We start from the raw sequence: 113,872 nt of genomic DNA, 5'->3' as shown, positions 1-113,872 counted from the left end.
CGTTTTATCATCACCACCGGCTCCACCGCCAGCACCTGTCTGCCGCATACGGTGCGCATCGAAGCCCAGGATTCCAGCGGCGCTACCTTATCGACCTACGCCGGCACGGTGGCGCTGAGCACCTCTCGCTCTCGCGGGGTATGGGCGGTGCAGACCGGCGCGGGAACCTTGTCGCCTGACCCCGACAGCAGCGACGATGGCTCCGCCGCCTACACATTCTCCGTAGCGGACGCCGGCGTGGCGCAATTGACCCTGAGCAACAACCTGGCTGAATCGTTGAGCCTGACGGCGACGGATGCGGACGCTTCCATCAGCGGCGCAGGCGGCCCGATTCAGTTCCTCGACAATATTCTGTATATCGAGGAGAACGACAGTCTCGATTACGACCTGATTGCGGGACGTCGCCATAATTTCAAAGTTTCCCTGATCGCCAAGGACCCCGGCGGCGCCGGTAGTTGCGGTCTGGTGGAGGAATATAATGGCGGCGTTAACCTGAAGGCCTGGCTGACGCGCAGTAGCGCGGACCCGGCGGGCGTGGCGCCGCAGATTGTGGGCAATGCCACCGCGACGCTTCCTGACAGTCAGCCTGCCAGCGCCAATCTCAACCTCAGCTTCACCAGTGGCGAAGCGACTTTTGCATGGGATACGTCAGATGTGGGCGTCTATGTGTTGAATCTGCGGGATGACAGCAGCGGGCTGATTCTGGACGAGTCGGATAATCCATTGACCATCGCCAGCGACAACGCCTCTGCGCCCTGGATTGTCAGGCCGTTCGTCATTCGGGTCGATGCGGTAGGTAATCCCGCCGCAGCTGGGCCCGGCGGTGGGGGCTATCGTAAAGCTGGCGCGGACTTTACGCTGAATGTGGGCGGCGTGCTGTATCAGGCGGTGGACGACCTGGACGGCGATGGGCAGGCGGATGCCAGCGCGGATCTGTCCGGCAATGGTTTGGCTCCTGCGTTTGGCAATGAAGGGGAAACGGTGCAGCTATCCGTATCGAGCATAGCGCCGGCGACCAATGGCGCATTATCTGGAGATTTAAGTCTGCCGGGAGGCTCGACCTTATTCAGCGGCGGACAGGCCAGCGGCGCTTACCAATTCAGTGAGGTGGGCGTCATTAATCTGAGCGCAGTCATCGACGACAGTAACTATCTGGGCGCCGGCTCCGCCAGAACCGCGAAAATCAGTGGCGCCAGCGGCGATATCGGACGTTTTTACCCTGCCTATCTGGCGGTGTCCGCTAACACGCCTACATTCACGCCGCCCTGGGCCTGCGCGTTTACGTATCAGGATCAGAGTTTCCCTTATGACGTGAGTCCGGTGCTGACCCTGGTTGGTAAAAACGTAGCGGGCGCAACAACGCTGAACTACGACGCAGCCTACTTTAAATTCAACAACACGCTGCAAAGCAACCGGAGCTACAGCGACGCCAGTGGGCGCAGTTCAACACTCAGCTTCGATAGCAGCGGCGCCTCATTGTCATTGAATACCGGCGCGGCGTATGACGGCTCCGGCGCTTTGTCTTTGTCTGGTGACGAGTTTACCTACCAGAAAACCAACTCTCCGCCCTTGGCGGATGACGATCCCTTCGCCGCCAATGTGAACCTTACTTTCGCAGCAGCGGACCTGCAGGACAGCGATGGCGCCTGTTACAAAACCAGTGACGCGGACGCCTGTCTGGACTTCACCATCACCGGTATTGCCGGAACGGAAATCCGTTATGGTCGTTTGCGCATGGAAAACGCCTATGGGCCTGAAACGTCCAGTCTGGAGCTGCCCATGTATATCGAACACTGGAATGGCGCCCGCTTCGCCGAGAACACTTCAGACAGTTGCACGGGCTACAGCAGTAATCCGGCGACGCTGGCGATGAGCAGTTACAGCGGCAACCTCAACGCAGGTGAAACCCGTGCGGAAGTTGCGGGCAATCCCGGCGCCGGCGGCTCTTTCACTTCTGCGGTATATCCAGACGGACAGGAGGTATACCTGACCGGACCCGGTATCGGCAACGAGGGGACGGTAGGTCTGCGCTACAACACAGACATTTGGCTACGCTTCGACTGGGACGGCGACAGCAGCCTCGACAACCCCGCCGCCACCGCTACCTTCGGGCAATATCGTGGCCACGACCGCATCATCTACTGGCGTGAAGTGACCCAGTAAAGAAAAAACCGTCCCAACCCGTTCTTATTCTCCACCGTTCGTCCTGAGCCTGTCGAAGGACCTCCCAGAGCGCCAGCCCCTGCCACTGGTTTACTTCAGTAAATTGTAGACTGGGTTAACCCCTTGATACGTCGGTATTGCATAGCGCCCTTCGACAGGCTCAGGGCGAACGGTGTGCGAGTTATCAATGCTCGCTTCGCTGGTATTTCTTGGTTGGAATGGGAGGATTTGACGATGAGGGATTCGGAGGAAAGGCGCGGGTCAAGGTTAACTCACCATAAAAGTGTGTTCGAACAATAACGCCCCCCCCAACTTCCCCCGTTCGTCCTGAGCCTGTCGAAGGACCTCCCAGAGCGCCAGACCCTGCCACTGGTTTACTTCGGCAAATTGTAGACTGGGTTAACCCTTGATACGCCTGTATTGTATAGCGCCCTTCGACAGGCTCAGGGCGAACGGTGTGCGTGTTATCAGTGTTCACTGGTGGTTCTTAGTTGGTATAAGGCGTGTGGGGATTCGGAGGAAAGGCGGCGGGCCTTGGTCGGCCGCCGCCATGTCTGTATCGAGAAAGAGCTTAGTCCGCCGGGACGCAGCGGGCTGAGGCCCAGGCGCGCAGGGCGAACATGTCTTCCGCCATGACTACAGAGAGGGGCTGTGTATTGCTGATTTCCTCCAGCACCAACTCCGTCGTTAGCGGTTGTCCCAGGGCGGCGGCGGAGTAGAGGGCGGAGACAACCGCTTGCTCGATTTCGGCGCCGGTGAAGCCGTCCGTGGATTCCGCCAGCAGAGCGCAATCGAAGGTGTCGGGGGCGAGTCCGCGTTTTTTCAAATGAATGTCGAAAATAATCTGGCGTACTTCCAAGGTGGGCAGGTCCACGAAGAAGATCTCGTCGATACGGCCTTTACGCATCAGCTCCGGCGGAAGCGACTTGATATTGTTGGCGGTGGCGACTAGGAAGACCGGGTGTTTGTTTTCCGCCATCCAGGTCAGCAGTGTGCCCAGAACCCGCTTGGATACGCCCTGGTCGTTGCCATCCTGGCCCAGGCCTTTTTCGATTTCGTCAATCCATAGCACGCAGGGGGACATCAACTCCGCCAGTTGCAGCGCCTCGCGCATGTTTCTTTCTGTCTCACCGAAGAATTTGTTGTACAGCGCGCCCATATCCATGCGCAGCAACGGCAGCCCCCACATACCGGCGACGGCTTTGGCGGCGAGACTCTTACCGCCGCCCTGCACGCCCAGCAGCATAATGCCCTTAGGCGGATCAAGCTGTGCTTCCGACTTGCCTTCGACGAAGGTGACCCGTCGTTGCTGCAGCCACTTCTTCAGGGATTCCAGCCCACCTACGTCGGTAAACTTGGCGGTGTCGTATTCAAAGCTCAGCACGCCTTCCATTTCCATCAGTTCGAACTTGGCCCGGTTCACCTCAGGTATATCCGATTGCGTGATGGCGCCGTCATCGAATATCGCGCCCCGCGCCAGTCGGCGAGCCTCTTCGAAGGTGACCCCGGACATGTTGCGGACCAATTGCTGCAGCGTTTTATTGTCGGTTTTCACCTTTTCGCCATAGTGCTGTTGCGACCAGCGCGCGGCTTCTTCGCGTACAATGTTGATCAACTGATCTGCGTTGGGCAGACGCATCTTGAAGTTGGCGCTCAGGTGTTTGAGCTCTCCAGGAATGTTCATGGTATGGCTCAGGAGAATGACGGTATGCCCGTTATTGCGGTGAGTCAGGGCGATGTCTTTGAGCAGGCGGATGTGCTTGGGCTCGTCATCCAGGTAAGGGTGGTAGTCGCAAAGCACGAAAATACTGGCGGTATGGCTGCGCTTGATATGCTCAAGAACCTTTTCCGGATCTTTCAGCATATCCTCTTGCTCCAGGTCGAAGCCGAATCCCAGTCGTTTCAAACCATCTGTTACTGTCCAGGAGAACAGCGGCAAACTTTTCTTGATCGCCAGACGGGTGACGGTGTCCAGCACCCGGGTTTCTTCGTGGCTTTGGATCACTATCAGGGGAATCCGGGAGTCGATCATCAGTCCCAGGTCATGTACTTCGGGCATAGGCGCCTCTGCTCTCTGCGGTGTCGTCAAGGTTGTGTTTATCCTGACAGCAAGATTACCATAGCCTCAGGCTTGGCATGAACCGCCGCGCGCAGCCAGCTCAGTCATCGCACGGAAACAGTCACGTATAGGCTCACTGGTTGAGAGCTAAAGAAGGATACGCATTCATGTCCGCCCGCCATCCCATTATCGCCCTGACCGGATCATCCGGCGCCGGCACCACTACCGCCAGTCGCACCATGCAGAAGATCTTCATGGAAGAGGGCGTGAACGTCGCTATTGTGGAGGGCGACAGTTTTCACCGGTACACTCGCGAGCAGATGGCGGAGCTGGCCAAGCAGGGGCGCTACGGCCAGTGGAACCACTTCTCACTGGCCGCCAATCATATCGATAAGCTGGAAGAACTGTTCTGCGATTATGCCCAGAACGGGCAGGGGCGATTTCGACACTATATTCATGATGATGACCTGGACTTGATCCGGAGCGGAGGCGAACCAGGCACGTTTACGCCCTGGCAATCGTTGCCCAGGCAGACGGACTGTCTGTTTTACGAAGGCCTTCATGGCGGCGTCGCCACTGACGATTACGATATCGCCAGCCATGTGGACTTATTAATTGGCGTGACGCCCATCGTCAATCTGGAGTGGATACAGAAGATCCATCGCGACACTCATGATCGCGGTTATAGTGAAGAAGCCGTAGTGGCGACCATTCTTAACCGGATGGAAGATTATGTGCGCTGCATCGTGCCGCAATTCTCGCAGACTCATATCAACTTTCAGCGGGTGCCGACCGTAGACACTTCCAATCCCTTCATCATGCGGGAAATTCCCAGCCATGATGAAAGTTTTGTGGTGATTCGTTTTCGCCACCCCCGGGAGGTGGACTTTCCCTATCTGATCAACATGATTCCCAATGCATTTGCGTCTCGCCACGATACCCTGGTGGCGCCTGGCAACAAGCTGGCGCTGGCTATTGACCTGATCATCCGGCCTATGGTGCTGGAAATGATCGAGCGCAGTCGAACCTAGCCCTGAAGCGCGCTCCAGGGCCGATTCGTCCTCAGCGGAACTTGCCGAGAAATCGCAGGACGACGGCGATAATCACGCCGCTGAAGTAGCCGAGCAGGTGCGCCTGTTCCGCCACCGGTCCGCCGATCCAATGTGCGACCTGACCTTCATCGTAGTAGGGAGTTTGCTCCCAGATGATCTTGGCGGTGACGCCAGCGAACAGCGCGATCAACACCCAGCGCGGGAAGCGCCCGCCAGCCAGTACGCCGAGCACCAGCAGCCCGTGCAGGACGCCGGACAACCCGACATAGGTGCGGGTGGTTTTGTAAAACAACAGAAGACCGATGGATATCAACAGACTGAGCAGCGCCAGATATAGAGGAAAGCGCCAGCGTTTGAAATTGTGGTCGAACGAGTCGTAGATCAGGTAGGCGGCGGCGGCGTTCAAGGCGAGGTGAATCCAGCTCAGATGAACAAAATGGCCGCTGATCAGGCGCCAGTAATCGCCGCTCATGATCTCCGGGCGGTTGAAATTGAGCAGATAACCGTACCAGTGAGAGAGGACTTGCATTAAAACAAGAAGGGCTGCGAAAAGCAGCCCAGTCTTGTTCAACGTCAGGGATAAAGAAACGCGATTAGTCATTTACGCCTGTTCCGTCGAATGTATACGCCTGTCTTGAAGACTTGATCAGTAAGGCATATTGCGAGAGTAGAAAATCTCCAGCATTTCCTTTTGCAGACGCTCCCTGATGTTGGAGGCTTCGTTGGCGTTCAGTTCGCTGATGCCGGTTCCAAACAGATAATTATCCAGATTGAATTCCTTCAGAATCATCTTGGTGTGGAACAGGTTCTCCTGATACACGTTCACGTCGATCATCTGATAGGCTTCCTGAGTGTCTTCACTGAGGAAGTTTTGAATCGAGTTGATGTCGTGATCGATATACAGTTTGGCGCCGTCGATGTCGCGAGTGAAGCCGCGTACGCGGTAATCGACGGTGACAATGTCGGAATCGAAGCTGTGAATCAGGTAGTTCAACGCCTTCAACGGAGAGATCAGACCGCAGGTGGACACATCGATGTCCGCGCGGAAGGTGCTGATGCCGTTGTCGGGATGACTTTCCGGGTAGGTGTGTACGGTCACATGGCTTTTATCCAGGTGAGCGACCACTGCGTCGGGGAGCGGTCCGGGCGATTCTTCGCTGGAGTCCGCCGGCGGGGGCACTTCGTGTTCGGCGATCAGCATGGTGACGCTGGCGCCGTGTGGATCATAATCCTGCCTGGATACGTTTAGAATGTGGGCTCCGATAATTTCCACAACGTCGGTCAGAATTTGTGTGAGGCGCTCGGCATTATATTGCTCATCGATATAAGCAATATATTCCTGTCGGTGTTTCTCCGATTGCGCGTAGCAAATGTCGTAAATATTGAAACTTAGCGATTTCGTCAGATTGTTGAAACCGTGGAGTTTGAGCTTTTCAGACATCTCAGACCCTCAGTAGATTTGCTGTTCAACACATCGCCGGAAGATCCGGCGCCTACATTCACACAGTGTTCAGACCTGCTCTTCAGACAATCCGGCGAAACCGGAGAATGCGTCGGACGACTGCCCGGAAAAGAGGTCCCGGACGGCATTTGTCCCGGCTGCGGAAAAGCCGCATATTATGCAGGCTATGATAGCTGTTGGATAGTGCAATTTAATGTCGCGTTTATGAGTTTTTCTTATTAAAACCCGGTGAGCGATTATCATCATCATTAAACGGGCGGCTTATTGCGCCCGTATAAAGAGTAATCGATGCTGACAGTGTAAATATTTGAGGGGGGTGGAGTTTTTTAATAGCCGCTTACTGGGCGTCCTCAGGGGCGCGAATTTCAAAGTCGTGGGTGATTTCCACGCCGCCTTTTTCCAGCATGATGGAGGCGGAACAGTATTTCTCGGCGGACAGGTCCACGGCGCGTTTCACCACCGGATCGCGCAGCTCCCTGCCGGTGACGACGAAGTGGATATGAATCTTGGTGAATACGGCGGGAACCGCGTCGGCGCGCTCTGCTGTAATTTCCGCCACGCAGTCAGTAACGTCGGCGCGGGCTTTGGTCAGAATGCTCATCACGTCGAAAGAGGTGCAGCCGCCAAGCCCCAGCAGCAGCATTTCCATTGGGCGCGGGCCTTGATTCTGGCCGCCGTGATCGGGAGGGCCGTCCATCACCACGTCATGGCCGGAGCCGGTCTTTCCGATGAATTTGGCGTCGCCGCCCCAGGTAATGGTCGCTTTCATCTCATACTCCCACTGGATTTTCTGACTCGCTATGGCCGCAACTGCGGGCGGCGGTCAGAGTAGCATAACTCCTTGTCGTGGAAAATATTTCACAAAAGATGGTCTATACTGTGGGTAGTAACCCGCAGTAAACGCCTGCAGGCGGATATTTACGCCTGATCGTCGCATGACGGTGAAACAAAACGCCGGCGTCTGGACAACTGAAATACTGAAATAAAGAAGACTGCACGGCGAGATATTCACACTTATGTGATGCAGGCCGCATTGACGCCCCCTGATCTCTGTCAGGCGCATGGGGAAGGGCGGGGCGTCTCTTGCCTAAAGTGATTATTCGTGCTTAATTTAAGGAACATCTTGATAATTAAGCGGTTGCGGCCAAGCGCCGATCGGCTTCGGAGCGACTCCAAAGCGCCGGATACCGGAGTCGAAACGCCTGTGATGGTTATTAAACAATTAGAAAAACGTTATACCGAACTCAGCGAAACATCCAAGGCGGATAAGTTTCTGCGCCAAAGGTAATGAATGGGACATTAACATGGTCACGATTGCTAAACCGGTCGAGCATAAAACCAAACATCTGGATTACTTCCTGTCGCAGTGTCATCGTCGCCGCTACCCCAGCAAGAGCACCATTATTTATGCTGGCGATAAAAGCGATTCACTGTTCTACATCGTCAAAGGCTCCGTGACGGTCATCATCGAGGACGACGACGGCCGCGAAATGATCATGGCGTACCTGAACGCCGGAGACTTTTTTGGCGAGATGGGGTTGTTCGATCAGGATCAAATGGGCTCCCGCAGCGCCTGGGTCAAAGCCAAGACGGAGTGCGAAGTGGCGGAGATCAGCTACACGAAATTTCGTGAAATCGCGCAAGAAGACCCCCGCGTACTGTATTTCATCGGCGAGCAAATGGCCTCGCGCTTACGACAGACCACCCGGAAAGTGGGAGACCTCGCGTTTCTCGACGTGACGGGCCGGGTCGCGCGCACCCTGCTTGATCTGTGTAAGGAACCGGACGCCATGACGCACCCGGACGGCATGCAGATCAAAATCACCCGTCAGGAGATTGGCCGCATCGTTGGTTGCTCGCGGGAGATGGTCGGGCGTGTATTGAAAGCGCTGGAAGACCAGGGTCTGGTGCAGGTCAAAGGGAAAACCATGGTGGTGTACGGCACCCGTTGACGCCCTGGGAACAATTGGAACCCCAAAAAACGGCGCGAGGCGCCGTTTTTTTATGCACGGCAGTCAGGATTTCTGACGGCGCGGCGTCAGGCGCAGACCTAATAACCCCAGTAGCAGCAGAGCTAGAACTGGGGGCTCGGGCACATTACGGGGGTCATCCGGTCCGGGCACGTCAAAGATGATATCGTCGAAACCAATGCCCGCGGGGTCTGTGTTGTAGATGGATATCCCGGCGATATCCTGTAATCCGCCTTCCCGTGCGAAGCCAAAATAGTCCGTGCCGAGACTGGTGGGCATGATGGTGTCCAGGAGCGAACCATCGCGGGCCCAGAATTCAAATACCGCTGACCCCAGGTTGCCGCCCACCGACTGGAACCCGAACTCGGACTGGTCGTTGTCAAACAAGATCGCTACAGCGCCTTCGCCTATGGCGTCAAAGTTGGGCCATCCCAGATGTCCGAGGCCGGTGAGAACATTGCCGTCAGCGCCGTAGGAGAAAACGTTGAGGTTACGGCCGGCGGCCCCAAGCGATAGGGTCAACCCCCCACCTGTCGGCGCACCGCTGAGAATGTCTGAATTGCCGCTGGTGGAAAGCGTTTGTCCTTCAAACTTTTCGGCGAACGAAGCGCCGACCAAGTCGATAACGCCATCGTAATTCGTACCCGGCGCCGCACCGCCTGTAACGGATTCAAAATCGATGAGGACATTGCCGGATAAGCTGAAATAGTCCACCTGATTGATCATCGCCGCATGCGTAGCGGTGGCGGACAGGAACAGGGCTGACGCCGTCAAGCAGACTTTGAGGTTGGTTTTCATTGTCACTGCACTCCCTAATAATACAGAAGCCTTGCAAGGCATTTATTAATAGAGCGGTGTAAGTAGTTGGCGCGGAAGGGCCAACGGGTATCGTTGTATTTATTGACGAAAGCAGGCGACGAGACGTCTGCCTGACAATAAATAAGTATAGGCGGTTCTCACTGGTTTGCTTAAAAAATGTTCTGATTTTTGCTGCGACAGCGCCATACGTTTGTCTGTAAAGGAGATTATGGAGCTAATGGCGTTCTTCAACTGGGCGAATAACCGGCGTTCCTTCGCCGGGAATAATCCGACGCTTCATTCAGCTTCTCCAGAAGGGTTTACTGGCTTCCTGGCGACGGTCGTCTTCGGTAATGCCCAGATCTTTGAGCAAGTAATCATTCAAACTGGCCAGCTCACGACGGGTTTTAGCCTGCTTCCTCCATCGTTGCGCCAGGTTTTTAAAACGAGTTAGTAAATCTAATGTCTCAGTTTGCTGATGGTTGTGTGCTAATCTGATTGCGGTTTTCATATTTGGCCTCCTGTGTTTTAAGAATAGTAAGGCGGCCAGACGTACCGTTAAAACGATATGTTCTAATTCATGGATTAGTAAAACTTATGAGTAGATTGATCCATCAACTGAAGTCATTGTGGGTGCTGGATGTGGTGTTGCGGTCAGGCTCTTTTACCGCTGCGGCGGAAAGGCTGAGCGTGACTCAGTCGGCGGTCAGCCAGCATATCAAGGCGCTGGAAGAAGAGTTTGGCCCCTTGTTTGAGCGCGGAGCGAGAACTCTGACGCCGACGCAGACGGCGCTGCGGTTGGGGCCTCACTTGCGCAAGGGGTTTGATCATCTTGAAGAAGGGGTGGAGACGATTCGCCGTTGCTGTAATCAGATAACCGTCAGTGTGTTGCCTTCCTTCGCCAGCGCCTGGCTGATTCCGCGGCTGCACAAGTTCAACGCGGAGTTTCCCGACATTGATATCCGCATCGCCATGTCCAACGACGTCGTGGACTTTCGTGACGCAGATGTAGACGCAGGCATACGTTTCAGTTCCCGCACCTTTCCCGAACTGATCGTGAAAGATCTGGCGGAAGAAGAAATCTTTCTTGCGGCGAGTCCGGAGCTGGCGAAAGGGATTGGCTCGGATCTTAGTGTATTGAAGGATCATGTGCTGGTGGATTCTGACGCCCCGGACAGCTTCAACTGGAGCGCCTGGAAGAAGGCGGCGGGTTACTCCGATCTGGAGCCCCGTCGACGCATTATTATTTCCGACTCCAGTCAGGTGATCCGACTTGCTCTGGCGGGGCAGGCGGTCGCTTTGGTACGCAGGATACTGGTGCAGGAAGAGTTGAGTGCGGGCCGACTGGTCAAGCTGTTCGATTTTAGTTTGAAGATAGATCAGCGCTATTTACTGGTCATGCCTACGCGCTCCCGTGGCAATGCGGCGTTAAGGCATTTCACCCAGTGGCTGCAGCAAGAGATTGAAGCGGCGTCAGCGCCGCAGCAGAGCGGCGCATAATAAAAGGACGGCCGGGGCGACCCGTTTCAGAGAAACAGCTCGCGCAGCTTGGCGCCGGGATCGTCCGCGCGCATAAAAGACTCGCCCACCAGGAAGGTATTGACTCGATGATGCTGCATCAGCGCCACGTCCTCTGGCGTATGGATGCCGCTTTCCGTTACCACGATGCGGTCTTCCGGAATGCGATCCAGCAGATTGATCGTTGTATCAAGGGAAACGTCAAAGGTGTGCAGGTCGCGATTATTGATGCCTACTAACGGCGTATTCAACTCCAGCGCGTACTCCAGTTCCTGGGCGTTATGCACTTCCACCAGCACGTCCAGGTCGATTTCTCTGGCTTTGGCGCAGTAACTCTTCATCTGCTGAGGCGAGAGGGCGGCGGCGATCAACAGAATGCAGTCCGCATTGAGCAGACGACTTTCGTACACCTGATACTCATCGACAATGAAATCTTTGCGCAGCACTGGCAGAGATGTCGCGCTGCGGGCTTGGATCAGGTATTGATCAGCGCCCTGGAAGAAATCGATATCGGTCAACACGGAAAGGCAGGCGGCGCCGCCTTGCTCATAACTCTTGGCGATGGCTTCGGGGTCGAAGTTTTCCCGAATCACCCCTTTGCTGGGAGAGGCCTTCTTGATCTCAGCGATGACCGCCGGGGCATTGTGCTGAAACCGCTTTTCAATGGCGCGGGCGAAACCGCGCACTGGGCCCGCCCGATGCAGACTGTCTTTCAGCACGGACAAAGGCTGGCGCATCTTGCGCGCTTCCACTTCCTGTTTTTTACGGTCAATGATCTTTCTCAGAATCGTAGGCGTGTCGTTCATAAGTTGACCTTTATTCCTCTTCCTTAAAGCAGGCCGAAAAACTGGCCAGCTCTTTTAGTTTAGCAAAGGCCAGCCCGGAACCAATCGCATCCTGGGCCATTTCCACGCCTTCTTGAAAGGAGCGGGCCAGGTCTGCGGCGTAAATCGCCGCCCCAGCGTTAAGGGCGACAATGTCCCGAGCTTTTTGTGACGTTTGATCCGTCGCTTTGGTCAGCGCTGCTTCAATCAGTTTCAGGCTTTCCTCTGCGCTGGTCACGGTCAGGCCGTCCAGAGAGCGGCGCATGATTCCTGCGTCTTCTGGAGTAAGCGTGTATTCGGAGATTTTACCGTCTTTCAGTTCCGCCACATGGGTTTCACAAGCGAGGCTGACTTCGTCCAGGCCGTCCGCAGCGGAGACAACCAGGACATGGGTGCTGCCCAGTCGTTGCAGTACTTCCGCCAGCGGCAGACACAGCAATGGGTTGAACACGCCGATGACCTGCTTGGTCACGCCAGCGGGATTGGTTAGAGGCCCCAGCATGTTGAAGATGGTGCGGATGCCCATTTCCCGGCGAGGCCCGATCGCGTGCTTCATGGCGCTGTGATGGGCGGGCGCGAACAGAAAGCCGACGCCGATTTCTTTGACGGCGCGTGCGACCTGCTCGGAGCTCATGTCCAGGTTGATGCCGGCGGCTTCCAGCACATCAGCGCTGCCGGAGCGGCTGCTGACGCTGCGGTTGCCGTGCTTGGCGACTTTGCCGCCCGCGGCGGCCACGACAAAGGCGGCGGCGGTGCTGACGTTAAACAGGTTGGAGCCGTCGCCCCCGGTGCCGCAGGTGTCCACCAGATGCGGATCGTCGATATCGACTTTGCTGGCCAGCTGGCGCATGACCTGGGCGGCGCCGGTGATTTCGCCGACGCTTTCACTTTTGAATCTCAGCGCCACCAAGAACCCGCCAATCTGTGCGGGAGTGGCCTGTCCGGTCATAATCTGCTGCATGACCTCAATCATTTCTTCGGTGGTGAGGTCTTTTCTATCGACAACTTTGGCGATAGCGGCTTTGATATCCATGGCGCAATTCCTCGTAGTTTTTAGACTATGTTGTTTTCTTATCCGGCGCGCAATTAAACCTAAGCTTACGCCGTTGGCTGATCTCTGACTTAGCGGTTGACCGTTTGCAGCAGGAAGTTACGCAGTAAGTCGTGGCCTTGTTCCGTGAGAATGGACTCCGGGTGGAATTGCACGCCTTCTATCGCCAGTTCCTTGTGACGCACCCCCATGATTTCTTCCAGACCGCCGTCTTCATTCTGGGTCCAGGCGGTGACTTCCAGGCAATCCGGAAGACTGTCCGCGCGGATGACCAGTGAGTGGTAGCGGGTCGCTTCAAACGGATTGTTGAGACCTTTGAATACGCCGATGTCGTTGTGATACACCTTGGAGGTCTTGCCATGCATGACTTTGCCGGCGCGAATCACTTCACCGCCGAACGCCTGACCGATGCTTTGATGTCCCAGGCATACGCCCAGGATAGGAAGCTTACCGGCGAAATGTTTGATCGCCGCGACGGATATCCCCGCTTCATTGGGCGTGCAGGGCCCGGGGGAGATCACCAGGTGCTGCGGTTGCAGCGCCTCAATTTCTTCTATCGTGATTTCATCGTTGCGATAGACGCGCACGTCGGCGCCCAGTTCGCCCAGATACTGCACGACGTTGTAGGTAAAAGAGTCGTAATTATCAATCATTATAAGCATTTTGCGAGTATCCGTTTGAATTTATTGGATTTTTGTTGAATATCTTTGATTTGATACCCGCTTGAGTACCCGCTTTCTTGGTGGATACCCAAAACAGCGTTGAGAGGTTGGGAGCATTGCACCACGGATTCTGATATTCAATTGGCGAAGCCCTACTACTGACTAACTGCCGCATTGGTGGGTATTCATCGATGAATGGGCAGGGCGCTACCGGGGCAGCCCTGTAATACTAACGCAAAGGGAAGGATGAAGAAATCACCGAGAGAGTGAGTTTATGGCTGATCCTGCAACGAAACTGGCTCCCGTTAGCCATGCTGTGTTTTCTGGCGTTGCTTGTGTATGACTCCTTCGGTCTGCTGACGTTTCGCTTAAGCGTGGAAGTCAGGGACCTGCTGCAAATAGGGCTGGGCGGATACGTCGCTGGCAGATCGCTTGGACAAAACCATAAGTGTGGGCCACCTGATCAGCACGCTGGTAATCGCCATTTCCGTAATCACCTGGGCGGGCTCCATAGATCGCCGTGTGGAGCAAAACGCGCTGGCGGTTAAGTACCTGAATGAAGAGCAGGTGCAACAGCGGCAACGCATCGACGCCGTCCGCAATGAGATCAAAACCGACCTGCGGGCCATCAACGACAAGTTAGACCGCTTGATCGAGCGGCAGGGTGACCGCTAATGCCACAAGCTTCGTTAAGGCCCTGCAAAGATAAAGGCTGTCCCAATACGACCCGGCATAAGTCACGATACTGTGAGAGCCACGCAGACAAGCGAGAGGCGACACGCTGGGGAGTCTGGCAACAACAGAAGGGCAGCGACACCCAACGCGGTTACGGTTGGCAATGGCGGAAGCTGAGAGCGCGGATACTGAGACGAGATAACTACTTGTGTCAGGTGTGCTTAAAGGCGGGGCGTACAAGTGCAGCGACTGAAGTGGATCACATTCACCCTAAATCCCAAGGAGGAGACGACCGGGAAGTGAATTTGCAAGGTATTTGCTGTGCTTGTCACCGAGCCAAATCGGCGTTAGCTGGCACTACGAGGGATGTGTAGTGTGTGGTCAATATATGGTGCGGGAAAAAAAATATTGCACAACATATTGTGTGATTACAAAATATACAGCATACTTTTTGTACAGGCTGGTGATCGGTTCACCGGTATCATAAATGTAGTAAGAGGTACTCACTCTATGGCAGATATGATTTGTACAGAAGGGCTATATGTGGTCTCCAGGCCAATACAAATGTATGGCCTACCATTAACTCACTACGGACTTCTTGATGTCGGGAATGTTACTGGTTTATTCCTCTCAGGTGGAGCAGGCCCAGTTGTATACCACTTGACCCAGCCTGTCCTTAAGGCTGAGCGGTTTAATAGTGCCGACGGGTGGAAGGTAATATCTCATATTCCTGATATTTCAAAGGCAATTGCGCGACTCGCTGAATCTTTACAGAATCCACGATATAGCTTGTTAACGAATAACTGTGAGCACTTCGTAAACTTTGTTTCTCAAGGTGGGCGGTGGAGCAACCAAGTTATTTGGGGTGGCCTCATAGTGGCAGGGGCGGCTCTGTGTTTTGTTAGTTTCCGGGCGAAGTAGTTTAGAGGGAAGGAGGTGGCAAATGGGTGTATATACAGAGCAATTGACAGATAGATTTCAAAATAGAGGATCTGCTGTTGGATACTGCGTAATCTGCGGAGCACATGGAAAGCTAACTTGGGACCATGTTCCGCCTAAGAAATGCAATAATTTATCTGACCACGAACTGAAGAGGTGGACGGATTCATTAAGCTATCCTGGTAAGAAAGGTTTTACCTCGCAAGGAGGAACTAAGTTTCGAACAATCTGCACAGAGTGCAATAGTGGACGGCTGGGAACCGAATATGATCCATCGCTGGTATCTCTCTCAAACGAGATAACAAGGTTGGTTGAAAGTAGTCTTATCTTGCCGGCAAGCCATAGCTTTTTTGTTACACCGCAGAGGATTGCGAGATCCGTAGTAGGACACATACTGGCCGCCCACTCGATACAAGAGATTAGTACAGGGCCTTCTAGTGCACCTGTACCACAGAAATTAAAGGAGTATTTTTTAAACCCAGAAATGCCCTTTCCTGAAGACATGGAGCTACTATGTTGGGCTTACCCCTTTCGGCGCCAAGTGGTAATCAAGAACGTGGGGAAAATATCGATTCAGCGAAAGGGAGGGATTTATAGCCACATCTTGAAATTCTTACCGCTAGGGTTCTGGCTATTATGGCAAAAGCCTTTGGGAGTTACCTTTAACTTGCCAAGCCTTCTCCCTGATAAATCAATGGGGATAAATGAGCGGCATATTTTGAATATTAATTTATCGAGAGTTCCTGATTACGACTTCCCAGAAGCCCCGGCTGATCACGAGGCGGTGATGCATTGCTCAGAAACAACAAGCATAGGCGTCCCTAAACGAAGGTAGCAGGCTTCAGAAAAAAACTGGATGAAAAATGAACAAAATGTGATGGGGGCGGGTCAAATCTCTGTCACCTGAGCGACCAACACCGCACCCCTAAGTCTTTTTTTATACCCGCGAAATTAAAAGTTTCAGCTTCTGGGCTGGAGGTGAGCCAGTAACGTGCTGGCAGCGCTGAAGAACTGCTTTTGCTGGTTCCTCTTGCCATGTTTTGTGAATTCAAATTGGTTCAAATTCTTTCAATAGATGAAATCCTGCAAAGCGCTATGAGTCTTTGTATTGCTGGTGGATTGACTTATTTTCATTTCATCGCGCCAGGGTTTACGCAAAGCTCACAGGCGTGGGGAGGAGTGAGTTTTCGTTCTGTAGCGAGACGACAGAATGGTTTTTGGGAGTTCTTTACTACAGAAGAATTTTCTAAAATCGGCTTATGGAAAAATTTCTGCAATTTTTAGAGATATATGAAGTACGATTGCCCTGGATGTCTAGTAGGACTTTTGGCGGGCAAAAATGAATACATGAGCTATGATCAAGTAGTTTTTTGCCGCCCGCTTACAGAAGAGGAAGCAGCAGCTCATACTTGAGCAAAGCGTTAGCGAGTATCACAGTAAATCACGAGAGATTATGAAAGAGATTCACGCAGGGAAAAGGTTGGTTTTTATTTTTGTTACTTCCGTCCTATTAGTAACTTGGATTCCTCTCGCTTCTGATATAGGAAGACTATCCTTATTTGCATTAGCATTCGTTGTGTATGTGTACACATTTTATTCAATCGGAAAGCTTATCTCGGAGTACAAAAACTATCCGAAAACTGATAGCGCCTTAATGCAGCTCTATTTAAATGTATGGTTGACTTTTTCAAGCGCTTACTTTTTTCTTTCCGCAATCGATATAAACGAAGATATGATTTTTGGCTTGCGGGCTATGAATCCTCATTTTTCACAGAATTACTCATTAATTAGTGTTGTTGAGTATTTGAATGGAGTTGGCTTTACTTTTGTTAATTGCATCTACTACAGCCTTGTCGTAATGGCTACGCTAGGTGATTCTAGTGTTTTGCTAAAGGACCCCCTTCCTCGCATAGTTGTAATGTTTCAAGTTGGCTATACTATTTGGCTCACAGGTTACGCTCTAGCAAATCACTTCAGCAACAAAAGCACTGAAGAACTCAAGAAGGTAGAGGAAAGCTTGAAATCGGAAATATCTTATACCAGAAAGAAAAAACAACAAGTTGCGTTCACTGATGATAAATTTTCATTTAGAAAGTTTGCTAACAAGGCAATGCGGCGGATTCGTTACGCTCTCCGCTGAATGTGGCGTTAGAAGCCTATAGGTGGATTCAACCTAATTTGGCGCTTGGATGGGGCTCGGCGGTGCTGGTGGTGTCCGTATTGGTGGCCTGAACGTTTAGGTTGTGTTGGCGCTGCTTTGTGAGTCGTTGCCTCTGACCATGGCGGAGCGCAAACCGCCCTCGGTGGCGCTGTCGACGCCTTGGTTAAGATCGGCGGCGTAGGTTATCCGCCTCGGACAGGTTGGCATGGTCACCACTCAGTAGTTTTAATGCGCCGAGGGCTTCTGCTGCCACCTTGTACCGCACTATGCTTGCTGACATCGGTCAGGATGTGCTGGTAACGCTCCCGATTGTCCAGGGCGTCCACGCACCGGTGGGCGTAGTGTCAGTAATGCCTCCGTGAATCATACGTAGTCAGTCACCTTTGGCGCTCACACGCCGACGCACATCTAGACTTTGTGCGTCGCAACCAGAGGGCGAAGAAAGGATTCAAGATATGTTTGTATTAGCAAGCCTTCGTGGTTTCTGAAAACTTGCCTGTCTATAGAATTATAGCTTTCTGACGGGGAAGAATTTAGGTTTTGCTATAAAGTCAAAGTCTATTATTGGCGTAGCCCGCCATGACGCGGGCTAATCTGGCAATAAGTCGAATTCAAGCCTTTTCACAACGCCAATGATGGCGCTTTCTTCTGCCAGCTCTATTGGCTTGTAATCGGGATTCAGCGACATCAAGTATTGATTCGGGCCGTCAACCACCAGCTTCTTAATAATCGCCTCTTTTGAACCTTTCAGTCCGACGACCACAATCATTCCGCTTTCTGGAGTAATGTCCGGGTCAACGACCACAATGGCTCCCTCAGGAATCGATGGCGTTCCATGCGGGTTGGCCATAGAGTCTCCCACCGCTTTCATAGCGAAGGCATGCGGTCCAACCACGACGCTGATCCCGCGCCAGGCTATCGCGTCTTTATGGTGGAAGGTATTCACGATCTCCTTCCACACACTAGCTTGTTGGGGCGAAATTAAAGGCACTTTCCCAAGGCTGGCGTAAGGCTGATAACCGGCTAACTTTTCATCTCCCGCCCTCTCCGCCTTCCCGTAAAGCAGCCAGTCCGGCTTGCAACTGAGCGCGGAGCAAAGCAAGTGAAGATTCTCGCCTCGGGGAGAGGTTTCCCCCTTTTCCCATTGGGAGATAGTGACGTGCGAAACCCTCACCATCTTGCCCAGGCGACCTTGAGTTAATCCGAGAAAATTCCGCCTTTCTCGCAGGCGCTGTCCTAAGTCTGTCATGAAAGAGATCTTAAGCGATATTGACGAAACATGTCTTTAATGTTCAAATTTATCAAATCTTAAATTCATGAGAAAGGAATGTCGATGAGAAAAGCAGACGCCGTTGCCTATTTTGGTGGCAAATCAAAGCTCGCCAACGCGCTGGGAGTGGCTCCCGCGTCGGTATCACAGTGGGGTGAGTTTCTGCCAATGTTACGCGCCTATCAGATTGAGCGCATGACTGGCGGCAAGTTAAGAGTTCGGAAAAGAGTGGCGGCTCAAATTGGGCGGAGAGTATGAGGACGGAGAAGGAAATCACTATGACGGCGCAATCTAATGCAATGGGTAATGTGGTGCCTTTCAGAGCGTCGCAGGCGTCGAGTGAGGCGCCACTGGAGGCCAGCCCTATCAAAGCCGATTTGGAGAATGGATACACCCGTGTGGCCAATACGCTGTTAGAGGCGATGTGTCATGTTGAGCTAACCAGCCGTCAGTTCCGAGTGTTTTTAGCGGTGGTTCGTAAAACCTACGGCTATCAGAAAAAAGCCGACTGGATGACGGCGGAGCAGATCAGAGAGCTGATGGAGTACAAGGGGAGTTCCACGCACATCTGCGCGGACTTGCGAGAGTTGAAGGCGAGAAAGTTGGTTACTCAGGATGGACGTAAGATGGGCCCGAACCCTGTCTTTTCCGAGTGGGCGTTTATCAAACCCAAGCGTAAAGTGACTGCAACGGGTCATCAGGACACTGGCCGAAAGGCGTTACAAAATGAACCGGAACCGGTCACAAATATGACCGAAAGCGGTCACCTTGAACGCCATGATGAACGATTTGCAGGTGACCAGAATCGGTCACTTGAGGAACCGAAACCGGTCACCCAGGTGACGGAAAGCGGTCACAAAAGGTGTCCGAAATCGGTCACCACAAAAGAAAAGAAAGAAACTTATCCAAAAGAAATGATAGAAAAAGCGCGTACGAAACGCGCCACCCAAGCGCCGACCGATTTCGACATCCCCGACGAACTGTTCGCCTGGGCGATCAAAAACCAAATCACCACGGATCTTGTCATCGAAACCGACAAGTTTCTCGATTACCACCGGGCCAAAGGTTCAACGTTCAAGTGCTGGAACTCCGCATGGCGTAACTGGATGCGCAACAGCATGAGGTTTGCGCCAAAGCCAACCCGTCACTCGCACCTCAACGAATACGGCGCAGCGGGCAACAGCACAGTGCCTGGGGATGTATACGGATTTCACGACACAAGTTGGGCGGATGATTTAGGGATATAACCATGGAAACAAAACCCATCGGATCACAGCAAATTCAAGACGCAATCAGTCGAACGGTACGCCGATGCGACACGCTACAGCATGCGGCCCAACGTAGAGCTTATGGACAGTCTGAGGCGGTCATTTCCAAGCAGGCGGCGGAGGTTGTCAATCGTCTGTTCACGGAACTTAGCGGGATATTCCCGGCTTGGAAGTACGCCTTTCCAGACCATGAAGTCATCCAGCAGGCCAAGAAAGCCTGGACCAAGGGCTTCATAGAAAACGGAATTATCACTATGCAGCAGGTTCAAGTGGGACTGGTGAGAGCGCGCAGACTGAACACCCCGCACATACCCAGCGTGGGCCAGTTCATCGCATGGTGTAAGCCGACAGCGGAAGACCTTGGCCTGATGCCGGTGCAGGCGGCCTACCGTCTGGCCTGCGAAGGGCTTCAGAAGCTTGAACGCAGTGACAGCCTCGCCCATCTTGCGGTACGGATCGCGGCGCGGGAAACGGGCTGGTATGAGCTTAGACAGCGCCCTGAAAGCGAAATGCTGCCGCTGTTCACCCGCAATTACGACATCGTCTGTCGCCGCGTCATGAACGGGGAAGACATCCAAGCCGATATTCCCAAGGCGTTGCCAGAACAGCCCGTGAAGGCGTCTAAGCCGATCCCGAAAGAGGAGGCCCGCCGGAGAATGGCGGACTTGCTGAAATCCATCTCGCCCAACTAGGTCAGGAATAAGAATCACTGAATATCTAGTTTCAAGAAATCAACAGAGAAAGGGAAATGACATGAACAGAACGATGAACGAAACGCCATGGCTGTTGGAGCAATGGGCGCAGTGGTCAAAGATGGATGCAAGCCTGGGCTATTCGTCTTCAACGCCCTTTTCCCGTTTAAACGGCAGCGCGACGCGTTCCCCCGTTATCACGGATCAGGAAGCAGCGGCGGTGGATTTGGCGGTGTCCAAACTGCGGGTGCGGGATGAAGAGATGGGAGAGGTCGTGCGGCTGTATTACATGGCGGGGGAGAACCTGTCCTATGTCGTCAGACGCATGCCGAAACTGGATCGGCGCAAGGCGGACCTGTTGGTGAAGTCGGGTGTCGCCTGGATTGATGCGACGCTGCATTCACAGACATTGCAGTAACGGGAGAATAGCGACACAGAATCACGGAGGTCAATAAACGCCTGTCGGCGGTAGAGGGATAAACAATATATCGGAGAGGACGTGGCGGTGAGCTGGCGCGGTCGCATTGGCCATAGGCGCTATTGTCGCGCCCTGACGACTTGTTTATCGTTTCCGCTTTGACCTCAACAACCGGAATACGCACGTGACCGACTCCCGACAAGCATTCATCCGCGAGATTTTCAGAGCCGCTGCCCAGGAACAAGAGAAGGACAGGAGCCGGAACATACTTTCCGACGTGTTTGATGCGCTGGAACGTATCTCAAAGAACGAGGGAGAGTTGCTTCAGGACTTAATGGAGATCGTTCTCACCACCGATTTTCCCAGTGAGAGTGAGGTGGTCGCGGACATGTTGTTTGCGGCGCTTTTGGCTGTGTTGAATACCGTGGCGGACAAGTGTCCCGACTCCGTGGCGTTTGCGACGGTGAACGACTGGCTTGACGACCGGCTGCTGCGGGCGCTTGATGAGGATGCGGATCTGATGATGGTGCGCCGAACCATTCAAAGCGCCACCTGCGCCCGGTTTGAAATGAGCGAAGGGGTAATTTCCCGGATCGCCGAGATCGAGGCCCGCAACAGCCTTCCCTTTATTGGCGTCCCCACCGTGGAGATGATGGCGGAGGCCGTGCGGGACCTGATTTCCCTAAATCGGTGCAAGACGGAATGGGACTTGCTCCATGTGCTGTCTCACCTGGGGGCGCAAATGCCGGAAGGCGCGAGCATGTCTTACGTACTCGCCTTATTGCAGCTTGAGGCGCCGTGGCGGGATTGCGCCGCCTTGCTCACCGTGGACCCGATCCGCAGGAACCGGGCGGGCGCGCTCGTGGCGTGGCTGCATCCGGATTGTCAGGCGCGCGCCAATGAGACAGACCTTGCACGACTGGTGGCGGCGCGCAAATGGTTGCCAGAGACGGAAAGGGAGTGCATTGACGCCGTGGTGAAAGAGCTGCAACGCCTTGGCGTTGGCGGCGCGGTGGCGGAAACCGCGAAAGCGGAAGTGCTTGGCTGCTACGTGTCTCCGTTCGACTCCATGGGCGCGTTCTACGTGTCCCTGGCGCTGCGGCTTGAAGGAGAATGGAAAACCTGGAGCGCCCGGTTGCAGCAAGGCGTTGGCGTGACCAAAGGCGGGGTGCTCTCATTTCCTGATCGCGAAGCCCTGGATATGCAGGTTAAAAACGGCATGCTGCATTTGCTCCTGGAGGCGGTTCCGCTGCCGGTCGCGCAAGCCGTTGTGCGTCACTACTTGCTGCATAACCGCGAGTCGGGCGTGCTGCCCGCGCCGGAGTTGCTGTGGCTGATTAGTCACGTGGAGGGCGAGTGGTCGCTACCGGGGGCGATGGACTTTGAAAGCGTGGCGGAGAAGTTAGAAGAGGCTGGAGAGCTGCCCGCCGATCAGTGGGACTTCGCCAAGGATATGCGCCGGTTGACCTGCCTCTGGATCAGGCCGGAATGGACTCAGGACTATCCCTCCAGCGAAGCGTTAGTCCAGGAAGGTTTCGAGCCGCAAAGAGACATGTGGCGGGAGCGAATTCTCTTGTCGGCTTATTTCCTTCAGCAACAATCAGGAAACAAAAAAGATATCGAACTATTGCGGCAGGCCGCCGCCGGGATCGCCGCAGGCAAGGCGTTGATGGACGTCTCCCTGATGCGGGAAATGGCGGAGGCCGCCTTTCATTGGGAGGGGACGCCAATTCAATGGGAAGAAATGCCTCTGGGAGAGATGGCGCGCTTCCATCGCCAGATTTATCAGGACTGATGATTCAACAGTAATAATTACCCAAGGACTCCCCCGTAGACCACATGGCATAACCCCTCTGGCGCCTTGTGTAGGGGAGTCGGCTTTGTTAACTTTTGTTTCAACTATAAGCAATTTTCATTGCGCACAACTCAATACTATTCGCCGCCACCATAACCTCGTCCCGGCTCTATGCCGCTGGTCGTCCCTGCCCGTTTGCCAGAGTGGGGAGCCTGTTGGGCTGAAGACCAACGATCAATATGACACAAGGAATTTTAAGGATTAATTATGAGTCAAGCCTCTTCCAACTTTACCCGGGTCGGCGTTCCTGGCGCCGGAAAGCAGGTTTATGCTGTAGGCCCCGTTGCAGTTTCCTACCAGAAAATAGTGCAGAAATCTAAAGAGGGTAACTATTGGGCGACCATGGTTCTCAATGAATTTACCCGGCTGACGTCCGGCAAGCTGGGACACAACCATGTTTACGTCAAACGTCAGACCTTTCCCGGTGGCGTGGAGACCTTTTTCCTCAAGCTGCCCGGCTGTGAGGCGATGGTTAAAGAGCTTCGCGGCGGTTATTACATTGCGCATCTTGAAGTGAATGACGATTACTTTACGCTTCAGGAAAATGGCAGCAAGCCTGGGATGCATTATGCCTACAAAGACTCTAAGCGTATTGGAAAGTTTATTATTCAACCTCTAAATAAAACGCAACTAGCGGTTAACAAGCGTATTTTTAATCTGCAGGCCGGATTGCCCAATTCACATTCAGAGGATGCCGCTGATAACGCCCTGGTGAGTATTGGCGCCCCCGAAAAGGACATGCAAATGGCGGCAAACCTGGGCTTGGCTCATATAAAGAACAGCCCTTTCAACGACAGCAAGGTAGACCAATTTGGCTTCAACTTGATGTATACCCCGGGCACAGGGGACAAAGGAAAAGTAGGCGGATGCATTAGCCTCAGGGAGGCCATGAATCCCGAGTATGTCGAGCGCCTGATGGAAACGTCCTATATACTTGCCGATGCAATGCAACAGGCGGAAAAAGCGGGCGTCAAGGTCGCCTGGGTCTCTCACGAAGCTGGCTCGGCATATCTCACTCAGGCCATGAGCATCGTCCGCAGTCGCGGACTTATGTTAAGCAAGCAAACCATTTACCTGAGTCGCCCCTTGACCAACCCGGACAAGACCTACAATTTAAGCCAGGAATTGGGCATGACGTTGAACGCCAAGCTTTCCCACAACAACTTCAATAACCTGAATGAGCTGGCGGCCGGGGCGGGAAATCTTTGGGGTGTCACCACCAGCATTAAGCGCCTGAGGAAAGACGCCAGCTACAAGACTTTCGACTACTGTAAAGAGGTGGGGGGGACGATTTTCTCCGCCGGTAATGTTTGGAAGATAGGCGTGGCCGCGACTTCCGGCGTCGCCGCGTACTATGGCGGCCTCTCGGCTGTCGTCACAGCCGTTGGTGCAGGCGCGGGGGTGACGGTGCCCTTCCTTGTCGACAATATGCGCTCGATGGCGCAATGGCCGAGCAATCAGGCGGCGATTGAGGGGATGGTCAAACCGAAACTGGAAGCCTGGATAGCAGGGTTTAGAAAGTAACGCCTAACGCTATGATAGGCGGGAGAATGTAACGATGGGTTTTTTCAATCGGAAGCAAAAAGAAAGCGGGCCTTGTATTCCCATAGGGCCTAATTTTACAAGCGCGAAGCGGCAAAGCACGCTTTTATCCGGCTCGAAGTTGTCGGTTTGCTTGAACCGGCATACGCCAATCGTGTCTTCCGAGCCACAAGTCATACCAAAACAGAGCTATAATATATTTACCGACGAAGCGTACGAGAAAAGCATTGCCTCCGATTTTGAGTACTTTCGGTTGTTGACATGTAGCTGGAAGTTTCGGAAGGCGCTTTTTTCCAGTTATGTTGGGCATCTGGAATTGATGGCGACAGTCAAGAAGCGCCCCCCTTCCGCTCAGGATAAATCACTTTTAATTCCCGATAAATTTGAAAGCTACGTATTGAGCGAAATTACGGGGCAATTTGGCTCCCATTTTTTGCATGGTAAAAGTATATACGAAGCGCCACATATTTGGCGTGTGCATGATCATCTGCCTGTTCCCGCCGTAAGTTATGAGGCGCGCCCTGTTATTACAGGTAATTCCCGCGAGGTATACTTCGTATTCCCCCTTGATCATGATGTGTGTGTTTTCTTTTATTTCGGGTTTGGTCAGTATGAGCCCGGAACTCTTTCTCAAAAGGATGCCGCGATTTCTCCCGAGCCTCTTTACGAGTTGACTCGGCGAATAATCAACAGCGTCACCCTGGAGCCTTCTGCGTCCTTGAGGGAAGAAATCGAAAAAATAAAACAAAGCTACCCCGACTCCAAACTGAGCCGGGAGGTAAAGCCCCTGAAATGGAGTACGCCGGAGCAGGACGCCGAGTGGGAGGAATATCAAAAACGGGAGGCTGAAAGCAAAAAGTGTTTTGAGCAAATAAGAGAAGAGATGAACAGTCCTGAAGTGAGGGCCCTGCAAGAGATGGTAATGAACGCCTCGGCGGAAGAGCTTACTCGTCTTACGGAGCAGGCGATGGAGGAGGAGAGGAACAATCCAGACGCAAAGCCGTTCGTGGATGAATTTACCGCCGAAGAACTCGCTCAATTTATGGACGTGCCGCCGGAAGAGGAGAAGAAGCAATCCGATGCGGACGCGAAGAATAAAGACCGGGGTTAGCCTTGTTTCCGCTCATTTGGTCCAGTCGAGCATGGACCGGGTGGGCGGCAAATGCCTATCCCCGGGCTTTTCACATTTCGCTTAATCTTCAATCTCATCAATGACGCCCAACCGGAGGGCGCACTCCCTGAAGCCTGTTCGACTGACGCCAAGCACGGGTTTGATTTTCTCAGTGATAAGATTGTTGATCCGCTTTTCGCTCAGGTTCAACTCGCTGGCGACTTCAGCCATATCGCTGCCTTGAGCGAACATTAGGAAAATCTGCTTTTCCCTGTCATCCAGCTTACGCAATGGGTCGCGCACGGCTTTCATTCCGATGCTTTCTAAGACACCGGGTGCGAAGTAATCGTCACCTTGTGCAACAGTTTCTATCGCCTCTACAACCAGTTTCAAGCTGGCGCTCTTTTTTACATAGCCTTGAGCGCCCATGGTGTAGCACCCTGCGATGGTATGAATATTTTCTCGCATGGAAAAAATGACAATCCGAATGTGCTCATTCCGCTCCTTTAACCGTCTGATAAGAGAGATATCCCCTTTGGTCCCTTTGAAGCCGAGATCGACAACAAACACGCTTACATCCTCTCGGCTGGCGTTTTCCATTAGATCCGCCTCAGTTGAGGCGTGCCCAACGACGTCAATGTGAGGATATTGGCAAAGCATATCCCTTAATCCACTGATGACGATGTCATGATCGTCAGCAAGAAAGACGCTTATCTTATTCATGGCGTTAATATCGTCTGAGGGTCCATCATTTCAGGTAATTGTATGGGGAGGCGTACATGGATGGCGGCGCCTGTTTCAGGTTGTTGCTCAATCCAGAACTGGCCTCTTAGCGCTATCGCTCGCTCCTTCATGGAGGTTAAACCGTGCCCGCCGCTACCGCCTGCGGGAGGTACGCCAACGCCATTATCCCTGATGCATAGGCGAAGGCAATGTGGGGAAGCAGTTTTGTCCACGCCCAGGCTAACGCTAACTTCCGTCGCTTGGGAGTGCTTAGCGACATTTACCAAGGCTTCTTCAACGATGCAAAATAGAGCATGACTGACGGCGTCAGGCAAATTTTCGGGAATGTCGATATAGGCGTCATAGCGGCGTGTCGGTAGCTTTTCGCGCCATTCTTCCTTATAAAAAATGTGTTGGCCTTGCCTAACAGAGATGAAAAGGTGGAAAGGTGGTTAACTATCGCCATATATGCTGGCGACGCGAATAAACTTTTTGGCTCCCGTATTGTACGGTTCCTCCGACTTAATTAAGGTTCCTTCACTCCCACACTTTTGGACCGCCACCGTGACAGACTCCAGACAGGATATCATTTGCGACATTCTCAGAACTTGGGCTTTTACAGAGATGTATCTCATAATTTATGCCTTAAAATTTTACTCAACTTGTAATAGCTGGCATCACTTATCCAAAAAGTGTCTAATAGCTAGTGATATTAGGTAACCCGTTGTGTCCTCGGGAAACCGTTTTTCAACTTCGTCTAAAACCTGGTCGGGCTGTTTTCCAGCTTCTTCCAGGTCGCACATCAACTCCAGAACTTCATCCCCCGAGTAGGAACTGGACTGTCCTTCTTTGTAATTAACAATTTTAAAAAGATACGTTCTAAGGTTTTCTTCTGGACATATATTGATTATCCACTCAAATACTTCTTGTTTATCTATCTCTGGCTGGTCCAAATCAATAATAGGAAGGCTAACATCAGAGTTAGGTGATTCTATATCATCGTATACATGCCAATTTAAATTTGAAGTGTTAACGCCAATACACTCTTTCTCTAAGCGCTTTCTTAACTCAAGCAGTGCCACGGATAAGGCAGAAAAAATTATAAAGTCCGTGTACATATCAGAGTAATCGCACTCCCACTCTCCATCATTATCCTCATACTCTCGGCATGTCAATGCATAAGGGATGAGTTCTGAATTTAAAAGACTAGTAGCTATCTCACTTAATTCGGGGCTTCCTCCAAGGCATTCAGCTTCTTCAATATAGTCATTGCCAATACAGTAGCAACATCTTAATTTGTATTGCTCATACCCTATTGCTACAAAACGCCCCTTCTTAAGGGGGCTCCCATTATAGGATAACTCTGTTAAATCAGACTTAATCCTTTGATACATCGGCTCATACAGCCTAACCAGCCTGTCGATAAGATGTGAAAACTGCTTCATATACGCCAACCCATGTGATTATTCAATTATAAACTATAGCCTATTATCTATAAAAAATTAGATGGCACTTGTAATTAAATGACCCCAATCCGCCATCAACGCAAAAAATACTAAAAGCAAACTTTCTTTGGGTAAAGCGACCCAGGAGGGCAATCTGGCTATAGACAGAGATGCGTGGAGTTAAGCGCGCGTGTATTCGAGCCGCTGATAGCTTACTTTAGGGATACGAAGGCCAAAGCGGGAATTGCAAGCAAGGACATAGACGCCGCCACCCGCATGCAGATGTCGACGCACTGGTTCACTTCTTCTCAATGGCGCAGAGCAATACGAGGTCCTTCAGCGGCTCTTTGCAGAGCGCGCCACTTGTCATGGCGAGCTATCAAAAGAATACAGCACGCTACAGCGCACCTATGCGGAACTACGGCAGGAATATGAAGTGTTAAAGAAGGAATACAAAGCCTGCGACGTCCGTTCGATATGATGTGCCATATCGTCCAGACCAACACAAGGCCGGGACAGGTTGTCTTTGGTCCTTTCATGGGTACAGGTTCCACTGGGAAAGCCTGCATTGAGCTGGGACACGAGTTTATAGGTATAGACAGGGATAACCGGTACTTTAAAGAGGCCCTTAAAATGCTGAATAAGGTTATCCGTTAACCCAATATAAAAGGAAAATATAAGGGGGTTGAATGCGGTATATTTTTAGTTTTTGTTTATGTATATTCAACGGATAATAATGTGAGTTATGAGGAACTTTGACTATGATTCAGCCTGAGGCTAGAAAGCGTGGTGTAATTATTTTATATGTTTCGGTATTGACTCTTTTTATGTATTACTTTGCTCTGTCATTTAGGCCGGAGCAGCTTCACCCCATACAAGCTCTTAATTTGCTGGCTCTAGCTGTTCTAGGTGGTTTTATTACACCTGGAGTTCGTACACTATGGAAGTGCCCCTATATAGAGAAAAACAAGTGCCTATGGGTTAGTTTGCAAAATATATTGCTTTTATCTTTTTTGGGGATACTAATAGCGATAGCTTCAGTGGCATGGGGCCTGTACTTTAAAAACGATGGAGGGGTGTTTTTGGCGCTTGTAGGTCTGATAGTTGGAATGCTATGGGCTGCATATTCCTTTTCGAAGTTTTTTACTCCGTATCAAGAACTGACTAAATTTATAGAAGGTTCTAAGTTTTGATTGACGATAATTTGTAGCATTTAAAAGCAGTAATCGATACCAGAAAAGCCAAATCTAAGCCCTATATAACCTTGCTTATGTAGGGCTTTTTTGTTTCTGGAATATATAAAAATGATAAGAACCACTGAGTAGGCGGACTAGCTCGCCTGCCACAAATAAATCCTACCAAGGGCCTCGCAATTGCGGGGTTTTTTTGTCCGGAATAAATAACAATGACTTACTACCTGGGCAAGCGCTCCAAGTCGCGGTTGATTGGCCTGCATCCTGACTTCGTGAAAGTAGTAGAGAGCGATTCAGATCACGCCGATAGACTTCACTGTGCTGGAAGGCCTGCGAACCATCGAGCGCCAAACCGAACTGTATAAGGCAGGCAAGTCCAAGACGATGCGCAGCCGCCACTTAACAGGGCATGCGGTGGACCTGGGTGTTTTGGTTAATGGCGCTATCACCTGGGAGACTCGCTATTACCAGATACTCGCCAACGCCGTGAAGCAAGCCGCCGAAGAGCTGGGCATTCCCTTAGAGTGGGGCGGTGACTGGAATGGCTTTTTCGACGCTCATTATCAACTGCCGTGGAAAGAATACCCATGAGCGCCTGGGCTTCAATTCTGAACCTGTTTAAACCGGTCGCTGACCTGATCGACAACGTCCACACCAGTGACGAGGAGCGCCTGCAGGTACAAGCGCAACTATTCCAGATTCAGGCCGAGCTAACCCAACGGGTGATGGAGTACGAAACCAAGCTGCTGGAGGCGAAGGCAAGAACGATCCAAGCGGAAGCGCAAGGGCAAAGCGTCCTACAACGCAATTGGCGCCCGTTAACCATGCTGTGTTTCCTGGCGTTGGTTGTGTGCGACTCTTTCGGCTTGCTTACGTTCAGGCTAAGCGTGGAAGCCTGGGACCTGCTGCAAATAGGACTGGGCGGATACGTGGCCGGCAGATCGCTGGAAAAGATCGCCCCCAAGGTAACCGACGTAATGAGTAAGAAATAATGGAAGAGAACCAAACCACCCGGAGGCACTGGCACTTGGACAAGACCATCAGTGTGGGTCATCTGATCAGCACGCTGGTAATCGCCATATCTGTGATCACCTGGGCGGGCTCCATAGATCGTCGTGTGGAGCAAAACGCGCTGGCGGTTAAGTACCTGAATGAAGAGCAGGTGCAACAGCGTCAGCGTATCGACGCCGTCCGTAATGAGATTAAAACCGACCTGCGAGCCATTAACGACAAGTTAGACCGCCTGATCGAGCGGCAGAGTGAACGCTAATGCCTCAGGCTTCGTTAAGGCCTTGCAAGGATAAGGGCTGTCCCAATACAACCCGGCATAAGTCGCGATACTGTGAGAGCCACGCAGACAAGCGAGAGGCGACACGCTGGGGAGTCTGGCAACAACAGAAAGGCAGCGACACCCAACGCGGTTACGGTTGGCAATGGCGTAAGCTCAGAGCACGGATACTGAGACGAGATAACTACCTGTGTCAGGTGTGCTTAAAGCAGGGGAGAACGAGCGCGGCGACAGAGGTGGATCACATCCAGCCCAAGGCGCAAGGTGGAGATGATCGGGACGGAAATCTACAGGCAATTTGCGCTGAATGTCATCGCCAAAAAACGGGGAAAAGAGACTAAACTAGACCTTGATATATTCCTTATCAGCGACGCAATACCAGGGAGGTTATGGTGGCTCAATGGGAGGTGTTGATAGTTGTAACTGCAGTCGTCCTTTTTGGTTTGCTGCTTTTTATCACGGGTCGCGGACAAGCCCGTTACACGATGACTAAGCCCCGCTATATACTTCTGGATCAAAGCCTTAGTGATACAGGTAGACGTCAGTGCGAAGTTCGTTTGCTGACGACGCTACAATGTAAATCAAAAAAAGGCGCTTCTATCAGAGAGCCGGTAGCCTGGTTAATAAGTAGTGACCAGGTGACTGAGTTTCCCCAGTGGTTCTACCTGAATGCAGATTGCCAAAGAGTGAATGGCGAGTTGGTTGTGCCTAAGGAGGGCATTACCGTCGAGCAGCACTTTTTGTCTCCAGACTCCGGGGGCGTCAATTTTAAAGCTGGCACATATGAGCTGGTTTTATTTGAAACGAAGAAAGGCAAGCTAATAGGGGAGGCTATGGTGAGCGTTCTATTCTTAATCAATGAGTATCAAGCCTTTGAACTTAATGCCGCTCCTGTTGGGTTATGTCTACGGTGGGACGAGAAGTACCATTGTTACCACTCCAGTATGACGCCAGCTCAGATTGCAGCCAACTATATGGGGAGTCGATGGCATGAAAACCCCATTCATTGATGCTGAGTGGCAGGCTCTTGCTGATGGCCGCTACACCAAAGAAGAGGTCCTTTCGGTTATTAGTGACAAAATTAGGCAGGTTAACAAAACGTCGGACATCCTTCGGTATAAGGAAGGGAATGGGCGGCTGGAGCGCCTGATGAATTACAGCCGTCTGATTCATATCTTAAGGCAATGCAGAACTATGCTTGAAACATCAAGCTCTGAGCTTGCTTCAGACAAATTTAGGATACTGTACGCACTGGCTACCAAATTCCTGACAGATGCGCAGCAAAGGATTGATAGGGAGTGTGTCAGTCTCGACATATAGTTGAGATTGCGGGAAAGGGGTTATGTCAGGCTCTGGTTTGCCTTGGCAGGACTTCAATTTTGGATTCAACGAGCGCCCTGTATTGGTCGGCATTTAAAAGGCAGTCTAGTTCTTGCGGATTAAAAAACTTTATGATGAACAGCCATCCCGTTCCATAGGCGTCTTGGGTTATGTTGCTGTAAGTTATACCAATATTAGCAGAAACAATATATCCGGAAAGCGGGGTTAATATGGGAACCTTGTCGCCGGACTCTGTTACTATCGCCCCTATTTTGTCATTAGCTCTATAGAGGGTCTCATAGTCTACGGTGGCGTCTGTAAGGAAGGCTGTAGCCATTCTGCTTATATTTTCAGTCATGCCTATCAGGCCAAATCCGGCCACAGTCCGAACCCATTGGTGAGTAGTAGAATATTTAAGGTGGCGGGGAATGATAATGCTCGGCATGCTCATAGGACCTTCGGCTTGCGTAATAGGTAGGGACAATAGTCACAGCCGTGTGCAGTTAACCTGATTAGGCTAACTGACCCTAATAAGACGTTAAGTAAGCTTAACATTGCTGGATGCTAGATAGATAGATCAGTTGAAACTAAATAAGCCTTGGCGAATACACAACTGAGCAAACCGCCGCCGCACAGATACTGGAGTTGGAAGGGGTTGAGTAAGCGCCGGGGTGAAATTGTCCCATTGGTGACTTGGCTATTGCTGGTTAAAAAGTGATCGGACGGCAAGAATAGGAAGGGGTGGGGCGGGTCAAATTTCTGACACCTGAGCGACCAACACCGCACCCCTAAGTCTTTTTTTATACCCGCGAAATTAAAAATTTAGCTTTGACGTTATTGTTCTCACTTGGCGCAAGAAAAGTCGTTAGTAGCAACTCAATCAAACGTTTTTTGGGCCTTCATAGTTCAGGAGGAAGCACCAATCTCTGGTTCTCATAGGGGCGCTGGAAAGTCGGCGCAGCTATCATTAAAGAAAAAATTTGGATTCTATCCACGCGGATAAATAATTCGCTTGAAGCAAATCAAAATCACTGGCGTCTAACCCGACTTGTTATGTGATTTACTGGACCTCAAACTCAACTTCCGCAGCGACTTCATCATTAATGAACAGTTTGATCCTATTGTGCCCATGAGGGTCGTCTTCAGTAAGCCAAAGGTCCATTATCGAAGGCCCACTGCCAGTTACTACCGTCGTTCTAAGCCCCTCGCGTGTAGCGTCTTTGGCTGAATTGACAACCTTACCTTCAACTGTTTTTGGTTCTGCTGACATGTGCAGGATAGCGTAATATCTAAATAGTTGATTTGACTTCGGCGTGATCAGAAAACCAAAACGCTGATTCTCCTTACCCAAAACATAAGGTATGGTTTTCGTAGGGCTGACCTTGTACTGTCCATTACCAGATTTCTCCAAAATGCCGAACTCAATGTTATACATACTGGGATCATAAGTTCTTAAACTAACGCAGCCGGATAAAAAAATCACGAATACTGAGACAAGTGACTTTATAAATTTTCTAGAATACACAGTTCTACTCTCCTTGGAATATCATGATAATTTTTGGTACTGAATTGCCACTACACACTTGCATCACCGCTTATCGGAAATGAGTAGGGTTCAACATTAGGAAGAAGGCAGTCTGTCTCAGGCGTGGAAAAACAGTATCAAATTGATTTTACATAATTTTATAGCGCAGAATTTTCTAAAATTTTTAGCAATCCCACAAAGGTTAAATATTATGCTTCTATTAATTCGTTATCTTTTAGAAATTCAATTGCATCTTGATATCCGCTATTAGCAGCCAAAAACATATAATCGATGGCAAGCTCTTCGTCTATCGGCCCGCCTTTACCTTCAAGTAACATGCAGGCAAAATAGTACTGAGCCTTTGGAAATCCTAAATCCGCAGAATCTGTTAGGTATTCTCTAGCTTTAGCTATATTCTCAGAAACACCAATTCCATTTGCATAAATGGAAAACAACAAAAAACCTGATCTTGGATTTTTTCCAATGAATGATCTTTTGAGCCAAAAAATAGCTTCAGGGATATTCTTCTCGACACCTTTCTTACCTTCTAGTTTTAATACGCCCATTATCAATTGGGCTGCTGGCGCCCCTTTGTAGGCATATTCACTCATTAATTCTATGCCCACTTTTAGTCCTTTCGCTTTGGATGATAAAAGGGTATTCGCGAACTCTGCATCAATTTCACTAAAGTTCTTATTGAAGAATGAGCTTGTTTTCTCCAACAATTCTTCATTATTCAATTCCTGATCAGACAAAGATTCGATGAATTTTCTTACGTTATCAATGTTTAGCATTTTAATGCCTAAGAGGTTCTAATAACTTCTTTAATAGGAGGGATCTGATTAATTGATTTAATAGTGTGTACAGTGGCCTTCTTATCCATAATCATGATAGGGAGTAATATCATGCCAGAGAAAAAGTGCAGCTCTTGTATAGATATTGGATGATACAATCAGTCCGCCAATCGCTAGCCAGTTGAGTCATCCTATAATAATGACCTGTGTGGTTCATCACTTCACAAAAAACACAACAGGTCATTAAACTTAACTGCTTAGTAACTATACAGGCGGCAGCATGTATTTGTTATTCGTCTCCCTCAGTCTTTGTATGGATGATAAGTTGATAGGCGTTTCGTTCAGCATGGAAACTATATTATCTTGCCAAGCCAACTCACTCTCACGAATGTCTTCCAAACAATTGCTTTCCATTTTATATATATCAATGGCATCATAAACTTTTTGAGCACAATGCTTTATATTTCTGAAATCTTTATCTGCCAAATAATCTAACGCGTATGATAGGCAAATGGCAGCGCACTGGGCTTGATCTGACAAAGCATTACCGTAGTCTTCACTGTCTGGAATCAATGCCATAGCCTCTTCCGCTAACTCTTTCACCTTATCTTTGCTACTCCTGGCTACTGCATCAAATGCATAATCTAAAATCCTTATATAAGAAAGATAGTGCTCATTTGAGAACTTTTTAAATATTGGTGATAGTCGCTCTGAGCAGAGAAGGCTGAATAGCTCTATTTTAACTTCATCCAATAATTCCAGCTTCATTAATAAAGTGTCGTAACTATTGTCCATTTATCGCCTATTCCTACTTTTCTTTCCGGTAAACTCTGTAGAGGTTGTTACTCCATTTGTTTCCATCAGGGCTTGACAATCCGAACAAACACCACGAGATGCTTCGACATGCTTAGCTCCAGCCTCAATTAAGGTTTCTTCTGCGTGCCCAACTCCATTAACAACCTTCATATTATTTTCTTCAGCGAACTTTCGTTGTACACCAGGAACATATTTATCACTTGAAGATATACCAATAGTTCCATCTTCAAATACACCAACCGCTGTTGTTTTGTAATTTTGGGCCTTGGGGTCTAATGTATCATGAGCGCCTGTTACAAGCTTCTTTAAGTCCTTGGCCTCGTCTCCAAAACCTGTGACTAGATCGATAACAGCAAACGCATCGTCCGCAGTCAAGTCACCATCAACCAGCTCAACAACATTTTCAAAAATGTCGATGGCCTCATCCTTGGCCGCCTTCCCAACATTTCCTCCATTTTTTACCGTCTTCGCAAGAATGTTGCCAGCAGACCTGAGAGCTTTTAGCACTTTCCCACTGGGATCAGTGTAGCGATAAGGGTTATTCGCCGCGTAGGAGTATCTATTGAAGTACTGCTGCCCGCCGCCGAGGTAGTCCACCGGGTCCGTGGCCATGAACCGCCCCACCACGGGGTCGTAATAGCGCGCATTAAAATACGAAAGACCCGTATTGTTGTCGTGCAGCTTCCCAGTATAACCCACCCGCTCTTCAGAGGCGGCGCTGGGTTTTACAGCCTTTTCTCCAAACGGCGCGTAGGTCTCACGCCAGAGAATGTCCCCGTTTCCATCCGTGGCGGCGACAGGCGAGCCCAGATTGTCGTGATGTAAAAAAGTAACTGTTACTCCTGCCTTCACTGCAGAGGCCAGCAGCATCAATAGCAGGAGCGAATAAGATAATGCTTTTTTAAATGCCATTGTCTATACCTTCCATTGTCAGCATTCGATTAATTGGGGTGTATGGTTGCAGACCACTTGGGTTGGTTACGCAACGCCAGATACACATCACTGCTGATTAACCATTCAAACGTCGTGGTGGTTAATCCAGCATAAGTAAACGTATATCTAGTGGCCTCTGCCGCATGAAACTCATACGAAAGTATCGCCAATTTATTCAGATAGCTTTCCGATAACTCACCCTCAAAAGAGAGTCTCAAGTTACGCGGCGAATCCCGGTTTTCATCATTGATTACGATCCCCATTAAACGCTCATCAAATAATTTACCTTTAACCACATCGCTCGATACTGATCCAAACTTTAAGAAGGTGTTCGAGTAGCCAAACAGAGCCTCATAAAAGTCACCGACTGTGATTTCAATTGTTGTCGGCTGAACGGAGGCCTCATCATCGGAGTCATGCTTAATCTCCGCCACGACCTTCCCGTCAAACATGACATAGTTGGTCGCGGTGTTGTTGACCATGTCTTCCTCGTACATGAGCGCGCCACTCTTTGAATGAACCTGATAGATGCCCTTGTCGTTTTGTATCTCCAGTGCGCGCAGGCCATTGCCGTCATACTCGTAATCGATATCGACCTGGGGAACATTCGTCACGGGATTGCTGTTGGTGGCGATGCTCAACATGGCGCCCGAGTGATCATAGGTCATGGTGAAACGGCCATTGTTCACCACATTGCCGTAACCATCATATTGAAACGAATAAGGCGTTCCGGTTGTACTGCTTAATCGATTGGTGTTGGCGTCGTAGGTGTAGCCAATTGACCCTAGCGTCCCCAGACTTTTCGATACCAGATTGTCTTTGCGGTCATAGGTAAAGCTGCCATTGCCCCAGGGGCCGTTGGCGGTTTTGATGCGCCCCAATCCATCATAGGTCAGCCCCGCAATGGATTGGCCGCTGTCAACGTGATTGGTGATAGAGGTTATATTGCCCGACTTGTCGAAGCCGTAGACCAGATTAGTGGCGACTTTATCATTCTTGGCGCTCGTGGTATGACTCACAAAGCGGCGCGAGTTAAGGGCTTGAGCCACGACTTGGCCATTTGCGTATTGGTAACTGCTGGGCGTTCCAGTGGGGTGATAGGAAACATTGCCCACCAGCTCGCCAAGCGACGAGCCTACGCTGGTGATTTGGCCAAAATCATTCACGGAGTGATCCACGACAAAGCCGTTGGGATAGCGTATCTGACTTAGGAAGCCAGCGGGACCGTATTCATAGGCCAGTTCAAAGGTTTTGTTTTCAAGGGCGTTAACGGTCAACAGCTCTTTTTTGGGTGCGCCAAAGGGCGTGTATTGGTACTCCCAGCGGGTGACGCCTTTCTTCAGTTCCTTTACTTGGCTGTTTCTGTAATAGGCGTAGGTCGTATCGTGGCCGCTTGGGTAATCGATGCCGACCAGCCTGTTAAGGGCGTCATAGTGATAATGAGTGGCGCCGACGCCGCTCACGTCACGCGTACGCAGATTGCCTGCGGGATCATAGGAGAGGCTGACAGAGTTGCGCTCTGGCTCGTTGACGCTTTTAAGCTTGCGCGCGCCAGAGTGATAGCTGTAGCTTCTGATGAGCCCGTCTATGTTGACGGCGGTGATGTCTCCCACCTTGTTACGCGCAATCGCCGTTACCTGTCTATCAGAGGGGCCAATGTCCTTGACCAGGTGCGTAGTCCAGGTCTCTCCTGGCGCGCCATATCCTTCATTGAAGAAAGCGGTTCTAAAGCCTCGGGGATCGGTGACGGTATAAGCATAGTCGAAGCTGTAGCCAGGAAGGTCGGCAACACAGCTAGCGCCATAACAGTAGCTCGTTGTTCCATTGTCCGCCGTGGTGACGGCTTGAACTGGGCGGTCCATAGCGTCATAGGTGGTTCTAATCCCATGCGTATCATTCCCGCTGTTGGAAGGGTAAAAGACGATTGACGCCCGACCGGCGGCGTCGAATTCGGTTCTCTTGTATATGGAGGAGAGACCGCCATTTTCTTTTTTCTCCAGATAAACGCGTCCTAGTCCATCTAAAAAAGACGTTCGGCGATAGTTTGAGTTGTCTCGGGTCTCGATGCTCTTATTGCTTTCATAGGCGTAATGGGTGGGCGACAGGCCAGGGGCGCTTATTTTCGTCACCCGGTTAAGTTCATCGTACTCATAGTATGTACGGTTACCTTCGCCATCTTCCTCCCAGTCCGTCACGCCGCTGTCGCGGACCTGCCTGTTAATGGAGACGCCTTCGGGATACTGCTCAAACGTCGCCACGCCCCGATGGTGGAAGCCATAGACAAGCGCTTGCTGGCCCAGATGGTTGGTGTAGGCTTTGCGGCTCATATCCCCGGTATCGTAATAGCCGTATGTCGTGGTGACGCCGTTAATGGTGCTGCTTACCACTCGGCCTTGGGGGTTGTAGGCATATTTCGTTGACCAGCTTTCGCCGTTATCGCCCTCAATTGTGGCGGTGAGCGGCAGGCCAATCAGTTGCGGTTGGGAGGAGGAGGTCCAAACCTGATTCAGATAAGTGGCGCGCGTCGTTCTGCTCTTTGCGCCTGTGGTTTGCACGACTTTCTGAGGTTGGTAGTAACCGGTAAAGTCACTGTATTGCGTGACGTATTTTCCATCAACGACCATTCTGGTCAGCATCAGCGGTGTGGCGTACTTTACGTCGAACAGGTTATCCATATTCAGGTTTTCGCCATAGAAGCGTCCCACCTTGCCCCAAGTGTCGTAAGTGAATTCAACGGTTCGCAGCGGGTTGCCGCCTGCGGGCTCGAATATCTTGACCGAGTGGATCTGTCCCTCTTTTGCCTTGCGCTTATCGCTGATGCTGTTGTTGGTGTGCCAATAGATCTTTTCAGTTTTGGCGGAAGGGGAAATGCTGACGGTCTTCCAGTAGCGATCATTATCCAACCACGCCGCGTCATAGCTGAAGCGGGTAACGGAGTCCTTTAAAGACGGTCCCTGCAAGGTTCTTTTTGAGATGGAATAGTTCGAGAAGCCTTTAGGGTGGTCGCTATCGGATATCACCTCATAATCGTAGGTGATGGTTCCGCCATACGGGTTGGTGACGGAGCGTAGTTTCTTGCCTTTCTTGTCCGTGTAGGTGAAGCCCCAGGTCGTATTATCGGGAAGCGTTACGGTTTTCAGTCCGTCTTGAACCTGCTTGCCCCACTCTTCCTTGAGGTAGTGGTCATACTTCCATACCCGGTTGCCTGATGATTCGTGGACGACGATTTCCGTCAAGTAAGGAATCACACCTGCGGGAGAGTTTGAGCCAAAACGCCAAACTGAAGTAACATTTTCTTGCGTTGGCTCTCCGTAATTGAAGTCTATCAGGCGCCCGTCATTGGTTGTAATCTGCTTAGGGAATACATGCTCTTTCGCCGCAATCTCGCTTCCTTCGCAGCTTTCCCGCTCGCCATTTGGCAGGTTGGGCTTTGCGCATTTGCCATTTTTGACGTAGTCGGTGGAGACCTTGCGGTGGTATTTGTATTTGATCCAGTTGCCGTAGGCGTCAGTCACAGAAGAGGCATACACCAATAATTGACCGCCAGTATTGTATTCACTCTTACCGTCCGCACTTTGGTTCTGATCAAAGACGTAGGTTTTACCATCAGGGGAATAGGCGGTGACATTCAGCTCGTCAATTTTCCCCTTCCACCCCGCTTCGCCTCGAACCGAAACCAGTTCCTTATCTTTTATCACCAACGGTATGGCGCGTTTACCAGGGATTTCCAGGGTAATGCCGCTGACCTCATGCTCCCCCCAACAGTGCTGCCCCCTTTCTCCATGGTCCCGGCATTCACTCCACGCTTTGATCACGTATGAAAGACGAGGCGTATCGATAGTCCAAGGCCCCAGTATTTCGACGCCATGATCGGACAGGTTATAGGACCGGTAAATATCGAGATCCATCCCCCCTTGTCCTGGCAGCGAGAATTCTCTCACGGACCATCTAACGTCGCCGGTGAACTCGTCGATTTCTTCGCCGGATATCGCCGCGCTTTCATCCCCAGCGGCGGCGAGAAACGTGCTTACTATTTGATCGTTATCAGCCAAGGCCGTCCCCGCGCATAACGCCAACGGGACGAGCCAACTCCATTTATGCTTTTTGCTGAGCATAACTTCCTCTGTATTACTTGATTTTTCAGTGATGTAAGGGGGCGGCGAAGTGCCGCCATGACAAACCGAAAACGCAAACATCCGTTCGCGGAGCAACAGCTATAAGTAAGAAGGGGTACAAGCTAGGGAGGATAAGACTACGGCGTCCCAACCGTCTTATTACTTCGATACCTCGCAAAAGACGAAAGGGCGCCACAAGCAACTCCTTTTGCCTTCGGGATATGAGTTCAGTTTCCGTACAACGCGGCGCATATTAATTTATGTTTAGATTCATTAGAAGGCCTCTTAATCGATTTCGTTTGAAAAAAGTTCCATTTAAATTAGCGCGACCAATAAGCGCATCACTGCTCATTCAGCGCGAAATCGTGCGTCGTTAAGGGTAATCAACTAAAGCGACATTCTTTGACGCGGTGAGAGAGTTTTTTTATCTGTCAGGATATCGGGACGCTAAGTGGCGATGATTGTCTGGAGTCCCAGGCAGCCCTAACCGTTGGTGAGGCATCCCAAACCTTTTGTCGTAGTGGCTTGCAGCGTAGCTGCTCATAGAGAGTCTGTAATGAGGTGTATGGATTTCCAGAATAGACCTTTCACTATGGAGAAGCGTCTATCTCGAAGGATCAAGAATATGGTGATCATTTTATGTGGCCAGGATTTTAACTATGACTGATAAAAATGATTTGTTTGAAGATATGGAGGTCTCTTTAGAGTCGTGGGTTCGATCCGCTTCTGAGTCAGTAACTAGGGAAGATGCTGATTTACTGTGGACTGATAATGAGGAGGCATTTAAAAGGCTCCAAAAAATATTATCCCAGAGCAATGCCGCCAAAGCTGATGTAGAGGAAATATTTTCAGAATGCTTGAGAGGATTGGCTATTTCATTTTTGGCAATGCTTGATGGAGGCTCCGCCCTCGCAGAAAAGGGGAGGATTTACCTCATCGATGAAAAAGGAAATCAACTGGGAGAAGGTCTGCATGATGACTTTGTCAGCTATTTACTAGAAACAGGCCGCATGAAGTGACAAGGAAGCTATAAATCACCCCATGCCTTTTGATTTGTCATGCGTGTGATTTTGGCGGATGCAAGAGAAGGGGCTAACCTGCATAACTGGAAACAGCGACGCGGTAGGGTCGTTCAACGTGAACGCTCTCCGCGTTTTATTGCGCGAGAGAGCTTAACGGATGGTCTGAATATCAATGGTCAGCATATTTTCGGATTGGTGATCAAAGCTCCTTGATACCCTGTCTAGCTGGAGCTAAGCCCGTTTCGATTAACAGCAGGCGCCATGCCGCATAGGGAATGGGACGATAATTCGCGTTATCTTCGGCTGAGCACCAACGCCGTATGCTGCGGGAATCAACACCCATTAACTTTGCAGCGGCGGCTCCGCTTAGTCCTGCAATCCGTAACGCCTCCCGGATGTCCTGAGCCGTAGGCGGCTGATAGTCCGCGCTGGAATAGGGCTCCAGCGATTGAGGGGTTATCCTTTCCGCATGCTCCGAATCTCCATAAATCCCATTTTCTTCTGACATACCGTTAACCTCTGTGGGGCGTAACGGACCTATAGAAGCCCGTTATCAACGAAACTGTATTTATCCGTTCCGCCGATGATGACGTGATCTAAAACCCGTACATCAAAAAGACTGAGTGATTTCTTGATATCTTGGGTCAGTCGGATGTCTCTTTGGGAAGGGCTTGTCATCATCGAGGGATGGTTATGAGCGAGAATCACCGCCGCCGCATTCAGGGCCAGCGCTTTTTTTGCGATTTCCCGAGTATGGACGGTGGACTCGTTAAATGTTCCTCGGAACATGGCGTCAAATTCTATCAGCCGGTGTTTGTTGTCCAGAAACAGGACGCAGAACACTTCATGATGCAATTCGGCCAATTTCAATTTGAGGAAGTTGTAAGCAAGCTGGGGGCTGGTGACGACAGCGCCGGGCTGGCGTAGTCGGTTGGCTAAGATGGTTAATGCCTGCTTGATAATTTGATCGCCTTTCATCGTATTTCTCCGGTTGTTGACCCACCGTGGCGGGCTCTTTGATTGACCCACCGACAGCGGCGGGCTCTTGAATATAGGCATGCGAATAGTAGAACCCTGAACAATTCATGTAAATGCAGAAGTAGCGGGGTGTGTTCACAAACCTCCTATTCCTGAGAGCAGCCCTTTGAGCTGCTATGGATAATGTCCCTTGACTTGGCTTTGATATCGAAATTCAGAGGAGGCGCTACCTGCTTGGATTCTCCAGGTCTTTCATTAGGGGAAAATAATTAGACTGTTAGATGGTTAGCCTCGTTGGAAATGCATATCGTTAAATCCAATTTTTCGACCGCGCCGAGTGAATAAGCAAAATAGCCGTATGTCAAAAAATACATAGGGCTATGGTAGATTCTAATAAGGTGTCCATATAGCGGAGTAAGGGAAGTCAATAAACATGGAGGTATAGCTCCGTATAGCGGAATAAAGGCTGTGAATAATAGGGCCTGTTAGACCGAATGACGGAGTAAGTTAATCCACGTGACGGAATAGAGAATTTTAATTCGTCGTCTTGGCGGCGGTTTATTCACAGGAGGTGAATATGGCTTCTTTGCATGGGTTGTTGTTGGAGCAAGGCGGTAAGTGTTTTTACTGCCGAAATCCGCTCATAGCTGAAAACGCCAGTATTGATCATGTGTTGGCCAAATCCCTTGGTGGTGGAAATGGTCGCGATAACGAGGTGGCGTGTTGTAAGCGTATGAATCACCTGCTTGCCGACATGACGCCGAAACAGAAACTCAATGCTATCCTGGCATACTGTGGCGGCATGCCTTGTGGTGAAGATGTATCCGCTCCTATGCGGGAAAGTGAACTGGCGGGCGTTTGCGTTGACGCTCAGGTCAGACAGGGCAAGCCTTGTATTACGGGCTCACAGATTGCCGTCGCTGACGTGCTGACTTTCCTGGCGGATGGGATGTCTGTCGGAGACATTCTGGAGGAGGTTCCCAGCCTTACCGTCGCCAAGGTGCGGGCTGCCTTGCTGTATGCGGCTGAAAGATTAAGCGGCGATATGGCAAACCGCGACTCCAAACGGCGTATTTTGCCCGAAAAATGAAAAAACGATCTAAGTAAATGGTTTTTTATGTCTGGATATACGCCTGAACGCCCGCATAATCCGTTTTCTCGCTCAGTCCCGCCATAGGTTGCGCCCATTCCAAAAATACCTCTTATAACGAACCTCAGGCCGTATTATGATTTTTATTGTTTGGATGATTCGTCATTGAGCAACAACCCTTCATGATAGCGCCGAGGATTGTTTCTGCGCTCGGTCAGGCTTTAGCGATAAATCATGCTGCTGCGTATCCTGCCCTGGAATATCGAGCATATAGCATGATGATGGGTAAGATCATTCAGTGGCGGTGATCATAATGGTTGGACGTCTGCATACCTAGCCGAGCTACCTCGTTGGCGTTAGGTTCGTTCGCATGCGCTATGCCTTTTGTTTCCCGGTATTTGGGGATCGACCTCCAGTTCGAGTGGTGGAGTTTCTCATTTCTCTGCCTCGTAATGGTGGAGTGGTTAGATTTTTATCCGGACTAAATTGTTGCAGACTCTCTGTTGGCGCAGAAATAATCCAATCGCTTCCGACCATCTATATCGTCATTGTCGTTTAAAACGGATTTGGTGGTTTACTTCGGGGTGGAGTGGCGACACTCAGGCTGGCGAGTGTGGGAAGTGTCGGAGGTGATTGCTAGTTATTTATTGAGGGGGCGAAAAAACGGCCCAGAAACAGGGCCGTAATAAGTTCTCGTCATCACCTTGAATAGTCTCCGGTTAGCCGGAAACCTCTTAAGCTTAGTGGTGAGCTTGCTGCTTGCCATGGTTGGGTGACGTGAGTGGCCAATCCTGCTCTTCAAAGCAGAGGCATAGGCGATCTTCCAGGGCGGAGATATCCTCCAGGCGATTCCGTAGCAACCAGAATAGATCGCCTTTGATTCTCCCGCTCAACACTTCGTCTCCCTCGCAGTCTGCTGACAGCGCCACGACTAACGCCGACGCCTGCGCCGTGAAGCGTCCCATGTCGTCTAAAATATCCGTGAATTCGTTATGCATCTTCGTTGTTCCTGCATTTAGATTGGTCTGGACTATGTTGGCTTATCATACTGCCGTGTCTCAGTGCTTCGTTTCCTTTCGGTTTACCCATTGAGCGTACGGCACGCCCGCTTTTAGGGAGGCCTGCCAGTCGTCCAGTGAGGACTCAAACCAGCCCACGGCCCGATCACCCAAGGATACGGGAGGAGGAAAGCTGCCAGAGGCTACGCGCTCGTAAATTGTCGATCTGGAAAGGCCTGTTAACTTGGTTGTTTCTTTAATTCTGAAAATCATTTCCGCCATGCTTTATCGGACTCCTTGGCTCGAAAACGGATGTTGTAAATCGTCGCGAAATGATACTGGTATCCGTTTTATTATCAACAAAATCAAATGGTTAAAATGTTTTGGATGACTGATTTAGACCGTATCAGTCGCTTTAGGAGCAAATACGAAAAAGGGCGCTTCTTACCAATGTGCAAGAATGTGATCTAATGAGTAATAATGTGCATGGCGCTAGTTTTAGCCAGCGGCATTGTTACGGTCTGGTAATGTTGGAACGAAGCAAAAGGGAAAGGCGGCTATGTAACGCTGTGTCGCTAGATAATGCTCTGAGGGTATGGGGAAATGCAACTCATGCATAAAAATGTGTTGTTATTGGAGCTTATCTGAAACGTTTATAGGCTTTGCTCTCCACGCAAGAGATTGAAGGTGTCGGCATATGGACGGTAAAGAGCTTTGTCCTTTCGAGTCTTAGCGTTGGTGGTAGGTGGCCTGATAATGATTAGGGAGCCTTTCGGTGGCGGTGCTTGTGGTGGTTAGGTTTTTATCCGGGCTAAATTGTCGATGACTCTCTGTTGGCGCAGAAATAATCTAATCGCTTCCGACCATCTATATCGTCATCGTCGTTTAAAACTGATTTGGCGGTTTGCTTCGGGCTGGAAAGAGTGGGAAGTGTCAGAGTGGGCCGAGGGCTTTCAATTACTGAGGCGGAAAAAAAAGGCCCAGAAACAGGGCCGTTATAAGTTCTCATCATCACCTTGAATAATCTCCGGTTAGCCGGAAACCTCTTAAGCTTAGTGGTGAGCTTGCTGCTTGTCATGGCTGGGTGACGTGAGTGGCCAATTCTGCTCTTCGAAGCAGAGGCATAGGCGATCTTCCAGGGCGGAGATATCCTCCAGGCGATTCCGAAGCAACCAGAATAGATCGCCTTTGATTCTCCCGCTCAACACTTCGCCTCCCTCGCAGTCCGCTGACAGCGCCACCACTAACGCCGACGCCTGCGCCGTGTAGCGTCCCATGTCGTCTAAAATATCCGTGAATTCGTTATGCATCTTCGTTGTTCCCGCATTTTAATTGGCCTGGACTATGTTGGCTTATCATACTGCCGTGTCTCAGTGCTTCGTTTCCTTTCGGTTTACCCATTGAGCGTACGGCACGCCCGCTTTTAGGGAGGCCTGCCAGTCGTCCAGTGAGGACTCAAACCAGCCAACGGCCCGATCACCCAAGGACACGGGAGGGGGAAAGCTGCCATTAGCAACACGCTCGTAAATGGTTGATCTGGAAAGGCCAGTATACTTGGCTGTTTCTTTAATTCGGAAAATCATTTCCGCCATACCTTATCGTTCTCCTTTGAGCCGGAATGTTCATTTATGAAGTGCTGAGAATGATATCTTCAAAAACAAAAATGTCTAATATAAACATTCGGTTAGTGTTTTTGTTTGGACGGATCATGTCGTTTTTTAGTGCATTAAGTGAGCGGTCTGGTGTGGGCGGATGAGGGTAATAATGGTTATGTGCAAAAAGGACTAGTCCCTTCGTGTTTTGTTTATAAACTCATTACCATATGGTTAGGTTTATTGCAGAAGTTGTTTGAACGAGCCGGATAGGGATTATCCGGCGAGCTGAGCACGGGGGAGGCTATGCGGTTATCGTTGCACTTCTTAAGTTCAACATGTCATTACGGGAGGGGTTGTCTGTTTGTCGATAAAGTCAGCCCACTGCTGCATCATGGATCGTCTATCTTCTAAGTATTCGGCTTGGTTATAGCTTGCCCGAGATTTATTGCGCTCTTGATGTGCTAGTTGGCGCTCAACAATATCGGCTCTAAACCCTAACTCGTTCAGTATCGTGGATGCAGTTGCTCGGAAGCCGTGTGCAGAAAAACCTATACCCTCTTTGCCGTTGAAGCCCATCCGCTCCAATGCTCGATTTAATGTTGTTGGCGTCATACATGTTTGAGGATTGCGGTAGTTTGGAAAAAGAAAATCCCTTCCGCCTGTGTAAGTATAAAGTTCTTTTAGCAGCTCCACAGATTGCTGGGATAATGGAACAATATGAGGCTCCCGCATCTTCATTCGCTCAGCGGGTATGCGCCATTCCGCTCGGTTGAAGTTAATTTCTGCCCATGTGGCTGCTCTTAGTTCTACAGTACGAACGAAAGTGAAAAGCATTAACTTTATTGCAATTACAGTGGTTCGATATCCGCCGAATTGGTTTAAGGCGTTTAATAGTTCAGTTATTTGCTCAGGGGTTAGGGGTTTGCTGTGAACGGTTTTAGGCTTATGAATGGCGCCTTTTAGCGCTGCGGCTGGGTCGGTGTCAGCTCTTAGCGTAGCGACAGCATATCGAAATATAGCAGAAGTCCATTGTCGAATGAGCAACGCGACAGTTGAAGCTCCGCGCTCCTCTACATTTCGTATGATTTCTAAAAGGTGAGCTGCAGTTATACTCCGCATTGGGAGGTTACCAATAGACGGATAAACATCCCTGCCCAGAAATCTCTCTACCTGCCTTAGATAATATGGGCTCCAGCCAGAGCGCTTTTTGCTTATCCATTCCATTGCAACCACTTTAAATGTGTTCGCATTTTCGGCTTGTTTGGCTAGCTGCAAAGTCTGTCTGTTATGCGCAGGGTGAACGCTTTGTTTGACTAGTTTGCGAGCTTCGTCGCGCTCACACCTCGCTTCGGCTAGTCCAACTTGAGGGTATTCTCCAATAGCGTAAACATTTTCTTTGCCGGAAATACGATACCGGTAGCGCCAAAGCTTAGACCCTGTCGGTCGTATTTCTAGATAAAGCCCATTGCTATCCGTAAGTTTGATGGGTTTATTGCCGGGTTTTGTATTTCGGATTTTGGCATCTGTTAATGGCATAAAGCGGGTATCCTCCTTTTGATACCCGCGAAGATACCCGCTTTTTAATTGGGTGGCAATGGACGACAGTGTACGTTACTGTCGCTTAACTTATTGTTATTGCTGTACTGATGGTGTGTTTTTTGTGTTCTCTGGATGACTCTGGATGGCTATGATGATTATCAATCATCACCAACATGTTCAAACCCTCAAAATTCTGTCTGTGTATTCGCCGTCATGTGATCGCAGGCTCATAGCCCTTTTTGCGCCATAGCCACGGCGCGGAACACGGCGCGGCCTTTGTTGAGGGTTTCCTTCCATTCCAGGCGCGGCACGGAATCGGCGACAACGCCGGCCCCGGCCTGAATATAAAGCGTCTTGTCCTTGATAACCGCTGTGCGAATGGCGATGGCGGTATCCATGTTGCCGTTCCAAGACAGATATCCGATGGCGCCGCCGTAGACGCCGCGCTTAACTGGCTCCAATTCGTCGATGATCTCCATGGCGCGGATTTTTGGGGCGCCGCTCAGCGTGCCGGCGGGCAGGGTGGCGCGCAGTACGTCAATGGCGCTCAAGCCCTGACGTAGTTTGCCGGTGACGTTGGAGACGATATGCATCACATGAGAGTAACGCTCGATCACCATCTTGTCGGTCAGTTCGATGCTGCCGATATCGCTGACGCGGCCGACATCGTTGCGGCCCAGATCGATCAGCATCAAATGCTCGGCGAGTTCTTTGGGGTCTGCCAGCAGCTCTTCTTCCAACGCTTTGTCTTCCACCTCGGTGGCGCCCCGCTTACGAGTGCCGGCGATAGGCCGCACGGTGGCGACGCCGTCTTCCAGGTGGGCGAGAATTTCCGGGGAGGAGCCGACTACATGAAAATCCCCAAGATCCAGATGGTACATATAAGGAGAGGGGTTGAGGCAGCGGAGAGAACGATACAGGTTGATGGGTTCGGCGGTGAAGGGGACGGACATGCGTTGGGAGATCACCGTTTGCATGACGTCTCCCGCCAGCACGTATTCCTTGATCTTCTCCACAGCGGCTTCGAAGTTCGGCTGCGTGAAACCGGAAGCGAAATCCTCTTCGGCAATTTGCAGGTCTTGCTGGACATGCAGGTTATGCTCGGGAATGGGGCGTCGCAATAGCGTTTCCAGTTCATCCAGACGGGCCTGGGCGCGTTCGCTGGCTTCCGCTGCGCCGGGATCGACATGATGAATCAGCATCAGGCGGCCGCTCAGGTTATCGAACACCACCAGCTCATCCGATACCATCAACAGAATATCCGGCGTGCCCAGTGGGTCCGGCGGCGTGCTTTTGGCCAGCTTCGGTTCAATGTAGCGAATGGTGTCGTAGCCGAAATAGCCCACCAGTCCGCCGTTGAAACGGGGCAGGCCCTCTACGTCCGGCACTTTGAAACGTTGCTGGAAGGTTTCGATATAGGCCAGCGGATCAGCGCTTTCAGTGGACTCGACGAGCGCATTGTCTTCATAGAAATTGATCTGATGGCCGTGAACTTTCAGCACGCTGCGACAGGGCAGACCAATGATGGAGTAGCGCCCCCATTTATCGCCGCCCTGAACGGATTCCAGTAAGTAGGTATAGGGCGCATTGGCCAGTTTCAGATAGGTGGACAGCGGGGTGTCCAGGTCCGCCATTACTTCGCGGACGACCGGGACGCGGTTATATCCCGCCTGATGATAGGCGGCCAATTGTTCGGGTGTCATGATGAATCTCGCCTCCGAGCTCGAATAAGCTAAGCACTAAAATACAAAGATTTGAAATATAGGCATGCCGATGAAACGGCAAAAAAAGATGTGCGGCGCCTAGCGCCATCGAGTCCAGACGGAGGAGGGAAGAAAGATGTTCAGGACGTTTTTTATATTCACTGAAACCTGGGTCTCTGGTGCATGAACAGTATCGTAACCGCCCAGTAGCTTACAAAAGCTCTGGCGGTGAATCAACAGGCAAAATCCCCGGCGTTATTTTTTACGCAGGGGAGCCGCTTGTTCATCACGTCCCATGGCCAGCAGAACCGGATCGGCGCTCTGTCTTGCGGAGAAGCTGTGTTTATCCTCGACGCCGCGCCAGTGAATGCGCGCCATGGTTTGCGCCACTGAGCCGCCCAGGGTGTCGCCGGGACCGAGTACGACAACGCGATCCGGGGAGAATTCTTTCAGCGTGACTTCCACTGCTTTGGTGAAATCATAGGTTTCAACGACCTGATGGCCCAGCGTGTAATCCCACAGCGCCTGCGTGTCCGTGCTCCAAGGCGTCCAGATGACGCCGCGTCCGTCCACTAACGGCGTCTGGGGCGCGCGAAACAGCGCGGAGGCGAGGTCCCGGCGAGCCTGCTGCATAACGGGTTTTTGCAACGGCGTATGGAACGCGGCGTGGTTGTGCAGTTTCAGCGGGAAGCGCTCCTGCTCCGGGGGCAGTTGCGCCATCATCATTTTGCAGGCGCGGTCGCTGCCGGCCAGCACCAGCATGCCGCCCAGCTCAATGGAAATAAAGGCTTCTTCTGCGCCCAGTTCGTCATTGATGTCATTAAGAAGCGCCAGAACCTGTTTGCGCCGACCGGGCAGCGGATTCCATTGCGGGTCGAGCAGGGTGTAAACCAACTGGCCGCCGATAAGCGCGTTGTGCATCGCCACGCCCATATGATTGATCAGGTGCAACGCGTCCATGGGCGCCAGCGCTCCGGCGCAGGCCAGGGCGATGTACCAGCCCATACTGTTGCCGGTGACGGCGACGATATCGTAGCGATCGTGATCGATACTGAGAAAGTCCGCGTAAGCGCAGGCATAGATTAGGGCGGATGCGTTGTCCCCGGACGAGTGCTCTTTCAGCGAATATTTGTCGCGGCCATCCAGGTCGCTAAGCGTCGCCTGTCCCTGTTGCGCGCGATAGGCGTCGAACTCGCTGAGCAGGGCGAATCGGTCGCCATGATTGCGTTTCAGGTAGCCCAGTTCATTTTGGTTGTAGGTGCCGCGACCAGGGCAGACTATGGCGATTCTTTCTTTCATCTTATGTTCCGCACGCTGTTAATCGTCTCTGCGAGTTATTCCGCTTTTGTCCGGTTATTCCGCTTTGGCTAACAGGATATGGCCGAGCAGGGCCCTGGCCGCCTCGACGATGCCGTCTCTGTCGGGCAATGTGCAGGTGGCGGCGCGACCCAGGGGGATGAAGGAGTCTTCCGCGCACAGGCGGCTGACTTGCGTACGATCCCAGCCGGATTCCATGAGCAGAGTCATGATTTCCTCGCTGACAGATCCGGTGCGTCGGCACTCATCCACCACCAAAATCCGCTCACAGCCTTCAATGGCTTCTAGCAATGCGTCCTCGGGCAACGGTAATAGCCAGCGGAGATCGATGATGCGCAGGCGAACGCCATCCTGCTCCAGCTCTTTCGCCGCCTGACGGCTCAGGTAGTAGCCATTGCCGTAGGTGATGATCGCCAGGTCCTTACCTTTGCCCCATTGACCAACTTGCCCGAAGCCAATGTGCTGGTTTTCCTGTGGCGGTAAGTAGGGGTAAGTCCACTGTCCGTCGCTTTCTTCATGTAAATCGCGGGTCATGTACAGGGCGATGGGTTCGAGGAATATCACCACGCGTTGTTCTTCGCGGGCCAGCCGGACGGACTCGCGCAGCATGGACACTGCGTCCCAGCCGTTGGACGGACAGGCCACAATCAGGCCGGGGATATCGCGAAATACATTAAAGGAGTTGTCGTTATGGAAGTGTCCGCCAAACCCTTTCTGGTAGGCCAGACCCGCAATGCGCACCACCATGGGGTTGGTGAATTGCCCTTGCGAGAAAAAGCTCAGGGTGGCGGCTTCACCGCGCAGCTGATCTTCGGCGTTGTGCACATATGCGAGAAACTGGATTTCCACGATGGGCAGCAAACGGTTGTGGGCGACGCCAATGCCCAGGCCGAGAATGCTTTGCTCGTCCAACAGCGTGTCGATGACGCGGTGGGAGCCGAACTTCTCCTGCAACTTCTGGGTGACGCCGTATACGCCGCCTTTGCGGCCGACATCTTCACCAGCGAGGATGATGTCGGTGTGGCTTAGCATCAAGTCGCTGAGCGCCCAGTTAATAAGGCGGGCGGTATGTTGCGGCGATTCCATCTGCACACGCTCGCGGGCGAATATGCGCTCGCGCGCTTCCTGGTAAGCGTTATCGTATTCCGTTTGCGGCGCTGCGACGCGGCGTGGCGGCGTCAGACTGGCCATCACGGATTTGCTGGTCAGTAATTTGGGGCGCTTGATGGCTTCCTCCGCCACCTTAACCACGCGCTCTGTGGTGCTGTGATACATCTCGATCATGTCGTGGGCGCTCAATATCCCATGCTCAATGAGAATGCGCGCTGAGTGCAGTAAGGGGTCTTGCGCTTCATGAGCTTCGATTTCTTTCATGCTCAGATAAGCTTGCTGGGCGTCGGAGCCTGCATGCCCCATCAGGCGTACGCAGGACATATGCAGAAATGCAGGTTCGCGGCGCTTTCTGACAATGCTCTCAGCACGGTAGGCCGTGGCGTAGACATCCGCAAAATTCAGTCCGTCGCAACGCAGATAGTGCAAACCGGGGCGGCGGCTCATATTCGCTTCCACCCAGCCCTGGGGGGTGCGTACGGAAATGCCGATGCCGTTATCTTCGCAGACCCACAATAAGGGCAGCGGTACACGCTGGTAAGCAGTCCAGCATGAGGTGTTAATGGCTCCCTGCGCGGTTGAGTGGTTCAGCGACGCGTCGCCAAAACTGCACAGAACCACCGCGTCGTCAGGCATTTCGCCATTGAGCCTGAGGCGGCGGTTGAGGCCGATGCTGTATGCCGCGCCCACCGCTTTTGGCAGGTGCGAGGCGATGGTGCTGGTTTGCGGCGGAATAAACAGCGATTTCGAGCCCAGCACTTTATGTCGTCCGCCGGCGATAGGATCTTCCGCGGACGCAGCGAAACTGAGCAGGAAATCCCAGGCGATAGTTTGCCCTGGAACCTGTTTGCTGCGCTGAATCATAAAGGCGGCGTCCCGGTAATGCAGAAAGGCCATGTCGTTGTGCCGGAACGCCGCAGCAATGGCGGCATTGCCCTCATGGCCGGAGCTGCCAATGGTGTAGAAACTTTCTCCCCGCGCCTGCAACTTGCGCGAGTGCAGATCCAGAATGCGCGAGAGCGCCTGGGATTCGAATATCGCCGCCGCCTGCGCCGGACTTAAGCCAGCCTGTTGCGGCGAGGTGGCGGACAGCGGGGTGGGTAGATCCCCTGCGCTGACGCGACGAAGAAAGTTTTGTTCCACCACTTCAGCCCGGTTTTGCATGAAGAGCTACCTCAGCCTGATTCAGTTCTTGGAAAAGCTGTTTATATCCTGATGGCGGGGAGCCGGCGCTTACGCGCCGGTGAATGCCTGGATGCCGGTTTGCGCACGTCCCAAAATCAGGGCGTGGATATCGTGCGTGCCCTCGTAAGTGTTCACTGCTTCAAGGTTGCACACATGGCGTATGACATGGAATTCGTCGGCAATGCCGTTGCCCCCGTGCATATCGCGGGCGACGCGGGCGATATCCAGGGCTTTGCCGCAAGAGTTGCGTTTGATCAGAGAAATCAGTTCCGGCGCGCAGCGGCCTTCGTCCATCAGGCGGCCGGCCTGTAAACAGCCTTGCAGGCTAATACTGATTTCCGTCTGCATGTTGGCCAGTTTCAGCTGAATGATCTGATTCGCCGCCAACGGACGGCCGAACTGTTTGCGGTCAAGGCAATACTGACGCGCCTGAGTCCAGCAAAACTCCGCAGCGCCCAAAGCGCCCCAGGCAATGCCATAGCGAGCTTTGTTAAGACAGCCGAAGGGGCCTTTCAGACCGGAAGCGTTGGGCAGCATGTTGGCTTCAGGAACGAAGACGTCGTCCATCACGATTTCGCCGGTAATCGACGCGCGCAGAGAGAACTTGCCTTCGATTTTCGGCGCGGTCAGGCCTTTCATGCCTTTTTCCAAAATGAAGCCGCGTATTTCCCCATCCAGCTTCGCCCATACCACCATCACATCGGCGATAGGGGAGTTGGTGATCCACATTTTGGTTCCTTTCAGCAGGTAACCGTCGGCGACGCGTTCAGCGCGGGTGCGCATGCTGGCGGGGTCGGAGCCGGAGTCAGGCTCAGTGAGGCCGAAGCAGCCCACCCACTCGCCGGAAGCCAGCTTGGGCAGGTATTTCTTACGTTGATCTTCGCTGCCGTAGGCGTAAATAGGATGCATCACTAGTGAAGATTGCACGCTCATGGCGGAGCGATAGCCGCTATCCACCCGCTCTACTTCGCGCGCCACCAGTCCGTAGCTGACATAGTTGGCGCCGGCGCAGCCGTATTCTTCGGGCAAAGTGCAGCCCAACAGACCCAATTCACCCAGCTCGCTCATGATCTCCCGGTGGAAGATCTCCTTACGGTTGGCTTCAAGGATGCGAGACATCAGTTTTTCCTGCGCATAGTTTCGCGCCGTGTCCCGAATCATGCGCTCGTCGTCGGTCAGCTGGGTCTCCAGCAGAAACGGATCGCTCCAGTCGAATTGGGGTTTGCTTGCGCTCATTGGATCACCTTTTCCTGAATTGGGTTCGCGCCATACGCGCGCCATTTTAGGTCTAGCATACGAGCGCTGTTGGTAAAGTAGAAATATTATTTATATGCATGTGATATAGTTAATTCCTATATCAAAAGCCGGGGCGCCCACTATGGATCTACGAGAACTGCGGTACTTCATTGCGGTGTATGAGCTGGGCTCCATTTCTGCCGCTGCAAGGCGTTGTTATGTGGCGCAACCTTCTATCTCCGCCGCTATTCAGCATTTGGAGGCGCATCTGGATACGCTGCTGTTTTCCCGTCACAGCAAAGGCGTTTATCCCAGTGACTCAGCGCAGCGTCTGTATCCCCTGGCGAAAAAGCTCACTGGCGAGGCGCAGGCGATATCCCAACTCTTTCGCAACAAGCCTCAGCCTATGCCTTTTTCCCTTGGCCTGATGCGGTCTTTGGGGGCCGAGCGCATGAGTTTTTTGCTGAAAGAGCTGATTCAATCGGTGGAGTCGCTTGAGCTGAGTCTGGTGAATCCCGAAGAGCCCTGCGACGCTCGTATTATCACGCCGGCCTACCTGCGTGAAGACGAACGCTTTCAACCTATCTGGCTCGACCGTTATCTGTTGGCGCTGCCAGCGGGGCATTCGCTCAGTCTGCAGGAACAGGTGACATTGGAGGAGCTGGATAATCTGCCCTTTATTCATCGCAGCCCATGTGACGCCCTGGAAAGCCTGCAGCAGGAGTTGCGACATCGCAAAATCAGCTTCCTGAAACGGGCGAATATCCGCACGATTGAGTACGCGTTGGGCCTGGTCAGCGCTGGCGTAGGCGCTGCGCTGGCGCCGGACTGGCCGGAAACCCGTGAGCGTAAGGACATCGTATTGCGCCCTCTGGTCGATGTTAAGTTAGAGCTGGAAATTGGTCTGGCGTATCCGAAAAAGCGCGCCATGGAAGGGCCTTTGGCCTGTCTGCAAGGATTGTGTCTAAGGCGCTGGGAAGAGGCGGGGACCCAGGAACGTGCTGGCGGATGACGGGTTATGAGTAAAAACGCCGCTTGGTTTGGCTGTGCTATCGCCAAAAATGCGCAGGGCGTATCGACATGCAAAACAGAGCCTATGTTTGACGATAGGGCTCTGCTAAGTTTAGACATGCTCTTTCTAAACATTCCCACCTTTATCTTGACCAACGGATGAGAAGTTATGGCGTTTTCCAAACTTGAACAGAACATACTGAAAGCGAAAGGCCTCAGCGAAGACAACATTCAGGCGTTAGTGGACGCAGGGATAGAAAGCAAACAGGACTTCCAAACCGTTGGCGACGCCGGCACGCTGGCCGCACTGTCCGGCCTTGAACAAAGCGTCGCCGCGGAGGTCATGGCTTGGGCGATTGGCCCTCAAGCAGCCACTATGTCCTCCTCTTCCTCAACTTCTTCCGCCTCTGTTTTAAATCCTTCCGTTGTTGTTGAAAGCGCGGACATCGTGAAGTGCGCCCATTGTCAGCATCGCCAGCCCAAAGACTACAAAAGCGGCGACCTTTGCGTGTCCTGCGGACGTCAGGTCGAGCGCTTCGCCACCTGTCACTGGTGCGCGGCGTCCGGTCCCGGTAATTTCTGCCGTTCCTGCGGCGCGGAGTTCGTACCGGTGGCGGACTTTGAAATTGCGGTATTGCTCAAGCGAGAAGGCGTCGCCAAAGACCAGATCGCGCAACGGGTGCGTGATCTGTCCACAGATGAAAAAGACACCCTGTGGGGACGCATCCGTAGTTTGCGCGGCCACTCTTAAGCGCTGGCTATTCCGCTTTCTGCGCAGCGCTGGCGCGCTGCGTATCTGTTTGCATCATCGATTGACGTGAGACGGGTTGCGTCATGTTTCAGTACAGGTGTTTCCAATGGATGTAATGTATTGCGAGCAATGCCACGCGAAGCAGCCTAATGATTGGCGCGCTGGCGACAGTTGTGTGGAGTGCGGCGGGGTTGTGCGCTCGGATGTGCGCTGCGGCTGGTGCGCGAAGTTGACGGCGCCGGGTAAGTTCTGTCGGCAATGCGGTTTCGAAATGACCGATGCGGAGCACTACGGCGTCGCGCGTATGTTGAAGCAGGCCGGAGTGGATCAGCTGCAGTTAAGGGAGCGTTTGCTGAGCCTGCCGCAGGATCGTGTCGACCATTACAACAGCCTGTACAATCAGCATCTCACCCTGGCTCTGAATCGCATTGACGAGCTGCGTTTATGTCAGCGTTACCTGACGTTCAAAGAGCACGTTTTCAATCTGGAAAATGAGCTGATCGGCCATCTGCCCTGGAATGACCAACAGACCGCCCTGATGAAGTCGGGGCCGCAAGGTCCATTCGAAAATCAGATTGAACGTCTTTCCGAAATCGCGGCTGCAAGTCCCTTGTCCTCCACCCGAATCCTCGCTTTCATCGCGTGGGTGCGTTGCCCGACTATTGAAATCAATGAAGAGTTGGAAAGCCATTGGTTTGACGCAGTGTTGGCGGCTATGCAGGTCGGCGGTGTCATTGCCGCGGAGGCGTTTAGTGTCCTCGGGCACTGGCGGGCGCAAGGACGTCTGGCTGAGTCTGGGCCGCTAAGGCAGCCTGAGCGCGCCCAGGAATGTCTGCAGGCTATGTTCAGATTATGGAAGACGCACTCAGGCACTGGAAACCCCTGGCTGGCCTGCGCACTATTGCATCTTTCCAGACTCTGCGAGCTGAATCTGCCGCAAGCTGAGCAGGAAGACGTTATTTCCCAGGTCAACGAGGCCTTGACGTCTGCGGAGCCGGATCTTCGTTGCTCGGCCGCTTTGTTGCTGGAGCATGAAGCAGTGCTTGCCGAATGCCTCAATTCGCCGCTGTCCTCCCTGGTATGCAAAGCAATCGTCGTATTGGCGCGCCAAGGCTCAGCCTCGCTGGCTTCTTATGTGTCCCGTCGCGGCGCTCGCTGTGAGTTTCTGTTGTGGCGTTTGATTGAGGAAAGACTTTCGGCTTTGCCGGCGGCGCTAACACTGTCCCTTTGGGGTCTACTGGAAGACGACACCGTAGGAGAACGCTCGCGTCGATACGCCATTCAGATACTCCTGGCGCTACCACAGGAAAAGCGGGATGACTCGCGTATAGCAGCGATTTGTCAGCGCAGCCAGATGTTGGATGGGTTGTACACGATGCTGGCTATTGGCGATGCAAGCGCCCAACGTTGCGCCTTGGAGGCGATGGGAGAGTATCCGATACAGCCGCAGTATCTGGAGGCCATCGCTTACGCCGCATCCCGCACGCCTATGCCGCTGAATATGATCGAGGCATGGCGGAAATTTATACTGGAGGCGATTGGCGCCGGAACGTTGGATCAATACAGCAAAGCCCTGGGACAGATTCTGTGTGGTCAGATTAATCTGGACGGTCATGAAGGCTTTCTGTGTTTGCGCTTTATATTACAGCAGAGCTTTAACGCCAAAGCCCCTCTGTATGCAAACGCCTGTTTCCAGTTGTTGCGCGATTCAGCGGGAACGCGCATGACCTATCGTTCGCCCGAAGACGGCTCCATGATTGAGTTGGAGATGGGGCCGGAGTTCGCGCGCCATTTCTTTGGTTCTGCGGACCTGTTCGCCACACTCTTCTGCGAACTCATTTCCCGGGCGGACGATATGCTGGTGTGGAACTGGGCGCTGGAGCAGTTGGATCGCACCAACTTTGGCGGCGTTCAAGACAGTATCTGGATGCAGATAACGCCCGCCAGACATATGTTGCTGGAACGACTTGCGTTGCAACTGGTTACTCGCTCAGGTCATGGCGACTATGATCGCAGGAAAATAGCCAGATTTATGTTTCAAGCCCCTGCTGGAGCGATTTCACCGCTGGTAAAAGCTCTGGAGACGGTCAGTATCAACGCCGATAACCTGGAAGTGATGTTAGACGGGGAGGATTGCGGCGAGTATTCCGCCAAGCTGGTGGAAAAGATCGTTGAATTCGCCATTACGCAGGAAGATGAGGAGACTGACCGCAAGATGGCGCAGTTCCTCGAATATCAGGCTTATCGTCGCGGCGTCGGAGCATATCATGGGTTACGCACCTTGCTGACGATGGCGTTGACCTATGAGTCTACGACTTTGACCCGTCGCGCCGCGCGGTGGGGGCGCAACCTCTCTTTAGCTCTGCACCGCTACCGGGTCACGCCGGATGGCGAAGAGCGGCCATGTAGACTCAGTGCTCAGTGGGTCACGGACATGTTCCACGATGAGGGCTACTTTCTGCAAAGTCTGATCAATCTGTTTTACGCGCCGCAGCCTTCTATCTCCGCAGCATGGTTTGTGGAGAAAGTGGTGCGGGAAGACGAGGACAACTATCTGGCGACATTGCTGGCGGAGCGACCCAACGCCGCCGCCTACTTCATGTGTAGCGCTCTGAACTTACTGCGCTTCAAGGATCTGGACGAGAATAATGCATACTGGCGTGATTATCTTAGTCGCGCCATGCAAAAGGCGTTTGATGAAAGCTATGTCTCAGAGGAACTTATCTGGCGTCTGGCGACGCTGTCTGACATTTCTTCAGACATGCACTATTACATCGAGAACATGCTGTCTCGATCGCTGCGTTGGCTTGCGCAGCATAAACCGCAGACATGCGGCGATATGGCGCAGGCTCTGTTGGAGCATCCGGCCGTTAATTCAAGCATCCTGTATGTGCTTAAAGACTTCTGGAAAGAATGGGGAGAGGCGTGGCTGGCGGCGCAGGCGGATGACTCAGAGCCTGATCCGGATCAACAGGATGTGGAAGAGGAGATCGAGATAGGTGAGGAAGACGATATTCCCCTCAATGAGTCGCCCTCATTAATTGAACTGGCGGCCCGCTGCGATGGGTCGGAGGCCTGGTTGACGGAGGCTTCGGAGCGACTCTTCGCACCGGAAGATGATGCGTTGTCGGTGGTGCTGGGGAGTATGTGCGGCCATATAGATGCATTGAAAAAGGCTGTGGCCGGCTCGCCTGGCGCGGCCAATACATTGTTCGCCCAGCTAACGCGGCTGGTGACGCACGCCGGCGATTTGCCGGAAGACGAAGGCATGACGATTTTTTATCAGGCGCTGACTCTGTTTCAACAACTGGCGGAGGGCAGTCCTTTTCGCTACCCCTACATGCTGCAATTAGCCGAATTTCATCAGGCGCGGGAGCGTGGGCAGGTGTATGAGTTTAACCTTAACCAGATGTTTGAAGCCCTCTCCGACGATACCTGGCGGGCGATGTCGCAACAGTACAAAGGAACGCTGCAATGATTAGTCGTAACGAGGTCAGTGAAGCCGTTATCCAGCGTGTCGTGGACGATCCAGTGTGGCAGCCCTACTGGCTGGTGAGCCCGGCGGAAGAGGTTCCCTATCATCGTGTAGCGCAGGTATCTCTGGGCTTGCACACGATTCGTTGGCAGTACAATCTGGAAAAAGGGCAATACTACTTGTTGCCTCTGCGAGTGGACGGCGCTCTGTTTCAAGAGTGGCTCAGTAACAACGCCATCATGGGCTGCATCCTGTGGACGCACTGCGATATTGAAACGGTGGCGGAACACCTTCGAACCCGCCGCGACGCAGGCGAAGAGGAATGGCCGCCAACGGATATGCAACAATGGGCCTGGACTTTGGCGGGGCTGACGCCTCAAGGCGTAGAGCGCTTTTTGGGGCCTATCGAATCGCTTTGGGCTCACCAGAAAGATGGAAGCTGGCGTGTTTTTACCAATCCATCCCCTTGCAGTCCTGCTGAATTGGCGGTTTCCACTCATAAGCCAAAGCCTTTGTCGGAGAGCCAGCTGTGGGCGCTGGCGGTTCCCGCTATTCTCACTGAGTTTAATCGCGCCCGGCATGACCTGTTAGGTAGCGAAATTACTACCCCGGAGAGTATTCAGTCCTGGAAAGAAGGACTTAAAGACTGGTGGTCGGTGACGGACAGGGAGAGTTTGCTGGAAACCTTGGACTGGCTGTTGGAAGGCGGCCACCGGGCAGGGTTCAGTAAGCTGCGCGAGCAGGTCATGCAACTGGACGCAGAACAGTATCAGGCGGCCTGGGACGCGAATGAAGATGAAGAGTTGCGCGCCAATATGAAAATCATCCGCCGCTATTCCAACGCGCTGGGAGAGCCCGGTATCGCCTCCTGGGATATCGGACGTTATATCTCCCTGTGCCGCTGGGGCTATCTGGTGGGAATGCTGCCGGAAGAAGAAGCCTGGGAGCGCATCCTGCATGCGGCGAGAGCGGTGCAGGGCATGTACCACAGCTGGCGGCAAATGGGTCTGGGTTATGTTGTGGGTCGTATGTACTGGCAGTCCGACGCCAGTGACGAACATATGACAAAGTTTTTCAATTTGCTGCGACGCCAGACAGTCAGTCCCGACAGCTATTGGGTGAAGCTGCCTTGGGACCTTGATCTTGGCGGAGAAGAAGAGGAAAACCATGGCGCGGTGCATTAGCCGCGCCTGTTTCCTACAGGCTTCATTGCTTCAACCCTGTCACACAATCGTCAACTCCTGTCGTTTTACTTTGACATAATTTCTCCTTCTTACAATAAGGAGACTGGCGACGGGAATGTCGTTGCAGTTTGTCATTTTTCTAGTTGATAGAGGCGGGTGATCAAAATATAATCCGCCCCCGCTTACTCACCGTTAGTTGTCATGGTAGTCAGGATGTCTGAAATAAATTCCACAGGGGGGTTGGATACCGGCCTCGCTGCGTTGGTGATGTTGGCACGGTTTCACCAAGTCGCCGCCGATCCCGCCCAGATTCAACACCACTTCGGTACTCACGAAAACGCCTTTACTGAACAGGCGCTTATCCGTGCTTCCCGACATCTCAAACTGAAAGCCAAAGCGTTTACTTCTTCCTGGGAGAAACTGGCGCATATCGCTTTACCTGCGATAGCTGCGACGCAAGACGGACGCTATGTTGTGCTCGCGCGCGCAGCGGAAGATAAAGTTCTGATTCAGGACCCGGCGGGTCAGGGGCCGCAGACTTTATCTAAAGAAGAGTTTATGGAACTCTGGTCAGGTCGCCTGATTCTTATTACAAAACGTTCAGTGTTGCCGGGCATGAGCGGGAAGTTCGATATCAGTTGGTTTATTCCCGCTATTCTCAAATATAAATCCCTGTTGCGGGATGTCATCATCGCCTCGTTTTTTATTCAGCTTTTTGCGTTGATTACGCCTCTGTTCTTTCAGGTCATTATTGATAAGGTGCTGGTGCATAAGGGCTTAACCACACTGGATGTGCTCGCTTTTGGTCTGGTTGTCCTCTCTATATTTGATGTGGTGTTGAACGGTCTGCGGAACTATGTGTTCAGCCATACCACGAACCGGGTTGATGTGACGCTTGGCTCCAAGCTGTACCACCACCTGATTCATCTGCCGATTTCCTACTTCCTCATGCGTCAAGTGGGCAATACCGTGGCCCGGGTGCGGGAACTGGATACGATCCGCAACTTTATTACCAGTTCAGCGTTAACCTTGGTGATCGACCTGTTCTTCACCATCGTCTTTTTTGTAGTGATGTACTTTTACAGCCCGACTCTGACTTGGGTAGTGCTGGGTTCGATACCTTTCTATGTGGCGCTGTCCGTCTATATCACGCCAATCCTGCGCAATCGTCTGGATGAGAAGTTCAAGCGCGGGGCGGAGAATCAGGCGTTTCTCACTGAGTCCGTCTCCGGCATGGAAACGGTCAAAGCCATGGCGGTGGAGCCGCAGATGCAGCGTCGCTGGGAAGAGAATCTGGCGGCGTATGTCGCGGCTTCTTTTAAGGCGAATAACCTTGGCAATATCGCCAGCCAGTCGGCGCAGTTGATTAATAAAGTCGTAACGGTATTAATTCTGTGGATTGGCGCGACGTTGGTGATGCAAAACGAGTTGAGCATCGGCCAGCTCATCGCATTTAACATGATCGCGGGACGCGTTAGCGGTCCCATTCTGAAACTCGTGCAGCTCTGGCAGGACTTCCAGCAGGCGGGAATCTCTATTGCAAGGTTGGGCGATATTCTCAATACGCCGACCGAGCCAGGACATAATCCGAATCGCACGACGCTCCAGCAAATTCAGGGGCAGGTCAGCTTGGAGAACGTATCATTCCGCTACAGCCCGGATCAGCCTCATATTCTTCGTAACCTGTCCTTGGATGTGAAACCGGGAGAGGTGATCGGCATCGTCGGCCGCTCCGGTTCAGGGAAGAGTACGCTAACCAAGCTGGTCCAGCGTCTTTATGTGCCTGAAGCCGGCAGAGTGCTGGTGGACGGCGTGGACCTGGCGCAAATGGAGCCCGCCTGGTTGCGTCGTCAGGTGGGGGTTGTATTGCAGGAAAACCGTTTGTTTAACCGGTCGGTGAAAGACAACATTGCCCTGGTTGATCCAAGTTTACCCATGGAGCGCGTTATCCAGGCCGCGAAACTGGCTGGCGCTCATGAGTTTATCGTGCAGCTGCCGCAAGGTTACGACACGATCGTGGGCGAGCAGGGCGCGTCTCTGTCTGGAGGTCAGCGTCAGCGCATCGCCATCGCTCGGGCGTTGATCTGCAATCCGCGCATTCTGATTTTTGATGAAGCCACCAGCGCCCTGGACTATGAATCTGAGCGAGTCATTCAGGAAAACATGCGGCATATGTGTCGTGGGCGCACAGTATTCATTATTGCGCACCGGCTTTCCACCGTCCGTCAGGCGGATCGCATTATTGTGGTGGATAAGGGCGAAATTGTAGAAAGCGGCAATCACGATCAATTGCTGCAGCAAGGCGGTTATTACACCAAACTCTATAGTTATCAGAATCATACCCCTGCAATACGCAAAGTTGAGACGACTGCTCCAGCGGATGCGATTATCGGCAATGCTGAGAAGGGAGGCGCACAATGAGTCAGGCGCAACCGCAACCAAAGAAAAAAGAAGTTTTATCCCAGCAGGAGATTCTGGAGTTTCTGCCGGCAGCAATCGAAATTGAGCAAACACCTGCGTCCCCGCTGGGTAGAGCCATTCTCTGGGCGATCGTATTGTTGTTCACCATTGCAGTGATATGGGCTTGTTTCGGTAAGATAGACATCGTCGCCGTTACCCAGGGTAAGGTCATTCCCAGCGAGAGGGTCAAAACTATTCAGCCGCTGGAAACCGCTGTCATTTCCAAGATTCATGTTAGCGACGGCCAATCGGTAAAGGCTGGCGACTTGCTGATTACCCTGGATGGCGCGCAGGCGGAAGCGGACTTGCGTCGATTGGACGGCGAGTGGCGGGAAAGCGCCGCGCAATCGCAACGCTATAAAGCCATGGCCGACTGGCTGCAGCAAGAACGTTCAGTCTCTCCAGTCATGCCAGAGGATGATGCGCTACCGGTCAATCTGCAGCAACAACATCGCAACCTGTTGCAGCAAGAGGCCGCAGAGTTCACCGCCCGACTGAACGCGTTGGAGCGTGAAGCGGCGCGTCTCAATGCGGAGCATGAAATGACCGTGGCTGAAATCACCAAGCAAAGCCGGATCATGGAAGTGTTGCGAGAGCGGGTGAACGCGCTGGACGTCATGCAAAATCGCAAGCTGGGCTCCCGTGTTCAATATCTGGAGCTCAAGCAGGAGCTGATTGAAGTCGAACAGGATCTGGCTGTGCAACAGGCGCGTTTGAAGCAGCTCGGCGCTTCACTCGCCGCCAATGAAGCTCAGCAAGAAACCCTGTTGCATGAACAGTATAAAAATACGTTGGCGCAATGGCGGGAAGCAGACACCCGAGCCGCCTCGTTGCAGGAAGAGCGAATCAAAGCGGATCAACGCAGCCGCCAAACCCGCCTGACCGCTCCCATCGACGGGACCGTGCAGCAATTGGCGGTGCACACCGTCGGCGGCGTCGTTACGCCTGCACAGGAACTGATGCTGATCGTTCCAGAGCACAGCGAAATGGAAGTGGAAGCGTTGGTGGTTAACAAAGACATCGGCTTCGTTCAGGAAGGTCAATCCGCCGAAGTAAAAGTAGATACCTTTAATTTCACCAAGTATGGAATTATCGACGCAGAACTCGTCGATCTTTCCGACGACGCCATCCAGGACGAAAACCTCGGACTGGTCTACAAAGCCAGACTCAAACTCAAACAAGATGGACTGACGGTGGAAAACAAATACGTCCGCCTAAGCCCCGGCATGTCCGTCACCAGTGAAATCAAAACCGGTCAAAGACGCTTGATTGAATACTTCCTGTCTCCGTTGTTGCGGTATAAGCAGGAGAGTTTGGGTGAGAGGTGATATGAAAAATTTGGTGTTAATCCTGCGCATTTCGCTTGGAATAAAGTAACTGAGGAAAAACCAGATTGGTTTCTAGATTTTGTCGCTGACTCAATACTATTTGATTCAGCCGTTAATATAAATCTTAGTGCAGATCCAGGATGGGCGGAGAGCCAAATAGTCCGAAAATTTGACCATCTTTAACTTGTTTGTGGGGACGAATAACCGAGGCTGCTTTAATTACTGAACTCACTGAAGTAAGGCTGCGCATAAATGTTGAATTTTCAATGTTTAAAGGAGTTCACTTTGTGTTGCTTTTCATGTACTGTGCTACCCCGATTTTGGTATGGGATATTGTGTGATTTCTATATTTCAATAGTCGCTTCATTGGTGTTTTGAATATTTTATTCTGGTATTGTCCTTGATTGAACGCAATGATTTTTTGGTCTAGTGCCAGTTTGACGTTTTTTGCTGTTAAGTTAATAAAGGTAGCTGAATGGTCTGTTCCTACTATGTTCGCATTGCTCTCATTTTGGCTGGAATACTCTTTGCTTCGTTAGCTCGCTCAGCGGTGCTTGCGAAAAATACATACAGGGCTTGGTACGGTGATATTGACGGTGATGGTAAGGGCGACTTATACCTCCAGTCCATGCCTAATATGGTAATTGTCGCATCAGAAATAATTATTCCTATTGCGCTAGAGTCTGGGTTTGAACATATGGAAATGCTTGGCGGAGCTGATGGGAAGCTGGGGTCTTTGCGGTTTGGTATTGATCTTGACCCTGTAGACTATGGAATGATCGAGCTGCTCATAATTACTGGTGACTTTTATGGAGATGAAAACCCTGAAATATTGATACAAAGTAAACAAGCTGACAAGGATTCATATTTATTGTCGCAATCAGGGAATGGACTGCAGAAAATTCAAGCGCTGGGTCGTGATAACGATGCGATAATTTCTAGTGATATTGGTACCATTATAAATAAAGATGTGAATTTGGACGGTAAGGATGACTTATTAATATATGACGATGAAAATATTTCCCGTGTAATACTGGGGGGGGATAACGGATTTGTACTTCCCGAAGAAGAAAAAGAAGACCCGACTCCTGAAATGGTGTTCAAAGACTTCACGGCTGCTTTAGTTGAAGGAAATAATAGAAAAGCTCTTGGCTATATCTCCCCTTCATCTAGAGGGCGCTATTCAAGAGTTTTTGATGAGTTGGCTGGACGTATTAAAAGCGTTGCGGAAGGCTTTTCTTCCCCTACAAAGCTATCCATTAAAAGTAATTATGCAGAACTTATTGTAACCCAGTCAGTGAATGGGAAAAAGTATGTTCATATATGTGCTCTGTATAAAAATGCTCTGGGGCGTTGGTATATTGAAAGCTTATAGGGATTTGATTTTTTTTTTATGTTAATGTATGGCAGAGTAAGGTTCTATATTGGTTTGGGGTTGGCTGCTTTTCTTGTTTGTGTTGTATTGAAATGTTCTAATTTTTTTAATGCCAGATATATCACTTATGCTGTATATGCGTTGTTGGGAGGGGTTGCGTCACGCCCAATATCGGGGGTGGTCATTGACTCCGAGACAGGAAAGGCCCTGGAAGGTGTGGCTATATTGGCTCACTGGGATAAAGTTGGCTGGCACGGCTCAATTGATGAACGTATAGCAGTAATTGAGACCGCTTCTGCTCCTGATGGAAGCTATACACTTCAACCATGGGGACCAAAATTGTCATTGGTAGCCGATGTTACGCTATTGAGATATCCAAGAATATACTACTTTAAAGTAGGCTATTATCCCCTCGCGGTAGGAGAGGCGCTTGCGCCCTCCGTTAAAGATAAAGAAGTTGATCGGTTAAGGCTGACTTCCAGCTGGGATGGTAAAACAGTCGCCATGCAACCTTTGAAGGAGCATGGTATGCCAAAATATGTGGAAGCTGTATCTGTCTTTGCTGCGGATATAAGTATTATTTTGTATGAAAAAGAAGGTGACTGTTACTGGGAGTCGTTCCCAGTCACTATTTTAAACTTTCTTGAAGCAAGGGACTATTTTCTGAAGAAAGGAACTGCTTCAGGAATTCCAGATTATGATCGGTTCTTGTGTGTATCTTCAAAGTCAATTTAAAGTAGTTAGGAAACGGAAGTTGAAATATAGTAAATTAATATGTGGCGTGCTTTTAGTTTTATTTTTTCCGGCTGTTGCTGGCGGCTATGAGCTAACTACGCATGAATATATATCTGAAAGGGCTGTAGAAAAGTCAAAGTTAAGTACTACTTCTATACTTTCTAATTATGGTCTCAGCTATAGTAGCTCCTGGCTGCCTAGCACCATTACTGCAAATAAAATTACCATTAAAGATCTGGTCGGTCTTGGTGCTAGGCTTGAAGATGACTCTGATGACAGTATCAGGTCCGCTCGTCATTTTTATGATCCCCAGCAGCATCTTGATTCTGGTGAGCCATACGGATATCTAGGGCAATCTGAAGCTTCTATTGTATGGGCAATAGAGCCTGAAAGGGATAGTAGTTCTCTCGGTGAGGATATACAGCGTTTTTCTTATCAGGAAGCAAGAGCATATCAATTTGCTGCGTTGACCGCCGTATCCTCACTAGAGCGTTCAAGAAATTGGGCGTTGGTGTTTCGTTCGCTTGGACAGGTGATTCATCACATACAAGATATGGGGCAGCCACAGCATGTGCGAGATGACTCTCATCTATATACTCCAGAACTTGCCAGTTGGATTGATAGGGGGTGTGATACCACGCCATCGGGTAGCGAGAGATGCTGGTATCTGGAGCCTAGTATCTACGAAAGAATAACTGAGGATCTCGTGGTGTCAAAATCGGGGGCTACTATGGTTCCTGGTGGGGTATTGTTTGCTGTTACTGGCGCGCAGCCGCAATACACGAATGATCTGGAAAAAGTTTTTCCTACTGATGGATATCAGGCGGCTTGCATACCTAGCTTTACTCGTCCTGAGGATTTTTGGCGCCACAACGGTGAGGGGATGGCGGAGTTTACGAGCAATAACTTTGTATCGGTGGAAACGAACTTTCGCTCTGATGGGGAGTGGAGCGCAATTCCTTCTATAGTAAAGTCTGGACTGCTCCCTGATGAAGACCACCCTCTTCCAAATGGTGTGGATAAATGGGTTGAGAACTTATATTTACCTGCAACCACTCCTTATGGAGATAGGATAAGCGCTTCTGGTCAGCTATCTTTCATTGCAGGCTATGTTGAGGATCCATGTAATGGATTGAAGCAGGTAAATAACCGCTTTAGCGCTTTGTCGATGTTTGATGAGCATTTAATACAAGAAGGGAGGAGGCCTATATTTTCCCTTAATAGCTTCAACTATGCTGCTCGCTATCGGTTTTTGATACCAAGGGCGGTAGCGTTTTCCACTGGCTTTCTTGACTATTTCTTTAGAGGCGAATTTCTTTTTCGGCCTAAATTAAATGGAAGTGGTGAGTATCAGTGGGTTATTAAGAACGAAACGGCAGAAGAGATGTCTGGTATTTTCTCTGTATATTATGATGATAGTAAAGGGGATAGGCATTTATTAGATAGATTTGAAATGACAATTCCTGGGAATGCTGAGTCTCAATTTATTGACATTGATTTCCCGCATCAAAGTAATAGTTATGATGTTTTTGTTGTCTTTATAGGTAAGTTGGGCGATGAAGGGCCTACTTCAAGCGGGCCGAACATACTAAATGTCTCCGCATCAAAGGCGCACATTAATGTTGTAAGTCCAATAGTCGAAATATCCACTTCTAATGATGGAAAAAATATAGTATTCAAAAATACTACTAACTATATGCTCGAAGGAGAAATACAAATCTGCGAGAATAATGGGAAAGGGTATTGCTTGAGAGAGTCTATGTTCTCTGGAGGTGGGTGGAATGTTAAGATTTCTCCAAATGGTAAGTCCACAAAGAGCCTTTTTCTTCCTGATAGAAGCTCTCAGCCGGAAGGATGGACCCCAAGATACGAGCTTAAGTATAGTGGTATGGCCAATGGATATCCGGCTTATTTTTCAGGCAAAGTTCATCTAGGAACTAGGCTGATTCAATGTGGTCAGATAAACTCTTCCGGGGGCGGGCAAGGATTTTTTGCAGATTATTATAAGCTGGGAAGCTCATCTGGAAAAGTGTTAATTGATTATAATAACTTTAAAATAGCTGATAGAATAGATGTATATTATAGAGGTGTAAAAGTTGCTGGAACGCCGGGTTATGTATCAGGCTCTGGGAAATTGGAGTTTAACTATAAGCCGAGCGCAGGGGATAATCTCATATTGGTAGAGTTAAGTGCTAAGAACGATGGTACAGGTTGGACCTACAAGGTTAACTGTCCGAATTAGGCTTTTCTATGTCATGGTCCAGCTAAAGAATTTGGTAGGACAGAGAAAACTAAGTGGGTACTGAATTAAGCATGTTATGGCATAGGAGTAAGGAATTAGATTTAACGCTATGCTACCCAGCTAGTAGAAGGCCTGACTATAGAAATGAAAACGAGTTGGTTTTGTGTGCTCTCTAAGCCAAAGTGGATGAGAGTTCTGAGAGGCGGCTGTAAGGATGTTAGGCCTTAATGAGTTACAAGCTCTGGTTAACTGGTCGCTTCTCTAGGAAGTGCTCACGAATGTTAAGAGCGAAATGCATCGTGTTTGTCCCTGTTGATTAAGCTTCCGACAACTATGCCAACAGTTGCATGAAGCATGGTGTATTAACTCGCTCATTTAAACTTGAGTCTCGATGTGGGGTGCAGCTTTAACGTTTTATATAAGTGAAAGGCTGGGCTGCATAGTTAAGAGGCTATTAAGAGTAGTCATGTGCTGATTCTAATTTCACTCAGCTAGAATCCATTCGGCTTAGTGATAGGAACTTATATTTTAATACATTATTATGCATTATATTGTTTTTTCTTTTTGGATAAGGGCTCTTTTATGAAAAAATTTATGCTTGGAATTTTCGCCTTCTGCTCGATGAGTGTAAATGCGGCTACAATTGCAAATGTTCGTACTATAGATAAGTTGGTTATATATAATGGGTATGCAGTGGTGGCGTTTTCCCCTGCGGCCACTGGAGCTGAGTTGGAGTCATGTCCTTCATCTGGTAAAGAAAATGCTGTGCTTGAGTTTAATGAAAGCACTAAAGAGATATATGCGGCTTTGCTTTCTGCTTATGCAAGCAAGAATGATAGAGTTGGCTTTGCCGTCAATAGTTGTCGCTCTGGAAATGGTAATAACTATCCGCTAATTTATCGAATTGATCTAGGCTCTTAACTCAACAAGGCCTTATGTTGTATCTGATTGATGTTAGAAGTTTTCAAATCGAAGAAGTCCACACCTAGGATGCCATGCTTGACCACTCCAAAGTGGAGGCGTTGGTCAACGCCATGGCCGCTTTCGGCGCGCCATCAGGCGGAGAGATGACGTTGACTGATGAGGAGCGTAGTCAGGTGAACGCGGCGATCGCTGCGGCTTGGCAACCCTCCTGACCCGTCTGGTTTGAAACAGGCGTTTTAGCGCCTGTTTCTCTCAGCTAACTGCAAATAAAAAGGCCGTCCTCTGCTAATGCTTGAATTGAATAAAATAAGTGCAGCAGGGACCACTGCTGTCCCACAGTTTGACAGTCATGAGACCAGCCTCATTTGAGGCTGGTCTTTTTGATTAGGCGGTGGACTAGGATTAAAGATCTCTACCAGCGCCTTTCTTTCAAACAAATTTAGCTGCAGCACCCTCAGCATTCGCTGCACTGACCATCCCTCCCTTGCGCTATGGCGTGCAAAAGCGACCAACAGATAAACGATAAGGGCAATCCAAATCTGCGTCAGAACGGCATTCTTTGAGGTCCCCACAAAGGCTTTGATTTTGAGGTTTTGTTTTATTGCCTTGAAGAACAGTTCTACTTTCCAGCGATCCTTATAAATGGCTGCAATGGTTGTGGCTGCCAGGGTGAAGTTGTTGGTCAAAAACTGATAGTGACGGTTAGTCTCAGCATCCCGATAACCAACTCGACGCAACTTGGGGGCTCCCCGCTTGACTGCGTGAGCACTGCTTAGCTCAATCACCTGATCACTGGTGACTCCTGAGTTTCTTACAACAGGTTTGCGCTCAAGCACCCGATATACGGCTTTTGCTCGAAGCCGGGTAACGAAGCTGACTTTCTGTTTTGTCAGACTTCCGAACCACTGGTAGTCCACATAGCCTTTGTCAAAGGCCAGGATGCTACCCTTGGGGAAAGAGAACTTACGATCCTGGATCATGTCGTTTTCCTGACCGTTACTCAATGCCACAAACTCCGGTACTTCAGTCGCGTGATTAAGCCCAACACTGAGCTTTACATTAGCCGCGTCATCGCGGTGAGCAGCCCACGGAAAGAGTTTAAGCGATAGATCCAGCGCGCTGGCATCCAGAGAATACAGGGGATTCTTGAAGCGAAATTTGTGTTTTCCTGGCTGAGATCTACAACGGAAAAGCAGCTTGTAGAACAAGGCTTCATAGAGTTTGGCGGGTTGCTTTTCATTCAGTCTGGCCAGCGTGGTTCGAGCAATGGGCTTTGCGCCAAGGTGATAGAGTTTATGCCGCTGGGCTTCAAGATTTGACTGAATATCCCGCAGGCTCTGGCGTCCAGACAACTGCGACATGGCCATGCCAATAAACTGATCCCAGCGACTGGCGGATCGCAATTTTTGCCCCACATGATGCTGTTTGGCCAGCCCCTCAAATTCATGTCTGAGAAGCGGTTTTAGGAGTTGTTGGAAAGCGGTGTTATGATGTGACAAAGCCTGAATCCCTTGTTGTTTAATAGTTTCTTCGCAGATCCATTGTAACAACAGAGATTCAGGCTTTCTTATTTATCCCAAACTGTGGGACAGCAGTGCAGCAGGGACGGCCTTTTGCTTTTCTGATCGTGATTCTAAGCCTGGGTTACTTCAGCTCAATGAGTGAGTCCATGACCCAATCCGGATTGGCGTTGCGAATGTCTTCGCCGTGGTTGTAGCCGTAGGTGACGCAGGCGATATTCATATTTGCGTGACGGGCGGCCAGCACATCGTTGATGGAGTCGCCAATCATCAATGTAGAATCTGATTGAACCTGTAAGGCTTCGCATGCGTGCAGCAGTGGCGTTGGGTCTGGTTTCTTGACTGGAAGAGAGTCGCCGGACAGGCTGATGGCGAAGTACTTTTCCAGTTTGAGCGCCTGCAGTATCGGCTGGGTAAAGCGAGCGGGCTTGTTGGTGACAATCCCCATCGCAACGCCCTGGTCGCGCCAATGCTGCAGCAACTCTTCCGCGCCAGGATAAATACGGGTGCGCACGCAGCAATATTCGTCATAGCGATCATAGAAGATCGACGCCGCATTCTGGAATTGCGCCTCAGCAACCTGTTGAGGGTCTTCCAGCTCCAACGCATGGGCCAATGCGCGTTTGATCAGCATCGGCGCGCCATTGCCGACCCACTCCCGCACTAACGCTTCTCCCGCCGCCCTGAAACCGGACTCCAGCAGCATGAAATCCACTGCATCCGCCAAGTCGGGTGCTGAGTCGATCAGAGTGCCGTCCAGATCGAATAAGGCCAGTTGTGGCAGACCGTTTTCATAACTGGGGGCTAATAGGTTTGGCATGCTTCCGCTAGATCCTTGTTGTTACGCGTTTAAACAGACTTCGCCAAGGCGATCTGGTCGCGCATTTTGGCGATGGTCGCAGCGTAATCGTCAGTGTTGAAAATGGCGGAGCCGGCGACAAAGGTGTCTGCCCCTGCGGCGGCGATTTCCCTGATGTTGTCGACTTTCACGCCGCCATCAATTTCCAGACGAATCGGTAAGCCGCTGGCGTCGATTTTGGCGCGGGCTTCACGTAGTTTATCCAAGGTGGCGGGAATGAACGCCTGTCCGCCGAAACCGGGGTTGACGGACATCAACAGCACCATGTCCAGCTTGTCCATCACATAATCCATGTAGTGCAGAGGCGTGGCGGGGTTGAACACCAGTCCGGCTTTGCAGCCGCCGTCGCGAATCAGCTGCAGGGAGCGGTCAATATGTTCGGAGGCTTCTGGATGAAAGGTGATATAGGTCGCGCCGGCTTCAATGAAGGAAGCGATCATCGCATCAACCGGTTTGACCATCAGATGCACGTCGATAGGGGCTGTCACGCCATGTTTCCTCAAGGCTGAACACACCATCGGGCCAATGGTGAGATTCGGCACATAATGATTGTCCATGACATCGAAGTGCACGATATCAGCTCCCGCCTCCAGCACGTTGACAACTTCCTCGCCTAATCTGGCGAAGTCTGCGGACAGAATCGAAGGAGCGATCAATGGATCAGCCATGGGAAAAGTCTCCGGTAAGATTGAGGCGCCGTCGCCGCATTGGCGTCCGGTCGCGGTCGCTTGAAATGCGGGGTATTGTATCGTGCTATGCTTTTAAAACCCAGGTCGGCGCGGGGTTCCGACTGAAATGAGCTAATTCGCGTATGGGCGCTGTTTTATGGCGAAAATCATGACTGGAATCATAGTGGGCTGCATGCTCGTGGGGTCAGTTCTCACGCAGGCGGAAGAAAACAGCGCTGCCGGGGGAGACTTGGCGTCTGAATCTGCACAGCAGAGGAAGCCGGCGCTGAACACGCAGGTAAATATGCTTCTTTCCTTGGCGAAGAGTCTTCCTGGCAGCCAAGTGTTATGGCTTAACGGCAAGCAGGGCGACGCGAGCGCCATGCTTGCGTTATACCGGCCTGCAAATGTGGCTGAACAGCAAGGCGCGGTCATGTTGCTGCATGACCGGGGACAGCATCCGGACTGGCCGCAGTTTATCCATACACTGCGAAATGAGTTGCCGGATGAAGGCTGGCATACGTTGTCGATTGCGCTTACCCCACCGGCTGAAACTAGAACGCCAAAGCGCGTTTTATTATCCGCCAGTGATAAAGAGTTTCCCTATGTCGCCAAACCGCCCGCAGCCGGGACGGCTTCAGAGAAAAGCGGCGCACGTCAATTGGAGACGCTGACGCCAGAACAACTGGCGGAGACCAATGAGGCAACCGAGGAGTTGGAAAAGCAGCAGGCGGCTGAAGGCGTGGATATTGACGTCAGCGGAGAGGGCGAAGACGCCTCTGACGTTGTGGAGACGCCAGCCGAGACTGCGGTTGGCAACACGGAGAGAATCCAGCTGGGCATGCAACAGCTCAGTGCATTTGGGCAGGAAAATAAAGTACTGCTCGGCGTCGGCAGCGGCGTGGACGCCATGTTGCGGTATGCTTTGGCGCACCCGGAAAGCCTGAGGTCAGGCTTATCCATGGTGTGGATTAATGCAGAGGTCAGTGACGGCTTATTGGATGAAATTAAGGAAAAGTCGCAAGGCTTTTTCTCCATACAAGTGCTTGACTTATATGACTCCGCGTTGGCGATACAGAGCCGAAACGCGATGCAGAGGCGCGACTTCGCCCGCCGCAACGGCATGCAAGGTTATCGGGTGGAAGGCATGAGCGGACTGAGCCTGATTCCTTCGTCCGAGGGAGGGCAGGTGACGCGTAAGATAGAAAGCTGGCTGACTTTTCATGCCCCTGGGATGAAGAAAAAAATTAAACGGTTTTGAGCATGCCTTTGATTTGGGAGTAGGCCTGCTGAATTTTCTGCGCGGTTACTTTGGCGCGTTCGACCTCGCTGGCAGGCGCCCCGCGCGCGGTTAATTTATCGGGGTGGAACTGATTCATGAGGCGGCGATAGGCCTGCTTGACCTGTAGTGGATCTGCATGCTCACTGAGACCAAGAGTGCGGTAAGCGTCGCGCAGGCTGTGGCCGTGGGAATGTCTTTGTTGATCGCGCGCTTTGAGAATTTCCTGAAATATGTATTCGAACTCGCTGCGGCTGACGCCCAGGCCCAGCCTGAGCGTCTCCAGCGCACTGCGCGCGCCCTCGCAGGGCTGGCCCTCCGCAATCGCCACCTGGATGGACAGGTTCAGCAATAGAGCGACATTATGCGGGTGAAAGCGGTTGGCTTGGCGAAACTCGCGAACCTCCGTCGCGAGGTCGAAACCTTTAGCGGCTCCCTTGAAGAAGGCGTCGCGGCTGCTCCTTTGACGAACTTCGTCCAATTCCAGGAAGTGAGCGAGACTAAGAACACGGGCTTCCAGAGTGATTTGGGCGTCGTCCCGGTGTACTTCCATGGAAGCGCTGACGCTTCCCAATATTCGGAACAGGCTGCATAGTGTGCGAGCGCTGTCGTGGTGATTGAAACTGAAGCGCCACCCTGGAGTGAACGGCTGGATGGATTGGTCGAACTTATCGCCCAGCCAGATTCCGAAAGCGGCGCCGAAAGGGCCGCCGGACATAAATCCCATCACACTGCCGAAAAACTTACCCCACCACATCCTGCGCTCCTGTGCGTGATTGCGGTTATGGCGTTTACAGCTGCGCCTGAATGAATCCTTTGAACATCACTGTGCAGAATGCGGTCAGAATGCGGCCTTCGTCAACTGTTCATCCAGCCACTGCAGGCGGTCTGGTGTGCCGATGTCAAACCACAGTCCATTGAACCGTTCGCCGCTGACTTTACCCTTGGTGATCGCCGCCCTTAGCACTGGCGCTAGAGGGTAAACGCCTTTGGGAACATCCGCGAAGAGACTGGGGCGGTAGACGCCAATGCCGGAAAAGGTCAGCTTGCTGGGGCCGCGAGGTAGAACGCGTCCGGCGTCGTTCAGCTGGAAGTCGCCGTTCAGGTTGTGCGCAGGGTTGTCCACCAGCACCAAGTGGGCGAGATCCTCGTTGGCGAAGGAACGGCTGACCAAGCCTGAGAAATTAAAGTTGCTCCATATATCGCCATTCACCACCACGAATGGGCTGTCAGCCCCGTCATCCAATAACGGCAACGCTTTTTTAATACCGCCGGCAGTCTCCAGTGGAGAGCCTTCGGGAGAATAGTGAATACTTACACCGAAGCCGGAACCATCTCCAAGAAACTGTTCCAGCTTATCTCCGTGCCAGGCGTGATTGATAACCAGCTCGGTAACGCCGACGCGCTTCAATGCGTCGATGATATGCTCGATCAGGGATTTATCTCCCGCCTGTAGCAGTGGTTTGGGAAGATTTTCGGTCAATGGCCGCATGCGCGTACCGAGACCGGCGGCAAGAATCATTGCGCGCATAAGACAACCTCCGGGTCGCTTTCCAGTAGTCTGACGGCGGGAACCAGACGCTCCTGGATCCATTCATTGATTTCGGTGAACTCGTCGTATTTGCTCGCCACCTCAATAATGTAGTTGAGAGTGCGCGGAATGTCGGCCAAATAGCCGTGCTTGCCGTCTCTCAGAGACAAGCGAGCGAAAAGGCCGGCGGCTTTCAGGTGGCGTTGCACGCCTATCCAGTCGAACCAGCGACTGAAGGTGGCGAAATCCGCTCCGTGCAGCAATGCAGGGTCCACTTGCTCGTAATAATAGCGGCTCCAGGCGTCCACCTGTTCGTGGGGCCATTTTACGTAACAGTCTCTTAACAGCGAAGCCAGATCATAGGTTAAAGGTCCTTTCACCGCGCCTTGAAAATCAATGATCCCCAGGTCGCCGTCGTCTAATATGAGCAAGTTGCGGGAGTGGTAGTCGCGATGAGTGACCACGACGGGCTGTTCCAGAGCGCTCTCCACCAATCGATTCATGCAATGGTCGAGGTACTCGGTTTCCGTCGCGTCGAGATGAAAGCCAAGTTTCTTTTCCAGCAGCCATTCGCGAAAGATGCTTAATTCAAAGCGCAGCATGGCTTCATCATAAGAGGGCAGGGCGTAACCTTCGATGTTTGCGGCCTTCTGAATGGGAAGCAGCGCGTCAATTGCTTGTCTGTACCACACATCCACCTGCTGCGCCGGCGCGTCCGCAATAGCGATTCCGAAAAGCCGGTCGCCAAAATCTTCCAGCAGCAAAAAGCCCTCTGCGAGGTTTTCTGCATAAATTTCCGGAACACGAATGCCTTTTTCCCGCCAACTGCGCGCGATAGCGATGAAAGGGCGACAGTCTTCCTGCGTCGGCGGAGCGTCCATCAGTACGAAGACGCGTTGTCCGTGAGTGACGCGAAAGTAACGTCTGAAGCTGGCGTCGCCGGATAAAAAGCTGACGTCAAACTGGTCGTCGCCAAATTGCTCGGCTAGCCAATGGCGGATTAAATCAGGACGTTGGGTCATGGAATCTCTTGAGCTCTAAGGGTGTACAACTGCTACCGGGCATGCAGGCCAAAGGCCCCAGATTATGCCGCTTTTCCAAGCGGCTGCAACTGGCGGCGCCTATTGACTGAAAAAATTCTCGATCTGTCGCGCATGGGCCTGGGCGTCCTGATAACCCAGCTTTATCAAATCCCGCATGAAGGGGCCTTCAAACAGCAGGTAGCTGGCCAGACTGGCTCCGCCTTCCTGGTTGGGTTTGCCCTGGCCAAGAAACTGACGTACGGCTTTGGGCAGCTCTCCAGCATGCCGGGCGGCGATTTCATCAATAGGTTGGCTGGGTGAGATCACCAACATCTCAAGGGGACGCATGCTGATGCCGGCTTCGCGCAGGCTGTCTTCGGGCGCGAGCTTAAGTAGTTGGTTAATAATGAGCGCGCGGTCAATATCGTTCTCCATGGTGTCGATAAAGGCGCCGTTCAGCATGTGCTCCATGATTTGCGCCAGGGAGGGATACTTGGCGCTGTTGCGCCGCACAGGCGCGCATACTCGGTTGGCGCTGACGCCAATCACCAGGATGCGGTCGCAGCCCAGATGCACCGCCGGGCTCAACGGCGCCATGTTACGGACGACGCCGTCGCCGAAGTATTCCCGATTGATTTTCACGGGAGGAAAAATGGTTGGGATCGCTGCGGACGCCAGCAAGTGGTCGACTCCCAGCTCGCAGCGCACGCCCACTCGCTGTCCCAGGTGCCACCCCTGGACGTCTGGCGGCGCTTCGAAAAAACTGACGCTTTGTCCGCTGCGATAACCACAGGCTGTGAGGCAAACTGCGCGAATACCCCCAGGGCTGGCGAGTGCTTCTCGAAGTCGGGTGAAGTCAGTGTGTGACGCCAGAAAGTCTCGCAATGGCGCGTTGTCCAGCATGGAGGCGGGAATTTCTTTATCGTCGCCGCTTAGAAACGACTTTACAAAGTGCCCCATGCGCTTCGCCATGCCCCAGAAGTCCGAGCGATACACCTGTTCCGTACGTAGTTCGCCCCACAGGTTTTCCAGGCGTTCGACGCTATGCCGGAAAATATCGCCGCTGCTGGCCAGGCCCACTGCGTTGATGCCGCCGGCTGAAGTCCCGCAGATAACCGGAAAGGGATAGTGAAGATCCGGTAACTGATCGGAAATGGCTTTCAATACCCCTACCTGATAAGCTGCTCGCGCTCCACCGCCGGTTAACACTAAGCCTGCGGTTTGGGAAGTTTGAGACACAGCGCCCCCTGAACGTATGATGGTTTGTTTTTGCCTGTTGTTTAGAAATTAGCATAACACAATGCATCCGGATGCTATCTTTAAGGTTTTGTCGGACTCCGTGACTCTCGCCGGCCCACCGCACATTGCGGCTGTACTGACGTTGTCTGCGCCGCTATCATGTCCGGTTCCAAGTTACAGCTGCCGTCATCGGGGACTTCACTGGATGGCGGGCTTTTCTAAAAGTGAATCAAGGGGTTTTATGAAGGAAGGGCGGAAGCGTCTGCGCGCCGGCTATTGTTACATGCTCGCCGGAGTAGTCGGTGTGGCTTCGACTGGACCTTCGCGCGCGGACTCTGCGCCACAGTCCGCGGCCATGCTGGACTGGCGAATGCGGGAGTTCCTGACTCCCCAGCAGATGATGGTTTTAGAGCCCCAGTGCCGAGGAACCTATGTGGAGCCTGCCTATGGCTTCGCCGATACGACCCCCGCCACTAACACCGAGACGCTTCGAGCCCGCTCCGATACGCTGGTTTCCCCTAATGAGTCCGCCATGCGCCTGCAAGGTAATGTTAAGGCGCAGCAAGGCGCCTGGTGGTTGGAAGCGGATCAGGTTGAGCTGGACCGCCAGACCAATATGGTGGACTTGCAGGGATTGAATGCCGCCAGGGCTCCGGGACTGCTCCTGCATGGCGACTCGGCCCGCTATAACCTGAGCACCAAGGATTTCAGCCTCACCGACGCCAGTTATCTGATACATCAACGCCACGCCCGCGGCGACGCCGAGAAGATAAGCAGCGCCGACGCCCAGTTGGTGAGAATCGAAGACGGCAGCTACACCACTTGTGATCCGATGCATAACGATTGGTCTATCGCCGCCAGTGAGATCATTCTGGATCGGGAGCAGGGCGAGGGGACTGCAAAGCACATGACGTTACGGGTCAAAGATGTGCCGGTGATGTACTTCCCCTATCTGCGCTTTCCAATCGACGACCGGCGTAAAAGCGGCTTCTTGTATCCAACTATAGGAACTTCCAACACCGGACGGGGCATGTCTTTCGGCATTCCTTACTATTTCAATCTGGCCCCCAACTATGACGCCACCTACTCGCCGTTATACATGCATGGCCGTGGTCTGCTGTCAGAGTTGGAAGGGCGCTGGCTGACCGAAGACACCTACAGCGAGATGCGCCTCGGTTACATCGCCCATGACAGTGAGTTCAGCAAAGAGAACCCTGACGAGAGCGGTCGCCGTTGGGCGTTGGATTTCACTAACCGTTATGACGTAAATGAAAATTGGCGCTCCACCATTGATTACAATGTGGTCAGCGACAAAGACTACCTAAACGACCTTAACCGTACCCTGGAAATCCAGCAGGAAACGCATATCAAGCGGTCCTGGGATGTGGCGTATCTCGGCGGCGGCTTCAGCTTCAAGAGTCATGTGCAGGGCTATCAAACGGTTGACGATGATATCGTGGATAACGACCGACCTTATATGTTGTTGCCGCAGTTGAGCTTTGGGTGGGGGCATGACTTTGGCCCGGTGGTTTTCGGGCTGGAGTCGGAGTTCACCTATTTCTGGCGTGATGACGAAAATCTCGACCCGGCTAAGGATCAACAGGTTGTAGGCGCCCGCTGGCGAACGCAACCAAGCGTCAAGCTGCCGTTGTCCACGACATGGGGATACCTGACGCCGAAGCTGCGCCTTGATCATACTGATTATCAGCTGGAGCAGCGCGCTACAGGTCTGGATGAGTCCATCAGCCGCACCGTGCCCTTCTATAGTTTGGATGCGGGCATGTACTTCGATCGCACCTTGAGTGTGTTCGGCGACGAATATAATCAAAGTCTTGAACCTCGCTTGTTTTATGTTTATTCCCCGGAGCAGGATCAGGACGATATTCCCGACTTTGATACATCCGTAGCGACGTTCAGTTATTCCCAGCTTTATAAAGAAGACCGCTTTGTCGGCGGCGACCGTGTTGGCGACAACAATCGCCTGACTTTAGGCGTAACCTCGCGTTTTAACGATCGCGCTACGGGCGCCGAGCGTCTGCGGGCAAGCATCGGTCAGATATTCTACTACGAGGACCAACAAGTAGGTCTGGGGACGGAAGGTCTCAGCGATGAAAGTGAATCGCCCTGGGCGGGGGAACTGGTCTGGCGTCCGAACGACAGATTCGACTTCAAAGTGGAAGGGCTGTGGGACTGGCAGGAGCGTCAGACGGAAAAAGGCGCTACCACGCTGGCGTTCCACGACCCAGAGTATCGTAAGCTGCTCAACCTGAGCCACAGATATACGCATAATGATCTGGAGCAGACGGACGTCTCTGTACTGTTTCCAGTCACGGACTCCGTCAGCGTGCTGGGCCGCTGGTTTTTTGATCTGGTCAATCACCGTACCATCGGCACTATGGCCGGTGTAGAATACAACGACTGTTGCTGGCGCTTTCAGGTTATCGCCAGAAGCTTCCTGAAAGACGCGGACGATACTGAAAACAGTGAGCTGGATCATGGCGTCTTTCTGCGTTTCCAATTGCGCGGCCTGGGTAATATAGGCAGCCGATTCGAAGATGTGATGGCTAAGGAAATGCGCAATTTCAATGAGCGCGAGACCTACAGGACGGATCGCTATCAATGGTAGGGCTGCATTTGCAGGCCCGTCGTTCGCCGAATTACCGCCGGCGATGAACAGAATTGATCAAAGTACAGTTTTATTCAGATATACAGGGTTTCATGAAAACGCTAAGACTTAAATTCAGGTCCGCCATACTTAAAGCGCTGGGTGCGCTGTTGTTGCTGCAGGGATATATGGTTCACGCCCAGGTGCAGGAGCTTGACCGTGTAGTGGCGGTAGTTAATGACGATATCGTCTTGTATTCCGAGTTGCAGGATCGCGCCAGTCGCATCAAAGACAAGCTGCGCCAGCAAAAGACGCCCTTGCCGCCGGAATCGGTATTGCAGGAGAAAGTGCTGGATCAGTTGGTGCTGGAAAGCATCCAAATGCAAATGGCTGACCGAGGCGGCATCCGGGTCAGTGATTCGCAACTGAATCAAACCATGCAGAACATCGCCAAGCAGAACGGCATGACGCTGGATCAGTTTCAGCAGGCGTTGAGTGAGGAGGGAGTTACTTACCAAAGCGCACGTGAGCAGATCCGTCGCGAAATGATCATCTCCCGCGTCCAGCAGCGCAGCGTCGACAATCGAGTGCGGGTGACGGAGAAAGAGGTGAACGATTTTTTAAGGTCGGCCTCCGCCAAACAGCAGCGAGCGGAAGAGTACCACCTTGCTCACATTCTGATCGCCCTGCCTGAAAATTCCTCTGAGTCGCAACGTAAGGATGCAGAGAGCAAGGTCGAGGCGATCCGTAGCCAGCTTGACCAGGGCGTGGACTTTAAACAGTTGGCGGTGACTTATTCTGACGCCTCCACCGCCACGCAAGGTGGAGATTTAGGCTGGCGTAAGCCTGATCAGGTACCGTCTTTGTTTGCGGACGTCGCACCCAAATTAGCCCCCGGACAGGCCTCTGACCCCATCCGCAACAGCAGTGGCGTGCACTTTGTGGCCATGCTTGAGAAGCGTGGCGGCGCCAGTAAAGTCGTTGAGCAATCCAAGGTTCGGCATATCCTGGTGCAACAGAATGAATTACGCGACGAAATCGCTGCGAAGAAGCTGATTGAAGAAATTTACAACAAAGTGCAAGCCGGCGAAGACTTCGCTGAACTGGCCAAGGCCTACTCCGACGACGCCGTCAGCGCAGTCGCGGGCGGCAGCCTGGAATGGGTGAACCCTGGCGATATGGTGCCGGAGTTTGACCAGATGATGCATGAGACGCCAGTCGGCGCCGTCAGTAAGCCATTCCAGAGCACTTTCGGCTGGCACATTCTGCAGGTGCAGGATCGCCGTGAAGCGGATATCGGCGAGCGCTTGATGGCCAGTCAGGCCAGGCAGGTTTTACATCGTCGCAAATATGAAGAAGAACTGCAGAGTTGGCTGAATGAAATTCGCGACGAAGCTTTTGTTCAGCTCAAGCTTTAGTATTTTATGACTTTGCGCTTCCCCTGAATCAGGAAGCGCTACCGACGGCGACGGACAGGAGCCAGACGTTGAAAATTGCGATTACGCCGGGAGAGCCAGCAGGCATCGGACCTGATATTTGCGTCGCCCTGGCGCAAAAGAGCTGGCCGGCCGAACTGGTGTTTGTTTGCGATCCGGAAGTCCTGCGCGAGCGGGCGGAAAAACTCGGAGCTCCACTGCAGGTGGAGGTATATTCCCCTGGCGACACAGTTGGTCCTCATTTGCGCCAGCCCGGTTCAGCCCTGGTGCTGCCGGTGACCTGCGGCGCGCCGGTCATTCCTGGTGAACTGAACCCCGCTAACTCCCAATATGTATTGAATACGTTGCGCCGCGCCATAACAGGGTGCCTGCAACGGGAATTCGACGCGATGGTGACGGCCCCTGTGCACAAAGGCGTCATCAATGAGGCGGGAGTGGCGTTCTCAGGGCATACCGAGTACTTGCAGCAGCTCAGCAACGTGTCGCAAGTAGTGATGATGCTGGCGTCGGATGCAATGAAAGTGGCGCTGGTTACAACTCATCTACCGTTGTCGCAGGTCGCCCGCAGCATTACTGACGAACGTTTGGAGCGGGTGATTACCGTTCTGCATAAAGACCTGCGTAACAAGTTTGGCGTCGCTGATCCGCGCATTATTGTAGCGGGCCTGAATCCTCATGCAGGAGAGGGCGGCCATATGGGGCGTGAGGAAATTGATATTATCCAGCCTGCGCTGGCGCGTTTGCGCGGTCAGGGTATGAACCTGACTGGTCCGTTGCCGGCGGATACGTTGTTTACGCCAAAAGTCCTGGAGACGGGCGACGCCGTGCTCGCCATGTATCACGATCAAGGCCTGCCGGTGCTGAAGTATCAGGGCTTTGGGCGCGCCGCCAACATTACACTGGGTCTGCCCTTTATCCGTACTTCCGTTGATCATGGCACTGCGCTGGATCTTGCCGGATCGGGAGCGGCGGATGGCGGCAGTCTGGAGACCGCATTGGAGTACGCAATTAATATGGTGGAGCGCAGTCGGGGAAGCATTCATGGGAAGGCATAACGAGAACATCGGGCATCAGGCGCGTAAGCGTTTTGGGCAGAATTTCCTGCATGATCAGGGTGTGATTGACCGCATCGTGCGGTCCATTAACCCCAAACCAGAGCAGAATCTGGTGGAAATCGGGCCGGGGTTGGGCGCCTTGACGGAAGAACTTCTGAAAAGCGGAGGACAGGTAACGGCGGTGGAGCTGGACCGGGATTTGACGCCAATCCTGCGCACAAAGTTCTTTAACTACCCTGAGTTCAAGGTCATCGAAGCTGACGCGCTGAAGTTCGACTTCACGCAACTGGCTACGCCGGAACGGCCCATGCGGTTGGTGGGCAATTTGCCTTACAACATTTCCACGCCGCTGATATTTCATCTGTTGACTTTCCGCGGACTGGTGCAAGACATGTACTTCATGCTGCAGAAGGAAGTGGTGGAGCGTCTGGCGGCGAAGCCGGGCGATGACGCCTATGGGCGGCTGGGCGTGATGGCGCAGTACCACTGTAAGGTGGAGTCTTTGTTCAATGTCGGCCCAGGGGCATTTCAGCCAGCGCCCAAGGTCTGGTCGGCGATAGTCCGGTTGACGCCTTATATGGAGCCGCCAGTTGCCTGTAAAGACGTCAGTACGTTCTCCGCGGTCGTACGTCAGGCGTTCGCAATGCGCCGTAAGACGCTGCGTAATACGCTTAAGCAATTGATTACCGCAGAGGCGCTGCAGGCGTTGGATATTAATCCGCAAATCCGGCCGGAGCGGCTTGGTCTGCCTGAGTTTGTGAGAATTGCAGACTATGTATATGATCACCCGCTGGAAAATGAATCATAAGAATATCAGCGTCAGCGTTTAATCCGCTGAGCATAAGGGACCAGGCAGATGAGTGAGACGTCTTTGTACGATATTCGGGTAAGTGTGCGCACACAGTTCATCGCGTCACAGTCAGACCCGGACAGTAACCGCTTCGTGTTCGCCTATCACATCACGATCCTGAACGAAGGCGCGCGTGCGGCCCAGCTGTTGCGGCGGCGCTGGTTGATCATCGACGGCGATAACAAGGAGCAGGAAGTCACCGGCGATGGCGTGGTGGGGCAGCAACCGGTTATTCAGCCCGGCGCCAGCTATGAATACTCCAGCGGCTGCGTACTGGATACGGAAGTCGGCGCGATGGAAGGGCATTATGAGATGCTGGCCGACGATGGACATATTTTCCACGCAGAGATTCCCCGCTTTATACTCGCTGCGCCTCGCGTCCTGCATTAGGCGTTTTCGCGCCGCTCAAAGGGCATCCATAAACGAACGACAAAGGTGTGCTCCTGGTTATGGCGACTTATGCAATCGGAGACATACAGGGCTGCTTTGAGCCCCTGCAACGCTTACTGGATAAATTAAGTTTCGAACCCGCCGCAGATACGCTCTGGTTCGCCGGAGATTTGATCAACCGGGGGCCGCAGTCCTTGGAGTGCCTGCGTTTTATCAAAAGTTTGGGAGCACGCGCGCTGTGTGTGCTTGGCAATCACGATTTGCACGCTTTGGCGGTGTATTACGGCGGCGAAAAAATCAAACGCAAGGACACCTTTCAAAGCATTTTGCAGGCGCCGGATTGCGAGGAACTGATGCAATGGCTGTTGCGCCGCCCTCTTGCTTATTACGATTCCGAACGCGATATCTTCATGAGTCACGCGGGCTTGCCGCCCCAGTGGAGCGTCGCTCAAGCGCTGGCGCTGGCGGCTGAATTGCAGCAGGCGCTGCGTGGACCGGACGCCAAAACCTATTTTCAAAGCATGTACGGTAACGAGCCAACCTGTTGGGAAGACGATTTGTCAGGGCAGGAGCGGCTGCGCTGTATCACCAACTATTTCACTCGTATGCGTTTTCTGGACGCTAACGGCGGCCTAGAGTTTAAGCACAAAGAAAAAGTAGACAGCGCACCGCCAGGGTATGCGCCCTGGTTCAGCTACTCAAGGCAAGACAACTCCACGATCCTGTTTGGCCATTGGGCCGCCCTGCAAGGACATACCGGTTTAGACCGATTCGTGGCCCTGGACACTGGTTGCGTGTGGGGAGGAACCTTGCGCGCGGTCAATCTGGACACCATGGACGTGACGGAGGTGGCGTATGCGTAAAGAAGATCAAAATGGCGGCTCAGGTATATTGGCGATGGGCTTTATTTTGATGGGGCTCTCGGTGGCCATGGGCGCAGTCGGCGCGCATTTGGTGGCCCACTATCACCCTGAAGCGTTAAGCAGTTTTGAAACCGCAGTCCGCTATCACTCCCTGCATGCCTTGGGGCTTATCATTCTGGCGCTGACGCGGGGATTTTGGTCGCGTAAGGCTTATGGTATTGTGGCGGCCTTTTTCGTCGCGGGGCTTATGCTGTTTTGCGGCGGACTGTACGCCAAGACTTTATTGCAGTTCAGTTTTCCCAATGGATTCATACCCGCCGGAGGCATGGCCTTCATCCTGGGGTGGCTGATTTGGGGGGCTGAAACGATACGCCTTAAATGGGGCGGGCGTAAGCGGGCGTTATAAGGGAACCAACGCACCGCGCTATCTAGATCCGTAGTTTGGTTGTGTTGTATTTGACCAAGGAGAACCTGGGAAAAATGAGTAAAGATCGGAACAATCGTAAAGAACAAATTCTGCAATGCCTCGCGCAAATGCTGCAGGATGAGCCGGGGGAGCGCATTACCACGGCCAAGTTGGCGAAAACCGTCGGCGTATCGGAAGCCGCTTTGTATCGGCATTTCCCCAGCAAAGGGAGGATGTTCGAAGGGTTGTTTGAGTTTGTAGAAGAAAGCATTTTTTCCCGCATCAAGCTGATTCGATCCGAAGAGATCAGCACCGCCCAGAAAATCAATAAATCCGTTCTGCTGTGTCTGACCTTCGCGCAGAGAAACCCTGGCATGTGCCGGTTGTTGCTTGGCGATGCGCTGCAAGGAGAAAAAGATAAACTGCGCGCGCGCGCGGCCTCCTTTTTTGAACGTTTGGAGACAGAGTTTCGCAGTATGCTGCGGGATGGCGATGTGCTGCATGGCCAGCGCACCCGGCTCACCCAATTGGACAGCGCCCAGCTTTTCTTGAGCCTTATCGAAGGGAATATGCACCGTTTTATCCGTTCCGGTTTTCGCGTCGATCCGCTGCAGGGGTGGGACGAACATTGGGACTTTATTTCCCAGCACTTGTTTGTTTGAAAGCAGCTATTCTTTTAACTATGTTAAAGTTGGCGCCAAGCGCTCCTATTGTTCGTTTGTAGTACAAACGGGTTATGGATTACTTTGGGCTGGACTGAGACTATTGTACAAGAATGTAATGGGCTGCGTGGTACACTCTCCCGCCATTAAGTACAACCAAATACAGGTTTTTGGAAATCGCCAGTGACGGGTTTTTATCGATTGCACACTGCATTATGCAGCGTGTTTGCTTTGTGGTTGGGCTTGGCCGAACCGGCTATGGGAACGGAAGCGCCGGTTGAGGACGATAAAACAGTCCGAATCGCCACCGGAGAATGGTTGCCCTATGTCAGTGAGACGCAGCCGCACTGGGGTGCGTTGGGTCATGTCATCGCCACTGCTTTTAATCGCGCCGGTTATCAGGTGAAGTTTCAGAATTTTCCCTGGGCGAGGGGATATCAGCTGGTCAAAGACGGCGTTTGGGACGCGACTATGCCTTATTATTGTTCTCCGGATCGGGAGCAGGAGTTTTACTGCAGTAAACCCTTGGTCAGTGGTGAGCAGGTTTTTTTCCATTTGAAGGAGGTGCCTGTTCAGTGGAAACAATTGTCCGACCTCAACGGTTACTCAATTGGCGCTACGTTGGGGTATTACTACGGGGAAGCCTTTGAAAAGGCTGAGAGCAGCGGCGTTCTGATGGTGAAACGCATCGCCAGCGATGAAAAAAATATGCAGTTGCTGCTGATGGGCCGCATCAAGCTGTTTCCCCAAGATAAAGAAGTCGGTTACAGCACCGTTCGTCATATGTACCCACATCAAAAAGAGCTGCTGACCCATCATCCCAAGCCGATCCATACCAAGACCCTGCACCTTATTTTCCCAAAGGATAATCCCTCCAGCCTTGAGCTATTGAAAGTGTTTAACGAACAGTTGGGCCTATTGAAGCGGCAGGGAGTATGGGACGAGTACTTGCGCGCGATGCGCGAAGGGGATTATGAAAAGCCCGCCGGAAATGCTGAGACTCCGACGGGCAAGGAACATTGAAATAAAACGATTAAAGCGTTTTTAGCAGAATGTCAGCCAATTGTTGGTACAGGGCGGGGCTGGCGACCAGTAAGTCCTTGCTGTATAGCTCTGCCGGCATGTCTTCAGGCGCAGAAGTAAGGTTACCGCAACTTGCGCCAGCCTCTTGGGCGATCAAGCGCGCAGCTGCGCAATCCCACGGGCTGACGGTTTCATAGTAGGCGTCCAACCGTCCCATGGCGACCCAGCAGATATCCAGCGCCGCTGATCCTATACGGCGAATATCCTGACACTCCATCATTACCGCCTGCAAACGCTGAATCAGCTCTGGCAGCCGGCTTTTATCGTAAGGAAAGCCGGTGGCGACCAATGCCTGTCGCAGGTTGGTTGCGCCGCTGACTTGAATGGGCTTGTGGTTGCGCAAAGAATACTGACCGCGCATGGCGTGAAAGGTCTCATTCTGAAACGGACAATGCACGACGCCGATTTTGGCTTCGCCGTCTTCGAAGTAAGCGATGGAGACCGCTACTTGATAGTGGCCATGCGCGAAATTGACGGTGCCGTCGATAGGGTCGATAACCCACAATGGCCCTTTCAGATCGCCAACTTTGCTAACGTCGGACATATTCTCTTCCGACAGGATTGCGTGGTCTGGATAGTTGGCGTGGATGCGCTTATGAATCAACTCATCGACTTTCAAGTCAACGGACGTGACCAGTTCCTGATGACTCTTGAAGCTTGTCTCATACTGAGCGTTGCGCTGCTCTTTCACCATTAATTCACCGGCTTGTAACGCCAGATCCACAGCAAATGTTGATATGTCGTGAAGGGAGTGTGTCATATGTTCAATCAACCTCAATCAGTGCTACAGGACGCCTGTCCCGCTTTATTAGGGCGGGCTGGAGGCATCAGTCGTGGAAGCTGCGGCTGGTGCGGGCCGGGTGGGCGCGGTAGGTGCCCAACATGCGGATATCGTCGGCGAAGAAAGCCAATTCATCCAGCGCGAGCTTCATATTCGGCGAGTCGACATGGCCTTCTATATCCGCATGGAACAGGCTGGCGTTCAACGTGCCGCCAGGCATATAGCTTTCCAGCTTCACCAGATTTACACCGTTGGTTGCGAACCCCCCCAGCGCTTTATACAACGCAGCGGGTATATTCCGCACCCGGAACAGCAGGGAGGTGATGTATTTCACTCCAGGCTCCAGTGGCGGCAATTTGCTCTCATGGGAAAGGATAATGAAACGAGTGGTGTTGCCGGTTTTGTCCTGAAAGTTTTCTTTCAGTATTTCCAGTCCATACAACTCCGCCGCCAATCTGGAGGCGATGGCGGCTTTGGATTTGTCGCCGCTTTGGCTGACTTCCAGAGCGGCCCCTGCAGTGTCGAGGGTGGCGACAGGGTCCAGTCCCAGCTTGCGAACGTGATCGGCGCACTGCGCCAGCGCCTGGGGATGTGAGCCCACAATCCGCAAATCTTCCAGGCGTGAGCCGGGAAGGGCCATGAGACAGTGATTCACCGCTTCAAAATGCTCTTCCAGGATATGCAGGCTCATTTGCGGTATCAGGCGGTAGATTTCCTCCACCCGACCAGCGGTGGAGTTTTCTAAAGGAATCATCGCCAAGTCTGCCTTGCCTTGCTCCACTTCTTCCATCGCTGCGCGAAAAGAGCCGCAGGCTCTGGCTTCACGATCGGGAAAAACTTGCTTGCACGCCAGATGAGAGTAAGCCCCCTCATGACCTTGATAGACAATCACCTTGAACCTCGTATCTATTTTGCCGGACGGATAGTGGAATGCGCGTCGCCTGAATGGAACTTTGCAACAATGCTGGCGCGCTAGTCACAATCATAGCCGCCTGAACCCCAAGCTTTACAAAAGCATGTACTCTAAGGGCTTACGCCTGAGTTTTCTAATAGTTTGTGACGGGGCGTTCGGGATAATATTAATTTTGTCGCTGGCCGCTCTGGGCCAACGCGTAATCTTTCTCTTTTTTAGTATATTTAACAGAGAAACGGCTTCGGAGGCATTGGCATGGGCAAAACGCCGGTTAAACCCGACACGGACAACCAGGCGGCGAGTAAGCAGGATATCCGAAACTTTCTACAGAAGGTCAAGGCTACTCCTTTGGCTCATGTGGAAGGCGCGGGTCGGCTGATATTCGCCGTTGACGCTACGATGAGCCGGCAGCGCTTGTGGGATAAGGCGAGTCATCTACAAACTGAGATGTTTCTGAGCGCGGGGGAGAAGTCCGGCTTACAGGTTCAGTTCGTCTATTATCGCGGATATAACGAGTTCCGATGTTCGCCTTGGGTGTCCGACGCAGAAGCGCTGGTTCGGGAAATGACGTCGGTTTGTTGTATGGCCGGCCAGACCCAAATAGGTAAAGTGCTGGCGTATGGCGAAGCTGAATCACTAAAGCGTAAAGTCCAGGCGCTGGTGTTTGTCGGAGACGCCATGGAGGAAAACGCGCCAGCTCTAAAACGGATGGCGGGTGAACTGGGGATAATCGGTACGCCGGTCTTTATGTTTCAGGAAGGCTATGACGGTGGCGTGGAAGCCGTGTATAAAGACATCGCCAGACTTTCTGGCGGAGCTTGGTGTCGATTTGATGAAGGTAGTGTGGAACAACTGAAGGAGCTGCTCGGCGCGGTCGCGGAGTATGCGCGTGGCGGCCTGCCGGCGCTGGAAGCTTTCAGTCAACGTGGCGGTTCGCGCTTGCTTGAGTTGAGGCGACAACTTCCCGGGCCGAAGACGAATACCAAATCGCGCTGACATGGCGAAAAAATAAGGAAAGAGAAGTGCAACTGATATTGGGGTTCTTGCTGGCGTTGATTTTTTTCTGGCTGCTGCAACACGTGTTTCAGGCTCCGCCGGAAAAAAGAAAAAAAAATCTGACCTATCTCGCCTTGGGCGTTGGCGGGGTAGTTGTCGTGTTGCTGATCGTGACCGGCAGGCTCAATATTTTCGCCGCCGTATTTGCAGCGTTTCTGCTGTTGTTCAAACGACTCCCCACGTTTTTGCAGTGGTTGCCGCTTCTGCGAAAACTGTTTAGTGCCGGCCGCGAAGCGGTTGCAGGAAGAGAGGGCCAATCCAGTATCGAAACCAGTTTACTGAGAATGACCCTGGATCATCGCAACGGCAAAATGGATGGGGAAGTGCTGGCGGATCGTTATTCCGGCCAGTATTTACAGGGGATGGATGTCGCCAGCCTTGCGAGCCTTTATCGTTCGGCGGTGAGGGACTATCAGGACTCCGTTGAGATATTGGAAACCTATTTTGAGCGCGAGTATGGCGTGCACTGGCGCACGCAGTTTTCCGTGGATGACGTCGATAACGTACCGACCCCTGACCAGGCCATGACGCTGGCTGACGCCAAAGATGTGCTTGGGTTGGCGGATCATGATCTGAATGAAAACGAAATCGTCGAAGCGCATCGCCGTCTGATGCAAAAATTTCACCCTGACCGTGGCGGCAGTAATTACCTGGCGGCGAAAATCAACGAGGCTAAACGTATACTGCTGGCCCACTTGCGTGGTCAGGGATATCAATAAAACGAACTCAGTGGCCGGTAACGGGGAAGGAGAGGGGAAATGAAGAAAGATCTGTCGTTATACGAAACCCGTGTAGTCGGAGCGCTATTGGAAAAAGAAATTACTACGCCGGATCAATATCCGCTGTCTCTGAATGCGTTGGTGAATGCTTGTAATCAGAAAAGTAACCGACATCCTGTATTGGAACTGGACGAGGCTACGGTTCGTCAGACGCTGGCTGCTCTGCAGCGTAAAGATTTGGTGAAAGGCAGCAGTTACGGAAGCAGGGTGGAAAAATATCATCATCGTTTCTGTAATACTGAATTTGGCGAACTTAAACTGGATGCGCAGGAAGTGGCGGTTGTCTGCGAACTCTTGCTGCGAGGACCGCAAACGCCGGGTGAACTGCGTTCCCGCGCCAGTCGCATGGCGGAGTTTGCCGACGTGCAGGCGGCGGAAGCTGCGCTTAAACGGCTGCACGATCATAAACTGGGACCCCTCGTGGTGATGCTGCCGCGTGAGCCGGGAAAGAGGGAGTCGCGTTACATGCATATGTTCAGTAGCGACATTGAACCGGTGGAGGCTGCGCCTTCGGACTCCGGCAGTATTTCCGCCTACAAGGCGAAAATTGTGGACCTGGAGGCGCGTCTGGAAGCACTGCAGGAAGAAAATGACGAATTAAAGAAAAAGCTCAGGCAGCTGGGACAAGTAGTTTAGGGTGTGGATAGGATGGAACGTTATTGACGTCGTCGAATTTTTTTCCCGCTTGCAGTTGCTTTTTGTTAAAAACGCAGGTTAGTATCTATTCCATGAATACGCACAACACTCTCAACATTTTCAAATCTTTCTCCAGCAATGCAGCAATTGCTGGCGTTCGTGCGTATTTTAGCGGTTGGCATTTTTGGTTTTATTTTTATAACCATCGTTAACGAGCCCCCGCATACTTAGGTTTACAGGAAGGCGCGTTTAACGAAGCTGCCTTCCGGAAGAACACTTAAAGAAGCTCCGAAGGCAGAATGTCTCCGGGGCTTTTTTTATACCCTCGCGAGACCGGAAGCTGCGAATCAACAAAGTGTCGTTGGCAGTTGGATTGAAGCAAACAGGTAATCAACAGGGTAAGGTCATGACGGGTAATCAGTCGTATACTAATGAGGACAGGGAACCGGCGCCGGCGCTTCAACATAGTGATGTGTGCGGTCGCTTTCTGCCTAGATGGTGGTGTCAGTCTCGATTTAGTTATTGATTTTAAAACTGAATCTTTAACTTACGAATCGAAAGCAGACACAGAGTAATATCGGGAGAGAACCAATGAACCAGGCAGCGACAGTCAAAGAATCCGGCGTAAAGTCGATGGGAATCAAGGCAAGAGCAGTTATCGACGAGACATTGAAACATATGGAGCCACCAATACAGCCGATGGGCGACATCCTGCCCTCCGCTAATCAACTTCGGCACCGCTATCCTGTTAACGCATACCTGGCTACACAGTTGGAGAATGCGCGCACAGCCATCAATAACATTGTGCACGGCGATGACCCGCGTTTGCTGGTCGTTGTCGGTCCCTGCTCCGTCCACGATACGGACAGCGTATTGGAATATGGCCGTCGCCTGGCCGAACTGAAGCCACAATTGGACGACCGCATGCAAATCGTCATGCGCGCTTATGTAGAGAAACCTCGTACTACCGTAGGCTGGAAAGGTTTGGTGTATGATCCGTTGCTGGATGGGTCTCACCACATGGCTTACGGTTTGGACAAGGCCAGAAGACTGATGGTCGAGTTGGCGCATCTGGGATTGCCTTTGGCGACGGAAGCGTTGAGCCCGATTGTGTCGGACTACCTGCAGGACCTGGTGTCCTGGACGGCGATTGGGGCTCGCACAACGGAGAGTCAATTGCACAGAGAGATGGCCAGCGGCCTGACCTCCGCAGTCGGATTCAAGAATGGAACTGACGGTGGAGTGGAAGTGGCGATACAAGCCATGCAATCCAGCCGCTCCCCTCACTGCTACCCCACCTTGTCCACCTGCGGACGTCCCCAAATGCGCAAAACCCTCGGCAACCCACACGTTCACTTAGTGCTGCGCGGTGGCAGAGGGAAACCCAATTACGACGAAGACAGCGTTAGAGAATACAGCGAAGCACTGGAAAAACACGGCCTGCCAGTGCGTCTTATGGTTGATTGCAGCCATGATAACAGCCGAAAGGACTTCCGCAATCAATCCAAGGTGTTGAATGAAGTAGCGCGACAGTTGAAAACGGGCGACTCCACAATCATGGGCGTCATGCTGGAAAGTTACCTGCAGGAAGGGAATCAGAAAGTGCATCCTGACAGACCGCTGCAATATGGTGTATCCATCACTGATGGGTGCATTGGTTGGGATGAAACGGAACGCTTGTTGGCCGATTTGTACGAGCAGCTGCCTGCGAAGTAATAGCTGAAAAACTCTGTGTCCGCTTTTGGCTCTCAATACGAGAGCTGAAACGAGAGGGGCGAGATATCCCGCTCGCCTCGCTCATTTCTTCACTGTGCCCCCTGTATTGTTTAACCGGACTTCTTAATCCCGTGTCGCCGCGAACAGCCGGGCGGCCAAGCCGAATAACACCACTCCCATGACCCGCTCGATCCAGTGTGAGAAACGCTGGAAGACGCGGCGTACGCGTTCTCCTGACAGGAAAAAGCTGAATCCGCAGAACCACAGGGTGGTCGCTATGAACATCCAGCCGCCGTAGACCCCCTGTATCCACTTGGGTGTTTCAGGACTGATCAAGACTGAAAACAGAGCGACGAAGAACAGCGTTGCTTTGGGGTTGAGCACATTGGTGAGAAAGCCCAGACGAAATGACTGCCATAAGGACTCGCTCGGCGCTGACAATTGTTGTGGCTCGTCTGCAGGGGGCTGGGGTTTGGCGCGCAAGCACTGAAATCCTACCCAGATCAGATAGGCGGCGCCGATCCATTTGAGTACGTTGAAGGCGACGACAGATTGAGAAATCAGCAGTCCAATGCCTAACAATGAGTAAGTGATGTGCAGCAGTATGCCTGCTCCAATACCTGTACTGGTCCACAATGCGGGCTTCAACCCTCGACACAGACTCTGGCGCATCACCACGGCGAAGTCAGGTCCGGGACTGGCGACGGCGAGAAGGTGGGCGAGGGCGACAGTAAGAAACTCGGTCCAGTACTCATGCATGGGCATACTCCTTGGATAACTTATGTGCTGGCGGTCAGAAAAGCATAATCGTACGCCGACGCAGAGGATTCAACCCTTTCACCGACCGCTAAAGCGATGCTGCTAGTCCGCCTTGGGACTTTCCTGTTCGTCTTCAGAAAAAAGAAACGCAGGCAAACTGATATTGAAGTACACGCCAGCGAGACGGGAAGCCAGAGTAACCGCCATGCCAGACAACGCGGCGACGTCCGTATCCATGCCGAAAAAGCTCAGCGTCAGATAAAGAAATGAGCCGGCGATCGCTGGCGTGGCGTAGATCTCGCGATGGAAGATCAGCGGGATCTCATTACAGATGATGTCGCGTAAAACGCCGCCAGCGACACCAGTCATAATGCCCATCAACAGGCAGATCTCAAAGCTATGGCCTAGTGCTTGGGCTTTTTGCGTGCCGGCGATGGTGAAAAAGGCCAGCCCGATAGCGTCACAGACTTCCAACATGTGCATAGGGATTCGCTTAAGCCTGACCAGCACGAAAGTGGCCAGGGCTGAGAGAATGCCGACGCCGAGATAAGTTGTATTGGCGATCCAGATTACAGGGTGCGCGTTGAGCACGAGGTCGCGCAGCGTACCGCCGCCCAGGCAGGTAACAAGGGCGACGACTAGCACGCCAAAGACATCCAGCTTTTTATGTCCGGCGACAAGAGCGCCGGAGATTGCGAAAACAGCGATACCAAAGAAATCCAGAAACACGTACATGGAGGCTCCGCAATGGGCTGGTTTGACGAAAAGAGCGCGAATTATACAGATTATGGCTAAAAAGTGAGTAGTTACTGGCCGCATCCGGGACATGCGACACAAGTACAATCCTAACTGGGAAGGCGATAAATTTGTGTTATGATCGCGCTCAGTTTACGAGGTTAAGTTTTAAGCAGCGATGACCCACAAAAACAAGCATATAGTCGTTGTTGACGACGATCTGGAAATTCGGCAATTGCTGAGCCAGTATCTTTCTAAAAACGGTTTTGACGTATCACCGGCGGAAGACGGTGAAGCGTTGTTCAAGCTGTTGGAGGATGAGGCGCCGGACCTGATTATTCTGGACATCATGCTACCCGGTGATGATGGTTTCACTATTTGTCAGCGGTTACGTAAATCCTCCACCGTCCCCATCATCATGTTGACCGCCAATGCCGACGATACGGACCGGATAGTCGGTTTGGAAATGGGGGCTGACGACTATATCGCTAAACCATTCAATCCCCGCGAACTGCTGGCGCGCATGAAGGCGATACTGCGCAGGGTGCAGCCCAAGCAAAACGCGCCTTCCGGCCAGCCCAAGGTGTACCGGTTTGGTAATCTGGTTCTGGACACTACGTCCCGCATGTTGGTGCAACCTAACGGCGACAAGAGCGCCATTAGCGGCGCCGACTACACTTTACTATGCCTGTTTCTGGAAAAAGGCAATGAGGTGTTAAGTCGGGATGAAATTTCCGATGTATTGCATGGGCGCGAGTGCTCGCCGCTGGATCGCAGTATCGACGTGCATATGAGTCGTTTGCGGCAGCGCTTGGGCGACGACGCCAAGAATCCCACCCTGATCAAGACCGTGCGCGGCTCCGGCTATGTCTTAGCGGTTCCGGTTGAGCGCGAATATGGGGATTAAGCGAGGCGCGCGCCGAGGACTGACGCGTCTGGCTCCGCGGTCTTTATTATCGCGCATGGTGATTGTATTAGTGATCGCCGTTCTGGCTGCGCAAGCGCTGTCCAGTTTGATATGGGTGTCGCAGATCAAAACCCGCAATCAGGAAAATGTGCTGAGCATGTCCAACCATTTGGCGTTCAGCATTGCTTCCACTGTTCGCTTCTTTAAATCCTTACCGGTGGAATACCGTCATATCGTATTGGACCAGTTGCGACGCATGGGCGGATCGCGCTTTTTCGTCACCTTCAATAGCGAACTGATCAACATCAGTCCAACGCCGGATACCGATTTAAAGCGATGGGTGCTGGAGGAAGTCGACTCCGTTCTGCAGCGGGAACTGGGACGTCAGGTGGAAATCATTTCCGAGTTTTCATTTGCTGAATCTCTACATGTTTTCAATAACGACATTCGACTGCTGGACCTGCCGCCGGGATGGGGACATCACAGTCTGCTGCTGCATCCCCAGAAAACGCCGATACTGGTGGTGCAGATAGGCTTGGAGAAAGACGAATGGTTATATCTCGCGACACTGCTGCCTACCCCGGATGGGCTTATCGAAGGCGATTATCTGCCGGCCGAGCGCCTCTGGTTTATGGGCATCACAGTGATCCTGGTGGTGTTGTCCCTGTTTGTGTTGGTGCGCTGGTTGACCCGTCCGCTGAAGCTTTTGTCGCGGGCTGCGGATGAACTGGGCAAGGATATAGAGCGCCCCCCGCTGCCGGAAGAGGGGAGCACGGAGGTTGTAGCGGCGGCGCGTACATTTAACGCTATGCAGGAGCGAATTCAACGTTACATTCAGGATCGGGAAACCCTGTTCTCTGCTATTTCCCATGATCTGAAAACGCCGATCACACGTCTGCGTTTACGTGCGGAAATGTTGGACGACGATGGGCTGCGCGGCAAGTTTATTCAGGATCTGGAAGATCTGGACCACATGGTTCACGGCGCTTTGCAATGCGTTAAAGACACAACCGTGCATGAGAATCCTGTCAATATTGATCTGCATTATCTACTACAGCAAATTTGCGAAGGCGCCGACCTGCAACGCAAGAAGGTAACCTTATCCGGTGTGCTGGAGCAGCCGTTCTGGGGCAAGCCTCTGGCGCTCAAGCGCGCGTTCAGTAACATTATCGATAATGCGCTGTTTTATGGACATCAGGCGGAAGTGTTTCTGGAGGACGTGCAGGAAGGCGTGCATGTGGCTGTACGGGATTTCGGCCCGGGCGTGCCTGAAATGGAGCAGGACCGGATCTTCGAACCTTACGTAAGGTTAGAAAAGTCCCGCAATCGTAACACTGGTGGTTCGGGGCTTGGTTTAAGCATCGCCCGCAATATTATTCATGCTCACGGTGGACGGCTGAAAGTCAGGAACCATGAGCAGGGCGGCTTCGTCGTTGAAGTCTGGCTTCCCAGGCAATATAAGGAAGCCTGAGTCTGGCCCGCTGCAAGCTAAACTCCTGTTAATTGTGGCTGTTGGGAAGCTGCAAGGTTTTTAAGGTTTTGTTACATTAGGTTGCTCTATCTTACCCCGCCCCCGTATTTCCCCCCCTATACTGAGTGAACCTTTGAGCGTAATCAGAGGTTTTCAGCCTTCCTAAATATCCCATCGGGAATATTCAATCGGGAATGGCGAACCTTTTATTTAAACAACAATAAACAGTAGGTTTGGTCATGAAACGAATCAAAAAAGCTCTAGCTCCTATCGTTCTTTCTGGCATCGCAGCAGCAACTTCAGCACAGGCGGGCGAAGTTGAAGTTCTCCATTGGTGGACTTCCGGCGGTGAAGCGGCCTCTGTCGCCGTACTGAAAGGCTTGTTGGAGAAAGAAGGGCACACCTGGAAAGACTTTGCGGTTGCCGGGGGTGGCGGGGAAAGCGCCATGACCGTTCTGAAATCACGAGCCGTATCTGGAAACCCACCTGCTGCGGCCCAGATCAAAGGTCTGGAAATTCAGGAGTGGGCGAACCTCGGTTTGTTGGCGAACCTGGACTCCGTCGCCAAAGCCGGGAACTGGGACACACTGCTCCCAGAAGTCGTTTCCAACGTCATGAAATATGAAAATCACTACGTCGCTGTGCCGGTAAACGTACATCGGGTTAACTGGCTGTGGGCCAACCCGGATGTTTTCCGTAAAGCGGGCGTAGGCATCCCTACTACTTGGGAAGAATTCCCAGCAGCGGCTGACGCTATTCAGAAAGCGGGCTTCATTCCGCTGGCGCACGGCGGTCAGGCATGGCAGGACGCCACTTTGTTCGAAGCCATTGCTTTGGGTATGGGCGGCACAGAGTTCTATAACAAGGCCTTTGTTGAGCACGACGCCGACACGCTGAAGAGCGAGAAGATGGTCAAAATCTTCGAAACCTTCAAGAACATGCGCAAGTACATCGACAAAGACGCCGCTGGTCGCGACTGGAACATCGCCACTTCCATGGTCATCAATGGTAAAGCTGCGATGCAGGTGATGGGCGACTGGGCCAAGGGCGAGTTCACTGCGGCAGGCAAGAAGCCTGGCGTAGACTATATGTGTCTGCCTGCTCCCGGCACTTCCGGTCATTTCACCTTTAACATTGACAGCTTCGCTATGTTCAAACTGAACAGCGACGACAATGTCAAAGCACAGAACACCATGGCGCGTCTGATCATGGAGCCGACCTTTCAGGAAACCTTTAACCTGAACAAAGGCTCTATACCAGTACGCAGCGGCATGGCTCGCGACAAGTTCGACAGCTGTGCGGAGGCTTCTATGGACGCCTTCAATGCAGCCGCTTCCACTGGCGACCTGGCGCCCAGTATGGCCCATGGCATGTCCACTACGTCCTACATTCAGGGCGCAATCTATGACGTCGTCACCAACTTCTTCAATGACGATAGTCAATCCGCTAAAGACGCGGTGAACAAGCTGGCGCAGGCTGTTAAAGCAGCTATGTAAACGGCTTGGCGCGCGCGAACTCTCTGGTTTGCGCGCGCAACCCCTATCTCTATCCTAAACTTGCCTTTAACGAGGGGAACCATGAGGGCGATATCCATGGGCGCACACGATCGTCCCGAAGCAACTGCAAAAGCGAAAGGCGGTCTCGCCTGGTTGGAGCGCTGGCTGCCAAAAATGGTGCTGGCTCCAACGTTCGTCATGATGCTGGTCTTTATCTACGGCTACATCATCTGGACGGCGGTCCTGTCTATGACCAATTCGCGTTTCCTGCCATCGTATGATTTTGTCGGGTTGCTTCAATATGAAAAGCTGTTTGAGAACGACCGCTGGTTGGTGGCTTGCACCAATCTAGGGGTGTTTGGCGGATTGTTCATCCTGGTCTGCCTCGCTTTAGGTGTGTTTTTGGCGATACTGCTGGATCAGAAGATCCGTCAGGAAGGCGCTATCAGGACCATCTATCTGTATCCCATGGCCTTGTCTTTCATCGTTACCGGCACCGCTTGGAAATGGATGTTGAACCCTGGGTTGGGACTGGAGAAGGTGGTGCGCGACATGGGCTTTGAAAGCTTCACCTTTGACTGGATCGTGGACCCGGATATGGCGATTTACACACTGGTGATCGCAGCCGTATGGCAGTCCTCAGGCTTCGTTATGGCGATGTTCCTGGCGGGTTTGCGCGGCATCGACAGCTCGATTATTCAGGCGGCGCAGATTGATGGCGCAAGCATGCCGAAGATATATCGTCGTATTATTCTGCCGAGCCTGCGTCCGGTATTTTTCAGTGCGTTCATCATTCTGTCCCATATCGCTATCAAGAGCTTCGACTTGGTTGCGGCTATGACTGGCGGCGGCCCCGGCTATTCCACCGACTTGCCGGCGACCTTTATGTATGCGCATTCCTTTACTCGCAGCCAGATTGGGCTGGGGTCAGCGAGTGCAATGCTAATGTTGGGCGGCGTACTGGCCATCCTGATTCCTTATTTGTATTCCGAGTTGAGAGGGTCCCGCAATGGCTAGTCAAACTGCGCCATCCTCCTTTAATTGGAGTCGTATTAATCGCGGCGTGATCTATGCGCTGCTGCTTACCGCCGCGTTGTTCTACCTGTTGCCTCTGCTGGTCATGGTGCTGACTTCGTTCAAGACCATGGACGATATCCGCAGCGGCAACCTGATTTCTCTGCCGAAGGAGTTTGTCCTCGACGCTTGGTCCAAAGCCTGGAGCGGAGCATGTACCGGCATTCGCTGCGAAGGGGTGGAAAGCTACTTTTGGAACTCGGTTCAGATCGTCGTGCCGGCGGTGTTGATCTCCACTTTTCTTGGCGCATTGAACGGCTATGTTTTCACCAAGTGGAAGTTCCGTGGCAGTGAACTGTTGTTCGGTCTTTTGCTGTTCGGGTGCTTTATTCCCTTTCAGGTTGTGCTGCTGCCGATGGCGCAGACGTTGGGACTGCTTGGTCTCGCCAACTCTACGACAGGCCTGGTTTTTGTCCATATCGTCTACGGCATGGCGTTTACGACCCTGTTTTTCCGTAACTTCTATATCAATATTCCAGGGGAGCTGGTGAAAGCCGCGCAACTGGATGGCGCAGGTTTCTTTACTATCTTCTGGCGTATTTTGCTGCCTATTTCCGGCCCGATCATCGTTGTGACGATCATTTGGCAGACCACGCAAATCTGGAACGACTTCCTGTTCGGCGTTGTCTACGGCAGCGGCGATACTCAGCCGATCACGGTTGCGTTGAATAATCTGGTCAACACCTCTACCGGTGTGAAGGAGTACAACGTGCACATGGCTGCGGCGATTATCGCGGGTCTGCCCACCCTATTGGTTTATGTACTGGCCGGCAAATACTTCGTCAGAGGACTGACCGCCGGGTCTGTGAAAGGCTAGGCGCGCCGCCGCCTTTCACGCAAGAACACAGACAGTTTCGAGGTTAACTTAAATGGCTGCATTAGAAATTCAAAACGTTCGTAAGACCTACGGCGGAAAAACGGAAGTCCTGAAAGGTATTAACATCAGCATCGAAAACGGTGAGTTTTTGATCCTGGTTGGTCCATCCGGCTGCGGTAAATCCACCCTCATGAATAGCATTGCGGGGCTGGAGGAGATTACTGACGGCGCAATTTGCATCGGCGGCGAAGATGTTTCCGGGCGCAGCCCGAAAGATCGCGATATCGCCATGGTATTCCAAAGCTATGCGTTGTACCCGAGCATGAACGTGCGCGACAACATCGCGTTCGGTCTGGAAATGCGGAAGGTGCCTAAAGAAGAACGTATGCAGGAAGTTGAACGGGTAGCGAAGATGCTGCAGATCGAGCACTTGCTGGATCGGAAGCCTTCCCAGCTTTCCGGCGGCCAGCGTCAGCGTGTGGCGATGGGCCGTGCGCTGGCGCGCAAACCGAAAATCTACCTGTTTGACGAGCCTCTGAGTAACCTGGACGCCAAGCTGCGTGTGGAGATGCGGACTGAGATCAAAAAGCTTCACCAAAACCTGGGCACCACCATTGTCTACGTTACTCACGATCAGATCGAAGCCATGACGCTGGCGGACCGCATAGCGGTCATGAAAGACGGCGTCGTGCAACAGTTCGGCACGCCCCAGGAGATTTACGATGAGCCCGCCAATATCTTCGTGGCGGGTTTTATGGGATCGCCGGCGATGAACTTCGTTCCTGTGCAGATCCTAAACGAAGGCGGCGGTCTGGTGGCGAAGGTTACTACCCGCGACGGTCGTACTTACAGTCTGCCCTTGGGCGAGCGTGGCGACTGCCTGTCCGGTTACGTCGGTAAACAGGTCACCCTTGGTTTGCGTCCTGAACGGGTGACCCAGGTCAATCCGCATGAAGTGGAGCGTCCTGACGTCATGGTGCTGGAGGCGGAGATTGAAATGGTGGAGCCGACCGGGCCGGACACTGTGATGCACATTCATCTGAACGGTACTGAAGTCAGCTGCCGGGTCGCGCCGGATAGCGCAGGAAGGCTGGGTGAAAAAATGAACCTGATGCTGGACTTGTCCAAAGCCGTCTTCTTCGATGTCGACACTCAAGCTCGCATCGGTTAGAGCTTTTTAACCCGGAGCGCTGCTGCGAATCAGGCTCCGGGCGTTTTTTGCGTTCACAGATAAATATTAAGCCCAGGGCGCATACTGAATACCATCAGTAATGGCTCCACGGGCGTGCTTTTACCTGAATAAAAATAATTAGGGGGTGAAGCGATGATTGGTCATTCCTTTGGCCGTGACAGCCATCCTTATGGTTTTGAGCTGGAAGGCGAGCGCCACCGGCCGGAAGCCATGACGACGGCGCATCAGCACAGTCATCTAGAAATTCTAATACTGACCTGCGGCAGCGTTGAGATGCTGTATGGGCAACAGACTCTGAAATTGTTCGCCGGGGATCTCTTGTGTTATTCCGCGCTGCATTTTCATCAGTTCGGCGTTGTTAGCGACGATGCGGTGGCGTACAGCTTCCGACTTCCTCTTTTCGCCCTATTCAATCTGCAGCTATCCTGCGGCGTCAAACAACAGTTGTTTCATGGCGTTCCCTGTCGCGCTCGTTGCGTGGGGTTGGCGGACGACAAGGTGCTGGAGCGCTGGCTGTCTGAGCTGAAGCTGCGCGACCCTGCGTTGGACGATCTTATTCTGGATGAGATCACTCTATTGTTGCGCCGTCTGTTCAAAGACGCCTGTTACACGCCTCTGGATCAACAGATTGCGGGCGTGTCCGGGCTCAAAGTCAGTCAGCATATTCCTGTGATGCTGCAGTTCATCAATGATCATTACCACTCGTCTATTAATGTCTGTGACGTGGCGGATCATGTCGGTTTGCACAAGAATTTCGCCATGACTTTGTTCAAAAAGACCTTGGGGATGTCGATTCTGGAATACCTGACGACTCTGCGTGTCCATCATGCTCGTCGTATGTTGCAATACACTGGCGAGCAGGTGACGCAGATCGCTTACGCCAGCGGTTTTTCTTCCGTTACCCGATTTTATGAAGTCTTCGCGAAATACTTTGGCGAGTCGCCGCAAAAGTATCGGAAAAGCTGTGCTTTGGTAGGAGACGCCTGAAACGAAGACCTGTATAACCAGGGCATTTTCGGTGATATTAATCAGGCGGACGAATAGCTTCCTTCTATTTGTCTGCAACGACAGGGCCGGCGCATGTCAGGCTCTGTCAGCCGTCGCGCAGGCGCATTCATACGCCTGGCTTTTAACATGCCAATGTCATTGCCATGTTAATAAATCGATCGCCGACTTCGACCTATAATGTTTAGCCCCGGAATGAGTTAGTGGAATAAAAATATGAGCACAGTCGTTTGTTTTGGTGAGGCTCTCATCGATTTTCTGAATATCGGGCAGGATGAGGAAGCGCCTCTGCGTTTGCGCAAATTCAAGCAGTTTCCTGGCGGCGCGCCGGCCAACGTGGCGGTAGCCATCGCCAAGCTGGGAGGCGAAGCGCGTTTTACGGGGCAGGTAGGGGAGGACGAGTTCGGACGTTTTCTGGCCCTGGCTCTGCAGGAGTATGGTGTGGACACAAGCCAGCTGTTGCGTCACCCAACAGCGAAGACGGCTCTGGCTTTTGTCATGCTGGATGACTCGGGAGAGCGAACATTTTCTTTTTATCGCGACGCCACCGCCGACATGGTTTTACAGGAGGAGCAGGTTGTCCCGGCTTGGTTTGAGGGGGCTTCCGTCTTTCACTATTGCTCTAACACACTCACGACCTCATCGATCGCCCGGGTGACTGAGACGGCGCTAAACAGGGCTAAAGACGCGGGCTGCGTAATCAGTTTCGATGTCAATCTGCGCCATAATCTGTGGGCGGCGGGGGGCGCGGATAAAGCCGTAATCATCCGCCTGGCGGCGGCTTCGCACTTATTGAAGCTGTCTCTGGATGAACTGGAATACCTCGCCGAAGATGGCGACGCCGAGGGGCTTTGCCAGCAATGGTTACAGCAGGGGGTAAAGCTGATTCTGATAACGGACGGCGGTAACCCTATCCGTTATATTTCTTCAGTGTTCTCCGGAGAGGAAGCGACGCCCCCTGTGCGGGCGGTGGACACCACGGCGGCTGGAGATTCGTTTATGGGAGCGGTGTTGTTTGGGTTGTCCAAGTGCGACGACCAGACGGCGTTGCTCCATTCACAACAACAGGTCGCCGCGCTGGTGCGTTTTGCGTCTCAGTGTGGGGCGCTAACGGTCAGCCGGCAGGGGGCTTTTCCGGCGCTGCCGGTATGGTCTGAAGTCAGTCGGTATTGGCAGTTAAATGTGGGAACTGAGAGTCGGAGCTGAGTGAATGAATTTCAAGAGCAGGGAATTCTTGACTGCGCACAGTCGGGAGATATTGGATTTCTATCTACGTGCGGGTCTGGACGAAAACGGTGGCTATTTCCAAAATTACTATGACGATGGTCGCGTGTTTGCGCCTGGAGATAAACATCTGGTCAGCAGTTGCCGGATGACGTTTAATTTTTATCAGGCGCACCAGTTTTTGGAGGTTCGCAGTGAAGAAGAGCGGGCGCTATGGCTGAAGTGGGGCGAACACGGGCTGGCCTATCTGCGCCACGCGCACAAGCGTGCGGATGCGCTGGGTTATGTGTGGACGTTCAAGGATTACCAGCCAGCTGACTTGGGGCAGTATTGTTACGGTTATGCGTTTTTGATTCTGGCGTTTTCTGCGGCGGTGAATGCGGGAGAAGACTCTGCGCGGGAGGACCTTTACGCCGTTTGGGAACTGATGGAAGAGCATTTCTGGCAGCCGCGGCAGGGGCTGTATGCGGATGAGATCAGTGCAGACTGGGATTATGTGTCGGACTACCGTGGTCAGAACGCCAACATGCATGCCTGCGAGGCGATGATCGCCGCCTATGAGGCGACCTCAGATCCGCGTTTTCTGGCGCGGGCCGTTCAGCTGGCGGAAAAAGTCGTGCTGGAGCTTGGAGAAAAGTCCAGTGGACTGGTGTGGGAACACTTTACTGAGAACTTGGATATCGATTGGGACTACAACAAAGACGACCCGAAGAACCTGTTCAAGCCATGGGGCTTTCAGCCTGGGCATCAAACTGAGTGGACCAAGCTGCTCTTGATGCTCGCCCGTCATAGCGATTTACCCTGGCTGACCTCCAAAGCCCGCGAGCTGTTCGATCAAGCAGTGGAAGCCGCCTGGGATGAGCATCAGGGAGGTTTGTTTTACGGCTTTGCTCCAGATCGCCGTATTTGTGATGACGATAAATATTTCTGGGTGCAGGCGGAGAGCTTCGCCGCTGCGGCGTTGTTGGCGAGGGCGACGGGCGACGAAGGCTATTGGCGCTGGTATGAACGCCTTTGGGAATATGCCTGGGAGCATTTTGTGGATCACCAGCATGGCGCCTGGTATCGCATCCTTAATGCAGACAACTCTAAAGTCACGGATAAAAAGAGTGAGGCTGGCGCTAAGTGTGATTACCACTCATTGAACGCCTGTCTGGAAACATTACGTGTTCAGCGCGCCTCGTCAGTCTGACGAAGTGGTCAAAAAATATAGGTAATATTTCTTTCTTTTTTGAGATGCAAATATGAAAAAAGCCGCTTTCTCTGAAAAAGAGAAAAGCGGTTTTTTTATGGTTTTCTTAAAGTGTGAAGCTATGTATTGGCTAAAAAAAGGATGTGTTGTTGTTTTTTTGCTCACACTGTAGTTAGAATGTGGAACTGTAAAAGTGAAGTAAAAAAACAACAAAAACTAAAAATGCCCCCAGCTGGAACGCAGTAAGCAAGAGATACTCTGGCAAGTAAGAAACAGTTGAGTCAGATCGCTTTGAAAATTTTATTCCAATAATTTATTTCTCGGAATACATTTGTCAAAAATTCGATACTGCTGAGTAGTCTCGCTTATTCCTGAATAAAAATAACACGGGGAAAGCAATGAAAAGTCCTTCCAGTCACAACAGACGTGACGCCAATACGCACACTGACGCCTCTGGGGCGCTCAGCTTTCATTTTGGTGAGCCTGAGATCATGGGAGGCTCACATCAACACTGCCATCTTGAAATCAACATACTGTTAGCCGGCGCCATGAGGTTGAGTTATCTTGACCAGATATACGAACTCAATAGCGGCGATGTGATCTGTTTTTCCGCCTTGCATCGTCATCAACTGGTTTCTGCAAGTGAGCAAGCGTTATCGCTGCAGTTGCGCCTGCCTTTGTTTCTGCTCACTGAAATGTGCGCGAATGAAATGTTTAAACATTTACTGATTCGCGGGACGCCTTATCGCTCCAATGCATCGGACTTATTGTCCCTCGATGCCGTAGAGCGTTGGGTGCAGGAACTGCGCTGTATGGATGGTCCGCTGCAGGATCTGGTGCTGGATGAGATTACTCTGTTTCTGCGTCGCATGATCATGCGCAATCCCTGTAAGTCCAGTCAGGCCGCCAGTTGCGGGGAATACCGCAGTCGCCATTTGCATCACGCTCATGGCATGGTGGAGTTCATTAACAGTCATTATCGAACGCCCATCACGATTGCGGATGTGGCGGATGCGGTTGGGCTGCATAAGAATTTCGCCATGAGCGTGTTCAGAAAAGCGGTGGGAATGTCTGTGCTGGAATATCTCACCGATTTACGGGTCAACCACGCGCGCCGCCTTCTTTTGTATTCTCAGGATCAGGTGATTGAGATCGCCTTCGCCAGCGGCTTTTCTTCAGTCACCCGATTCTACGAGGTGTTCGCCAAGTACTTTAACGAATCGCCGCTCAAGTATCGAAAGCAGCACGCAGACTCAGGTTGAAGCGCCTTCTCGATGTCGGTTGTATTAATGATGGCGGGCGCATGGGTGACAACGGTATGGAATTAGCCTGGAAAGCCAGTTGATATCTGCGCCTTTGGCTACGTCAGTATCTCTGCACGGCCTTAACCGTATCGTCCAGCTCCGCAGCGGATATAAATCCGACGTAGTTGGGGTTCTTCGCCACGAGCTCTTTAATGTCCTGATTGCTGGAAGCCGTGACCATGGGAGCGGCTTTGCCAGTAAACACGAGTCTGGACCAATAGGAGAGGAACTGTCGGGAGCCTTTGTTGACGACTTTGGAGCAGAACTCTTCAAACAGTGCTGAAGAGCTGTCGATGGAGACAATAGTCACTTTCTCTCCGTTGGGTAAAAAAGCCTGCTTGGCCAGGAAAAGTTTTTGAATGTCTTCATTGCTCAAATCAAGATTCGCCTTGGGGTTTACAATGACGGCGACTTCAGCCTCAACCGCCTGCGCTTGCAGGAGCGGGTAGACGAGAGCAAACACGATAGTGGTGATTCTTAACATGTTGGCGCTCCTTAAAAGACGAAACTGATCGCAGTGCTGAATATTTGGGTGTTAATGCGATTAGGGCCGTCCTTCTCATAGTTTAATTTGCTGAAGTCGAACTTTAGGGAAGCGCTGTGATGAAAGTCGTAACGTAAGCCAATAGTAATGGCCTTATTGTCCTGGTCCGTTCCCTCTATTATGTTTTCCAACGTCGAATAGACCGAATCGGACTCGGACACTTCATCAAGTATTTCTCTTCTCGGGCTGGTGTCGAAAACCTCATAGGTGAGGTGGGGCGTGAACTTGCCCATTGTGTAACCGACAGAGATGTAATATCCCAGCGGATCGGGAAAAATGCTGTCTTCAATTTCTGACTTGGTCACTTCCGCTATAGCGAAAAAGTTATCGTATTCCACTTTTAACGAGACGCTTCCAAAGGCGCCGCGATCGTCATTGGCGCGAATGGCGTCGGCGACTTCTTCGGAAACCGTCGGACCGGATGGCGGTGGAGCGTCAGGGTCTTCTGGGGGGAGGATGGCGTCCAGGCCGGGCGCAATAGCGGGAATAGAGAGTTTCGAGCGGAAGTAGGCGAAGCGCATGCTGATCCAGTCTATGCCAATGCGCCAGGAGCCGCCGTAGACGAATTTTAGATCCACCTGCCCGATAGGAATGTCTTCCCGCACGGAACCGTAGAAGAAGTTTAATGTTGAGTCGAGTTCACGTATTTGCGAGGCGTAGGTGATGTTCAGGCCGTCCAGATTGTTGAATAAGGGGACATAAACAAAGGGGGGCGGTCTGACCCAGTGGTAGGCGTAGCCGATATCAATCGTATCGCTGTATTCAAAAAAAGGCGTTCTGAAGCGTCCCGCCTTGATGGTCCAGTTATTGTCGATCGCGTATGTGACATACGCCCATTCGAACTCGGCGTTATGGTCTTCCGAACCGCGAGCGATCACTTGCGCGGTAGCGGAAAGGTTGTCTCCCATATCGCCGCGGACCTGTAGGCCAATCAGAGATTCATTCTTGAAGTTGATATCGTCGTCGTAGAGAAAATAGGGCTTTTCGTCATCGAAGGTGGTGGCGGCCACGATATTGCCGAATCCGTTGATATGAATTCTATTGTTGTCGGCTTGAGCGGGACTTACGAGAGACAGCGTGGAAATCGTAATGCCTATACAAGACTCTTTTATTCTCATTGTTTTAACCCTGCTTTCCTTGGGGGCGTCATTGTTATAATGAGCGTCTGGCGTTCACGATGTTACGGCAGGAGGCGTCACAGGCCTGTGGCGCGCCGACATCCGGTCGTCAGTAGTCGCCAGCGCCCTTGAGGGCTCTTATGGATGGCTTCGGGCGCTTTCCCTAAGGGTAGTTGCGGCGGTAAAAATATCCAGCTTGGCGCTACGGACTCATTGCCCCGTATAGCAAGTCAGGCGTTGGACAAGCCTGAGGCGGCTTACTAATCTTCTTTATAAATGCTGTCACTCTTATGCGGGCTGTCAGGGATGAGCCTGACGTCTTGTCATTTCAAAGCGGTATGCGACGAATGTCTTCACTGAAGCTGGCGAGCCTGGCGCTGCTGACCTGTGCAGGGTTGTCCCTGCGGGAAGTCTGCGCTGAGAACCTGCAACTGACCTTGGCCGCCGCCGAGGAAGTCGAGCCTTATGTTTATCATTTGGATGACGGCAAGGCGGCGGGGATCGATTATGAGATTGTGTCTGAGGCATTGTCCCGGGCGAGTGTGAGTTTCGAGCTGAAAAGCTATCCCCGACCTCGCATTACGCTCATGCTGGGGCAGGGGCATTTGGATGGTCTGCTGACCACCACCGGATATAACGACAAAGATACGCTCAACGCCATGTGGGTATCCTCTCCGCTATATACATCAACGGTATCTGCATTCGCCCTGAAAAAACAGCCAGAGCCCGGAGCAGGCGGCGCTGTCAATGATTTGAAAAATTGTAGTCAGGCGGGAGTATTGCGCGGTTTCAATTATCGTTTTCCCAGTCTGGACATGACGCACTTCAAGAGCGTGGTGGAGGTGAATGGCGCGGAGCAGTTGGTCAAGCTGACTATGTATGGCCGCGTAGACTGCGCGATAACGGAAGACATTACCTTCATGTATCAGGCGCGCCGACTTGGCTATTTCAGTGACGTGACCATCGTTGCTGAAGTCGTCAATCGTCCAGTGGTGATTGCTTTGTCGCGACATCTTGTTGACGCCAACGAGGGACTGGATACACGCATCAATCAAGCGATCGAGGACTTGAAGTCCCGTGACGTCGTCGACAATATCATCATCAAATATCTGAGTCTCGGAGCGCATTGAGACGGCTGACAGTTGGTGAATGCAGCAAGCATTGTTAACCCCTCGGTCTATCGCTGCACAGGTGCAGACCCTGTCGCTGGAGTCAAATAGAAGGAAGCTATTTGTCTGCCCGATTAATAGTTATTTATTGACGCCTGCGAAATAAAAAAACCGCCTGGAGAAGTCTCCGAGGCGGTGAGGCGAGTCCGGTTAAGGCAGATTTTTTTGCTGCTAGGGGAGCCTCAGTTCGCGCTGGTTAGCGGGGTTGGTTGGTCGGATAACGTTGTCTCTTCACGAAGAGTGAGTTCGGTCAGGCTTTTCTTGGCGGTGCGCACGTAGCTTTCTATCAGCCGATAGGAGGCCTGTTGCTCCTCAAACTCATTCAGCAGGCGACCTATGACGCCCATGATTTGATGTTCTTTGTCTCCATTGAGGCCCATGCTGAGAATGGCGTTCTGAATGGTCCATTTCAGGTCTGCGACTATCTGAATGGTGTAATCGCTGCGCGTGTTTTCGATGGCCATGATGTCGTCCAGCAGGTTAAGCGTGCGCTCGACATTCCGCTGGTTCTGTTTCTCTTTATGCTGGCTGGCCAGCGTTTCATCGTTGATCTTTTCCATCAGTAAGCTGACGACGCTGGCCAGTCTGGAGAGATTGTCGATGTATTGGTCCCGCTGCTCTTCCGTTAATGTGACGCAGAGCGTGAAGCAGGGATAAATGACCGCCCAGTAGTGCTCATGATGGATCATGCGAATCGTCTGTTGCGATAAGTGGGATATGATTTTCTCCTGAGCGAAAGAGATGAATGAGTCGCTGCTGAAGATATAACTGCGTACAGGCAAGTCAATTTTAAATACATAGGAAAGGTTGCTATGAGCCAGGGCGCGCTGTACGGAGGAGGCTATCTGTAGTGGGTCCTGGGTGTCCTGATAGTCTTCCAGCAAGTCAATGATCCGCCCCAGCTGGCTGTTGGAGCGAAGCAGAAACATGCCCATTTGGTTCAGGCTGCAGACCGAACTCTCCAGCTCGTTAATCTTGTGCTTGTCATAAATGATGTCATTGAGCTTGACCACTTTTGAGAAGACCATTGCGCACCCCCTACGCTGTGTGGTTGAAAGTATAACTTTCCCATCGGGAACGGCGGGATGCGTAGGGCTACTGAAATAATACCTGGAAGCTGCGTAGTACTACGTAAACAAAGCGGCTTTGCTCAGGAGGCGAAAGGAGGCGAAAGGAGGCGAAAGGAGGCGAAAAAGCCGGAGAACGTGCGCAAAAAAGCGTGAAGCGGAGCCGCCTCCAACTTCACGCTAAAGATGCGTAAACGCAAAAAAGCGCCGCACGTGGAAGCGGCGCAATCAACACAGAAAGGAAGGAACGAGAGTGGCCTTTCTTCTAGAAAGTGTAGTTAATGCGAGTCCTTATTTTATTGAGGTCGTCGTCTCCGCCGTCAGTCAGGTCGTCCGCTTTGGAGGTAGAGCCTGCAAAGGTGATGCTGGCGTTTTCAATATTGAACAAAGGCAGAGTGTACGCCACGTAAAGTGTGGAGACAGTTGGGTCTTCGTCTGCATTGATATCGGACACAGAGTGCACGAGGCCCAGGCCAAAATTACCGTAGGTGACGTTAGCGCCCAGACTGGTGACCGTATTGTCGTTTGAGTCGTCTTCGCCGCGGGCGGCGTTCAGGTTGATGCTTGCTCCGCCCAGATTAATGTTGCCCGTTAATGCGAATCCTGACTTATCCACTTCTGTCGTGGAGTCGATATCATAGCTCAGAGACTCATAACCCGCAGTGATGCTGAAGCTGTCCGCCGCGTAGGTGACGCTTGGGCGGAAACCGGAAAATGAAGTAGTGTCATCGCCATCGTCGCCACCGGCTGTCGAGGCGTCTCCCCAGATGGTCGCCAGCTCGAAGCTCAGGTTAGAGCCGGGGCGAACATGAAGGGCGAACTGGCCGCCATCGTCACCTGCGCGACCACGAACCATATTGGCTTCGTAAACAAAAGCGCCCTTGCCGCTGCCGGCGTGCGCGACAACCGTATCTTTACCCAGCGGGAACAGGTTAACGGCTTCAAAGCGGCCGGCCTGCACATCCCAGGTTTCGTTACCGAATTTCACCCACATGTCGTCGGTGGCGGTATCGCCGTTTTTCTTCAACAGGCCTGATCCCTTGCCTTCCACAAAATAACCATTGAGTTCGGTTTTGCCGGTCACATTCACTTCAATACGGCCGCCTTGTTCGAAGGTAGTGTCGCCGTCTTTGCTGTCGATAATATCGGTGTCCAACTCAATGTTGGCGCCGATGCCGAATTCCGCGTGTGCTTGTGAGATACCCAGCGCAAGGGAGACCGCCAGAGGCAAAGTCTTCATGAAATACTTATTATTCATAAATGCCAGTTTCCTGTTGTTGTTTTCTCTGTTGAGATGTGCGCCTGTGGCGCGGCTTTCCAGATCAATCCGCACTATCGGTAAATCTAACCGGCATTGCGGTCGGAAAACTTAAGGTAGCTTCATCCTAAAACGAGAAATCTCCCGCCGCTTACGCGAAAAATAAGAAATATTACGAAATAGTAAGATCCTGGTAGGCCATATGGCCGGTATTTAATGGCGATAAGTCGTAAAAGTGCGTTGGTTTAGCAAAACGCCTGAGCTGCAGGGGGGATTAGACGGGGCTGACACCGTCACAAGAGGTTCAGGGGGCTGTCCTCCTTCATCGACTTCGACCTGTTTTGGGTTTATCCAACAGGATTTTTACTCCGACATGAAGCGCCGGGACTGTGAGCATTCGTGGCGATGGGCGCCAATATGCTTCTCTGTGTAACTCTATGTACGGGTAACGGTTTATTCCTCTGGGAACAGAGGGGATGTGTTTATATACAAGGAGTTGGCCTTTAACAAAAAGTTTCCATGACCTATTTCTCACTTTGCAAAGTATGTGTCTATATTTTAATCAAGTTGAATGCTTCTGGAGGAAGTGACGAAGGATGGGATGCTTTTTCGGCTTGTGAAGTTCTGGGAGAGGCTCCCGACGGCGGTGGCGCGTCCGTATGGAAGCTGCTCTCTGTTTCAGGCTGGCAGTCAAGGGTGTCGTATTATGAATGAAGTGGGTCGTCATAGTGTTCCCAATGCCTATTGCGCGCGTCTTCCCGCGAGTTTTGACGTACGTGGACTGTTGCGTGATCTGGAGATGTTGCTGCTGACTTTGTGGGAAGGCAAATTCAGCGCCTGTAATTTTGATGACGGCTGGGATGCGTTGCCTGTAGATGCTCTGATTGGCGGGGCTGGCGCGTCGGCGTCCTGGCGCAAAGGGGAAATGCGGGGGGTGCTTGAGTATCTGCAATGCCCATTGGTGTCCGCCAGAATCATGCGTTTGAACCCGGGAACGGTGATTGCTAACTATCAGTCTCTGAATCCGGTGGGTAGAGAAGGCGTGGTGCGGTTACAGGTCCCTATTTCTTTAAGCGAGGGTTTGTCCTTTCGTATTAATGAGACTTTGGCGCAAATGGCGGAGGGCGAAGTCTGGTATTTCAATCCCGGGTTAACTCAGTGGGTTGAAAATGAGGGCGGGGAAGCCTCGGTCTATCTGGAGGTAGACTGTGTCCTCAACGACTGGCTGCATACGGAAATCAATCGCGCCAGCTTGCCCAGGCTGGAACAGGCGGATGCGGATATGGGGGCTTATTACGGCTATCCAGCCTAGTTATCGTCAACGTCGAACTGCTTTCTGCTGCATTTTAAAACGCGCCCTTTCCGAGGGCGTTCAGGCATGCGCATTGCGTTGCGCAAGGACTTTGGATGTTTGCTCCATGAGCAAAATTAAAAGGAATACAGGGAATGACCGAGCCGCTATCGTTCGCCAGAATTGATCTCAGCGTTGACCTTCCTGCATTGAAGACTGATCTGCAATGCATTCGTGACTTACCCTGGTTGAATCATGTGAATCAACGGGACTACAGCGGCGCCTGGGATGTCATGCCTCTGCGTTGTCCCGCGCACTACCGGGAAGCGCACCCCATTCTGCAGGGCTTCGCCATTGAGAGTTGCGACGATTGGGTGGATCTGCCAGTACTGGGGCGATGTCCGGGGCTGCAACGGCTGCTGGCGTCACTTCGTTGCCCACTCAAATCCGTGCGTTTGATGCGGTTGCGCCCTGGCGCGGTCATCAAGCCTCATCGTGATCATGCGGTTTCCCTGGAGCATGGCGAGGCTCGTCTGCATGTTCCTATTGAAAGTCATGAATTACTGGAGTTCTGGGTGAATGACCATCTGGTTCCCATGCAGGAAGGGGAACTGTGGTACCTGAATGTGGATCAAACTCACACCGTTATCAACCGGGGGGACTGCGATCGCATCAATCTGGTTATCGACTGCGTCGCCGACGAATGGCTGCGGGAAAAAATTGAATCCAGCCTGTTAACTTGTCAAGGACGGTACTTTGATGAGTTATGCCCGTAATGCTCCTGTAGAAATGTCCCAAGGACCTCTTACTTCTCCCACTCACCCCAGTGAAACACTATCGTCCGCTGACGAAGTGGGAGAGCTTGGCGTGTGCTGGCTCAAGCGTTTGTGGCGCAAATCGCGGCTGAACAAATGCGGCAGGCTGGAAGAAAGGCTCCGTCAGGATGAGTGGCGGACGGATGTCGCGTTGATGAATCTGTTGGGAGTGGGGCTTGATCACTGTCTTGGGTTTCTCTACAGCGGCGACCCCAGTTTCTCGGAATTTGAACGTTGGGTCTTGCTGCAGAACCCGGACGGTTTGAGTAAAAAGCGGGTTGAGGACATCAATCAGGCTTTGATGAACTCTCAGGTGGCGTCAAACGACGCAAAAGTCGACGGGAATACCGCTCTGCGGGCTAGTGAATGCGACGGAGCGGCCTCGATGGTGGGACCGCTGTGCGGCGATACGCCCAGATATTTGAGCGAGAGCCAGGTCGCGTTCTGGCGCGAAAACGGATACCTGGTGGTGGAAGGCGTCTTGAATAGAGATCAGCGCCAGGCTTCTGTGGAGGCGATTTATCGCTTCTTACAGAAAAGCCCTGACCAGCCGGAATCCTGGTACCAATCGCATCAGTCCCAGCAAAACATCATGGTGCAACTGTTTCGCGATCCGGTGCTGGACGCCAATCGCACGGTTGAGAGAATCCGTCAGGCTTTTGCGGATATTTGGGGAACGGAGCGCTTGCAATGTTCCATTGACCGGGTCGGTTTTAATCCGCCGGAAACCTCGAGCTATCAGTTTTTTGGGACCAGACTGCACTGGGATGTCGACTTCAGCCGCGCGCCGGAATTGCGCACTCAGGGCTTAATCTATCTAACGGACGTTGCTGAGAATCAGGGCGCCTTCCATTGCGCGCCGGGCTTTCACCGCCAGATGATTGACTGGATGGCGCAGTTACCTCCCGGGGCGGACCCCAATCAACAAGATCTGTCTCATTTGGATCTTAAATACGTCGCCGCTCCTGCCGGCTCTCTGATTATCTGGCATCACTACTTGCCCCATGGCGCGAGCCCCAACCGGGCCGCTACGCCGCGTGTCGTGCAATATTTGAATATGACGCCGCTTCCGTGAGGGGAGGCGGGATGCGTTTAACAAAGGGAGTCCGATTATGTCTAAGGCTGGAGCCAACTACGCTGTAACTGCTGACGCGATAAAAGCGGCGACGCAAAAACTGTTGGGGG

113 protein-coding genes (2 of these 113 running past the window's edge) are annotated in these 113,872 nt (G+C 52.1%); 67 read left to right on the top strand and 46 right to left on the bottom strand.

Annotation, left to right across the window (positions count from 1 at the left end):
• On the top strand, positions 1–2,163 hold the end of the coding sequence (locus tag AC2IBB_RS30475) for a DUF6701 domain-containing protein (protein ID WP_486330416.1). The gene continues 2,877 nt to the left of window position 1, outside the view; the window shows 2,163 of its 5,040 coding nt (coding positions 2,878–5,040); its start codon lies beyond the left edge, outside the window; the stop codon is at positions 2,161–2,163.
• A 571-nt stretch (positions 2,164–2,734) separates the two neighbouring features.
• Here AC2IBB_RS30475 and AC2IBB_RS30470 read toward each other — a convergent pair.
• The gene (locus AC2IBB_RS30470) at positions 2,735–4,222 is read right to left on the bottom strand and encodes an AAA family ATPase (RefSeq protein ID WP_486330415.1); all 1,488 of its coding nucleotides are present in this window, start codon (positions 4,220–4,222) and stop codon (positions 2,735–2,737) included.
• 167 nt (positions 4,223–4,389) lie between these two features.
• Between AC2IBB_RS30470 and AC2IBB_RS30465 the strand changes: the two genes are divergently transcribed.
• Positions 4,390–5,253 (top strand): phosphoribulokinase, encoded by an 864-nt coding sequence (locus AC2IBB_RS30465; protein ID WP_486330414.1) that lies wholly within the window; start codon positions 4,390–4,392, stop codon positions 5,251–5,253.
• A 31-nt stretch (positions 5,254–5,284) separates the two neighbouring features.
• Here the strand turns inward: AC2IBB_RS30465 and rrtA are convergent, their stop codons facing one another.
• From rrtA to AC2IBB_RS30450, 3 genes are all read right to left on the bottom strand, one after another.
• Positions 5,285–5,875, bottom strand: a complete 591-nt coding sequence (gene rrtA, locus AC2IBB_RS30460; RefSeq protein ID WP_486330413.1) for a rhombosortase — start codon at positions 5,873–5,875, stop codon at positions 5,285–5,287.
• Between the two features lie 45 nt (positions 5,876–5,920).
• Positions 5,921–6,715 carry an adenosylmethionine decarboxylase gene (gene speD / locus AC2IBB_RS30455; RefSeq protein WP_486330412.1) on the bottom strand — a complete coding sequence of 265 codons (795 nt, stop codon included), beginning with the start codon at positions 6,713–6,715 and terminating at the stop codon, positions 5,921–5,923.
• 358 nt (positions 6,716–7,073) lie between these two features.
• Positions 7,074–7,505, bottom strand: coding sequence for an OsmC family protein (locus tag AC2IBB_RS30450; protein WP_486330411.1), 432 nt, complete (start codon positions 7,503–7,505; stop codon positions 7,074–7,076).
• Between the two features lie 535 nt (positions 7,506–8,040).
• On the opposite strand from AC2IBB_RS30450, the gene crp reads away from it, so the two are divergent.
• Positions 8,041–8,688: a cAMP-activated global transcriptional regulator CRP gene (crp, locus tag AC2IBB_RS30445; RefSeq protein WP_011399839.1), complete on the top strand. Its 648-nt coding sequence runs from the start codon at positions 8,041–8,043 to the stop codon at positions 8,686–8,688.
• Between the two features lie 63 nt (positions 8,689–8,751).
• Here crp and AC2IBB_RS30440 read toward each other — a convergent pair whose 3' ends face one another.
• Entirely contained in the window at positions 8,752–9,504 is a 753-nt protein-coding gene (locus tag AC2IBB_RS30440) for a hypothetical protein (RefSeq protein ID WP_486330410.1), read from the bottom strand.
• Between the two features lie 301 nt (positions 9,505–9,805).
• Positions 9,806–10,015 (bottom strand): DUF1127 domain-containing protein, encoded by a 210-nt coding sequence (locus AC2IBB_RS30435; RefSeq protein WP_486330409.1) that lies wholly within the window; start codon positions 10,013–10,015, stop codon positions 9,806–9,808.
• Between the two features lie 86 nt (positions 10,016–10,101).
• On the opposite strand from AC2IBB_RS30435, the gene AC2IBB_RS30430 reads away from it, so the two are divergent.
• A complete protein-coding gene (locus AC2IBB_RS30430) occupies positions 10,102–11,004 on the top strand; it encodes a LysR substrate-binding domain-containing protein (RefSeq protein WP_486330408.1) in 903 nt (300 codons plus the stop codon).
• Positions 11,005–11,030: 26 nt separating this feature from the next.
• Here the strand turns inward: AC2IBB_RS30430 and trpC are convergent, their stop codons facing one another.
• The 3 genes from trpC to AC2IBB_RS30415 all read right to left on the bottom strand — a co-directional run bounded on the left by trpC (position 11,031) and on the right by AC2IBB_RS30415 (position 13,559).
• The gene (trpC, locus tag AC2IBB_RS30425) at positions 11,031–11,828 is read right to left on the bottom strand and encodes an indole-3-glycerol phosphate synthase TrpC (RefSeq protein ID WP_486330407.1); all 798 of its coding nucleotides are present in this window, start codon (positions 11,826–11,828) and stop codon (positions 11,031–11,033) included.
• A gap of 10 nt (positions 11,829–11,838) precedes the next feature.
• On the bottom strand, positions 11,839–12,879 hold the full coding sequence (gene trpD / locus AC2IBB_RS30420) for an anthranilate phosphoribosyltransferase (RefSeq protein WP_486330406.1): 1,041 nt from the start codon (positions 12,877–12,879) through the stop codon (positions 11,839–11,841).
• 89 nt (positions 12,880–12,968) lie between these two features.
• Positions 12,969–13,559 (bottom strand): anthranilate synthase component II, encoded by a 591-nt coding sequence (locus AC2IBB_RS30415; protein WP_486330405.1) that lies wholly within the window; start codon positions 13,557–13,559, stop codon positions 12,969–12,971.
• Between the two features lie 432 nt (positions 13,560–13,991).
• On the opposite strand from AC2IBB_RS30415, the gene AC2IBB_RS30410 reads away from it, so the two are divergent.
• The 6 genes from AC2IBB_RS30410 (at position 13,992) to AC2IBB_RS30385 (ending at position 17,313) form a co-directional block, all read left to right on the top strand.
• Entirely contained in the window at positions 13,992–14,234 is a 243-nt protein-coding gene (locus AC2IBB_RS30410; RefSeq protein WP_486330404.1) for a hypothetical protein, read from the top strand.
• The gene (locus tag AC2IBB_RS30405; RefSeq protein ID WP_486330403.1) at positions 14,234–14,608 is read left to right on the top strand and encodes an HNH endonuclease; all 375 of its coding nucleotides are present in this window, start codon (positions 14,234–14,236) and stop codon (positions 14,606–14,608) included. Before AC2IBB_RS30410 ends, AC2IBB_RS30405 begins: the two co-directional genes overlap by 1 nt.
• A complete protein-coding gene (locus tag AC2IBB_RS30400; protein ID WP_486330402.1) occupies positions 14,601–15,155 on the top strand; it encodes a lecithin retinol acyltransferase family protein in 555 nt (184 codons plus the stop codon). The genes AC2IBB_RS30405 and AC2IBB_RS30400 overlap by 8 nt, the downstream gene beginning before the upstream one ends.
• A gap of 22 nt (positions 15,156–15,177) precedes the next feature.
• The gene (locus tag AC2IBB_RS30395; RefSeq protein ID WP_486330401.1) at positions 15,178–16,008 is read left to right on the top strand and encodes a hypothetical protein; all 831 of its coding nucleotides are present in this window, start codon (positions 15,178–15,180) and stop codon (positions 16,006–16,008) included.
• A gap of 182 nt (positions 16,009–16,190) precedes the next feature.
• Positions 16,191–16,457, top strand: a complete 267-nt coding sequence (locus AC2IBB_RS30390; protein WP_486330400.1) for a hypothetical protein — start codon at positions 16,191–16,193, stop codon at positions 16,455–16,457.
• 169 nt (positions 16,458–16,626) lie between these two features.
• Positions 16,627–17,313 (top strand): ion channel, encoded by a 687-nt coding sequence (locus AC2IBB_RS30385; RefSeq protein ID WP_486330399.1) that lies wholly within the window; start codon positions 16,627–16,629, stop codon positions 17,311–17,313.
• 96 nt (positions 17,314–17,409) lie between these two features.
• Here the strand turns inward: AC2IBB_RS30385 and AC2IBB_RS30380 are convergent, their stop codons facing one another.
• Positions 17,410–17,541 carry a hypothetical protein gene (locus AC2IBB_RS30380; protein ID WP_486330398.1) on the bottom strand — a complete coding sequence of 44 codons (132 nt, stop codon included), beginning with the start codon at positions 17,539–17,541 and terminating at the stop codon, positions 17,410–17,412.
• 382 nt (positions 17,542–17,923) lie between these two features.
• On the bottom strand, positions 17,924–18,583 hold the full coding sequence (locus AC2IBB_RS30375; protein ID WP_486330397.1) for a S24 family peptidase: 660 nt from the start codon (positions 18,581–18,583) through the stop codon (positions 17,924–17,926).
• 84 nt (positions 18,584–18,667) lie between these two features.
• Between AC2IBB_RS30375 and AC2IBB_RS30370 the strand changes: the two genes are divergently transcribed.
• From AC2IBB_RS30370 to AC2IBB_RS30340, 7 genes are all read left to right on the top strand, one after another.
• A complete protein-coding gene (locus tag AC2IBB_RS30370; protein ID WP_486330396.1) occupies positions 18,668–18,862 on the top strand; it encodes a Cro/CI family transcriptional regulator in 195 nt (64 codons plus the stop codon).
• A 20-nt stretch (positions 18,863–18,882) separates the two neighbouring features.
• The gene (locus tag AC2IBB_RS30365; protein ID WP_486330395.1) at positions 18,883–19,851 is read left to right on the top strand and encodes a replication protein; all 969 of its coding nucleotides are present in this window, start codon (positions 18,883–18,885) and stop codon (positions 19,849–19,851) included.
• A 2-nt stretch (positions 19,852–19,853) separates the two neighbouring features.
• Positions 19,854–20,564 carry a replication protein P gene (locus AC2IBB_RS30360; protein ID WP_486330394.1) on the top strand — a complete coding sequence of 237 codons (711 nt, stop codon included), beginning with the start codon at positions 19,854–19,856 and terminating at the stop codon, positions 20,562–20,564.
• 61 nt (positions 20,565–20,625) lie between these two features.
• Positions 20,626–20,982: an antiterminator Q family protein gene (locus AC2IBB_RS30355; protein ID WP_486330393.1), complete on the top strand. Its 357-nt coding sequence runs from the start codon at positions 20,626–20,628 to the stop codon at positions 20,980–20,982.
• Between the two features lie 184 nt (positions 20,983–21,166).
• Positions 21,167–22,777 carry a hypothetical protein gene (locus tag AC2IBB_RS30350; RefSeq protein ID WP_486330392.1) on the top strand — a complete coding sequence of 537 codons (1,611 nt, stop codon included), beginning with the start codon at positions 21,167–21,169 and terminating at the stop codon, positions 22,775–22,777.
• 267 nt (positions 22,778–23,044) lie between these two features.
• The gene (locus AC2IBB_RS30345; RefSeq protein WP_486330391.1) at positions 23,045–24,361 is read left to right on the top strand and encodes a hypothetical protein; all 1,317 of its coding nucleotides are present in this window, start codon (positions 23,045–23,047) and stop codon (positions 24,359–24,361) included.
• 34 nt (positions 24,362–24,395) lie between these two features.
• A complete protein-coding gene (locus tag AC2IBB_RS30340; RefSeq protein ID WP_486330390.1) occupies positions 24,396–25,490 on the top strand; it encodes a hypothetical protein in 1,095 nt (364 codons plus the stop codon).
• Positions 25,491–25,571: 81 nt separating this feature from the next.
• Here the strand turns inward: AC2IBB_RS30340 and AC2IBB_RS30335 are convergent, their stop codons facing one another.
• The 3 genes from AC2IBB_RS30335 to AC2IBB_RS30325 all read right to left on the bottom strand — a co-directional run bounded on the left by AC2IBB_RS30335 (position 25,572) and on the right by AC2IBB_RS30325 (position 27,658).
• The gene (locus AC2IBB_RS30335) at positions 25,572–26,213 is read right to left on the bottom strand and encodes a response regulator (RefSeq protein WP_486330389.1); all 642 of its coding nucleotides are present in this window, start codon (positions 26,211–26,213) and stop codon (positions 25,572–25,574) included.
• Positions 26,210–26,500, bottom strand: a complete 291-nt coding sequence (locus AC2IBB_RS30330; RefSeq protein ID WP_486330388.1) for a sensor histidine kinase — start codon at positions 26,498–26,500, stop codon at positions 26,210–26,212. The genes AC2IBB_RS30335 and AC2IBB_RS30330 overlap by 4 nt, the downstream gene beginning before the upstream one ends.
• Positions 26,501–26,890: 390 nt before the next feature.
• Positions 26,891–27,658: a hypothetical protein gene (locus tag AC2IBB_RS30325; protein WP_486330387.1), complete on the bottom strand. Its 768-nt coding sequence runs from the start codon at positions 27,656–27,658 to the stop codon at positions 26,891–26,893.
• A gap of 477 nt (positions 27,659–28,135) precedes the next feature.
• Here AC2IBB_RS30325 and AC2IBB_RS30320 point away from each other — a divergent pair, with 477 nt between their 5' ends.
• From AC2IBB_RS30320 to AC2IBB_RS30285, 8 genes are all read left to right on the top strand, one after another.
• Positions 28,136–28,315, top strand: coding sequence for a DNA methyltransferase (locus AC2IBB_RS30320; RefSeq protein ID WP_486330386.1), 180 nt, complete (start codon positions 28,136–28,138; stop codon positions 28,313–28,315).
• 104 nt (positions 28,316–28,419) lie between these two features.
• On the top strand, positions 28,420–28,851 hold the full coding sequence (locus AC2IBB_RS30315) for a hypothetical protein (protein WP_486330385.1): 432 nt from the start codon (positions 28,420–28,422) through the stop codon (positions 28,849–28,851).
• A 318-nt stretch (positions 28,852–29,169) separates the two neighbouring features.
• Complete coding sequence (locus AC2IBB_RS30310) at positions 29,170–29,442, top strand: M15 family metallopeptidase (RefSeq protein ID WP_486330384.1); 273 nt, start codon at positions 29,170–29,172, stop codon at positions 29,440–29,442.
• Positions 29,439–29,843 carry a 3TM-type holin gene (locus AC2IBB_RS30305; RefSeq protein WP_486330383.1) on the top strand — a complete coding sequence of 135 codons (405 nt, stop codon included), beginning with the start codon at positions 29,439–29,441 and terminating at the stop codon, positions 29,841–29,843. Before AC2IBB_RS30310 ends, AC2IBB_RS30305 begins: the two co-directional genes overlap by 4 nt.
• Positions 29,843–30,121, top strand: coding sequence for a hypothetical protein (locus AC2IBB_RS30300; protein WP_011398331.1), 279 nt, complete (start codon positions 29,843–29,845; stop codon positions 30,119–30,121). Before AC2IBB_RS30305 ends, AC2IBB_RS30300 begins: the two co-directional genes overlap by 1 nt.
• Positions 30,121–30,480: an HNH endonuclease gene (locus tag AC2IBB_RS30295; RefSeq protein ID WP_486330382.1), complete on the top strand. Its 360-nt coding sequence runs from the start codon at positions 30,121–30,123 to the stop codon at positions 30,478–30,480. Before AC2IBB_RS30300 ends, AC2IBB_RS30295 begins: the two co-directional genes overlap by 1 nt.
• Before the next feature lie 48 nt (positions 30,481–30,528).
• Entirely contained in the window at positions 30,529–31,149 is a 621-nt protein-coding gene (locus AC2IBB_RS30290) for a hypothetical protein (protein ID WP_486330381.1), read from the top strand.
• Positions 31,130–31,459, top strand: a complete 330-nt coding sequence (locus tag AC2IBB_RS30285; RefSeq protein WP_486330380.1) for a hypothetical protein — start codon at positions 31,130–31,132, stop codon at positions 31,457–31,459. The genes AC2IBB_RS30290 and AC2IBB_RS30285 overlap by 20 nt, the downstream gene beginning before the upstream one ends.
• Positions 31,460–31,484: 25 nt before the next feature.
• On the opposite strand, the gene AC2IBB_RS30280 is transcribed toward AC2IBB_RS30285, so the two are convergent.
• The 6 genes from AC2IBB_RS30280 to AC2IBB_RS30255 all read right to left on the bottom strand — a co-directional run bounded on the left by AC2IBB_RS30280 (position 31,485) and on the right by AC2IBB_RS30255 (position 39,579).
• Positions 31,485–31,910 (bottom strand): glycine cleavage system protein H, encoded by a 426-nt coding sequence (locus tag AC2IBB_RS30280; protein WP_486330379.1) that lies wholly within the window; start codon positions 31,908–31,910, stop codon positions 31,485–31,487.
• Between the two features lie 609 nt (positions 31,911–32,519).
• Positions 32,520–32,894 (bottom strand): hypothetical protein, encoded by a 375-nt coding sequence (locus tag AC2IBB_RS30275; RefSeq protein ID WP_486330378.1) that lies wholly within the window; start codon positions 32,892–32,894, stop codon positions 32,520–32,522.
• 299 nt (positions 32,895–33,193) lie between these two features.
• The gene (locus AC2IBB_RS30270; protein WP_486330377.1) at positions 33,194–33,778 is read right to left on the bottom strand and encodes a tetratricopeptide repeat protein; all 585 of its coding nucleotides are present in this window, start codon (positions 33,776–33,778) and stop codon (positions 33,194–33,196) included.
• A gap of 264 nt (positions 33,779–34,042) precedes the next feature.
• Complete coding sequence (locus AC2IBB_RS30265) at positions 34,043–34,573, bottom strand: hypothetical protein (RefSeq protein WP_486330376.1); 531 nt, start codon at positions 34,571–34,573, stop codon at positions 34,043–34,045.
• On the bottom strand, positions 34,574–35,506 hold the full coding sequence (locus AC2IBB_RS30260) for an RHS repeat domain-containing protein (RefSeq protein WP_486330375.1): 933 nt from the start codon (positions 35,504–35,506) through the stop codon (positions 34,574–34,576). It abuts the gene before it with no gap.
• A 29-nt stretch (positions 35,507–35,535) separates the two neighbouring features.
• Entirely contained in the window at positions 35,536–39,579 is a 4,044-nt protein-coding gene (locus AC2IBB_RS30255; RefSeq protein WP_486330374.1) for an RHS repeat domain-containing protein, read from the bottom strand.
• A 722-nt stretch (positions 39,580–40,301) separates the two neighbouring features.
• Between AC2IBB_RS30255 and AC2IBB_RS30250 the strand changes: the two genes are divergently transcribed.
• Entirely contained in the window at positions 40,302–40,661 is a 360-nt protein-coding gene (locus AC2IBB_RS30250) for a hypothetical protein (RefSeq protein WP_486330373.1), read from the top strand.
• 202 nt (positions 40,662–40,863) lie between these two features.
• Here the strand turns inward: AC2IBB_RS30250 and AC2IBB_RS30245 are convergent, their stop codons facing one another.
• Both AC2IBB_RS30245 and radC read right to left on the bottom strand, forming a co-directional pair.
• On the bottom strand, positions 40,864–41,172 hold the full coding sequence (locus tag AC2IBB_RS30245; protein WP_486329108.1) for a helix-turn-helix domain-containing protein: 309 nt from the start codon (positions 41,170–41,172) through the stop codon (positions 40,864–40,866).
• Positions 41,173–41,201: 29 nt separating this feature from the next.
• On the bottom strand, positions 41,202–41,642 hold the full coding sequence (gene radC / locus AC2IBB_RS30240) for a RadC family protein (protein WP_486329107.1): 441 nt from the start codon (positions 41,640–41,642) through the stop codon (positions 41,202–41,204).
• Positions 41,643–42,219: 577 nt separating this feature from the next.
• On the opposite strand from radC, the gene AC2IBB_RS30235 reads away from it, so the two are divergent.
• The gene (locus AC2IBB_RS30235; protein WP_486330372.1) at positions 42,220–42,732 is read left to right on the top strand and encodes a DUF433 domain-containing protein; all 513 of its coding nucleotides are present in this window, start codon (positions 42,220–42,222) and stop codon (positions 42,730–42,732) included.
• Between the two features lie 740 nt (positions 42,733–43,472).
• On the opposite strand, the gene AC2IBB_RS30230 is transcribed toward AC2IBB_RS30235, so the two are convergent.
• The 9 genes from AC2IBB_RS30230 to AC2IBB_RS30190 form a co-directional block, all read right to left on the bottom strand.
• Positions 43,473–43,730 (bottom strand): hypothetical protein, encoded by a 258-nt coding sequence (locus AC2IBB_RS30230; protein ID WP_486330371.1) that lies wholly within the window; start codon positions 43,728–43,730, stop codon positions 43,473–43,475.
• 60 nt (positions 43,731–43,790) lie between these two features.
• Complete coding sequence (locus AC2IBB_RS30225; protein WP_486334013.1) at positions 43,791–44,003, bottom strand: helix-turn-helix transcriptional regulator; 213 nt, start codon at positions 44,001–44,003, stop codon at positions 43,791–43,793.
• Positions 44,004–44,782: 779 nt separating this feature from the next.
• Entirely contained in the window at positions 44,783–45,040 is a 258-nt protein-coding gene (locus AC2IBB_RS30220; protein ID WP_486330370.1) for a hypothetical protein, read from the bottom strand.
• 60 nt (positions 45,041–45,100) lie between these two features.
• Positions 45,101–45,322, bottom strand: coding sequence for a helix-turn-helix transcriptional regulator (locus AC2IBB_RS30215; RefSeq protein ID WP_486330369.1), 222 nt, complete (start codon positions 45,320–45,322; stop codon positions 45,101–45,103).
• A gap of 333 nt (positions 45,323–45,655) precedes the next feature.
• A complete protein-coding gene (locus AC2IBB_RS30210) occupies positions 45,656–46,861 on the bottom strand; it encodes a tyrosine-type recombinase/integrase (RefSeq protein ID WP_486330368.1) in 1,206 nt (401 codons plus the stop codon).
• Between the two features lie 230 nt (positions 46,862–47,091).
• On the bottom strand, positions 47,092–48,567 hold the full coding sequence (trpE, locus tag AC2IBB_RS30205) for an anthranilate synthase component I (protein ID WP_486330367.1): 1,476 nt from the start codon (positions 48,565–48,567) through the stop codon (positions 47,092–47,094).
• 255 nt (positions 48,568–48,822) lie between these two features.
• On the bottom strand, positions 48,823–49,866 hold the full coding sequence (locus AC2IBB_RS30200) for an ACP S-malonyltransferase (RefSeq protein WP_486330366.1): 1,044 nt from the start codon (positions 49,864–49,866) through the stop codon (positions 48,823–48,825).
• 54 nt (positions 49,867–49,920) lie between these two features.
• Entirely contained in the window at positions 49,921–52,158 is a 2,238-nt protein-coding gene (locus AC2IBB_RS30195; RefSeq protein ID WP_486330365.1) for a thiamine pyrophosphate-dependent enzyme, read from the bottom strand.
• A gap of 69 nt (positions 52,159–52,227) precedes the next feature.
• On the bottom strand, positions 52,228–53,415 hold the full coding sequence (locus AC2IBB_RS30190; protein ID WP_216737669.1) for an acyl-CoA dehydrogenase: 1,188 nt from the start codon (positions 53,413–53,415) through the stop codon (positions 52,228–52,230).
• Positions 53,416–53,557: 142 nt separating this feature from the next.
• Between AC2IBB_RS30190 and AC2IBB_RS30185 the strand changes: the two genes are divergently transcribed.
• The 11 genes from AC2IBB_RS30185 (at position 53,558) to AC2IBB_RS30135 (ending at position 69,112) form a co-directional block, all read left to right on the top strand.
• On the top strand, positions 53,558–54,427 hold the full coding sequence (locus tag AC2IBB_RS30185; protein WP_486330364.1) for a LysR family transcriptional regulator: 870 nt from the start codon (positions 53,558–53,560) through the stop codon (positions 54,425–54,427).
• Between the two features lie 168 nt (positions 54,428–54,595).
• Positions 54,596–55,177: a hypothetical protein gene (locus tag AC2IBB_RS30180; RefSeq protein ID WP_486330363.1), complete on the top strand. Its 582-nt coding sequence runs from the start codon at positions 54,596–54,598 to the stop codon at positions 55,175–55,177.
• A gap of 106 nt (positions 55,178–55,283) precedes the next feature.
• The gene (locus AC2IBB_RS30175; protein WP_486330362.1) at positions 55,284–58,655 is read left to right on the top strand and encodes a hypothetical protein; all 3,372 of its coding nucleotides are present in this window, start codon (positions 55,284–55,286) and stop codon (positions 58,653–58,655) included.
• Positions 58,652–59,836, top strand: a complete 1,185-nt coding sequence (locus AC2IBB_RS30170) for a DUF1266 domain-containing protein (protein ID WP_486330361.1) — start codon at positions 58,652–58,654, stop codon at positions 59,834–59,836. Before AC2IBB_RS30175 ends, AC2IBB_RS30170 begins: the two co-directional genes overlap by 4 nt.
• Before the next feature lie 213 nt (positions 59,837–60,049).
• Entirely contained in the window at positions 60,050–62,257 is a 2,208-nt protein-coding gene (locus tag AC2IBB_RS30165) for a type I secretion system permease/ATPase (protein WP_486330360.1), read from the top strand.
• Positions 62,254–63,624 carry an HlyD family type I secretion periplasmic adaptor subunit gene (locus AC2IBB_RS30160; protein ID WP_486330359.1) on the top strand — a complete coding sequence of 457 codons (1,371 nt, stop codon included), beginning with the start codon at positions 62,254–62,256 and terminating at the stop codon, positions 63,622–63,624. The genes AC2IBB_RS30165 and AC2IBB_RS30160 overlap by 4 nt, the downstream gene beginning before the upstream one ends.
• Before the next feature lie 475 nt (positions 63,625–64,099).
• Positions 64,100–64,999: a hypothetical protein gene (locus tag AC2IBB_RS30155; RefSeq protein WP_486330358.1), complete on the top strand. Its 900-nt coding sequence runs from the start codon at positions 64,100–64,102 to the stop codon at positions 64,997–64,999.
• A gap of 18 nt (positions 65,000–65,017) precedes the next feature.
• Positions 65,018–65,734 (top strand): hypothetical protein, encoded by a 717-nt coding sequence (locus tag AC2IBB_RS30150; RefSeq protein ID WP_486330357.1) that lies wholly within the window; start codon positions 65,018–65,020, stop codon positions 65,732–65,734.
• Positions 65,735–65,753: 19 nt separating this feature from the next.
• The gene (locus AC2IBB_RS30145; protein ID WP_486330356.1) at positions 65,754–67,976 is read left to right on the top strand and encodes a phospholipase C/P1 nuclease family protein; all 2,223 of its coding nucleotides are present in this window, start codon (positions 65,754–65,756) and stop codon (positions 67,974–67,976) included.
• 582 nt (positions 67,977–68,558) lie between these two features.
• The gene (locus AC2IBB_RS30140; RefSeq protein WP_486330355.1) at positions 68,559–68,897 is read left to right on the top strand and encodes a hypothetical protein; all 339 of its coding nucleotides are present in this window, start codon (positions 68,559–68,561) and stop codon (positions 68,895–68,897) included.
• 74 nt (positions 68,898–68,971) lie between these two features.
• On the top strand, positions 68,972–69,112 hold the full coding sequence (locus tag AC2IBB_RS30135; protein ID WP_486330354.1) for a hypothetical protein: 141 nt from the start codon (positions 68,972–68,974) through the stop codon (positions 69,110–69,112).
• A gap of 135 nt (positions 69,113–69,247) precedes the next feature.
• Here the strand turns inward: AC2IBB_RS30135 and AC2IBB_RS30130 are convergent, their stop codons facing one another.
• From AC2IBB_RS30130 to rpe, 3 genes are all read right to left on the bottom strand, one after another.
• The gene (locus AC2IBB_RS30130) at positions 69,248–70,399 is read right to left on the bottom strand and encodes an IS4 family transposase (protein ID WP_486334012.1); all 1,152 of its coding nucleotides are present in this window, start codon (positions 70,397–70,399) and stop codon (positions 69,248–69,250) included.
• Positions 70,400–70,544: 145 nt separating this feature from the next.
• On the bottom strand, positions 70,545–71,240 hold the full coding sequence (locus AC2IBB_RS30125; RefSeq protein WP_486330353.1) for a phosphoglycolate phosphatase: 696 nt from the start codon (positions 71,238–71,240) through the stop codon (positions 70,545–70,547).
• Between the two features lie 29 nt (positions 71,241–71,269).
• Positions 71,270–71,947, bottom strand: a complete 678-nt coding sequence (gene rpe / locus AC2IBB_RS30120) for a ribulose-phosphate 3-epimerase (protein ID WP_486330352.1) — start codon at positions 71,945–71,947, stop codon at positions 71,270–71,272.
• A gap of 169 nt (positions 71,948–72,116) precedes the next feature.
• On the opposite strand from rpe, the gene AC2IBB_RS30115 reads away from it, so the two are divergent.
• Positions 72,117–73,208: a DUF3530 family protein gene (locus tag AC2IBB_RS30115; protein WP_486330351.1), complete on the top strand. Its 1,092-nt coding sequence runs from the start codon at positions 72,117–72,119 to the stop codon at positions 73,206–73,208.
• Here the strand turns inward: AC2IBB_RS30115 and djlA are convergent.
• From djlA to AC2IBB_RS30095, 4 genes are all read right to left on the bottom strand, one after another.
• Complete coding sequence (gene djlA, locus AC2IBB_RS30110) at positions 73,195–73,983, bottom strand: co-chaperone DjlA (protein WP_486330350.1); 789 nt, start codon at positions 73,981–73,983, stop codon at positions 73,195–73,197. The two genes, AC2IBB_RS30115 and djlA, sit on opposite strands and share 14 nt — an antisense overlap.
• 84 nt (positions 73,984–74,067) lie before the next feature.
• Positions 74,068–74,757: an N-acetylmuramate alpha-1-phosphate uridylyltransferase MurU gene (gene murU, locus AC2IBB_RS30105; RefSeq protein WP_486330349.1), complete on the bottom strand. Its 690-nt coding sequence runs from the start codon at positions 74,755–74,757 to the stop codon at positions 74,068–74,070.
• Positions 74,745–75,779, bottom strand: coding sequence for an aminoglycoside phosphotransferase family protein (locus AC2IBB_RS30100; RefSeq protein ID WP_486330348.1), 1,035 nt, complete (start codon positions 75,777–75,779; stop codon positions 74,745–74,747). The genes murU and AC2IBB_RS30100 overlap by 13 nt, the downstream gene beginning before the upstream one ends.
• Positions 75,780–75,878: 99 nt before the next feature.
• Entirely contained in the window at positions 75,879–77,018 is a 1,140-nt protein-coding gene (locus tag AC2IBB_RS30095) for a patatin-like phospholipase family protein (protein ID WP_486330347.1), read from the bottom strand.
• A gap of 241 nt (positions 77,019–77,259) precedes the next feature.
• Between AC2IBB_RS30095 and AC2IBB_RS30090 the strand changes: the two genes are divergently transcribed.
• The 9 genes from AC2IBB_RS30090 to AC2IBB_RS30050 all read left to right on the top strand — a co-directional run bounded on the left by AC2IBB_RS30090 (position 77,260) and on the right by AC2IBB_RS30050 (position 86,308).
• A complete protein-coding gene (locus AC2IBB_RS30090; protein WP_486330346.1) occupies positions 77,260–79,644 on the top strand; it encodes an LPS-assembly protein LptD in 2,385 nt (794 codons plus the stop codon).
• Between the two features lie 92 nt (positions 79,645–79,736).
• Complete coding sequence (locus AC2IBB_RS30085) at positions 79,737–81,041, top strand: peptidylprolyl isomerase (protein ID WP_486330345.1); 1,305 nt, start codon at positions 79,737–79,739, stop codon at positions 81,039–81,041.
• A gap of 68 nt (positions 81,042–81,109) precedes the next feature.
• Positions 81,110–82,114 (top strand): 4-hydroxythreonine-4-phosphate dehydrogenase PdxA, encoded by a 1,005-nt coding sequence (gene pdxA / locus AC2IBB_RS30080; RefSeq protein ID WP_486330344.1) that lies wholly within the window; start codon positions 81,110–81,112, stop codon positions 82,112–82,114.
• Positions 82,101–82,922 carry a 16S rRNA (adenine(1518)-N(6)/adenine(1519)-N(6))-dimethyltransferase RsmA gene (rsmA, locus tag AC2IBB_RS30075; protein ID WP_486330343.1) on the top strand — a complete coding sequence of 274 codons (822 nt, stop codon included), beginning with the start codon at positions 82,101–82,103 and terminating at the stop codon, positions 82,920–82,922. The genes pdxA and rsmA overlap by 14 nt, the downstream gene beginning before the upstream one ends.
• A gap of 48 nt (positions 82,923–82,970) precedes the next feature.
• The gene (gene apaG, locus AC2IBB_RS30070; protein ID WP_486330342.1) at positions 82,971–83,354 is read left to right on the top strand and encodes a Co2+/Mg2+ efflux protein ApaG; all 384 of its coding nucleotides are present in this window, start codon (positions 82,971–82,973) and stop codon (positions 83,352–83,354) included.
• Between the two features lie 59 nt (positions 83,355–83,413).
• Entirely contained in the window at positions 83,414–84,217 is an 804-nt protein-coding gene (locus AC2IBB_RS30065) for a symmetrical bis(5'-nucleosyl)-tetraphosphatase (protein ID WP_486330341.1), read from the top strand.
• Positions 84,210–84,623, top strand: coding sequence for a DUF423 domain-containing protein (locus tag AC2IBB_RS30060; protein ID WP_486330340.1), 414 nt, complete (start codon positions 84,210–84,212; stop codon positions 84,621–84,623). Before AC2IBB_RS30065 ends, AC2IBB_RS30060 begins: the two co-directional genes overlap by 8 nt.
• A 74-nt stretch (positions 84,624–84,697) precedes the next feature.
• The gene (slmA, locus tag AC2IBB_RS30055; RefSeq protein WP_486330339.1) at positions 84,698–85,285 is read left to right on the top strand and encodes a nucleoid occlusion factor SlmA; all 588 of its coding nucleotides are present in this window, start codon (positions 84,698–84,700) and stop codon (positions 85,283–85,285) included.
• Between the two features lie 183 nt (positions 85,286–85,468).
• Positions 85,469–86,308, top strand: coding sequence for a substrate-binding periplasmic protein (locus tag AC2IBB_RS30050; protein WP_486330338.1), 840 nt, complete (start codon positions 85,469–85,471; stop codon positions 86,306–86,308).
• A 10-nt stretch (positions 86,309–86,318) separates the two neighbouring features.
• Here the strand turns inward: AC2IBB_RS30050 and AC2IBB_RS30045 are convergent, their stop codons facing one another.
• Positions 86,319–87,128 carry an inositol monophosphatase family protein gene (locus tag AC2IBB_RS30045; RefSeq protein WP_486330337.1) on the bottom strand — a complete coding sequence of 270 codons (810 nt, stop codon included), beginning with the start codon at positions 87,126–87,128 and terminating at the stop codon, positions 86,319–86,321.
• A gap of 67 nt (positions 87,129–87,195) precedes the next feature.
• The gene (locus AC2IBB_RS30040) at positions 87,196–88,041 is read right to left on the bottom strand and encodes a prephenate dehydratase (RefSeq protein WP_486330336.1); all 846 of its coding nucleotides are present in this window, start codon (positions 88,039–88,041) and stop codon (positions 87,196–87,198) included.
• A 276-nt stretch (positions 88,042–88,317) separates the two neighbouring features.
• On the opposite strand from AC2IBB_RS30040, the gene AC2IBB_RS30035 reads away from it, so the two are divergent.
• From AC2IBB_RS30035 to AC2IBB_RS30020, 4 genes are all read left to right on the top strand, one after another.
• Positions 88,318–89,058, top strand: a complete 741-nt coding sequence (locus AC2IBB_RS30035; RefSeq protein ID WP_486330335.1) for a VWA domain-containing protein — start codon at positions 88,318–88,320, stop codon at positions 89,056–89,058.
• A gap of 26 nt (positions 89,059–89,084) precedes the next feature.
• On the top strand, positions 89,085–89,837 hold the full coding sequence (locus AC2IBB_RS30030) for a J domain-containing protein (protein ID WP_486330334.1): 753 nt from the start codon (positions 89,085–89,087) through the stop codon (positions 89,835–89,837).
• 39 nt (positions 89,838–89,876) lie between these two features.
• Positions 89,877–90,533, top strand: a complete 657-nt coding sequence (locus AC2IBB_RS30025) for a YceH family protein (protein WP_486330333.1) — start codon at positions 89,877–89,879, stop codon at positions 90,531–90,533.
• A 591-nt stretch (positions 90,534–91,124) separates the two neighbouring features.
• Positions 91,125–92,249, top strand: coding sequence for a 3-deoxy-7-phosphoheptulonate synthase (locus AC2IBB_RS30020; RefSeq protein WP_486330332.1), 1,125 nt, complete (start codon positions 91,125–91,127; stop codon positions 92,247–92,249).
• Between the two features lie 123 nt (positions 92,250–92,372).
• On the opposite strand, the gene AC2IBB_RS30015 is transcribed toward AC2IBB_RS30020, so the two are convergent.
• Positions 92,373–93,008: a LysE family translocator gene (locus AC2IBB_RS30015; RefSeq protein ID WP_486330331.1), complete on the bottom strand. Its 636-nt coding sequence runs from the start codon at positions 93,006–93,008 to the stop codon at positions 92,373–92,375.
• Between the two features lie 102 nt (positions 93,009–93,110).
• Complete coding sequence (locus tag AC2IBB_RS30010; RefSeq protein ID WP_486330330.1) at positions 93,111–93,743, bottom strand: trimeric intracellular cation channel family protein; 633 nt, start codon at positions 93,741–93,743, stop codon at positions 93,111–93,113.
• Between the two features lie 178 nt (positions 93,744–93,921).
• Between AC2IBB_RS30010 and AC2IBB_RS30005 the strand changes: the two genes are divergently transcribed.
• The 10 genes from AC2IBB_RS30005 (at position 93,922) to AC2IBB_RS29960 (ending at position 105,383) form a co-directional block, all read left to right on the top strand.
• Positions 93,922–94,650 carry a response regulator gene (locus AC2IBB_RS30005; RefSeq protein WP_486330329.1) on the top strand — a complete coding sequence of 243 codons (729 nt, stop codon included), beginning with the start codon at positions 93,922–93,924 and terminating at the stop codon, positions 94,648–94,650.
• Between the two features lie 55 nt (positions 94,651–94,705).
• Positions 94,706–96,121 (top strand): ATP-binding protein, encoded by a 1,416-nt coding sequence (locus tag AC2IBB_RS30000; protein WP_486330328.1) that lies wholly within the window; start codon positions 94,706–94,708, stop codon positions 96,119–96,121.
• Positions 96,122–96,360: 239 nt separating this feature from the next.
• Positions 96,361–97,617 carry an ABC transporter substrate-binding protein gene (locus tag AC2IBB_RS29995; protein ID WP_486330327.1) on the top strand — a complete coding sequence of 419 codons (1,257 nt, stop codon included), beginning with the start codon at positions 96,361–96,363 and terminating at the stop codon, positions 97,615–97,617.
• A 96-nt stretch (positions 97,618–97,713) separates the two neighbouring features.
• A complete protein-coding gene (locus AC2IBB_RS29990) occupies positions 97,714–98,634 on the top strand; it encodes a carbohydrate ABC transporter permease (protein WP_148212670.1) in 921 nt (306 codons plus the stop codon).
• The gene (locus AC2IBB_RS29985; RefSeq protein ID WP_486330326.1) at positions 98,627–99,508 is read left to right on the top strand and encodes a carbohydrate ABC transporter permease; all 882 of its coding nucleotides are present in this window, start codon (positions 98,627–98,629) and stop codon (positions 99,506–99,508) included. The genes AC2IBB_RS29990 and AC2IBB_RS29985 overlap by 8 nt, the downstream gene beginning before the upstream one ends.
• Before the next feature lie 52 nt (positions 99,509–99,560).
• Positions 99,561–100,679 (top strand): ABC transporter ATP-binding protein, encoded by a 1,119-nt coding sequence (locus AC2IBB_RS29980; protein ID WP_486330325.1) that lies wholly within the window; start codon positions 99,561–99,563, stop codon positions 100,677–100,679.
• Positions 100,680–100,832: 153 nt separating this feature from the next.
• Positions 100,833–101,687: a helix-turn-helix domain-containing protein gene (locus tag AC2IBB_RS29975; protein ID WP_486330324.1), complete on the top strand. Its 855-nt coding sequence runs from the start codon at positions 100,833–100,835 to the stop codon at positions 101,685–101,687.
• Positions 101,688–101,921: 234 nt separating this feature from the next.
• Positions 101,922–102,911: a carbohydrate kinase family protein gene (locus tag AC2IBB_RS29970; RefSeq protein WP_486330323.1), complete on the top strand. Its 990-nt coding sequence runs from the start codon at positions 101,922–101,924 to the stop codon at positions 102,909–102,911.
• Positions 102,912–102,915: 4 nt separating this feature from the next.
• Positions 102,916–104,121, top strand: coding sequence for an AGE family epimerase/isomerase (locus AC2IBB_RS29965; protein ID WP_486330322.1), 1,206 nt, complete (start codon positions 102,916–102,918; stop codon positions 104,119–104,121).
• A gap of 398 nt (positions 104,122–104,519) precedes the next feature.
• On the top strand, positions 104,520–105,383 hold the full coding sequence (locus AC2IBB_RS29960; RefSeq protein WP_486330321.1) for a helix-turn-helix domain-containing protein: 864 nt from the start codon (positions 104,520–104,522) through the stop codon (positions 105,381–105,383).
• A gap of 103 nt (positions 105,384–105,486) precedes the next feature.
• Here the strand turns inward: AC2IBB_RS29960 and AC2IBB_RS29955 are convergent, their stop codons facing one another.
• Both AC2IBB_RS29955 and AC2IBB_RS29950 read right to left on the bottom strand, forming a co-directional pair.
• Complete coding sequence (locus AC2IBB_RS29955) at positions 105,487–105,909, bottom strand: type 2 periplasmic-binding domain-containing protein (RefSeq protein ID WP_486330320.1); 423 nt, start codon at positions 105,907–105,909, stop codon at positions 105,487–105,489.
• Positions 105,910–105,920: 11 nt separating this feature from the next.
• On the bottom strand, positions 105,921–107,087 hold the full coding sequence (locus AC2IBB_RS29950) for a hypothetical protein (protein WP_486330319.1): 1,167 nt from the start codon (positions 107,085–107,087) through the stop codon (positions 105,921–105,923).
• A 347-nt stretch (positions 107,088–107,434) separates the two neighbouring features.
• Between AC2IBB_RS29950 and AC2IBB_RS29945 the strand changes: the two genes are divergently transcribed.
• A complete protein-coding gene (locus AC2IBB_RS29945) occupies positions 107,435–108,217 on the top strand; it encodes a substrate-binding periplasmic protein (RefSeq protein WP_486330318.1) in 783 nt (260 codons plus the stop codon).
• Positions 108,218–108,438: 221 nt separating this feature from the next.
• On the opposite strand, the gene AC2IBB_RS29940 is transcribed toward AC2IBB_RS29945, so the two are convergent.
• Both AC2IBB_RS29940 and AC2IBB_RS29935 read right to left on the bottom strand, forming a co-directional pair.
• A complete protein-coding gene (locus tag AC2IBB_RS29940) occupies positions 108,439–109,284 on the bottom strand; it encodes a hypothetical protein (RefSeq protein WP_486330317.1) in 846 nt (281 codons plus the stop codon).
• 304 nt (positions 109,285–109,588) lie between these two features.
• Positions 109,589–110,581 (bottom strand): carbohydrate porin, encoded by a 993-nt coding sequence (locus AC2IBB_RS29935; protein ID WP_486330316.1) that lies wholly within the window; start codon positions 110,579–110,581, stop codon positions 109,589–109,591.
• 706 nt (positions 110,582–111,287) lie between these two features.
• On the opposite strand from AC2IBB_RS29935, the gene AC2IBB_RS29930 reads away from it, so the two are divergent.
• The 4 genes from AC2IBB_RS29930 to AC2IBB_RS29915 form a co-directional block, all read left to right on the top strand.
• Positions 111,288–111,893, top strand: a complete 606-nt coding sequence (locus AC2IBB_RS29930) for an aspartyl/asparaginyl beta-hydroxylase domain-containing protein (protein ID WP_486330315.1) — start codon at positions 111,288–111,290, stop codon at positions 111,891–111,893.
• Between the two features lie 134 nt (positions 111,894–112,027).
• Complete coding sequence (locus AC2IBB_RS29925) at positions 112,028–112,648, top strand: aspartyl/asparaginyl beta-hydroxylase domain-containing protein (RefSeq protein ID WP_486330314.1); 621 nt, start codon at positions 112,028–112,030, stop codon at positions 112,646–112,648.
• Positions 112,632–113,762 carry a phytanoyl-CoA dioxygenase family protein gene (locus tag AC2IBB_RS29920; protein WP_486330313.1) on the top strand — a complete coding sequence of 377 codons (1,131 nt, stop codon included), beginning with the start codon at positions 112,632–112,634 and terminating at the stop codon, positions 113,760–113,762. Before AC2IBB_RS29925 ends, AC2IBB_RS29920 begins: the two co-directional genes overlap by 17 nt.
• A gap of 37 nt (positions 113,763–113,799) precedes the next feature.
• Positions 113,800–113,872, top strand: partial view of an SAM-dependent methyltransferase gene (locus tag AC2IBB_RS29915; protein WP_486330312.1) — the 5' portion only. It continues 1,244 nt past the right edge of the window; only the first 73 of its 1,317 coding nucleotides appear in the window; its start codon is at positions 113,800–113,802; the stop codon falls past the right edge of the window.

This window comes from Hahella sp. NS-SX17, from assembly GCF_057367735.1.
This window is presented reverse-complemented; position numbering and strand designations above follow the sequence as displayed.

Coding starts and splice junctions, on each gene's coding strand:
- AC2IBB_RS30470 (WP_486330415.1), bottom strand. CDS start 4,222: ATGCCCGAAGTACATGACCTGGGACTGATGATCGACTCCCGGATTCCC.
- AC2IBB_RS30465 (WP_486330414.1), top strand. CDS start 4,390: ATGTCCGCCCGCCATCCCATTATCGCCCTGACCGGATCATCCGGCGCC.
- rrtA (WP_486330413.1), bottom strand. CDS start 5,875: ATGACTAATCGCGTTTCTTTATCCCTGACGTTGAACAAGACTGGGCTG.
- speD (WP_486330412.1), bottom strand. CDS start 6,715: ATGTCTGAAAAGCTCAAACTCCACGGTTTCAACAATCTGACGAAATCG.
- AC2IBB_RS30450 (WP_486330411.1), bottom strand. CDS start 7,505: ATGAAAGCGACCATTACCTGGGGCGGCGACGCCAAATTCATCGGAAAG.
- crp (WP_011399839.1), top strand. CDS start 8,041: ATGGTCACGATTGCTAAACCGGTCGAGCATAAAACCAAACATCTGGAT.
- AC2IBB_RS30440 (WP_486330410.1), bottom strand. CDS start 9,504: ATGAAAACCAACCTCAAAGTCTGCTTGACGGCGTCAGCCCTGTTCCTG.
- AC2IBB_RS30435 (WP_486330409.1), bottom strand. CDS start 10,015: ATGAAAACCGCAATCAGATTAGCACACAACCATCAGCAAACTGAGACA.
- AC2IBB_RS30430 (WP_486330408.1), top strand. CDS start 10,102: ATGAGTAGATTGATCCATCAACTGAAGTCATTGTGGGTGCTGGATGTG.
- trpC (WP_486330407.1), bottom strand. CDS start 11,828: ATGAACGACACGCCTACGATTCTGAGAAAGATCATTGACCGTAAAAAA.
- trpD (WP_486330406.1), bottom strand. CDS start 12,879: ATGGATATCAAAGCCGCTATCGCCAAAGTTGTCGATAGAAAAGACCTC.
- AC2IBB_RS30415 (WP_486330405.1), bottom strand. CDS start 13,559: ATGCTTATAATGATTGATAATTACGACTCTTTTACCTACAACGTCGTG.
- AC2IBB_RS30405 (WP_486330403.1), top strand. CDS start 14,234: ATGCCACAAGCTTCGTTAAGGCCCTGCAAAGATAAAGGCTGTCCCAAT.
- AC2IBB_RS30400 (WP_486330402.1), top strand. CDS start 14,601: ATGTGTAGTGTGTGGTCAATATATGGTGCGGGAAAAAAAATATTGCAC.
- AC2IBB_RS30395 (WP_486330401.1), top strand. CDS start 15,178: ATGGGTGTATATACAGAGCAATTGACAGATAGATTTCAAAATAGAGGA.
- AC2IBB_RS30385 (WP_486330399.1), top strand. CDS start 16,627: ATGAAAGAGATTCACGCAGGGAAAAGGTTGGTTTTTATTTTTGTTACT.
- AC2IBB_RS30380 (WP_486330398.1), bottom strand. CDS start 17,541: ATGCCAACCTGTCCGAGGCGGATAACCTACGCCGCCGATCTTAACCAA.
- AC2IBB_RS30375 (WP_486330397.1), bottom strand. CDS start 18,583: ATGACAGACTTAGGACAGCGCCTGCGAGAAAGGCGGAATTTTCTCGGA.
- AC2IBB_RS30370 (WP_486330396.1), top strand. CDS start 18,668: ATGAGAAAAGCAGACGCCGTTGCCTATTTTGGTGGCAAATCAAAGCTC.
- AC2IBB_RS30365 (WP_486330395.1), top strand. CDS start 18,883: ATGACGGCGCAATCTAATGCAATGGGTAATGTGGTGCCTTTCAGAGCG.
- AC2IBB_RS30360 (WP_486330394.1), top strand. CDS start 19,854: ATGGAAACAAAACCCATCGGATCACAGCAAATTCAAGACGCAATCAGT.
- AC2IBB_RS30355 (WP_486330393.1), top strand. CDS start 20,626: ATGAACAGAACGATGAACGAAACGCCATGGCTGTTGGAGCAATGGGCG.
- AC2IBB_RS30345 (WP_486330391.1), top strand. CDS start 23,045: ATGAGTCAAGCCTCTTCCAACTTTACCCGGGTCGGCGTTCCTGGCGCC.
- AC2IBB_RS30340 (WP_486330390.1), top strand. CDS start 24,396: ATGGGTTTTTTCAATCGGAAGCAAAAAGAAAGCGGGCCTTGTATTCCC.
- AC2IBB_RS30335 (WP_486330389.1), bottom strand. CDS start 26,213: ATGAATAAGATAAGCGTCTTTCTTGCTGACGATCATGACATCGTCATC.
- AC2IBB_RS30325 (WP_486330387.1), bottom strand. CDS start 27,658: ATGAAGCAGTTTTCACATCTTATCGACAGGCTGGTTAGGCTGTATGAG.
- AC2IBB_RS30320 (WP_486330386.1), top strand. CDS start 28,136: ATGATGTGCCATATCGTCCAGACCAACACAAGGCCGGGACAGGTTGTC.
- AC2IBB_RS30315 (WP_486330385.1), top strand. CDS start 28,420: ATGATTCAGCCTGAGGCTAGAAAGCGTGGTGTAATTATTTTATATGTT.
- AC2IBB_RS30305 (WP_486330383.1), top strand. CDS start 29,439: ATGAGCGCCTGGGCTTCAATTCTGAACCTGTTTAAACCGGTCGCTGAC.
- AC2IBB_RS30300 (WP_011398331.1), top strand. CDS start 29,843: ATGGAAGAGAACCAAACCACCCGGAGGCACTGGCACTTGGACAAGACC.
- AC2IBB_RS30295 (WP_486330382.1), top strand. CDS start 30,121: ATGCCTCAGGCTTCGTTAAGGCCTTGCAAGGATAAGGGCTGTCCCAAT.
- AC2IBB_RS30290 (WP_486330381.1), top strand. CDS start 30,529: ATGGTGGCTCAATGGGAGGTGTTGATAGTTGTAACTGCAGTCGTCCTT.
- AC2IBB_RS30285 (WP_486330380.1), top strand. CDS start 31,130: ATGAAAACCCCATTCATTGATGCTGAGTGGCAGGCTCTTGCTGATGGC.
- AC2IBB_RS30280 (WP_486330379.1), bottom strand. CDS start 31,910: ATGAGCATGCCGAGCATTATCATTCCCCGCCACCTTAAATATTCTACT.
- AC2IBB_RS30275 (WP_486330378.1), bottom strand. CDS start 32,894: ATGTATAACATTGAGTTCGGCATTTTGGAGAAATCTGGTAATGGACAG.
- AC2IBB_RS30270 (WP_486330377.1), bottom strand. CDS start 33,778: ATGCTAAACATTGATAACGTAAGAAAATTCATCGAATCTTTGTCTGAT.
- AC2IBB_RS30265 (WP_486330376.1), bottom strand. CDS start 34,573: ATGGACAATAGTTACGACACTTTATTAATGAAGCTGGAATTATTGGAT.
- AC2IBB_RS30260 (WP_486330375.1), bottom strand. CDS start 35,506: ATGGCATTTAAAAAAGCATTATCTTATTCGCTCCTGCTATTGATGCTG.
- AC2IBB_RS30250 (WP_486330373.1), top strand. CDS start 40,302: ATGACTGATAAAAATGATTTGTTTGAAGATATGGAGGTCTCTTTAGAG.
- AC2IBB_RS30245 (WP_486329108.1), bottom strand. CDS start 41,172: ATGTCAGAAGAAAATGGGATTTATGGAGATTCGGAGCATGCGGAAAGG.
- radC (WP_486329107.1), bottom strand. CDS start 41,642: ATGAAAGGCGATCAAATTATCAAGCAGGCATTAACCATCTTAGCCAAC.
- AC2IBB_RS30235 (WP_486330372.1), top strand. CDS start 42,220: ATGGCTTCTTTGCATGGGTTGTTGTTGGAGCAAGGCGGTAAGTGTTTT.
- AC2IBB_RS30230 (WP_486330371.1), bottom strand. CDS start 43,730: ATGCATAACGAATTCACGGATATTTTAGACGACATGGGACGCTTCACG.
- AC2IBB_RS30225 (WP_486334013.1), bottom strand. CDS start 44,003: ATGATTTTCAGAATTAAAGAAACAACCAAGTTAACAGGCCTTTCCAGA.
- AC2IBB_RS30220 (WP_486330370.1), bottom strand. CDS start 45,040: ATGCATAACGAATTCACGGATATTTTAGACGACATGGGACGCTACACG.
- AC2IBB_RS30215 (WP_486330369.1), bottom strand. CDS start 45,322: ATGGCGGAAATGATTTTCCGAATTAAAGAAACAGCCAAGTATACTGGC.
- AC2IBB_RS30210 (WP_486330368.1), bottom strand. CDS start 46,861: ATGCCATTAACAGATGCCAAAATCCGAAATACAAAACCCGGCAATAAA.
- trpE (WP_486330367.1), bottom strand. CDS start 48,567: ATGACACCCGAACAATTGGCCGCCTATCATCAGGCGGGATATAACCGC.
- AC2IBB_RS30200 (WP_486330366.1), bottom strand. CDS start 49,866: ATGAAAGAAAGAATCGCCATAGTCTGCCCTGGTCGCGGCACCTACAAC.
- AC2IBB_RS30195 (WP_486330365.1), bottom strand. CDS start 52,158: ATGCAAAACCGGGCTGAAGTGGTGGAACAAAACTTTCTTCGTCGCGTC.
- AC2IBB_RS30190 (WP_216737669.1), bottom strand. CDS start 53,415: ATGAGCGCAAGCAAACCCCAATTCGACTGGAGCGATCCGTTTCTGCTG.
- AC2IBB_RS30185 (WP_486330364.1), top strand. CDS start 53,558: ATGGATCTACGAGAACTGCGGTACTTCATTGCGGTGTATGAGCTGGGC.
- AC2IBB_RS30180 (WP_486330363.1), top strand. CDS start 54,596: ATGGCGTTTTCCAAACTTGAACAGAACATACTGAAAGCGAAAGGCCTC.
- AC2IBB_RS30175 (WP_486330362.1), top strand. CDS start 55,284: ATGGATGTAATGTATTGCGAGCAATGCCACGCGAAGCAGCCTAATGAT.
- AC2IBB_RS30170 (WP_486330361.1), top strand. CDS start 58,652: ATGATTAGTCGTAACGAGGTCAGTGAAGCCGTTATCCAGCGTGTCGTG.
- AC2IBB_RS30165 (WP_486330360.1), top strand. CDS start 60,050: ATGTCTGAAATAAATTCCACAGGGGGGTTGGATACCGGCCTCGCTGCG.
- AC2IBB_RS30160 (WP_486330359.1), top strand. CDS start 62,254: ATGAGTCAGGCGCAACCGCAACCAAAGAAAAAAGAAGTTTTATCCCAG.
- AC2IBB_RS30155 (WP_486330358.1), top strand. CDS start 64,100: ATGGTCTGTTCCTACTATGTTCGCATTGCTCTCATTTTGGCTGGAATA.
- AC2IBB_RS30150 (WP_486330357.1), top strand. CDS start 65,018: ATGTTAATGTATGGCAGAGTAAGGTTCTATATTGGTTTGGGGTTGGCT.
- AC2IBB_RS30140 (WP_486330355.1), top strand. CDS start 68,559: ATGAAAAAATTTATGCTTGGAATTTTCGCCTTCTGCTCGATGAGTGTA.
- AC2IBB_RS30135 (WP_486330354.1), top strand. CDS start 68,972: ATGCTTGACCACTCCAAAGTGGAGGCGTTGGTCAACGCCATGGCCGCT.
- AC2IBB_RS30125 (WP_486330353.1), bottom strand. CDS start 71,240: ATGCCAAACCTATTAGCCCCCAGTTATGAAAACGGTCTGCCACAACTG.
- rpe (WP_486330352.1), bottom strand. CDS start 71,947: ATGGCTGATCCATTGATCGCTCCTTCGATTCTGTCCGCAGACTTCGCC.
- AC2IBB_RS30115 (WP_486330351.1), top strand. CDS start 72,117: ATGACTGGAATCATAGTGGGCTGCATGCTCGTGGGGTCAGTTCTCACG.
- djlA (WP_486330350.1), bottom strand. CDS start 73,983: ATGTGGTGGGGTAAGTTTTTCGGCAGTGTGATGGGATTTATGTCCGGC.
- murU (WP_486330349.1), bottom strand. CDS start 74,757: ATGCGCGCAATGATTCTTGCCGCCGGTCTCGGTACGCGCATGCGGCCA.
- AC2IBB_RS30100 (WP_486330348.1), bottom strand. CDS start 75,779: ATGACCCAACGTCCTGATTTAATCCGCCATTGGCTAGCCGAGCAATTT.
- AC2IBB_RS30090 (WP_486330346.1), top strand. CDS start 77,260: ATGAAGGAAGGGCGGAAGCGTCTGCGCGCCGGCTATTGTTACATGCTC.
- AC2IBB_RS30085 (WP_486330345.1), top strand. CDS start 79,737: ATGAAAACGCTAAGACTTAAATTCAGGTCCGCCATACTTAAAGCGCTG.
- rsmA (WP_486330343.1), top strand. CDS start 82,101: ATGGGAAGGCATAACGAGAACATCGGGCATCAGGCGCGTAAGCGTTTT.
- apaG (WP_486330342.1), top strand. CDS start 82,971: ATGAGTGAGACGTCTTTGTACGATATTCGGGTAAGTGTGCGCACACAG.
- AC2IBB_RS30065 (WP_486330341.1), top strand. CDS start 83,414: ATGGCGACTTATGCAATCGGAGACATACAGGGCTGCTTTGAGCCCCTG.
- AC2IBB_RS30060 (WP_486330340.1), top strand. CDS start 84,210: ATGCGTAAAGAAGATCAAAATGGCGGCTCAGGTATATTGGCGATGGGC.
- slmA (WP_486330339.1), top strand. CDS start 84,698: ATGAGTAAAGATCGGAACAATCGTAAAGAACAAATTCTGCAATGCCTC.
- AC2IBB_RS30045 (WP_486330337.1), bottom strand. CDS start 87,128: ATGACACACTCCCTTCACGACATATCAACATTTGCTGTGGATCTGGCG.
- AC2IBB_RS30035 (WP_486330335.1), top strand. CDS start 88,318: ATGGGCAAAACGCCGGTTAAACCCGACACGGACAACCAGGCGGCGAGT.
- AC2IBB_RS30025 (WP_486330333.1), top strand. CDS start 89,877: ATGAAGAAAGATCTGTCGTTATACGAAACCCGTGTAGTCGGAGCGCTA.
- AC2IBB_RS30020 (WP_486330332.1), top strand. CDS start 91,125: ATGAACCAGGCAGCGACAGTCAAAGAATCCGGCGTAAAGTCGATGGGA.
- AC2IBB_RS30015 (WP_486330331.1), bottom strand. CDS start 93,008: ATGCATGAGTACTGGACCGAGTTTCTTACTGTCGCCCTCGCCCACCTT.
- AC2IBB_RS30010 (WP_486330330.1), bottom strand. CDS start 93,743: ATGTACGTGTTTCTGGATTTCTTTGGTATCGCTGTTTTCGCAATCTCC.
- AC2IBB_RS30005 (WP_486330329.1), top strand. CDS start 93,922: ATGACCCACAAAAACAAGCATATAGTCGTTGTTGACGACGATCTGGAA.
- AC2IBB_RS30000 (WP_486330328.1), top strand. CDS start 94,706: ATGGTGATTGTATTAGTGATCGCCGTTCTGGCTGCGCAAGCGCTGTCC.
- AC2IBB_RS29995 (WP_486330327.1), top strand. CDS start 96,361: ATGAAACGAATCAAAAAAGCTCTAGCTCCTATCGTTCTTTCTGGCATC.
- AC2IBB_RS29990 (WP_148212670.1), top strand. CDS start 97,714: ATGGGCGCACACGATCGTCCCGAAGCAACTGCAAAAGCGAAAGGCGGT.
- AC2IBB_RS29985 (WP_486330326.1), top strand. CDS start 98,627: ATGGCTAGTCAAACTGCGCCATCCTCCTTTAATTGGAGTCGTATTAAT.
- AC2IBB_RS29980 (WP_486330325.1), top strand. CDS start 99,561: ATGGCTGCATTAGAAATTCAAAACGTTCGTAAGACCTACGGCGGAAAA.
- AC2IBB_RS29975 (WP_486330324.1), top strand. CDS start 100,833: ATGATTGGTCATTCCTTTGGCCGTGACAGCCATCCTTATGGTTTTGAG.
- AC2IBB_RS29970 (WP_486330323.1), top strand. CDS start 101,922: ATGAGCACAGTCGTTTGTTTTGGTGAGGCTCTCATCGATTTTCTGAAT.
- AC2IBB_RS29965 (WP_486330322.1), top strand. CDS start 102,916: ATGAATTTCAAGAGCAGGGAATTCTTGACTGCGCACAGTCGGGAGATA.
- AC2IBB_RS29960 (WP_486330321.1), top strand. CDS start 104,520: ATGAAAAGTCCTTCCAGTCACAACAGACGTGACGCCAATACGCACACT.
- AC2IBB_RS29955 (WP_486330320.1), bottom strand. CDS start 105,909: ATGTTAAGAATCACCACTATCGTGTTTGCTCTCGTCTACCCGCTCCTG.
- AC2IBB_RS29950 (WP_486330319.1), bottom strand. CDS start 107,087: ATGAGAATAAAAGAGTCTTGTATAGGCATTACGATTTCCACGCTGTCT.
- AC2IBB_RS29945 (WP_486330318.1), top strand. CDS start 107,435: ATGTCTTCACTGAAGCTGGCGAGCCTGGCGCTGCTGACCTGTGCAGGG.
- AC2IBB_RS29940 (WP_486330317.1), bottom strand. CDS start 109,284: ATGGTCTTCTCAAAAGTGGTCAAGCTCAATGACATCATTTATGACAAG.
- AC2IBB_RS29935 (WP_486330316.1), bottom strand. CDS start 110,581: ATGAATAATAAGTATTTCATGAAGACTTTGCCTCTGGCGGTCTCCCTT.
- AC2IBB_RS29930 (WP_486330315.1), top strand. CDS start 111,288: ATGAATGAAGTGGGTCGTCATAGTGTTCCCAATGCCTATTGCGCGCGT.
- AC2IBB_RS29925 (WP_486330314.1), top strand. CDS start 112,028: ATGACCGAGCCGCTATCGTTCGCCAGAATTGATCTCAGCGTTGACCTT.
- AC2IBB_RS29920 (WP_486330313.1), top strand. CDS start 112,632: ATGAGTTATGCCCGTAATGCTCCTGTAGAAATGTCCCAAGGACCTCTT.